Consider the following 115,343-nt stretch of genomic DNA (forward strand, 5'->3'; position numbering starts at 1 on the left):
TATCGTCGAGACCATTTTTGAGCCGTTTTTTACGACAAAAAAATTAGGAACGGGCATCGGCCTTTACATTTGCAAAAAAGTGATTGAAGACCATGGCGGGGAAATCAGCTGTTCGTCCGACGTCAACATGACGACCTTCTCGATCCGGCTTCCTGTATAGCGAATGGCGGAAATGGGCATATTGGATGAAAAAAGGTGATGATGATGAAGCCATCTTGGAAAAATTGGTTGAAACAAACAACCACCGCCATTCGTGAATGGATGCAGCGGGAAAAACATTCGTTCGCCGAGCTGTCCGAATTCATCCGCCATCATCCGGATACCGTCCGGTCTGAACGTACATGGCTCGGCTTGACGTACCGGTTTTACTCGTTGACGCTCGATGATGTGGCACTCAAAATGGAAACAAAGGTCAGCCGCACCGGAAGCGAGCACATTTTATTGTTGTCGCTCCACACTCCCCGGTCAGAAGCAGCCATATACCGTTCTTACGACGAAACATGCAGCCTAGAGGACACCGTCGTCACTCCGTCACTCTCGGAAAAAACCGCACCGATTTGATCATGGTGCGGTTTTGTTTGGCATCTTCACCGAAAAGAGCCTCGCTTTCAAGCAAAGCGAAAGCGGGGAAAGACATTACCCTTTCATGCCTTGCAACCATTCTTCGTAGCATTCCGGACAAAGCGCTTCCTCGCGTTCCTCGCCGTTCGTGTGGAACGAGACGTAATGCACTTTGTCGTCACAGTCACATTGACAGTAGAAGCACGTTTCGTTCATCGATTGTCCCTCCTTGTCCGTTAGTGTGGACAAGCAGAGGAACGTCATTGCAAGGAAAACATCCCCAGACGCGATCAGCGCGATGTAAGCGATAATAAATAGTCCAACACAGCCTCTTGCTCTTCCTTCGTAAACCCGGCTTGGCGGTCAATCCAATACCGATGCCCCTCTCCTGTCACATGCACCGCCTTTAAAGCCGGATCGGCAGCATTCGCGGCGATGACGCGCTCGCGCCACGTCCGGTCAATCAGCGCCCGCAAGCTGTTGCGCGCATCAGGGGCGATGCCTTTTTGAACGGTGCTTGAAAGTCCGGGTTCCCCGTTTGGCCCAACCGCCACGCCGCCATCATGCAAATACGGGGCGCTCCAAGCAAGCCCAATCAGGCTCGGCACCTTATACCCGCCCGGCGAATTGCCGTGGGCGAACGACAGGCGAATTTGTTCCGGGTCAAGATGATCGGTCGGTACGTTTACCACTTTTGCCCCTTTCGGGATCGGCACTGGCGTATCCGGGGCATACAACACCGCCTCCCCAAATATGTTTTCAGTTTTTTTTAATGCTTTTGCCCGCGACGGCTCGGTGCCAACCACATTGGCAGCTATGACGCGGTTATTCGTCAAATACGCCCCCGCATGGCAACGGATGCAGCCGGCGCGAACGAACACATCCCGCCCTTTCGCCGCCCGCTCTTTGTCCACCCGTTTGTTCGGCGGTGGAGGATTGAGCGTATTTTGCCAAGCGGCGACAGCATTGTTTTGTTCGTTAAACCGATACCCGGGCTCGCTGGCGATCAGCCCGTCCGGAGCGACAAGCGATACGTTCGGAAACTGCGGCGGGGCAACGAGCTGATTGACGCCAACCGCTTTCGGCGTCGGATCGGCTTTAGCGAAAAAGACAGACGGCTTTTCCTTCATCGTCGGCCGATAGCGAAAGCGCGGGTTGGCTGCGTTTTGCAAAATCGTGCCAAGATACACTTCCTTGTCAATGCCAAACAACTCATCACTAACTTCTACCTGTGCCAGCGAATCGGCGTTTTGGGCGTGCACGTTGTTGCTGAAGGCGGCCAAACCGTGAAACGAGCCGGCAGCAGCAAAGCCGCTCCACCCGTACGGATGGTCGCCGCGCGTGAACGAATCGGGAATTTGCGCCGGGTTCGCTTTCAGATCAATCGTCGAGTCGAAATTGCCGCGCGGCCAGCTGGCAAAAATGCGGTCGACTTCCCGCTCAAGTCGCTCCGGATCCGGCAGCACAGCTTTTCGCCCGCGCGAATCAACGATGGCGCGGTCGGTCGAACGAATGTAGTCGGCAAGCGATTTGATTTCGGCATGAGTAAAATAAGCGGTCGAATTTGTCGCCAACGCCATTAACAGTCCAGCGTTCAAATCATTGTTTGGCGCTCCTTCGACGACTCGTTTCGTCTCCGGATCGACAGTTGCGTGACAAGCCGCACAGCTAATGCCGACGCGCACGCGGCCGCCGCCGGTGACAATCGGCATCCCAAGCGGCAAATATGCCCCTTTCGGCACATCAATGCCGGTGTCGATCAGCTCCCCTTTTTTATACGTCCGTCCGCCGATCGTCACATCCTCGGCGAGCGGCACACGCAAATTTGTCGTCCCTTCTCCTTTTAATGCGGCGATCGCTTGCGCCATATTGGCCAGCGTCAGCGGCCCGTCGACAATGCCCATAATGTCAGTCAAAAACACTTCATTGCCGAACGTTTCCTTATAAAACACCTCTTTGCCAAGGAGGAGCAGCCGGTCATCGACAACGACCGCCCCGTCCTTTTCTGGCGGGTGTCCGTTTTCTGCCGATAGCGTTTGGAAGCGGCCGCCATCTGCATCGATCCACCTCCCCCACCAATCAATGCCGGTTCGCTCGCTCGCCTGATACGGCTTGATCGTCTCCCCGTCCGGCACAAGCGCGTACTCTCCCCGGCGCAAAAGAAGAGCGGCCCCGACGGCGAAAAGAAGAAGCACAGCAACACCTAGCACAATGGCTGCCTTTTTCATCCGTTCCTTCACCCCCTGCATGAAAATGGATTGCGGACATAGTATGCCCCGCTCTAGGCAAAACTTGAGCATGCAAGCAGCGCCTCTTGTCGGGCTGTCCGGCTGCCAAAAACACCATCGACTGTTTTTCCATCATTATCCATATATACACATAACGGCGGGGTATATACTATGTCACGGAAGGTGGTGAAAAAGATGAAAGCGACAGGAACACATGAAACGCTTGAGCTGCACGAACTGCTGATGTTTAAAAACACGTGCCTCGCCAAAAGCACAGCCATGCAGCAAATGGCAAGCGATCCACAACTGAAATCGCTCATTCAGCAAGACATGCAAAAAACTACGCAGCACATCCGCGACTTGCAAAACTTATTATCGTAACGGGCAAAGGAGGGACAACGATGCAAACAACCATGACGCCAACCGGCGTATTAAACGATCAAATGATCGCTGCTGATTGCCTTATTAGCGCCAAAAACGCCATTAAAGGATGCGCGATGGCCATCGCCGAAGCGGCGACTCCGGAAGTGCGCAATACTTTGAAACAACAGTTAAACGATGCGATCGCGTTCCATGAGCAAATCAGCCAATATATGGTCAACAAAGGGTATTACCATCCGACCAACGTCCAAGAGCAGCTGCGCATCGATATGCAAGCGGCACAGCAAGTGCTGCAGTCGGCTGGACGCTGAATACCACAAAAGGGGATTCACCCGCTGCGGGAAGAATCCCCTTTTTCATGATTTGCCCGCCATTCGCCCATCCTAACAACAGAGGAGGTGAACCACATGAATCGCCGATACACGATATGGGCTGCCCTCGGCGCCGCCGTCGTCCTCGTCGTTGCCGCCGCCATCGGCTCCACCCGGCCGGCACCGCAAGAGCGCGCCCCTGCCCCGCCGCGGCTTGAGCCGTTTGACACAAAAGACGCACGCACTCATCCGACGGTTGTCACCTTAGACAGCCTCAGTGCAGGAGAGCGGCTGAAACAACAGCTGAACGCGCACCCGGGCATTCGGGAAATTCGTCATAACCACCGCGGCGACCAAAGCCACTATTTTACCAATGAAATTGCTGTCCGCTTTCGGACGCCGCCGGACAGCCGCCGTCTCAAACAGATGGAAACAGCCATCCGCGGCCGGCTTGTCAAGCGGCTTGATCATGTGTTTGTTTTCCGTTCGCGCGAGCAGACGTACGAGGAAATGCGCCGCTATTTCCGCCCGCTTCCATCAGTCGAGTATTGTGAGCCGAACTACATTTACATGCAAAACGGCTTCCCGTGGCCAGCGGAAGAGCCGAATGATTCGTTTTACGCCCGCTATCAGTGGAATTTACCGGCCATTTATACGGAAGCCGGCTGGACGCTGTCGCGCGGCAAGCAAACCGTGCCCGTCGCCATCATCGACAGCGGGGTCGACTTGACTCATCCCGATTTAGTACGCCGCCTTGGCCCCGGATACAACGTGTTGGCCGACGACCGCCCTCCCGATGATGAAAACGGTCATGGCACCCATGTTGCCGGCATTGTCGCCTCACAGCCAAATAATGGCGAAGGGGTTGCCGGCATCACATGGTTCAATCCGATCATGGCGGTCAAAGTGTTAAACGCCGACGGCTATGGAACGAGTATTGACGTAGCCAAAGGCATCCGCTGGGCGGTCGACCGCGGGGCGAAAGTGATTAATTTAAGCCTTGGCAACTACCAGCCATCTTCGGTTCTCGAGGAAGCGATCCGCTATGCCGATGCCCATGATGTCGTGCTCGTCGCCGCTTCCGGCAATGACAGCACGTCCCAGCCGAGCTTCCCGGCCGCGTATCCGGAGGTGATCAGCGTCGGAGCGGTTGACCCGGACCTTTCCTACGCCTTGTACTCCAATTATGGCGATTATGTCGACGTCGTGGCGCCCGGGACGAACATTGCCAGCACGTTTGCCGGCCATCAATACGCCGCTCTTTCCGGCACGTCCATGGCAGCACCCCATGTTACGGCGCTCGCTGCTTTGATCCGTTCCGTCAATCCGCGGCTTTCGAATGATGAGGTGCGCGATATCATTCTACGAAGCGCTGATGATTTAGGCGAGAGAGGAAAAGATCCGTACTATGGCTCCGGACTCATCAACGTCTATCGCGCGCTCGAGCTGGCAAAACCGTGAACAGACGCCCGCCTTCCATCTAAAATGGCTTGCATATGCCAGTGGCAACAGAGCACCTATATCCCACTGAAGCGTTAAAGCAGGAAATCACTCACGTTCAACAACATCTGCATTTTCCGCCTTGATCGCATGCCCAACGGAAACATATCCGACTCCTAACGGGCGGGCATGTGGGGGATGACCATGAAAAAACGGTGGGGATCCGGATTACACCCCCATCGTTTTTTCGCTCGTTAGCATTGTCGTCACCGCTCCGACGACTGCGACGACAACAAACGAATAAATAAATGGCACCGAGTCAATCATGAGGCTTCCGATCGAAATGATACAGGCGTCAATGACGAATATAATGACACCGACGTTCCAATCTGTCAGTTTGGCGATAAACTGAGCCAGCAAATCCGTTCCGCCCGTGCTTGTCTCCTCGCGCAACATGAGGCCGATGCCCGCACCGACAAGCATTCCCCCGATGATGGCGCTCAAGAGCGGATCCAACGTAACAATGCCGCGCAAAACCGATAATACGTCAATCATCCATGAGGAAAATAAAAGACCGTGCAAGCTGTTGTAAAAAAATGGGCGATAGTAAAACCAAGCCGCCACGTAAAGGGGAACGCTTAAGATGATCATCGTCAGACCGGCTTGCACGTGCCAGACGTATTTGGCGATCAGCCCAAGGCCGATCATTCCCCCGTCAAGCAAATGGTGAGGGACTAAAAACACGTTGATGCCGATGCCGAGCAGCAAGCTTCCCTCGACGATTGCCACCATTTTTTTTATCACCATGGTTGATCCCTCCGCCCCGTCGGCCATTTCGCCAACCAAAAACGAACAACACGTTTCCATATGTATGTATATGGCCTTCGCCGGTCAAGCTTGTCTGTTTTTTTGCTGCGTTGGCAAAGGAGACCGACAGATCGCCCGGCGGCCCACGGACGGAAAACAAAAAAATAAGAGGCTAGACCTTTATGCCTAGCCCCTTATTTTTGCGCTTTTGTCGCCTCGTCGTCGTCAATAATGCCTTTTGTTGCGTTTTTAAATTCACGCAATGTTTTCCCGGCCGCCTGTCCTAATTCCGGCAGCTTTTTCGGCCCGAAAATGAGCAACGCGAAAAAGACGATGAGCGCAATTTCCCCAAACCCGATGTTCATATTGGTCACTCCAATGTCCAAGCGTCATTTCTTTCGTTATTATATCATATTCGAACACAGAGTGTCATCGGCTTTCCCTTGACAAAACAGCGACAACTTGCCCGACGCCTACTGCTCTTCAAGCAGGCGCACCGGTACATCTTGCTCGCGTTCCGGCTCATTGGCAAAATAAATGCGCGCTACTTCCCGCCCTTCATCGACGTGTTGAATGATCACCCGTTTTCCTTCATACGTCACCGGGACAATTTCTCCGGCCTCGGCAATTCGTTTCGCCCGCAATAGTTCCATCCTTATTCGCCTCCTTTTGCACTGTCTTCCGCCTGCGCCCGCAAACTTTTCCAAAACAACTCATCACTGCAGACGATCTCCTGCAGTTCACCTTCATCTCCTTTGGCGTTGATGATTTGCAATAACTGCGTCATATCGTCCGTTTCGCGGCGATCGTTTTTCACCAAATCATCTCCTTTCTTTGGCAAACTATTAGCACGGGCAAGCCGGCCCTCCCCCTACGGCTTCCATGTTTCAACGGTTGACTCCCTCAAAAAGAAGGAGTATGATTCGAATTGGTGTGTATAGAGAGGAGGAAACACTGTGAAGGAGCGGGACTACTATTTTGACAACGCGAAGTGTGCGTTAATGCTCCTTGTCGTGTTTGGCCACTTTCTGCGCCCGTATATTGACAGCGTCTTATGGGTGCACAGCTTGTATACGTGGATTTTCTTTTTCCATATGCCGGCGTTCATTTTCATTTCCGGTTATTTTTCTAAGAAATTCCATGAGAACGGCTACTTGCAAAAAATCACAAAAAAATTGCTGTTTCCGTATATCTTGTTCCAGCTTCTGTATTCCGTCTATTATTTCTTTTTGTATGACAAACGGTCGCTCGAACTCGATTTATTGACTCCGCATTGGAGCCTATGGTTTTTGCTTAGCCTGTTCAGCTGGAACGTGTTGCTGCTATGGTTCGGCCGGCTGCCGAAGCAGATCGCGCTGCCGCTTGCGCTTCTTCTCGGTTTGGCCGGCGGGATGATGGAAGCGGAAAAATGGCTGAGCTTGTCAAGAACACTCACGTTTTTCCCGTTCTTTTTGCTCGGGTTTTTCACGAACAAATCGGCGATCGAGCGTTTGTTTACTACATCTGTGCGCATCGCCTCGCTGATCGTGCTGGCCGGCATGTTCGTGCTCATTCATTTCGGATTTCCGGACTTGCCGCAAGACTGGTTGTACGGCTCGAAATCGTACGATACGCTCGGCGTATCAGAGCCGGCCGGCGTGGCGGGCCGTCTTGCCATTTACGCGGCCAGCTTGCTGATGACGTTCAGCTTCCTGTCGTTCATCCCGGGCCGGCGCTTCTCGTTTTCCGTGCTGGGAGCGCGCACGTTTTACATCTATATCTTGCACGGGTTTATTTTAAAATATTTGCACGAAACACCGTTCCCGGATTTTATTATGGACGTACATGGCTATCCGCTTCTGCTTGCGCTGTCGGTCGCCGTTATGCTCATCCTCGGAAGCAAGCCGGTCGTCCGGCTCGTGCGGCCGCTGCTCGAATGGCGGTGGCCGAGGTGGCGGCAGACAGCGTCCTAAGACAAAAGGGTGTCCTGCAAAACAGGACACCCTTTTGTCTTGTCTGTTTGATTGTCACCGGCTGACACGGGCAGCCCGCACCGCCGCTGCCAACGCCGCCGCTGCTGCTTTGGGCACCGGGGCGGAAGCGATGGCGCTGATGACCGACACGCCATCCGCCCCGGCTTCCATAACCTCTCTTGCATTGTCAACCGCAATGCCGCCGATGGCGACAATCGGAATCGTAATCCCCGCTTCGCGGAGGCGGCGGAGAATATCGGGCCCTTGTGCTTCATTCGCATCGTCTTTTGAGCGGGTCGGATAAATCGGACCGACACCGATGTAATCGGCGCCCGCTTCGATGGCTGCTCTTGCCTCTTTCACATTATGCGCCGAAACACCGAGAATTTTGTCGCCAATTTTTTCTCGCACGCGCCGCGCGTCTTCATCATCTTGGCCGACGTGGACGCCGTCGGCATCAATGGCGATGGCCAGCTCGACGTCATCGTTGACGATAAACGGCACGCCATAAGTGCGGCAAAGACGCTGCAGCTTCCGGGCGAGCGCCGCTTTGTCTTCCCCTTTGAAAGCGCCCGGCCCTTTTTCGCGAAACTGAAACAGCGTCACGCCGCCATCAAGCGCTTCCTCGAGCACCTGCTCCGCCGGCTGTTCACTGTTTTGGCTCCCCATAATAAAGTACACCGCCAACCGCTCTTTCATTTCTTCGCTTGTGATGCGCGCCACCCGTCTCACTCCCCGTATTGCCGGTATGCCCAATGGTTCGTCGGCCCATGGCCTTGTCCAATGCCAAGCGGATAGGAAATGGCGGCCTGCACGAACGATTTCGCGGTCGCCACGGCATCGACCGGATGCCGCCCTTTTGCCAGCTCGGCAGCAATCGCCGCCGCGAACGTGCAACCGGTCCCGTGCGTGTGGCGCGTGCTGATTCGCTTGCTTTTAAAATACGAAAATTCGTCACCGTTATATAGCAAATCGACCGTTTCCTCACCATCATCATCATGGCCGCCTTTAACTACGACATAGCGGGCGCCCATCCGGTGCAGACGACGCGCAGCTTCGCGGCGGTCATCCATCGTGCGGATGGCCGTACCGGTCAACGCCTCCGCTTCCGGAATGTTCGGCGTAATGACAAACGCCAACGGCAGCAGTTCTTCTTTCAACGCAGCCACCGCCTCTTCCTGCAACAGCGGAGCGCCACCTTTGGCGATCATTACCGGATCGACGACAAGCCGCTCCCAACCGTGTTTTTTCACTTGTCCGGCCACGGTGCGGATGATGTCGGCGCTAAAGAGCATGCCGGTTTTTACCGCATCCGCGCCTAAATCGGCGGCCACCGATTCGATCTGGGCGGCGACTGCTTCCGCCGACAGCGGATAGACGCCTTGCACGCCGAGCGTATTTTGCGCCGTCACCGCTGTAATCGCTGACATGCCAAACACACCGAGCTCTTGAAACGTTTTAAGATCCGCTTGAATGCCGGCGCCGCCGCCGCTGTCCGAACCGGCAATCGTCAACGCTTTGAATACCATGTTGTTCCCCTCTCCTTTTACCGTTGTTCGACCCGTCCGTCGCGCTTCACGTCATCGGCGCTTGTATGCGCCAACGCGTCTAAAAACGCCGCCTGGAAACGGCCTGGACCGCGCTCCCCAACTTCCGCCGCCGCCCGCTCCGCCGCGACGCCGTAATATGCGAGCGCCGCCACAGCCGCCTTCACAATGTCGGGCTCAACGGCCGTAAACGCCCCGATCACCGACGTCAGCAAACAGCCCGCGCCGGTCACTTTCGTCAGCAACGGATGGCCGTTGTGAACCAAATACGTCGTGTTTCCGTCCGTGACGACATCGTCCTTTCCGGTGATGATCACAACGGTGCCGAGCTTAGCCGCCGCCCGTTTGGCCAAGGCCGCAACATCACCGCCTCCTTCGCCGGCGTCGACGCCTTTAATCGCCCACGTTTCGCCAATCATGTTGGCGATTTCCGCCGCATTGCCGCGAACCGCGGCAAGCTTCACCTGTTCGGCGATGCGGCGCGCTGTGTCCGTCCGGTAGCGCGTCGCTCCGGCCCCAACCGGGTCGAAAATGACCGGCACGCCGGCTTCGTTCGCCGCCCGGCCAGCGATCAACATCGCTTCCACTTCTTCGGCGTTCAGCGTCCCGATGTTCAATACGAGCGCGCCGGCAAGCTTCGCCATCTCGCCCACTTCCTCTTTCGCATACGCCATCACCGGCGAAGCGCCAAGCGCCAGCAGTCCATTTGCCGTAAAATTCGTCACAACAACATTTGTCATATTATGGACGAGCGGATTGGTCTCTCTCACCCGCTCACGCACATCTGCCCATTCATGCCAATCGGCCATCGCTTACCTCCCCTTTCTCGACAAACACCCTTTGCCAGCCGGCGAAAAGCCCCCTTCTCTGACTGTTGGCGTTCCATCCCCCGTCAATCAGCCATATCGTTCCCATCCATCAGTCTACTCTTTCTTTTTTTCAATTGCAAGACAAAGAAAAGCGGCGCGCCCATGCACGCCGGCTTGTTTCCTATGGCCGCATCGGCTCCACCGCCTCCGCCTCCTCGGATGAAGCTGATGGCGACAGCCGCTGCGGCAGCGGCCAGTTCCATAAATCCAAATCAACGATATAACGCGGCCGCCGCTTTGTTTCTTTGTAAATTTTCCCAACATACTCCCCGATCAGCCCAAGGGCGATGAGTTGCAAGCCCCCCAGCAGCCAAATCGAGGTAATGAGCGACGTCCATCCCGTCTCAGTGTGCCCGGCCCACTTTAAAAAGAGAAAATAAGCGCCAAAAATGAGACTGACGACAAATGAGAGAAAGCCGATGAACGAAATAAAGCGAATCGGGGTGACGCTAAACGATGTGACCCCGTCAAGCGCAAAAGCAATCATTTTTTTTAGCGGATATTTCGTCTTTCCAGCCAACCGCTCTTTCCGGTCATAATAGACAGCCGTCGAGCGAAAGCCAAGGAGCGGAACAATGCCGCGCAAAAACAAATTTACTTCCCCAAACTGCTCAAGCGTCTCGACCGCGCGCCGGCTCATCAGACGGTAGTCGGCATGGTTGTATACGAGATCAACGCCAAACACCTTCATTAACCGGTAAAATCCTTGGGCCGTATGCCGTTTAAACCATGTGTCCGTGTCGCGCCGCCGGCGCACGCCGTAAACGATGTCATACCCTTCGCGAAACTTTTTCACAAATTCGCGAATGGCCGATAAATCATCTTGCAAATCGGCATCAATCGAAATCAAGCAGTCGGCATGGGCTTTCGCCGTAAACAGACCGGCCAACAACGCGTTTTGATGTCCGGCGTTGCGCGCCAGTTTCAACCCTTTCACTTCCGGATGGCGCAAACTCGCTTTGTAAATGAGTTTCCACGTATGATCGCGACTGCCGTCATCGACAAATAGGAGCGCGCTTTTTGGTGAAATAAGCCGCTCTTTGACCAGTTCTTCGCGCAACGCCCGCAAACGGCCGATTGTCTCAGGCAACACTTCCTCCTCATTGTAGCACGGCACGACAATGGCCAATACCGGCTCAGACATATCATTGTCCTCCTTCCCACACCACTTTGTACAAATAAATTGTCCATGCCGATTCATCGGAGCGGAACACCCGTTCAAGGCGAAGGGCATTTTCTGCCGCGTTTTCAATCGGCAACGCCGAGAAAATATAGCGGCCGCCCATGTCGTAAAATGCTTTTGTATTCAATTCAAGATGGCGGATCGTCCGTTTCGATGTTTTCTTAAACATATAACGCTTGCCAAGCTCATCGACAAACAAATAGCAGCGCCCGCCCCATTCATCAAAATACTCACGCAGCTTTTTGTTTTTTTCCAGCTCCTTGGCGATGATGCGGCGAAACCGGTGTTTGTATTCAAGCGGATAGAAATTGTTGTACGTATCAAGTGTGTAAAAACCGTTGTACTGGGCAATGGCCGGGTGGATGCCGATGCTGGCGACACGGTATGTATGCACAGGGCGTCCGATATATTCACGGATGGCGGCAAATTGCTTCTCAGCGTAAAACTCGCGGAACGACGGTTTGTTTCGGTAGACAATTTCTTCATTGTAAGAAACAAGCACCAACAGCTGCAATGCGATCGCCGCCGCGCCGACCGCCCGCCACCATCGTCCTTCTTGCCAAACAATTTTCAGCGCCATCGCAAACAAAACGTAAATAACCATCGGCCGCAAAAAATGATAGCGGGCAAAATTGAACTTATCGAGCAAATCAAACCGTTCAGTGAGCGGCAGCCATCCTTTGTAAAACCAAAACGCATACCAAGTTGATAAGGCAAAGTTCAGCACATGCAGCACAAGAAACGGCGTTTCCTGCCGCCAGCGCTTCCGCTTCCATACGAAGTACAAGGCGATGAGCGTCACCGGCAAAATGACGAGCCCATGCACCGTCATCACATGAGTATGGCCGAGCACATAGTTTTTGAACGTCAGACGGATCACCCGCCAAAGCGGCAGACGGGCATGGAAATATTCATCGCGGCTTGTCGGCTCATCGGAAAACAACAACGAATGGACAAGCCGGTAATCGACCGCCAAATAGAGCACCGTCATATAGGCGATGGCAGCGAAAAACCGCCAATTCCAGCCTTTGCCGCGGATGACATCGACCAGCCACCAAATCCCAAGCGCGCTCAGGAAAAAGAAAAAGCCAAGCACAAAACTTGAGTAAAGCGGCAAGAGCGTCAACACCGCCCAATTCACCCACGAGCGCTCGCCGTTGCGGATGTTTAAAAACGCCCAAAGCGCAAGCGGCATGCCAAGCGTGCTCAACATCCCCGACGGCCAAAACGGCGTCAGCGCGAACGTTAAAGAAGCGCCGATGCGGATCCATAGCCAGCGTCCGTCCGGCAGTACATGCTTTTTCAACAGAAGATACATGCCGACAAACGCGAACACGCGGGTGATGGCCTGGCTGAGCCCGTAGGCGTAAATGGATGGAAACAAGGCGTGAAGCCAGACGATGCCGCTGAACTCCGTGCCGAACGCGTTGCGCGGCAGCCCGTTGATGATTTGCGGGATGATGCCGTCAACCGGTCCAAACAGTTCGCCGCTTCGGGTGAGCACTTTATACCAGGCAATGTTGGAATCCAAATTGTCATGGACGCGCATATGTGCATCTTCACCGAGCACAAAGTACGGCGACACATATAAGGCGATGGCCAGCAGCGAGAAGAACAGGAGTCGTTTTTCTGTCACCAGCGCCTCTCTCCCTCCTTTCGCCCGGCTGATGTCTTTCCTTATTGTTCAACAAGTGAGGAAAATTATTCATGATGATGGCAAAAAACGGACGGCAAACGAAAAACCGCTGTCGGCCGGGCAAAGCCGGCTGGCAGCGGTTTTGAATTCGGCGTTTCACGGCCCTGTCAGGCGGAAAATAAGGCGGCTGGATTGCGCACAAACAGCTGCGCAAACACCTCGTCGCCGATCCCTTCATTTCTCAGCGCCGGAATCACATTGGCAAACAAATGCTCAACATGCCAATTTTTCATCATTTCGGCAAACGGCTCGGGCAGTTCAAACGGGCGGCCGAGCCAAAGGTTGACCGTATCATGCGAAAGCATAATCCGGTCTGCGTATCCGTCGCGAAGCAGGGCAAGAAGCGTGCGAATCCGTTCCTCATCCGTTGGAGCGCCGACCATCCCTTGAATGCCGAAGCGGTCAAAGGCGATATAAACACCGTACTCGAGCGTCCGGCGGTGGTAGTCCGGGTCGGTGTTGCCGCACATATGGCCGATGACGATTTTGTCCGGGTCGGCGCCGTGCTCAAGCAAATAGGCGGCTTGTTCCGGCCCCATCGTCCCTTCCTGCGTATGGGTGATGATGACCGCGCCCGTCTCTTTTTGCGCACGGGCGGCGGCGCGGAAAAACAGCTTCTCGTACTCGGTGATGCGGCCTTTGCTTGAGGCGAGCTTGATGACGCCGGCTTTGATTCCGGTATCGGCAATGCCTTCCGTCAGCTCGGTCATAAACATGTCGTAAATATCGTCTTCCGCCGTCCCGAGCAGCTGGCGGAATTTGAAGTACGGCGGCGCTCCTTCCCCTTCATAATAATAGCCGGTCGCACAAATGATGTTCAGCCCCGTTTCTTCGGCAACGCGCCGCAAAAACGCCGGATTGCGCCCGCAGTCGTTCGGCGTCGGATCGACGACCGTTTGAACGCCATGCCGCTTCATCTTTTCCGCCGCCTCCACGGCAACGCGAAGCGCCGCGTCTTCACGAAACGGGCCATGCGTCACATCGCCTTGAAATCCCGGGTAGCCGAAGATGAAATGTTCGTGGATGAGCGTTTTGCCAAGTTGTTCCACCGGCACCGGGCCTAAAACCGTTTCGACTGTTTTCGTCATCAGGCGTTCGCCCCTTTCCCCGCTTTTTCATATTCCTCTTCCTGCAATTTCCGCCAAAGCAGCTTGCCGCTTGACGTCATCGGCAGCGACGAACGGAATTCAACGAGGCGCGGATATTTGTACGCCGCCATTTGCGTCTTCGACCATTCAATGATTTCTTCTTCTGTCACGCCCCCGACATACTCGTCATGAAGAACGATAAACGCTTTCACCGTTTCGCCGCGGCGCGGATCCGGCACGCCGACGACGCACGCCTGCTTGACGGCCGGATGTTTGTAAAGAAGCGACTCGACTTCAGTCGGCCACACTTTATAGCCGGAAGCGTTGATCATCCGTTTGACGCGGTCGACAATGAAAAAGTAGCCTTCCTCATCCATTCGCCCGATGTCGCCGGTGCGGAAAAACCGCTTGCCATCGAGCTCGATGAACGCTCCTTCCGTTTCTTTCTCGCGCCGGTAGTAGCCGCGGAACACTTGCGGGCCATGAACGACGATTTCCCCGACTTCGCCTGGGCCGAGCTCCTGCCCAGTCGCCGGGTCGATGATGCGGGCGTCGACGTCAAAGGCCGGCACGCCAAGGCATTGCAGCTTCGGCCGGTCCGGCGGGTTGAAGTGCGTTTGCGAAATCGTCTCGGACAACCCGTAGCCTTCAAAGTAGCGGACGCCGGTGAGCTGGAACAATTTTTCCCCGACCGCCTCCGGCAGCGCCGCCCCGCCGCCGGAAATGCTCGCAAGCGACGAAATATCGTATCGACCGAGCGCCGGGTTGGCCAAAAAGTCGATCAGCATTGTGCTGATGTTCACCCAATGGGTGCAACGGTACCGCTCGACAAGCCGGGCCGCCGCATCGCGGTCCCAGCGCGTCATCAGCACGATCGCTGAACCGGCGAAGATGGGGGTGTGCATGCTGTGCACCATCCCAGTGACATGAAAAAACGGCAATGTCGCCAAGGCGACCGAATCGCTTGTTACGTTGCCCCAATAATAAGCGCCGACAATGTTCGCATTGACCGTCCGATGCGGATGGATGCATCCTTTTGGCACTCCGGTCGTTCCCGATGTATACGGCAAGACGGCGATGTCATCAACATGGCCGTTGTACGGAAGCGGCGCCAGACCGGCAGCGAGGCAATCCGCCCATAGAAGAAGGCGTTCGCCCCCCACTGTCCGCCGCGGCGCCGCCACTTCAGCCGGCAGCGGCACCGGAGAATCGTCAGATACATAATCGGAATACGCGGCGACGATGAGATGTTTAAGCGTGGTCCGGCCGAGAAGCGGAACGACTTTATCCAGCAGCTCTTGGCCAACGAGGCCGACTTTCGTCTCGCAATCGTTCACATAAAAAGAAAGCTCATCTGAGGTGTTCATCGGGTTGATCGGCACGACGATAGCTTCGGCGCGCAAAATGGCATAGTAGGAGATGATGAACTGCGGAGAGTTTTGCATGTACAACAACACGCGGTCGCCCGGTTGGACGGACAGCTTTCGCTGGAGACAGCCGGCGAGCGCGTTCACTTCATCAAGCAGCTGCTTGTATGAATAAGACGCCCCGTAATAATAAACAGCCGTTTTATTCGGATAACGTCTCGCCGTCGTTTCCAAATGATCGACGAGCGTCGTCTCCGGCACGGCGAGCGTTTTCGAGAGCCGCTTTGGCCAGTACGGATAATGTCGTTTATTCATCCAATCCCCCTCTTTTTGTCTGCTTTGCAAATCGACAGCCTCCCAAAAGAAAGCGGTTCCAATTCATCGGTATGCCCAAACCTTTCAATTCATGCTCCTTACTAACTGGTTAGTATGCAAATCACTACCTTTATTGTACATACTTCTTGAGATAAGATCAACAATATTCAGAAGAGTGTAGACAAATAAATGTATACGCCGCCTACAGCAGGCGGCGCAGCACCGGCACACATGCCGATGTCGATGCGACGATGACATCGGCCTCTCCTGTCTTTGCCAACCCATATGCATCGATCAACATCGTCCGGCAGCCGAGCTGGCGCGCCGGCGCGATGTCATTGCCGACATTATCGCCGACGCAAAGCATTTGCCCGTAATCGACGCCAAAGCGGGTACGGATCGCTTCCAAATGGGCAGCCGTTTTGATCGGCTTGGCTGCTTGGAAAATTTTATGGTGGAACAAATCGTCCAGCCCTAGTTTCCGCAAAATCGCTTCGCTGTCCGGCTCTGGGCTGTTTGTCATCAGCACGAGCGCCGTTGTTTCGCGGAGCTTTGCCAACGTCTCTGCCAACCTTGGCGCGCCATGCATCTCAAACTCTGGTCCCATCATCCACTCTCTCGTTTCCAAAAAAGCGGCATATGTATCCTCATTCGTCAATCCATAATGGCGGCCGACCGAGCTCGGCACCCACCAAAGGTCGCCGATGCTGAAAAAGCGATCCAAATCGATCGCCACCGGCCCCGGATAGATCCTTTCGATATCAGCTGCGGCCACCGGTTCGCCGCTCCAGCGGCGCGCCTCGCGAACATCTCCTTCTTCAAGCTGTAAAATCAAGTCTTCCTTTGTATCGTACACGCTGCCGATGCGAAGCGGATGGCGCCCGGCGAGCACCGCCCGGTAATCGTCCCAAAATCGCAGCCGGTCTGCTTCATTAAGCCGTTTGGCCACCTGCTCGGCGTAATAATCAAAATGCCCCGTCTCCTCGTATAACGTTCCGTCTAAATCAAAGACGATCGCTTTGATGTCTGCTCCGTTCATGTTCGCTCTCCTTTCCTGCCCATCACCGCGTCGGCGCGGACATCACACCGCCCGGCGCCCTGTTTTATGCCTTCTTTATCTTACAAAACGAGGCGAGAAAAATGCAAATGATGGAAACCGCCCCAATGGCTTCAGAGTGCAAGCGCCGGGGATGGTTCGCTCGCTTGGAAAATGGCTGTCCACTGTGGCGGGAAACGCAGCAAACCGCCTCAAATGAAAACAGCGCCCTAAACCGCTTTTGCTGCTTAGGGCGCTTTATGTCAGCGGAACAGTTGCGGAAGCTGCTGCATGGCGGTATACACGCCCATATACGCCATTAAGACGACGACAAGAGCGCCAAATATGGTGAGCCAAAGCGGATGGCGATAGTCGCCGACAATGTCCCGCCTGTAAGCAGCAACAAGCATGACACCGAGCGACAGCGGCAGCACAAGGCCATTGAGCGTCCCGGCTAAAATCAACGTCTTCACCGGGCGGCCGCGCGTTGGCAATGTCTTGCGCCCTCCGCTCGGACACCGCAATAATGCGCCAAATGTTCGCCTGAGCGCCGATGTCGAGCAAAATGGAAAGCAAAATAACGAACCCAAAGCTCGCCGCCAGTTGGGCCGTAAACACCGTCGTCTGCGTCAAAAATCCGGGGCCGATGGCCGATGTTGCCATCAAAAAGACGGCCCCGATCAACACGCTTAATCAGCTTTCGTTCTTGTGCATGATCTCTCCTCCTACCGCAGCGCCTGAATGGTGATGCCTTCCTGTTGCAATGCTTCGTACAGCCGTTTGGCAAACCGGACCGCGTGCTCGTTGTCGCCATGCAGGCAGACAGTGTCGGCCTCAATCGCCACGTCCGTCCCTTGCACGGAGCGGACACGCTGCTCGTCAACCATGCGGAGCACTTGGCGGACCGCCTCGTTTTCATCCGCGATGATGGCACGCGCATCGCTTCTTGGAGTGAGCGAACCATCCGCCTGGTACGTCCGGTCGGCGAACACTTCGCTCGCAGTTCGCAAGCCATAAGCGCGGCCCGCGCGGATGAGCTCGCTCCCCGACAAACCATACAATACAAGCGACGGGTCAACATCGCGCACCGCTTTGGCAATCGCCTCGGCCAGCGCCGCGTCTTTCGCCGCCATATTGTACAAGGCGCCGTGCGGCTTCACATGGGTCATCGTCCCGCCTTCCGCCTTGACAAAGGCTGCAAGCGCGCCGATTTGGTAAACAACGTACGCATACACTTCTTCGGGCGAAACCGCCATCGCCCGCCGCCCAAACCCGAGCAGGTCAGGAAAACCCGGATGGGCGCCGATGGCAACGCCATGCCGGATGGCGAGCTGCACCGTCCGCCGCATGACGAGCGGATCACCGGCGTGAAACCCGCAGGCGATGTTAACAGACGTAACGTATGACAATATTTCTTTCTGCCCAAGCTCGTATACACCAAAACTTTCGCCAAAATCGCAATTGAGATCAATGACCGTCATGATTCTTCCCCCCATTGGCGGCGAATGGCGGCAACCCACCGATCCAGCCGCCGCTGTTGTTCGATATAAAGCCGCGCCGCTTCCTCAGGCGCGATCGGTTGAAACTCGATATGGTCACCGGGACGCGCCTGCGCCAACAAAGGCAAATCGACCGCCGCCACTTGGGCGATGCGCGGGTAGCCGCCCGTCGTCTGGCTGTCGGCCATCAACACGATCGGTTGGCCGGATGATGGCACTTGCACGGTGCCGAAGACGACGGTATCCGACACCATCTCCTTCTCGCGGGCGCGGACTAGCGCCGGGCCCGCCAGCCGGCAGCCGATCCGATCGGATTGGGGCGTCACCTCATAACGGGCGGCGAAAAACTCGCGGCGACTTGCCGGCGTAAACTCGTCATATTCCGGACCGGGGACAGCGCGCACCGTTTTCGTTTTTCCGCCGATATACCGGCTGGCCAACCGGGAGAGCCCCCAATGAAGCGGCCTTGAAGGGGAAACGAGGTTGCTTGCCCCGATTTTCAGCACATCCCCACGCCGCAGCGGACGGCCCGATACACCGCCAAGCTGCGCCGGGACGTACGTCGAACGGCTGCCCATCACAGGCGGAACATCAATGCCGCCTGCTACGGCCATATACGCTCTCCATCCCGCCCGGCATGCCCCGATTTCCAATACATCGCCCGGCTTGACGGCCGCCGGCTTCCAAAGCGCCAACGGCTGCCCGTTCAGCGCGCATGAGAACTCACCGCCGCATATGGCGATCACCGTTTCGGCGTGAAACCGAATCGTCGGCCCGGCCATCGTCGCCTCGAGCACCGCCTCATCGCCGCAGTTGCCGACAAGCGCATTGGCGAGGCGGTACGCCCACGCGTCCATCGCCCCGCCCACCGGCACCCCGGCATGCCGGTAGCCGAAACGTCCGCTATCTTGAACGGTCGTAAAAAATCCGCCCTCCATGACTTCAATCATGTTCATCTCTCCAACGTGCAAATTCATCGGCGCCAATCGGCCGAAACTCAACAATGTCACCGGCGGAAAGCAAGCTTGGCTCCTTCCGGTGCGGGTCAAATACGCGGAGCGGCGTCCGGCCGATCAGCTGCCAGCCGCCCGGCGTCGCCAGCGGATAGACGCCCGTCTGCCCGCCGGCAATGCCGACCGAACCGGCTGGCACTGTTGTCCGCGGCACCGCCCGCCTCGGTGTGGCCAAACGCGGCGGCAAGCCCCCCAAATACGCAAACCCGGGCGAAAACCCGATCATATAGACGCGGTAGCGGCCGGCCGAATGAAGCTTGACCACCTCATCTTCCGATATCCCGTGAAAGCGGGCGACCTCTGGCAAGTCCGGCCCAAATTCGCCGCCATAGCAGACAGGAATGACAACCGTTCGCGCCAAAGGGCGATCCGTCTGTCCGGGCGACTCGACCTTTTCGCGCAGCCATCGGCATACGTCCGCATAGCCGACTACGAGCGGATCGTAATAAGCGGTAAGCGACGAAAACGCCGGCACAATTTCGTTGACCCCTTCTTTTCGTTCTCCCTTTAGGCGAACCGCTGTCTCATGAACGATATCATTCACGGTTTCATCGATATAGTCGGCAAACCGGACGGTCACCGCATATTCGCATAACGGAAACAGCGTATAGTTCATTTCCATCCCTTTCCTTGAAAGCCAAGTTCACGTGAAATCTCCATCGCCGCCTGCCGAAGCAACGGCACGATGCGCGCCACATCATCCGGCAAAAAGCGCTGTTCCGGACCGGCGACGCTCAGCCCGGCTACGGCCGCGCCTTCATGGTTCAAAATCGGCACGGCCACAGCCGCTGAATAGTTTTCCAACTCGGAATAGCTGACCGTATAGCCCCGTTCCCGGTCTTCTTCCAACTGCCGACGCAACGCCTGCTTGTCCGTTACTGTATTTTTGGCGATTTTGACAAGTTTTTCCCGTTCCAAATAGCGAGCTTGCTCTTTTTCGTCCATAAAGGCCAGCAAAGCGCGTGGGCACGCGCCGGCGTACAGCGGCGCGCGCCGTCCGACTTTCGTATAGACGCGCACCGGCTCGGACGTCTCGACTTTTTCAATATAGAGCGCCTCATCACCGTCACGGATGACGAGATTCACCGCTTCGTTCGTCGCTTCTTTCAGCCGCTCCATCACCGGCAGCGCCACCCGGCGAATATCGAGCCGCTCGGCAACGAGCGACCCAAACGTCAACAATGCCAAACCGAGTTCATAGTGATCGCCCCGCTTTTGCAAAAAGCCAAGCGCGACAAGCGACTGCGCCATCCGGTATACCGATGTTTTCGGCATCCGAAGCCGCTCGACCATCTCCGGCAGCGTCAACCGCTCGCAGTCGAGAAACAAATCAAGCAGCTCTTTTGTTTTTAACACCGTTTTGTTCATCGTCGCTCCTCTGTTCCGAATATCGGAATAATCATTTCAATATATGAACTATATTTGTATTATACAGAAAAATCGAATGATTTTCTACCCTAAATCAAAAGCGCCCGCATCGCGGACGTTTCTTAGCGGATCTTATAGCCGTTTCAAAAACACATAACTCACTTTTTCATACTCCATTTTTTTCTCATAGAATCGATGGGCGTCAATCCGCTGCAGGCCGGATGACAGCGAGACAATCCCATAGCCGTGCTCTTTCGCCCAATCATGCACATGCGACAGCAACATGTTTCCATACCCTTTCGAACGTTCGGCTGATGTCGTGACCAAATCGCAAACCCAAATAAAACGGCCGTTATAGAGCGTGATCATCGGCATAAATCCGACAGCAGCAACCATTTTGTCCCCTTCGTAAAGCGCCGCGAGCTTATACCCTTCTTTTTCTTGCGCTTCCCGCACAAGCGCCACGTATGTTTCCTCATCCAAGTGGGTGCGCAGCTCGCGCATAATCGGAAAGGCGCTTCTCACTTCTTCCTCCGTTTCGAGCCAAACGAATGACGGCATGGCCTCCATCCCCCTTCTTTGATTGATACACCCATTATATCCATGGTTGTCCAAAAATGGAACTCCCGCCTTTCCGTGCGTTGCCGCCATATCGCCCGCCCGCATAAACGACGCTTCGTTTTTCGAAAATAAGTGGGAAACGAAAGGGGGAGCACAAATGGGGCCACGCGAACAAGGGATGGTGACATGGCGGCAGCTGGCGCTGTTTGGCGCCGGCTGTACGGTCGGAACGGGGTTTTTTCTCGGCTCCGGGCTTGCCATTGAGCAGGGCGGGCCGGCCAGCGCCGCCGCCTTTCTCATCGCGGCGGCCAGCGCCTATATCGTTTTTGAACTTCTCGCCGGCATGACCGCCGCCGACCCGGAAGCCGGATCGTTCCGGTCGTACGCGAAAAAAGCATACGGCCCGTGGGCCGGCTTTAGCAGCGGCTGGGCGTATTGGTGCTCCGAGCTGCTTATTATGGGCAGCCAGCTGATGGCGCTCTCCATTTTTTCCCGTTTTTGGTTTCCAAATGTGCCGCTTTGGTTGTTTGCGGCCGGCTATGCTGTCCTCGGTCTGATGGTCTTGCTTCTTGGCACTGCCCTGCTCAGCCGGCTCGAGCATGTGCTTGGCGCGGTGAAACTTATGGCGATTGCCGGCTTTATCGCGCTCGCGGCGGCGATCGCCGCCGGGTGGGCCGGAAACGGCGCCGTTCCGTTCCCGAATCGGGCTCGGGAATGGCTCCCGAACGGGATCGGCGGCTTTTGGAGCGCGCTTGTGTACGCGTTTTACGCATTCGGCGGCCTTGAAGTGCTCGCGCTTATGGCGGTGCGCCTTCGCGACCCGGGTGACGCGCCGAAAGCCGGAAAAACGATGCTCGCGGTGCTGGCAGTTTTGTATGTATCCGCCCTTGGCTTGGCGATGGCGATCGTGCCGCACGCCGCCTTCAGCAGCAAAGAAAGCCCGTTTGTCACCGCCGTCCATTGGCACGGATTGCCCGTATTCCCGCATTTGTTTAACGCTGTATTCATGATCGCCGGATTTTCCACGATGGCCGCTTCGCTGTTTACCGTGATGACGATGGTGACGGTGCTCGCCAAAGACGGCGATGCCCCGAGACGGTTTGTTGCCAACGATCGGCGCGGCCTTTCCTCGCCGACGTTTCTCCTGACCGCCGCCGGGCTTTTTTTGTCTGTCATCCTGGCGCTTCTCGTGCCGGCGCGCCTGTATGAGTACATCACGACCGCCGCCGGGCTGTTGCTGCTGTACAACTGGCTGTTTATTTTATCGTTCGCTCCGCGCCTGTTGCCGCTTGGCCGCCTCGCGCGCTGGAAACGTTGGGCAGCGTTTTTGTTCATCGTGTTTGCGGTGGGCGGAACCGTCGTGGATCGCAGCATCCGGCCCGGCTTTTTCATCAGCCTCGCGCTGGTCGCCGCCATCGCTTTCGCCGCGTTCATCCGCACCCGAAAAACGGTGCAAAATCCGCGCATCCGGCCGCAGACGTAGAAAGCGGCAAGCCGCCCAGGCGCTGACGGCAGGCGGTGGCCTCTTACATCCAAAACGTGCGCAGCCCTTGCCAGCCAAAATAGCAGCCAAACCCGACCAGCACCATGCCGGACAATAGCGATACCGCAGCCAAGATGTTGGCGGTGACGTACCGGCGAAAACTGCCGGCAGCCGCGGCCAGCGCCGCATCCCACAACAAAACGCCGGCCAAAATCGCCGCCGTGCGCCATAACACGTGCCCTTCACTGCCGCCGACAGCCATCTGGGCCAGCACCGATCCGTATACGCCAAGCCAAAACAAAATCGAAAGCGGGTTGAGCAGCGAAAGAAGAAACCCGGCCATCCAAGACTGAAGCGCCGACTCCGCTTTCCGCCCTTGGCGGACGGTGACCGCCCGGGCATTCCACACGCTTTCCGCGCCGGTATAAAGAAGGACAAAGGCGCCGAACATCCAAAGAAACGTTTGCACGATCTGCTGCTCCACCCAGTCACTGACGCCGAAATAGACAAGCGCAATGTAGACGAGGTCGGCCGTCACCGCGCCGAGGCCGAACAGCCACGCCGGGACAAATCCGCCGCGCATGCCGCGGTCAAGCTGCGCGGCATTGACCGGGCCGATCGGCGCGGCAAGCGATAACCCTAATAAAAGATCGCGGATGATCGTTTCCATTTTCCCCCTCCTTTGTTGTCCACTACATTGTATTCGCCGGTTTAGGACCATACAACTCGTTTTCCGCGGCAACGAGAATATCCGGCCTTTCGAACACACACGTTATACATACACAACGGTGGAAAGGGGGACAAAGGTGAAACCCGATTTCATCCACGACGCCATACGTGCGGTCGAAGAAGCACGCATCGCCGTCGAAGAAGCGCAGGCCGGCAATGGCGCACCGGATTTGCAGCGGGCGAACCAGCGGCTGCAGCTGGCGAGCCAGCGGCTCTCCGCCGCCCGCCAACAAGCGGAACAAACGGGCCGGGCGATGCCGTCCGAACTCGAGCGGGCCGAAGCGATGCTCCGCCGCCTGTATGAAACGGAGCAGTCGCTTCGCTTGTAGCGCCATGACTTTTGCTGTTGCGCGAACCGACCGAAAACAATGCAGCATCCCCGAGGCAACGAAGCTGTTCGCTTTTGCCTATGATGCAAAAAGGAAGCGCCTCCTCTCGCGCTTCCTTTTCGATCGGTTCTCCAGCCAACGGTTCGTACACCTAACTTCCCCGCTCCATTATGCCCCAACGGCGTTAAAGCCGGCCAACACCGCCGGCAACGCATCAATGACATCAGAAGCGAGGACGTCCCACACCGAATGGCCGTTTTGCACGAGCCAATCGGCCGCCTGGCCGTGGACGAACACAGCGTTGCTCACCGCCGGCTGCACCGCTTCATGCTGCAGCAAAAATGCCGCAATCATGCCGGACAACACGTCGCCGCTCCCGCCTTTCGCCAAGGCCGGATTGCCGGTCGCGTTCACATATTGCGCCCCGTCCGGCGCCGTCACGATCGTGTACGGCCCTTTCAAGACGACATATACGCCGTATTCCATCGCCAACCGCTTCGACACGCCAAACCGGTCGCGTTCCACCTCGCTGACCGGGCGGCGAAGGAGGCGCGCCATTTCCCCCGGATGCGGTGTGATCACAGTCGGCGCGCTCCGCCCGCGCACGAACTCGGCATAATCGCCCCAGAAAAACAAGGCATCGGCGTCGATGACAAGCGGCACCGGCTGGCGCACAAGCTCATTGACCAAGCGGCGAACCCCTTCCGTCCGGCCCATCCCTGGGCCGACAGCGATCGCATCGATCTCAAGGCCGTCCCAATCGGCCGCGCCGGCAAACGCGCCGCCCTCGGCCGGCCATGGCCTACACATCGCTTCCGGCACGCGGTTGGCGACCGCCTCATACACCGTTTCCGGAACAGCCATCGTCACCAGCCCCGCCCCGCTGCGAAGCGCTGCCTTCGCAGCGAGCGTCACCGCGCCGGTCATCGCCTTGGATCCGCCGACGACAAGCAGCTTGCCGTACGTTCCTTTATGCGACGCCCGCTGGCGCTTCGGCATCGTCCCTATGACATCGCGCATTTCCCATACAAACCGGGCGGCCGCCTTCGCCTGCACCGCCGCCGGCGGAATGCCGATCTCCACGACGGTGAGCTCTCCGTAATAATCGGCCGCCGGGAACGTGTACGCCCCGAGCTTCGGACAGTGCACCGTCAGCGTCACATCGGCGCGGACCGCCGTGCCGGCTTCCCCTCCGTCTGCCGGCACCCCACTCGGCACGTCGATCGCATAGACAACCGCCGACGAACGGTTCACTTGCTCGATGATTTCTTTATATGGCGGACGCACGTCCCCCTTGACGCCAATGCCAAGCAGGGCGTCGATGATGACATCATAATGCGGCAAAAGCGCCGCCAACTCCCGCTCTTTTCCTTCGTAGGCGACCCACGAATAACCGGATCGCTCGTACACCTGAAGTGCCGTGCGCGCCGCCCCTTTCACCTTTTCCATTGGCGGAACGAGCCATAAATCTGCTTCATAACCGTAACTTTTCAACATGCGGGCGATGACAATCCCATCCCCGCCGTTGTTGCCCGTGCCGGCGAGCACCGCGACCTTGGCGGCGCGCGGAATCCGCTCCTTCAGCACCCGAAACAGCGCCTGCCCGGCGTTTTCCATCAGCGAGTCGGCGCTAATGCCGATCCGTTCCTCCACTTCCCGGTCAATGGCGTACATTTCCTCGGCCGTTACGATCGGAATCATATGCGTTGCCCCTTTCCTATTGTTTCTTCCTACAGGCATTGTACAATTTTTCCAAACGAAAGACGAGCAAAACGATTTCTCTAGAAACACAACAGTGGAAACGCTTCCTCAAACATTGCTCCAAAAAATATATGTTGACAACAAACGGCCGCCGCATTATGATGAATCTTGTAAAAATTGCATACAGCAAACCGCTTATCGAGAGTGACCGAGGGAACAGGCCCGATGACGTCCGGCAACCTCCCCTTGAGGGAACGGTGCCAATTCCTGCAGAATGGCTTTCATTCTGAAAGATAAGTCGGCAGTTTACATACCGATGCCTCTTTCTGAATGAAAGGGGCATTTTTGTTTGTCAAAAAGCCGCAACCGGCAGGCGGGGGGGAAGAACAAACATGATCGAGATCAAAAACGTGACGAAAATTTACTCGATGAAAAGAAAACAAGTTGTCGCAGTCGATAACGTGTCGCTTACGATTCGCGATGGCGAAATTTTTGGCATTATCGGCTACAGCGGCGCCGGAAAAAGCACGCTGTTGCGCTGCCTAAATGCGTTGGAACGGCCGACATCCGGACGGGTTCTCATCGACGGCACCGATATCACGGCGCTCGACAGTCGGGAATTGCGGCAGGCGCGCCAGAAAATCGGCATGATTTTCCAACACTTTTCATTAGTCAGCTCGAAAACAGTGTTTGAAAACGTCGCTTTTGCCTTAAAGGCGGCAAAAAAACCGAAGGCAGAAATTGAAAAGCGGGTGAATGAATTGCTCGATATGGTCGGTCTGGCGGATAAGCGGGACGCTTACCCGGCACAGCTGAGCGGCGGGCAAAAACAGCGCGTCGGCATCGCCCGGGCGCTTGCCAACAATCCGACCGTCCTCTTGTGCGATGAGGCGACATCAGCACTTGATCCGAGCACCACGAAGTCCATCTTGGAACTGTTGAAAAAAATTAACCGCGAGCTCGGCATTACGATCGTCTTGATCACCCACGAAATGGAAGTGGTCAAACATATATGCGACCGCGTTGCCGTCATGCAAAACGGCAACGTAATTGAACTCGGTACCGTTTACGACCTGTTTACCAATCCGAAAGAGGAATTGACAAAATCGTTTATCCATAGCGTCTTGCATGTTGACTTGCCTGAGCATTTATGGAAAAAGCATACGGGAACGATTGTGAAAATCCAGTTTCAAGGGGAGAGCGCAACGGAAACGATCGTTTCCGATATGTTGCAACAGTGTAAAGTAAAAGGAAATATTTTGCATGCCAAAATTGAGTACATTCAAGACAAACCGCTTGGCATTTTTGTGATGGAACTGATCGGGGAAGCGGACGAAATCAAACGGGCGATGGATTATATCGCCAAACGGACGAACGGATTGGAGGTGATTGCTTATGCTGCTTGATACATTGGCAGGCTTGCTTCCGGAGCTGAATAAGGCGTTTTTTGAAACCATTTATATGGTCGCCATTTCCTTGTTCGTCGCGATCATTGTCGGGCTGCCGCTCGGCGTTTTGCTCTTTGTCACCGACCGCGGCTTATTTTTGGAACATGCCGTTTTGAAATCCGTTCTCGGCTTTCTCGTCAACATGGTTCGGTCGATTCCATTTATCATTTTGCTTGTCGGCCTCTTGCCGCTCACAAAGCTGATCACCGGAACAACGATCGGGCCGACAGCCGCCTCCGTGTCGTTGTCAGTAGCCGCCATTCCGTTTTTTGCCCGGATCGTGGAAACTTCGCTGCGCGAAATTGAAAAAGGAGTCATTGAGGCAGCGGTGGCGGTTGGCGCCACACCGTGGATGATCATTAAAGATGTGCTGCTCCCTGAAGCCCGGCCGGGCATTGTGCAAGGAATTACGATTACAACGATCAGTTTGGTCGGCTATTCGGCGATGGCCGGGATTGTCGGCGGCGGTGGCGTCGGTGATTTAGCCATTCGCTTTGGCTACTACCGCTATGACAATACCGTCATGATCACCACCATTGTCATTTTAATCTGTCTTGTTCAAATCATTCAGTTTGCCGGCGACCGCATCGCCCGTCTTGTTGACAAGCGATAGGCCGCTTGCCATAAAACTCACTCGCATAAGGGGGCTTCATAATGAAAAAATGGTTGACAGTACTCGCATTGCTTCTTGTATTCGGCGCTCTTGCCGCCTGCGGCAACAGCAACTCCGCCTCAAGCGGCGCCGACTCGAAAGAGAAAAAAGAATTGACGATCGGGGCGACGTCCGGTCCGTACAGCGACATGGTCAACAAAGCCATCAAACCACTTTTGGAAAAAAAAGGATACAAAGTCAAAGTCGTTGAGTTCAGCGATTACATTCAACCGAACTTGGCTTTAGCCAACGGCGATTTGGATGCGAATTTATTCCAACATAAAATTTATATGGAAAACTTCGCAAAAGAACACAACTTAGATCTTTCAGAGGTCATCGTTGTGCCGACCGCCCCGATGGGCATTTACTCGAACAAATTCAAATCGCTTGATGACGTGGCAGACGGGAGCGAAATCGCCATCCCGAACGACCCGACCAACTTGGCGCGGGCGTTGCTAATTTTGCAAGACCATGGCTTAATTCAGCTTGATCCGTCAGCAAACCCGCTCACTGTGTCAGAAAAAGATGTCAAGGAAAATGTGAAACATCTCCAATTCAAGCCAATTGAAGCCGGCCAGCTGCCGCGCACAGTCGAAGGCGTGGATTTGGCCGCCGTCCCTGGCAACTTCGCCTTAGCGGCGAAAATGGATTTAACTAGTGCCTTAGCGTTGGAAAACATGCCGGATGACTACCGGAATCGCATTGTTGTCAACACAAAAGATTTGAACGAACCGTTCGTTAAAGACATTAAAGAAGCGGTCGAATCAAAAGAATTTGAGGCCGTTATCGACAAAGAGTTTCAAGGCTTCGGCAAGCCAAAATGGATGCTCGAACGACAAAACTAACCAACATCTGCCGCCTTGCGGGCGGCGGATGTTTCTTTTTGTAGACGATCAATCGGAAAAAGCAGTATAGTAGAAAGCAGAAATGTTCAGTCCCCGTTCATTCGAAAAAAAGAGGCGACCGACCTTGACATACATCGAAAAAGGAAGCAGCATATATCTGAAAGCAAGCATATCGCTCTTTTTCGGCGGGTTTGTGATGCTGTACAATTACATCGGCTTTTTGCTGAGCGAGCCGCCGTATTCATTCCGCCAGTCCGTGCTCGGCTTTTTGTTTATCGTTTGTAAGGACAGTCAACGCCTCGTATACATTATCAAGCAGCTGATCATCAATATAGGCGCATTTTCCTTCCCACCGGAGCGCGATGAGTTTCGCCGCCACCCCCATCCCTTCGTAAAATCGGCACCGAGTCTCATCCGCACTTTGCTCAGCCATAGCCATCAATTCATCGGCAAAATGCTCAAGCGCCCGAGGTGTGCAATCATCAAGCCACCGTGTTGTTCCGTTTGCCCTCCCCATTTCCCCTCCCTCGTTTCGTTCCCTTTTCAATACGACAAACGGGCGTATTTTCCTTCTTCACCATGGCCATTCATCAAGAAAGCGAGATCGCAGCTCAGGAGGCGGCAGCCGGCAATGACTACGCTTTCGGATCAGGCGATGGCGGCGTTTCGCAATCTGGTGATACACGCCGTCGCGCAGCGGCCGGGGAATGAGAAATCCGGCCGCTGCCAACCAGCTCCACGGCCGCGAAAGGCGGCGGCCGATGCGCAAGATGGCATCCGATTTCACATAGGAGCGGCCGTTCGCAACAAGGATGACGCTATCCCCTCCCGCCGCGCCTTGTGCCGCCAATATCGCCTGGCCAACGGCGCTCTGTTGTGCGGCAAAGCGAAACACCGCCTTTCGATCGCGGGCGGCGATCCAATAGACACTCGCATGGCAAAACAAACAGTCGCCGTCAAACAAGATGACCGGGTGCATCCTACCCCCCCATTCATCGGCTGTGAACCGGCTCGATGCAAGCGCTCACATCATGTTTCGGCGAGTTGACGAGCGCCGAAACTTCGTACACCTGCATTTGCTCTTCCGGATACGGCCGAAGCAATGATTTCAAATACTCGCTGTCGTCCAAACGCGGATCCAGCCAGTCTTCATGCCGTTCAGGCGGCAACATGACCGGCATCCGGTCATGAATCGGGGCAACGATCCCGTTTGCCCTCGTCGTGATGATCGTGCACGTCTCAAGCGGCCCGCTCGCTCCCTCCCAGCGCTCCCACAATCCCGCGAACGCAAACGGTTCGCCTGTTTTGAGCGTAAACCGGTACGGCACTTTTTTCGCCCCGTCCTTCTTCCATTCATAAAACCCGTCAGCTAAAATGAGGCAACGCCGCCGTTTGAACGCATGGCGGAAACTCGCCTTTTCATCGACCGTTTCCGCCCGGGCGTTAATCATTTTCGCCCCGATGCGGTCATCTTTCGCCCAAAACGGCACAAGCCCCCAACGCATCATTTTGCCGATTCTCTCTTCCCCTTCGGCGACAACGGTCAGCACCTCCTGACTCGGAGCGATGTTGAACCGGGGCGCCAGCGAACCTTGATAGCGGAAATGAAAGCGCGCCTGCAACATTTCCAAATCAACGGTTAACGTAAAGCGGCCGCACATGTTCTTTCCTCCTCTGCTGATTGATGTAAACAAATTAGCATTTTTAAGGTTCTTCCAGTATAATACAAAAAACGGCCACGAGCGAATCGGCCGCTTATGAAGAACCTTTTGCCAATGCATCCAAAAACGCCAACATCCGCTTGGCGTATTCTTCGCCATACAGCGAAAAGCTTTTCACGTGATCCGCCCTTTCCGTCAGCCATAATTGAAAGACGTCCGGGTGGGTTTCGTACAACTTCACGCTTTCGCTGTATGGAATGGAGTGGTCATCTTTGCTGTGGATGAACAAAATCGGCCTCGGCGCGACACGATCGACGGCATGAATGGGCGAAGACACGCCCAAATCCAAATCGGCCAGCGCCGGAATGATCGCCAAAATGAGGTACGTAAACGGCACGTTCGGCAAATGCGTCCACACCGGCATGTTGGCGCGCAAATACGATTCAAGGTCGCTAAACGGGCTGTCGGCGATCACTCCGCGCACATCATGGTCCTCCGCCGCCGCCAAGATCGCTGTCGCCGCTCCCATGGAAACGCCGTATAAAGCAATCGGTTCGCGGTAATGCTCTTTCACGTAATCGATGACGCCAAGCAGATCGTCTTTCTCTTTGACGCCGATCGTAATCATATCGCCTTCCGACTCGCCGCTAGCGCGAAAATCAAACAAGACGACGCGGTACCCTTCGTCAACGAGCCGCTTGGCGAGCGGCAAAAACGGCACATTTTCTTGAACACGGTTGTTGCCGTATCCGTGGGCAAAAATGACCGTCATCTTCGCCGCTCCTTTAGGCGGAATGATCCAGCCTTTAAGCGCCGTTTTTCCATCTTTGCTTGCAAACGTCGCACGTTCATACGCCATGCCGTAGTCTTGCGGCGTTGCCGTAATCGGCGCGCGCGGTTTATGGGTCAGTTGCCAACCGACGTAAACAGACAGCCCGATGCAAGCCAATGCGCCGAGTAAGACAATCGCAATGGACAACGGAATCCATATGCGGCCGACGGCCAAACGCCGCTTGCGATCTAATTCCATCGCCCCTCCCCTTTCATTCTTTAAGACATCGCGATCCCGGTTGATCGTCTGTTTTTTACTTATTCAAGCCAATGACGCAATTGTTCAACATATTCCCCCGTCCCGGTTACAATCAGACGGTCGCCGATTTGCAACGTCGTATCTCCGTGCGGCACAATTGATTCGTTGTCGCGGAAAATGCGGACGATAATACAATCACCCATAAACGGGAACTGACGGAGCATCATCCCGTCATAATCCGGATTGTTCATCGCAATTTCGTGCAGCGCCGTGTCTGTATTCATCATCATCCGCGCCACCCGCGGCGATTCGATCGATGCCCGCAGCATCGAAATGGACGAACGCAACACGGACAGCACTTCAATGTCGGCCCCATTTAACCGCTCAACTTGTTGTGGACTTTCCGCCAGCGCCAAAATCCGCTTCACTCCTTGTTCTTTCGCCGCCAAGGCGACATCCGCATTCACACGTTCGTCTCCAGTCCAAGCCACAGCAATATCGACCGCAAAGGCGCCGCGCTCTTCCAGCGTCTCTTTTGTGTAATCGGGAATATCGACAATCGGAAACACAGCATCCGCCCCAGATCGCTCGATATTGTCCCGCTGGATATGAAACAGTTTCACATCGTAGCGATCCCTATCAAGCTCCCGCGCCGCCCCCAATGTAAATTGATTGGCACCGATGAGCGCCACCGCCATCTTCCGCTCATCGTGCGGCCGGACAAACAGCTTTTTAAACAAAACCGGGGCGATAACGCTTGAAAGCACCGCCACTAAAATGAGCGCCCCTTCCATCGTCTCATCAATAATCCCGATTCGTCTGGCAATGGCCGCTGCGGCGATGACAAGCGACAGCGTCGACACAAGCAAAAATGAAGCAGCCAATGTCGTTTTCGTATCATACCAAATGCGGAGCAGGAAAACAGGAATGACTTTCGATACAATCAACGCCAAAAAGAGAAGCGGAATCATCGCCAAAACCGTCGGCTCGGTCACAAGCGAACGCAAGTTTAAATCAACGCCAACCATAACGAAGAAAATCGGAATAAGAAATCCGTAACCAAACGAGTCAAGTTGACGGCGCAGTTCTTTATTAGGGGATAGCAACGAAACGAGCACCCCTGCCAAAAAGGCCCCTAAAATGTTTTCAGCCCCGAACGTTTCCGATAAGGCGACAAGCACGATCATCAAGGTAAACACAGCCCGAGTGCCGATTTGCACTGTCCCTTTCGCCATCGTCTCGACGAACGAACGTTTTTTGAAATGTTTTCCGATAAAGTAAAACACCACACCACAAGCGAACAAACCGAGCAGCAACCATATGCTTCCGTGCCCCGGCTCATAAATTGAAACGAACACAGCCAATAAAATCATCGTCACCAAATCAGCAATAACCGCCACAAGCAAAATCGTCTGTCCGATCGTTGTATCCATTAAATGGCCATCTTTTAACGTTGGCACGACAACGCCAAGGGAAATGGTTGAAATGATGAGCGTCATGAGAAACGCGTTGTCCGTGTAGCCAAAAACAACAAACAAATAGGAAAGACCGTAAGACAAAGCAAAAATGGCGATAAAAATCAGCGGAGCCACGACAAACGGATTTGGCTCCTTTTTTCGTTTGTGTTCCACCTTCGGGCGATTGGCAAACATCGAAAAATCGATTTCAAGACCGCTTAAAAACATTAAAAATAAAAATCCTAGCGTCGACAGCGTCTCAATCCACATATCCGCTTGCACAAGATCAAATCCTGTCTTGCCGATCACAATACCGGCGATAATTTCCGCCACCACAACCGGGATGAATTGCAGCCGGAGCCGGTTTAACAAAATCGGCGTTAAAAACGCGACTACAACGATAATCAATAACGAAGTGATGGATGACTGTTCGGCCATACCCTTCCCCTTTCCGCAAAACCGTTTCTGAAAGACCGGTAAACATCACTGTTTTCTCCAATCAATAGTTTTCTGCAGAAACGAAGTCGTGATTTGCAATATTCACCATATTTGGACATTATCTGTTCCGTTCATTCACCGGTCTTCTAGAGTCTCCATCTTAACGGATTTTGCCCTAGAGTGCAACCGAGCCGCTCTGAAGCCCGGCTTGGCGCATCTTCAACCGTCATCCATGTTTCGTTGTTCGCTTATTGGCGTTCGAGCGAAGACAACGTCCGACCGATGATCATCTCAAAATAACGCACCGCTGCCATCCGTTCATCAACGAGCCCGCGCTCCCATACATGACGCAAAAACAGCTCGGCGATCCACTTGTTCCGCTCGTTTTCTTGCCCGCGCTCCAGGGCGGTGACGCTCAAATACAGATCACACATTCGGTTGGCGACGGTTTTCGCATGGAACGTCTGCACGTCTTCCGGTTGGCCGCCAAGACGGGCGAGCGCCGACGCCAACTCCTTCAGCCCTTCTTCAACCGGGCGGGCAAGCGACTTAACCTCAGCCGTTAGACGCTCAAGCCGCTCCTTCATCGCAGCGATGAACCGTTCGTGAATGCGGTATTTGCGCATGAGCCGCAATACCTCAAGGGCTAAAATGTTGGCCGTCCCTTCCCAGACGGTCAGCACTTGCGCGTCGCGGAGCAGGCGCGGGGTGACGAAATCTTCGATATACCCGTTGCCGCCGTGCAGTTCAATCGCCTCATGGCTGAAGGCGATCGCTTCGTCGGCGGTGCGCATTTTCAGCAAGGCGATCAAAAGCCTAAGCCACGCTTTCTCCGCCTCGCCCGTTTCATATGGCGCGGCCATGACGCGGTCAAACAAAGCAACCATGTCAAAGCAGGCGCTCGTTTCCACTTCCTGCCTCGCTGTCAAATTGGCGAGCGTCCCGCGCACCATCGGATATTCCGTCAAGACATGGCCAAAGGCGGTGCGCCGCTCGGCGTATTGTTTCGCTTCCTCAAGCGCCCGCTTCATGATGCCGACCGAAGCGACCGCATTGCAGACGCGCGACAAATTGAGCGCTTCCATCATATAATAGAAGCCTTTGGCCGGATCGCCGACGACATACGCCTCGGCCCCGTCAAACACGACTTCAGCCGACGGCACGGCGCGCACGCCCAGCTTATCTTTTAAGCGGCGGATCGCGATGCCGTTTAACGTCCCGTCCTCACGGCGCCATGGGACGAGAAACAGGCTCAGCCCCTTCGTTCCCGGCCCGCTTCCGTCGATGCGCGCCAACACGAGCGCCACGCCGCAGCGGCCGGCGTTGCTGGCAAAATATTTTTCCCCGTATAACTTATAATGATCGCCGCACGGCACAGCGCGCACTACATTGGCGCCGACGTCCGACCCGCCTTGGCGCTCGGTTAAAAACGTCGCCCCTTCGTACAATTCGACCTCTCCGGTGGAAATGACATGGGGCAAGTACCGCGCTTTTAACGCTTCATCGGCAAAATGCTCAAGCACATACGCCGTCGCCATCGTCAGCGTCACCGGGCAGTAAAACCCCGGCTCGGCTTGGGACAAAATGTATCCTTGGGCGTACGAGTAAACGTAGTTCCCTTTTCTCCCAAGCTCGGGAATCGGCTTGTGCACATAGCCGACGATTCCCGTTTCGTACGTCTGGTTCGCCGTCTGTTCGTACCCTTCGTTCACCCACACTTCGGAAATGTCGTTTCCAAACCGGTCGTACTTGATGAGGCGCGGCTGCCCTTCGCGGTCGGTGTGCACGGCGCGGCGGTCGACATCCGTCAAACAAAATTCATAAAACGATTCGAGCTTTTCTTCGGCATAGCGGTACAATTCATCATCCAAATACCGTTTCAAATTCGCCAGCAAATTCGGATCAGCTTCACGAAGCGGTCTCATCATCTCTCCCCTTTCCTTCCTTGCTCATCATGCCTGCGCCTTTTGTGCTGCCACCTCCCGCGCCCGCAGCACTTGTTTCAGCACTTTTCCCGTCGCATTGCGCGGCAGTTCAGCGATCGCCTCATACAAGCGGGGGATTTTGTAACCGGCAAGCTTGTCGGATAGGAAGCGCTTGCATTCTTCCGCAAGCGGTTCAAGCGGTTGGCTCAAAACAACAAACGCTTTTGCCGTTTCGCCCCACTCCGTCAAAAAGCAGCGCTTCCATCTCCGCCTTCAGCTGCAGCAAATCGTCAATCCGCTCGCTCACCTCCTTTAGTTTCCGCCGCCCGTATTCGATCGTTTTTTCCAACTGCTTCCTCCCGGTGCGGTCCTCATCAAACAGCGCAATCATGTCATGAATTTCCTCAAGCGAAAAGCCGAACCGTTTGCCGCGCAAAATAAGCTTCAGTTTCGCCCGCTCCTTTTTTGGATACAGCCGCTGCCCCGACTCGGTCCGAATCGGGGAAAGCAAGCCGCGCTCTTCATAGTAGCGGATCGTCCGGGTGCTCACATCAAACTCCTGCGCCAGTTCGGAAATGGTGAAATAACGCATGGCCATCCCTTTTCTAGAATTAATATTCTGAATATTATTTTAATTTACGTTAACGTAAAAGTCAACAAATACGGGAGACAGGAAAGCAGAAATCCTGTCTTCCGCGCTATGTCTCCTCGTTCAAGAAGTTTAGGGAAAGTTCGCCGCCAAAAAACATCCGAGACCATAACAAGAAACGAAACCGCACTGTCAACGCCTCCCCGCCATCTGTGCAGGCCGGCAGCGAAACCGTGCGACGCTCGTCCATTCGCTGGCCGAGCGTTGCCGATAGGCGGACGAAACAGCCGTGGTCAAAGAAAAAAGCCCTCTTCGAAGAAGGCTTTTCCTCATCCGCCCGCCCCCGTGTAAAAGCGCAAGGCAAAGCGCCAAAAGCGGCGGGCGAGCCATACAAACAAAACGGCGACCGCCAACGCGATGAGGGCTGTCGGAATGCTCCATTTTCCAAGCAGCGCGAGCGCGGGCGTATTCGTGATCAACACCGCCGGCAGGATGTATGTAATCACCCATCGCACTGCACCGCGATACATGCTGCCGGGGAAGCGGGCCGTGTCAAAAAACGAGTCGAAAATAAACGACAAATCATCAATGCGCACAACCCAAAACGACGTCGTCATAAGCATCACCCATAACGAATAAATAAGCAAAAGCGAAGCAACCATCACGATCAAAAACATCAGCACGTCCGCCGCCGACGGAACGTAGCGCTCGGCATACAAGCCATAACCGATGATGCCGAGGCCGAGCGCGACATCGATGAGCCGCCAAAAAACAAGATGGCGGAAGCTGACGTAAAACATGCTGTCGACCGGCTTCGTCAACACGTAATCGAGCGTGCCGCGCCGGACGTGCTCAAGCAGCCGCGGCATGTTCGGGCGGAGCGCAAAATCGATGAGCCCGCGCAACGTATTGAAGACGCCGAGCAACACCAGCACTTCCCCATACGTCCAGCCGCCTAGGCGATCCGTCTGATAAAAAAAGATATGGACCGTAAGCAGGGCGATGCCAACGCCAAAAAAGCTGGCGATCACATTGCCGAAAAATTCGCTTCGATACTCGAGTTCCTCGACCAAACAGGCGCGGAAAAACTCGCGGAACACTCGTCCATACCGCCGCATGTTCACCCACCTACCGCTTGGTTTTTTCGCATTCCCGCTTTCCAAAGCTGCTGCAACCCTGCGACAAACACGACCATCCACCCGGCCGCAATCGCAAAACCGCGCATCATTTCTCCGCCGCCTGCCGCCCCGGTGGCGATTTCAATCGGGAAACTGATCATATAGCGAAACGGCAGCCACTCGCTCCATTCGCGAAGCGTCGGCGGCAAAAACTCAAGCGGCGCGATTCGCCCTGACAAAAACAGCGACATCACATCGATCACCCCGTACACCGCCGCCACCTTCGTCACCCAAAACGCGAGCAGCCCGCATGAGTAGCTCAGCAAAAACCGGAGCGCCGCTCCCAATACGACCGCTGCCAAAAACAACGCCGCCTGACCTCCCGTCATGTGCGGGCGAAGCGCGGGCCAAAACACCGCCCCCACCAGCCAAACCGGCACTAAAACGACGGCAAACAGCCATTTGTACACGATGTTTTCCGCAATCGCCCAATGGATCGGATGAAGCGGCCGCAGCAACAAGTTCGAAAACGTCCCTTCGCGAATTTCACGGTCCAATTCCCACACGTCCCACGCGCTCGTCATCCGCTCGACGAATATGACCGCCATAAAATAGAATAGAAACGACTCGCTCTCTTCCGGATGAATGTTCATCCAGACAAACATCGTAATGAGCGGCTGCGTGACCGCCCCCGTCATCCAAACGAACGTCGCCAGCCGATACGCCAGCATTTCGATATATTTCATCCGCAATAGGGCGATATATTTGCGAATCATACGTGCTCCTCCCAAAACGCGCGCGCAATCACTTCTTCAAGCGGCGGATCTTCGATGTTGATATCGCGGACGTCAAACCGCTCCAACAACCGCGCCGCCGTCTCCGCCGCCGTCCCGCGCGCCACCCGGAGCACAACCGTCCCTTCTTCGATTTCCGCCACTTCGCCATACTCATTCCAATCAATATCCGGCAGCCGCGAAAACCGAACCTCAAGCCGTTTGTACGGCGCCAGCTTCTCCGTCAGCACCGCGAGCTCCCCATCGTAAATCAACCGCCCGTAGTTAATGATCATCACCCGGTCGCAAAGCGCGGCGACATCGCCCATATAGTGCGACGTCAACAAAATCGTCGTCTCATGCTCGCGATTGTAGTCCACGATAAAGCGGCGCACGTTTTCTTGTGTATGAACGTCCAGCCCGATCGTCGGTTCGTCCAAAAACAACACGTGCGGCCGATGCAACAGCGCCGCCGCCAGCTCGCAGCGCATCCGCTGGCCAAGCGACAGACTGCGCGTCGGCTTGTCAAGAAGCGGGGCCAAGTCGAGCAGTTCCGTCAATTCCTCAAGCGTCTGGCGAAATGACCGATCATCGATGTCATAAATGGCTTTATTGACCAAAAACGTCTCCATCGGCGGGATGTCCCAAATGAGCTGGCTTTTTTGCCCCATCACCAAGCTCATCATCTTTTTAAACTCCGGCTTTTGTTCAAACGGCACAAATCCGCCGACTGTAATCTCCCCTGATGTCGGGTGCAAAAGGCCGGCCAACATTTTCATTGTTGTCGTCTTCCCCGCCCCGTTCGGGCCTAAAAAGCCGACGATCTCCCCTTTTTCAATCGTAAATGAAACATCTTTCACCGCCTCAACCATCCGGTAGTCGCGGCGCCATAAATGCCGCACCGCCTCGAGCCATCCAGCCTCGCGGCGATGAACGCGGAACGATTTATGCAAATGGCTGACACGGATCACAGTGCCCATCCTCCAATAGTGTACTGTTGACACTTTTTTGTATATCACATCGAGGGGGCGGGCCGCAAAGAAAAACGTTTCGTCATCTTTCTTCTATCATCTCTTTCTTTCGCCATGTATAATAGAAGGAGAATCGAACCAGAAAGGGGATTGTCGAATGGGAGCGATCTCAAATGAAATGATTTGGCAAGCGATTAAAGAACTTGCCGACCAGCTGCAGCAAACAAATGGACAAGTACGGCAACTGGGCCAACAGGTGCAGCAAATGAACGAGCAAGTACAACAGCTCAGCCAACACGTGCAGCAAACAAGCGAGAAAGTCCAACACCTTAACAGCCAAGTGCAGCAGCTAAACCACCAAGTACAACAAACTAACAAGCGAGTCGACCAGCTCGCCAAACAAGCACAGCAAACGAATGAACAACTCAACCAATTAAGCCAGCAAGTATCCGACATGGACAAACGGCTCACCGATGTCGCCAACGGCCAAAACATTTTGGTCGAAGAACTGTTTGAAAACAAAAAGGAAATCAAGCGGGTCAAGACGGCGCTCAATATGTATTAGCCCCCCGCCGTTCCGTCCGTTTTTTCATGTTCAACACCTTCATCGTCCCTCAGGTCGGTTTCATACCTCCGTCTCGTCTGTCGAGAGAGGTTTTTCTTTTTTGAAACGCTCCATCCATCACCTGTCATGTCACCCTTCATTGACACTCCGACACAAATTCCGCCCTTGCCGTCAACTCCTGTCCCATTCCGCCTCGTTCTCAAACCATACAATAAAAAACAAAAGGGCAATGCGTCCTTTTCATTTTCACCGAAGGGAAGATCACCAATGGATTGGGAATCGAGAAAAGACTTATGCCGGGAGTTTGCGAGCATTCTTGGTGGGACAGGAAGCTTGATGAACGGAGTCTGTTTTGTGCAAAAGTTTCGGGATATTCCGTTCACCATTATGGGGAGGCGAACCAATTCCCCGCTCGTGAACCCACAACTGTTTTCCTTTGAAAGTTTAGACAGCCAAGGAAATGCCTTGAATTTAGGGGAAACGGTATTGCTTCAAGAAGAAGTCAACCCGCTGCTGCGGGAGTTGAAAAAACGGGGCATCACCGTCACCGCTGTCCACAACCACTGGTTATTTGAACGGCCGCGGGCAATGTATATGCACTTTCAGTCGATTGAGCCCCCGCTTGAATTTGCCCGCAAAGTGCGGGAAGCGTTGCGGGTGTTGCAAGACTAGCGGGATGGGGCGGTCGAAGTAGCACCCAAAGGAACGAAGACATTGCTTTCATCACGGAATAAAGAAACTCCCACTTCGGACAACACGAAGTGGGAGCCGTTCCGTTTGACATAAGCCGCCGCAAGAGATTTGTTTATCCGCTTTCTAGCGATTGGTGAAGCTACGAACTCAGCAGTAAATATTTGTTTTTGACGTCGGCATTCAACTCATCAGGCGCTCCGCCAAACACAATGGACCCTTTATTCAAAATGTAGACAAAATCAGCCAGCTCCAACGCCATGGCTAAGTTTTGCTCGACCAAAAAGATAGTCAGTCCTTGTTGTTTCAATTGACGAATAATTCCCGTCACTTCTTGCACCATCAACGGAGACAACCCTTCTGACGGCTCATCAAGAAGCAGCACTTTCGGATTGGTCAATAGCGCCCTGCCGATCGAAAGCATTTGCTGCTCTCCACCGCTTAAATCGCCGCCCATCGATGACTCCCTTTCTTGTAAGCGGGGGAACATGGCGTATATTTTATCCAACGTCCATCCATTCTCCACCGGGCGGTATGTTGTCAACAAATTTTCTTTCACCGTTAAATTCGGGAAAATTCTTCTTCCTTGCGGAACAAGACCAATCCCAAGCCGCGCTATTTGGAAGCTGGCTTTATTTTGGATTTCGGTCTGTTCCAATACGACCTTCCCCGTTTTCGCCGGAACCATTCCCATAATGGAATGGATCGTTGTCGTCTTTCCCATTCCGTTCCTCCCTAACAGAACGGTCACGTTTCCCTTTTCAACCGTTAACGAAACATTGTGAAGGATATGGCTGTCTCCGTAAAACGCATTTAAGTGATAAACGTTAAGCACCGACCGTTTTCCCCTTCCCGATATAAATTTCATTGACCCGCTCATCGCTCCGCACTTCATCGGGAGATCCATCGATTAAAATATAGCCGTTATACAACACAATCATGCGCTCGGCCATTCCAAACACGACATCGAGGTCATGTTCGATCACCATCACGGTAATGTCTTTTGGCAACTGGTGAAGCAACTGGACAATGTAAGTGGTTTCGGCTTGGGACATGCCCGCTGTCGGCTCATCAAGCAACAGCACATCGGGCTCCATCGCAATGCCAAGCAAAATTTCCACCTGCCGTTGCTCGCCATATGACAACGTTTTTACCTGTTCGTTTGCAATCTTTCCGAGCCCCCACGTCCGGAGTAAATGTTCTGCCTCCTCAAACAATGCCGGCGAGCGACGGGCGTTTCTCGGTTTGAACCATACATTTGCCATTCCGCGTTTCCGCTGCAATACTAATAACAAATTATCGAGCACAGTCAATTCATTCAGCAAGTTATTTTTCTGAAATGTGCGCACAATCCCCTCTTGCGCTCTTTTAAAATTCGGCATGTTGGTAATTTCTCTTCCTTTATAATGGATCTTGCCTCCGGTAGGAAGGAGATCTCCTGTCAATAGGTTAAAAAACGTCGTTTTTCCTGCCCCGTTCGGACCGATTATTCCAATTCGTTCACCTTTTCTCACGCTGAGGGATACGTCTTTAATAATTTGCAAACCGCCGAAATGTTTGCTGATACTTTCGACACGTAATATCACATCTTTTTCCATTTTCCTCCTCCTTATTGATTGGCTTCATTGTTCACCAATGTTTTCGCTCCTTTTTGTGAAACCGGGAGCCTATGAGCTGTTAGTGTTTGAACCATATGGGCAAAGCCGACAAGCCCTTTCGGCATAAACACAACAAAGAGGATGAAAATGATCCCGATGATCATCGTCCATACCGTTGTATAAGAGCTGACGATCGTTTCCAACACAACGATAAACGCCGCCCCCAACACCGGACCGATCATCGTCCCGGCCCCACCGATCAACACCATAATGAGCACCGATCCTGACATCGTCCAGTACACATCGTTTGGCGAAACAAAACCGTTAAAGTTGGCGTATAAAGCGCCCGAAACCCCTCCGATAGCCCCGGCTATCATAAACGCAATGTATTTATACAAGGCGGTGTTATACCCCATCGCCTTCATCCGCATTTCATTTTCGCGAATTCCAATCAATACATGACCAAATGGAGATTGGACAATCAAACTTAAAACGATGTAGACGATGACAAAGACAAGCAAAATCGCATAATAAAGGAAAACGGGATTGGACAGATCCACTGATCCCAACAACGGGCTCGGCAACCCGGACAGCCCGTTCGACCCGCCTGTTATGGTAGTCGATTGATGGACAAACGAATAAATCATTTGTGAAAAGGCTAATGTCAACATAAGAAAATAAAACCCGCTCGTTTTGACGCAAAAAAGGCCGATGACCGCCGCTGCCGCTGCCGCAATCAAAACCGAAGCCAAAATGATCAACAGAAACTGCGGTGACCACTCTTTCGCCAGAAGGGCCGACGCATACGCCCCAATCCCGAAAAAGGCGGCATGCCCTAATGAAACGAGGCCCGTATAGCCGACAAGCACGTTCAAACTAAGGGCAAAAATCGCTAAAATCAAAATTTCGGCAAGCAGATTAAGATAAAACAATGAAAAGACAAAGGGGACGGCAATAAACAAGATGACAGCGGCCATACCGATAAAAATTTGTTTCTTCAATGCTTGATCACCTGCTTTCCAAGTAATCCATTCGGCTTGAAAATCAAAATGACAGCCATAAGCCCAAATACAAGGAACAAACTAAGCTCCGGCACAAGAAAGCGGCCAAACGTCTCCACAATCCCAACAACGAGACTAGCGACAAACGTCCCGGCAATCGATCCAAGACCACCGACAACAAGAACGACTAAAGCTAAAATTAATGTTTGAAACTCCATGCTTGGGTATAAGCCAAGAATCGGTGAAGCGATCACCCCGCCGAGCCCTGCTAGATAACCGCCGACAAGAAAGACAGCGGTAAAGACGAGCTTGATATTGACTCCTAACGCACTAATCATTTCTTTGTCACTCAGCCCGGCGCGAATAATAGCCCCCCAGCGCGTTTTTTCTTGGACAAACCATAAACAGGACGCCAACACGACCCCCGCAGCAATCACAAACACCCGATAGGCCGGAAACTCTTGGTCAAAGAAATGCAATGTCTCCGACAAAAAAGAAGGGAGGGGGATCGATAACACATCCGATCCCCATATGATGGACGTAACATCGTGAATGACATAGGCTAATCCGAATGTTAACAGCACTTGGGACAAATGCCCTAAATGGTAGGTTGGCCTCAGCAAGATGAGTTCGATGATGAGGGACAAAACGGCTACAACGAGTGGTGCGATCATTAGGGCGAGCCAAAAGTTTTCAAATAGTTGCGTCGTCATCGTATAGGCAACATACGCTCCGATCATATATAACGAACCGTGGGCGAGGTTCAATACCCCCAGTATTCCAAATACTAACGATAAGCCGCAAGTGATCACAAACAACAACATGCCGTACGACACGCCGTTGACGAGTTGAGCGGCAATAATGTCCATCTTTCTTCTCCCTCCGTTTTATTGTCCAGGATCTTTCACTTTCTCAACGACTTCAATCACTTTATTTTCCGCTTTCCCATTTACTAGAATCGTTTCAGTGATATACATATTTTGGATAATATGATGAGTTTCTTTATCAAACTGAATGGGCCCCCGCGGGCTCACAAACTGAACGTTGGAAATCGCCTCAACGACTTTATCGGGGTCGGAAGCATCGCCGCCAGTCTTCTCCAACGCTTCAGCGATAATTCTCGCTGCATCATAGCCTTCTAGCGCTTCAATCGTCGGACGGGCATTGTATGTTTTCTCAAAGGCGCTGACAAACTCTTTATTCTCTTTCGTATCTAAATGATACTCCCAGAAAATCGATGACACCGTCCCGACTCCCGCGTTTCCTTGCTGGCCTCGGACATCTTCAGACACAAGCCAACCGGAGCCAATTAATTTTTTGTCCTTTTTCAGCCCGAATTGTTCGTATTGCTGCACAAACTTAACCGCATCGCTGCCGGCAAAGAAGGCGTATACCGCATCTGCTTTAGCGTTTTTGATCGTTGTCAAATACGAAGAGTAATCATTGTTTCCTAAAGGCGGATATACCTCTCCGACCACTTTTCCGCCCGCTGCTGTATACGCTTCTTTAAATGCAGCGGAAACCTCACGGCCAAACGCATAATCGGCCGCGGCAATATACACCGTCTTTCCGATATGATCGTATGCCCACTGACCAAGTGAATGGCCGATCTGCCACGAAGAAAACGACGATCTCCAAATGTAATCGCTTCGTTTGCTTCTTGTCAAATCATTGCCCCCTGCATGGGAGACGAGAAATGGCATCTTTTTCTTATCCACTTCATCCCGAATGGCGTAAGCCACCGCCGTACTGACGGTGCCTGTCAACAAATGCACTTGGTCTTGATCGATCAACTTTCTTGCTTTTCTAAGACCCACTTGTGGGTCGGCCTCCGTATCTTCCACGATAAGCTGAATATCCTTTCCAGCGACTTTCCAACCGATGCTTTCAAAATAGAGCTCCATTCCCATCTCCAAATTTTTCCCTAGAGACGCATATACACCTGATTTCGGCAAAAGAGCACCAATTTTAATCGTTCCATCGTCCTTAGGCGCTTCCTCTTCTTTCTGCGCTGTCGACTGGATGGCACTGTTGCCGCAAGCCGACAACACCGTTAACAAAATGGCTAGCACGATGAAAGAAACTTTCCTTCTCATTCCAAGCCCCCCTTTGTCAATGTCATGGTCATTTAAAACGCTTTCATTTTCTTGCTTTTCATTTCTTTGCCTTTCCTCTTCTCCCCCCTTAGTTTTCACTGTTTCGAACATTTCAATTTTTATAATATATAATACTTTTAGAAAATTCAACACATTATTTAAAATTTAGATAAAAAAACGTATAGGAAAAACGATCTAAATATCGCTTAGTTTTTTGTATAAATACGCCTTTTCTCAAAAAAGAACATTTCGTTTTTTACACTTTCGTAATCTATCCGTAATACGTACTTTGCAAATATCGTCTAAAACCGATGGGCCAACGTTGATCCGGCTGGACGGCAACCGCTCACGGGGGAGGGTGTGACCTTTGCTTTTTTGAAGTCGAAAGCAAAACGTTCTGCTTTGAGGCTCTCTTGCAACAGGCACAACTCATCCCGCCAAAGCGCCCGGCATCTAAGCGCACAACACGAGGCCATAAGGTTTGTCGCAAATCCCGCCCCCTGCTGAAAGAAGCGTTGAAACCGCACGCCCGGACGGCTGAAGCGAAATATGGAAAATCATTTTGTTTGTTCATCCGAAATCATCTGCAAAAAATTTAGCACATTCCTTCAGAAACGAGAGGGTTCTGAAAGAATGTGCAAAAAGAAAACTGTTTTGTTTCAAAATAAGAGGATAACTTATAGATAACTAGGGAACTTCTCGATGCGAGATGATAAAAAGATATTGACCTCCGCCTACCTCTTAGCAACAAAAGGGCCAAGGGGCGATCACTTTCCTAGTTGCTCTCAAACTTAGGTTCTACGTGGAGGTTAACCGACTGTCTGCTTTTCAAAACCAAAGCTGTATACGCACCGATAACAGCCAAGCCCGCTAACAAAAGCATCCCGGTTTTCACCGTAACGAATCCGAATATCATCGGTCCAAGGAATCCCCCTAATGAAGCTAAAGAATTCACGAGCGCAATTCCTACTGGAGCGGTCGACTCTGTGAAAAAGAACGTCATGTACGCCATATATACACCGGCAAAACCATATAAACCGATCGCCGCAAAGGACAGGCAAATAATCATCACCGTAGAGCTTGTGGCAAAAGCACTCGCAAGAAAGCCTATGAAAGCAATGAAAAGACTCACGGTGACATGCGCCCGATGGGAATTCGTCCTGCTTGCGTTCCAGCCCATCAACAGCAAGGAAATCGCACCGACTAACGCAGGAATCATGCTGATCCAACCAATTTGTAAATTGGATGAAACATTTTCCGTAAACGATTTTACGATGGATGGGAGCCAAAAACCTAGTCCGTACATGGCAGTGTAATCCGCAAAGTAAACTAGTGTCAACATCCAAACTCTACTATCCTTCAACATTTCCTTCTTCGATGTTTTATTGACAAGCCTGCTTTCTTCTCGCTCTTTTTCGAGTTCCCCTTCAAGCCACTCCCTTTCTTCCTTCTTCAACCATTTGGCCTGTTTCGGTCTCTCCGTCAAATAAAATAATGTGATGATGCCCAACACAACAGCCGGAATTCCTTCTAAAATGAACATCCATCTCCAACCGGACAACCCGCCCCATTGAACAACATCCATAATCCATGTCGATAATGGAGCGCCGATAACGGATCCGATCGGCAATGCCAGTATTAAAACAGAAGTGGCAATCGCCCGTTCCCGCTTTCGAAACCAATAAGTGAAATACAAAAGAATCCCGGGGAAAAATCCTGCTTCCGCAACCCCTAATAAGAAACGCAAGATATATAGATGAGCGGCTGATTGTACAAACCCGGTTAAGATAACAATTACTCCCCATGTAATCATAATGCGGGCAATCCATACTCTGGCGCCCACCTTATGCAAAATCATGTTGCTTGGCACTTCAAACAGAAAATATCCGATAAAAAATATCCCTGATAACAGACCAAACACTTCCGCCGAAAGAGCTAGCTCTGCATTCATATCAAGCGCGGCATATCCTAGATTGACACGGTCTAAGTAGGCAACAATATATAAAATCAAAACAAACGGTAAAATCCTCGAAATCGTCTTTTGGATAGTTCTTTGTTCTATCGACTCGACATTCATCTTTTGCATAAAATGCCCTCCTTTTGTTCGTTGTGTGGGTGGCAACCTGCTTGACTCGCCGGCACAGCGCCCCTTTTGCCCAACACATCCTTTTGTTTGACGGCCGCCTAGTGGTAGGACTGACCGGCGATAATCAGGTATTCAAAAAATTCCACTCACCATCTTTTAAGTTACAATCTCTCCCAAATCGCCGCAATGCCTTGGCCGCCGCCGATGCATAGCGAGGAAGCGCCATATTTCTTTCCTCTTCTGGCCAACTCATAAACGAGCGTCAACGTAATCCGTGTCCCCGAAGCGGCCAACGGATGGCCAAGCGCGACCGCCCCGCCGTTGACGTTGCCTTTGTCATCGCTAAAGCCCAATTCTTTTTGGCAAGCTAAATATTGGGCCGAAAATGCTTCGTTGATTTCGATTAAGTCGAGGTCATCGATTGATAAATTCGCTTTATCGAGCGCTTGTCGAATCGCTGGAACTGGGCCGATTCCCATGTATTGCGGCTCAACGCCGACGACCCCCCACGAAACGAGGCGGGCGAGCGGTTTTAAGCCGCGTTTGGCCGCGTATTCTGCCGAAGCAACGATCACTGCTGCCGCTCCATCGTTCATTCCGCTCGCATTGCCTGGCGTCACGACGCCGTTTTCCAAAAAGCGCGGTTGCAGGGCTTGCAGCTGCTCTAAGCTCGTTTTGCGCGGGTGTTCGTCTGTATCAACCGTCGTTTCTCCTTTCTTCCCTTTTACCGGTACAGGAACGATTTCTTGGCGGAAGTACCCTTGTTCGATGGCTGCCAGCGCCCGCTCATGGCTGCGGAGGGCGTGTTGGTCTACTTCTTCGCGGGTAATATGATATTTTTTCGCTAAATTTTCCGCAGTGATGGCCATGCTGCAGCCGCCAACCGTGTCGTACAGCCCATCCCAAAGCCAATCCTCGACCGTCGGGCTCCCTAATGCCGTCCCCCAGCGCATGCCGCGAATGACATGCGGCACTTGGCTCATGTTTTCAGTGCCTCCCGCCAGCACAACGTTCGCTTCCCCGGTTACAATTAGGCGCGCCGCCATAATAATCGCCTCGAGCCCCGTTCCGCACAGTCGGTTCACCGTCACGGCCGGCACGTCGATCGGCACCTCTGCCTTCAAACCGACGTGGCGCGCCAGCAAATGGGCGTCACGGCTTGACTGTTGCACGTTGCCAAATACGACATGGTCGATTTCTTCCGGCTCGATTCTTGCTTTTTTTATCGCTTCCCGCGCCGCAATGGCCCCGAGATCGGTTGCAGAAATATCGCGAAACGAACCACAAAATTTGGCAAATGGTGTGCGCGCTCCTTCAAGCAATACAATCTCCGTATACATCCTCTTTCCCCTCTCCGTCTTTTTCCTTTTCGTTCCATAGAACACTTTCGAACCAAAACGATCGCCATTCATGAACGTGCCGTTGGCTACTTCACATACGTTTCGTGTTGAATCACTTTTTCAGCAATGCGGCGCTTTAGCGTAATCACATCTGCCAGCGGTTCCTGCATAACTGCCTCTATACCTTGTGAAACCCGTTTTGCGAGTCGTTCGTCTTGCAAATACAGGGCAACGTTCAACGAACGGCCAAGCAGTTGCTGAACTGTCTCTTGAATGTATACTTGCACATAGTTTTTCTTTTGTTCTTCCATGTTGACACCGTTTTTCGCTATCGCTTTTTCTGCCCTTAACAAAGCGCTTTCCATCGCGTAAATTTGTATGGCCATATCCGCTAAATAGGCTAGAAGCTCCTGTGCCACTTCGTGCCCGGCATACCGTTTTTGGATCGCATCAGCCATCGCCCAAAACAACGACTTCATATCATGAAGCTGCTTGGCTTTGTCGGTCAACTCGACAACTTGTTCCCCTTGAATGCATTCCTCTTTAGGTGGAGAGAAGCGATTTCGCAACAATGTTGAAGCGATGACAATTCGGTTGATTTCATTCGTTCCCTCAAAAATGCGATAAATTCGCGCATCACGATAAAGCGTTTCAACCTCATACTCGGCCATATAGCCGTATCCGCCATGGATTTGCACCGCTTCATCAACAACAAAATCAAGCACTTCGGTCGAGAATACTTTGTTAATCGAACATTCCACCGCGTAATCAGCAATCGTTTGAGCGATGCAGTCGTTTCCTGTCCTCCACCCTTGTTCAAGGGCGCCCGCCGTGCGGTAAATCATGCTTTCGTTCACATATGTCTTGATCGCCATATCGGCGATTTTCGTTTGAATGAGACCGAATTCGGCCAACGAACGGCCGAACTGCTTTCGTTCCTTGGCGTATTTCACCGATAATTCGAGCGCCCGCTTGGCCATTCCTAAAGCGGCGGCCGCAAGCTTATGGCGGCCGATGTTTAAAATATTAAACGCAATGACATGTCCTTTTCCGATTTCCCCTAACACATTGGACACCGGGACTTTTACGTCGTCAAGAATCAAAGAACGAGTTGAGGAACCTTTTAACCCCATCTTTTTCTCTTCCGGTCCAACGGATACCCCTTCATAGTCTTTATCAACGATAAACGCCGTGAACTGCTGTCCGTCTACTTTGGCAAAAACGATAAAGAAATCCGCAAACGCCGAGTTCGTAATCCACTGTTTTTCACCGTTCAAAATGTAATACCGCCCACACTCAGATAGGCGCGCCGATGTTTTCGCGGCCAGCGCATCTGTGCCGGAAGTTGGTTCCGTTAACGCATAGGCGCCGATTTTGTCACCGGTCACAACATGCGGCAAATAAGCTTCCTTTTGCTCCTCTGTGCCAAAAAAGACAATGGGCAACGATCCGATTCCTACTTGCCCGCTGAACGTCACGGCAAATGACCGGCCTAAGGCCACCTTTTCACTGATGATGCATGAACTGATCTTATCCAAATGCTGTCCGCCATACCGCTCGGGGATATCGGCCCCCAATAACCCGAGCTCACCCGCTTTCTTCAATAAACGGACGGCTTCGTCAAACTGTTGTGCCTCAATGTTTTCTAAGGCGGGCATGACTTCCTTCATGATAAACTTTTCCGTCATATCCGCCAGCATACGATGTTCAGGAGTAAAGTCCTCCGGAGTAAACACGTCCTTAGCGGCGACATGTTCATGGATGAAACGCCCACCTTTATATTCTTTTATCCTTGCCACAGTCAACCGCCCCCTTGTTTCGTCCTTCCGTCTATACTTACCGATCATTGAAAAACTTGATCTAACGAAGCGTTGATTTTAACCGTTCCTCCATCATTTCGCGAAGGGCTACTTTTTTAATTTTTCCGCTCGGTGTGACAGGCAACTCTTCGACAAACATGATGCGATCGGGCACTTTGTAATCAGCGACTTTGCCTGTAATATACGCCTTCATCGACTCTTCGTCTTCCATGCAATGCGGCCTCAGCTTAATGACAGCGCAAGATATTTCTCCTAAAACAGTATCCGGCAGCCCAATGATCGCCACTTCCATCACGCTTGGGTGTTTGTAGAAAATTTCCTCGATTCCCCGTGGATAAATGTTGTAGCCGCCACGAATAATCATTTCTTTCTTCCGCCCGACAATCCGCACATATCCGTTTTCATCGATTGTCGCTAAATCACCGGTATAAAACCATCCTTCCTCGTCGATCACTTCTTGTGTTTTTTCCGGCATTCCGTAATATCCTTTCATCACTCCCGGACTTTTGCAAGCCAACTCCCCTACTTCCCCGATGTTCACTTCTTTCCGATGATCATCAACGACTTTCACTTGTGCACCTGGCGCCGCCTTTCCGACTGTTTCCGAGCGAACAGAGTCGCTGTCATCAAAACTTGTAATCGTAACAACGGAGGATGTCTCGGTCAATCCGTATGAAATGACAACATCGCAGCCCATTTGCGTACGAATTTTCCTTACGACTTCCTCAGGGCAAGGGGCGGCGGCGATAATGCCCGTGCGCAGCGAGGACAACTGGTACCGGCTAAAGTTCGGATGGTTCAGCTCCAAAATAAACATCGTCGGGACGCCATGGTGAATTGTGACCTTTTCTTGTTCGATCAGCTGCAGCGCTTCCTCCGCCTTATACCGTTCCATCAAGACAAGGCGCGCCCCGACCCATACGGCGGACAATATTGACGGAACCATTCCGAACACATGAAAAACTGGTACGGCAACAAGAAACACGTCGTTCACTGTGCAGTTCATCGTTTCCACTGCCTGTTTTGCTGCATAAATAACATTTTGATGCGTTAACATGACCCCTTTTGGCTTCCCGGTTGTACCCGACGTATACAAAATGGAAAACACATCTTCCCCGGCATCCACGGCGACTGGCGGAGCAGCAGGCAAACGTTTTCCTAATTCGATTAAGTCCTCAAACGAGTAGCACCCTTTTTGTTGGAATCGCACGGTAAAAATATGATTTAGTGAACTGCCTGCACCAGTATGTGACGCAAACAGATCGATATGTCCGAACTCTCCCATAAGAAAAGCGGCTGTCGCTTTGGAGTTTTCCAGTATATACATCAGTTCCTCTTCACCATAGCGTGGATTGCACGGAACAAGAATGGCGCCAAGGCGGGCGAGGCTGAAGTAAATGACCAAAAATTCATTCCAATTCGGCAAACAAACGATCACTCGGTCTCCTTTTTGGATCCCTAACGACGCCAGAGTAGCGGCCATAGATTCGACATGGTCGACCAATTCCTTGTACGTCATGCGCCGATAACCATCAAAAGCGACTTCTTTGCTCTCAGGAACTTGTTGAAAAGAACGAATCAACACCTCATGTACAGCGGGGATTTTTTCCGTCATCTGCAACACCCTTTCTTAGTTTTCGAATTACTTTTCTTCACTTAGACACTCGGGCGGTTGATGACTGAATAGATCGTACAGTGATGTTGGCTGCGCCTCGTGAACTGAAACATTACTTGCCGACAAACACTGGCTTCCGCTTTTCGGCAAACGCCCGCATTCCTTCTTTCCGGTCTTCGGTCGCAAACGCGTTCCCGAAGCAAGCCGTTTCCACGATCAGCCCTGACTGCAAGTCCACATTGGCCCCCGTGTTGACCGCTTCTTTGAGCATGCGCATGGCAATGGCCGGTTTTTGCGCCAATTTTTCAGCCCATTCTTTCGCCGTTGGCAAAAGTTCGTCAGCTGGAACGACTTTATTTACTAAATGAATGGCAAGCGCCCGCTTGGCATCGATCATTTCACCGAAATAAAGCAATTCTTTTGCCACTCCTTGACCGACGATGCGCGGCAGCCGCTGTGTCCCGCCGCCGCCTGGGATAATGCCGAGATTGACTTCCGGAAACGCAAACTTCGCATTCTCGGAACAAATGCGCAAATCGCACGCAAGCGCCAATTCGCATCCCCCGCCGAGCGCCAATCCGTTTACAGCCGCGATCACCGGTTTGGAGGCGCTTTCAATCTTGGAGAACGTCGCCCGCGAAATTTTGTTCATTTCCATCATGCCGGCCAAGTCGAGATTCATCATTTCATGGATATCCGCTCCGGCGACAAACGCTTTTTCCCCTGTTCCGGTAATGATGATCGCCCCGACTTGTGAATTGGCGTCCAGTTCGTCGATGAGCGCCGCCAGCTCACGAAACACTTTCGTATTCAACGGATTGAGCGGCGGACGGTCGATATACACAACGGCTGTCCGATGGTCGATTTCATATTGCAAAAATTCGTAGTTCACGGTTCATTCCTCCCCTATATGGCAAGATGATTCTCGTCATAGTGAAAGCGACGCGCCCACACATTCATCTGAAACAGCGGCAAGCGCCGCCGCTTCACTTACCGTTCGTCGTCATAATCATAGAACCCCGCTCCCGTTTTTCGGCCGAGCCTTCCCGCCCGGACAAGCTGTCTCAACAACAAAGGAGCGGCAAACCGGTCATCCTTAAACTCTTGGTAAAAATAGTCCATCACGTGCAAACCGATATCAACTCCGGCGAAATCTTGCAGTGTGAACGGCCCCATCGGGTAGTTCAACCCAAGCGTCACCGCTTTGTCGATATCTTCCATGGAAGCGACTCCTTCTTCGACAAGACGGATCGCCTCGATGAATTGCGGAATCATAATGCGGTTGACAATGAACCCCGGGGAATCTTTTTTCACTTCCACCGGCTCTTTATTCAGTTTCCGGGCGAGTTCTTTCGTCCGCTCAACCGTTTCATCGCTCGTCTTGTATCCGCGTACGACTTCAACAAGTTTCATGAGTTGTGGGGGATTGAAAAAATGCATGCCGACGACTTGGCTTGGACGGTTGGTGGCAGAAGCGATTTCTGTGATGGACATTGATGACGTATTCGTGGCTAAAATGGCGTGTTCCGGTGCAATGTTGTCCAACTGAGAAAAGACCTCTTTTTTCACCTTCATGTTTTCGATGACGGCTTCAATGACGATATCGGCCTGCTTCATGTCATGCAAGTTGGTCGATGTTCTCACTCTTTCTAGCGCTTCATGTTTTTGCTCGGCCGTCATTTTTCCTTTGGCGACGCTTTTGTCCATAAACGCTTCCATTCGCGAGCGCGCTTTTGGCAGCGCCTGCTCGTCGAGATCGACTAACATGACAGAAAATCCTGATAAGGCAGCTAAATTGGCGATGCCGCTTCCCATTGTGCCGGCTCCTACGACTCCGATCGTTGTGACCATTTGGCAAGTCCTCCTTATATTTTTTTAATTTTCGGTATTGTTGTACTTTTGTTACTAATTATAAAGAAGATGAAAATAAAAAAATACCTGCATTATGCAGGAAAACACACTCATTTTTTCGGCATTTTGAAGGAAGACAAGCCATACAGGTCATATAATTTCCATGCCATCATCAAGTTGAACCGTTGCTCTGCATCTTGCAAAGAAAAACCGAGCATGTCTTCAATTTTTTCAAGCCGGTATTGAAGGGTGCTGCGATGAATGTACAGTCTTTCCGCCGTTTCTGTTACATGACCGTTGCATTCAAGGAAGACACGCACTGTTTGCAGCCAGTCCGCATTCCGCCCTGAACAATGCCGGAGCAGCGGGCCAAGGTATTTGTCGACAAACAGTCCCGCGGCTTCGGTTTCTTTTAAATGGTGCAATACCGTATACGCTCCGAGCTCGTCAAAAAACGCTACACTCTTTCCGGGAAAATTGCGGATCATCACTTGCAGCGCCTGCACCGCCTGCCGGTAGGAAACATAATAATTGCCAATCGATGCGGTCTTTCCCCCGATCCCGAAAAAGGCTCGATACGACGCTTTTTCTTCCTTGATCCAACGGCTGATCCGCTGCTGCCATTCGCTCCAATATTTTTCCGGATTCTTTTTTTCTCTTGCCGCTGGGGCGATCAAAATATATTGATTCTCGACAGTTCCGCACAACACCCCGGAGTCCTCGGCGGCGATCCGGCCTTTCAGTTGGTTCCAAAGCGCCGTCTTCTCCGCATTTTGTTTAACAAAATCATCCCTCTCATTCAGTTCATCCGACTGCAAGTGCAACACAGCAAGCCGATGTTCTTCAAAAATGTTCCATTGAAAGACGTTGGCGTACTGGATGATGCTCCCTTCATCTTCGATTTCCGCAGCCAACAACTTATGCAAAAAACTGTCTTTCAGCTGTTCTTTCGTCTCAAACACAAGCTTTTGTTTCATAAATTGAATTGCAAAAATATTGCGGGCCAACTCCACCCCGAGGAGAAAAAAATCATCCATTTCGTTTGGCAATGCTTCAATCGCCAAATAACCGACCGCATCTCCGCCATGATGGATCAGCCAAACTACAATCGACAAATCTGATAATCCGTCGAGCTGGATATGCCCACCCATACGGCTTTGCCCTGGCACTTGATTGAATGCCTGCTTCGCAATCTGTTGTAGCTGTTGCCCGTTCAGCCCTTTTCGTTCATGCGCGATCGGCCGCATGAAGCGGTCAAATACAACGACAGCCTTAGTAAACATTTGGCTTAACGTTTTCACAATGCCGTGAAAACCTTCATGCCGGATCGTCTCTTTCATCAACTTTTGTTGATATTGAAGCAAAAGGCGGAGGCGGTGGGTATGATCCCGCTCCTGCTGGTACAGCCGAACATTTTCCAGCATCACGGCCACGTAGTTCGCCAGCATGTCCAAGATCTCGGCATCTTCCTTTGTAAATGTCCCTTCGTTTTTCTGTTCGACGTGCAAGACGCCGATCGTTTTGAAGTTGACAACAAGCGGCACCGTTAACTCATCCCCGCCTGGTCTCTCCAAGAAGGGGAAATAATCGCTGACCCGATAGTTATTTTTCATCATCACTTGTTTTGGGCTAGCTACTTTGCCGTATAAAGGCGGATGAACAACGAAGCTGTTGTCCTCTTCCCGGTATAAATACATGTAGGCACCGCCCGCATTCGTCCCCTTGCCCGCCCGTTCAACGATTTTTTCGACAAACTGCTCAAGCGGCGTATCGAGCGAAAAGTGTTGAGCAAGCCACTCGAGACCGACCATTTTTCGCCGCTGCGTTTCCTTTTTCCGAGCGACCGTAATGGCCAGTGCGACATCTTCGCCAAAATCGTCAAACAGTTGCCTCGCCTCGGCCAGCAGCGAAACGTGGCGCCGAAAACCGATCATACAAATGCCGTATTCGTTTTCTTCATCTTTAATCGGAACACTGAACCATGTTTTTATGCCATTTCTTCTCAATAAGTCAATCAATAGGCATGAGCACTCTTCATCCACCTCTTGAAACGTCGTACTCCCTTCAAACAACCTCGGCAAGCAGCTGGCTATCGCGATCGGCGGATGGGAAATCCCACGGCGGAAATCGCCTTGATACAATGTCGGAACGACGTCATTCCCTTCCTTTAACACGATGGCGATCAAATCACATTCCAGCTCCGTCCGGAATGAATTCACTAAGTATTGCAGCGCTTCCCCCTCCGTATTAAACTTCACAAGTTTCCGCGCTGTCGCCCGCAAATGATTTTCAATTTTTTTCATCAGCTTTTGCCGCTTGCTTTCGTCCATAGTGCTCCCCCCACTATAATTGATGCATCATGTTTTTATTCCCTCAAAAAGGTGTTCGAGCCACGCCAACTGCTCTTCTCTCTAAATCATAGGCTAGGTTGTGTTTTAGACATAGAAAGGTTGTTATTAAGCAACACGCTTAACAACAACCCCTTCATTCGGACAAGAAAACAATATTAATTCATCTGCGTCTTTGCCGCCAACGCCTTCGCCAGCTCGAGGAAAAAGTCAAGCGCCTCCGGATTCGCCATCGAGCCGGGGTTGACGGCTTTTTCGAGCGGGAAGCCTAAGAGCAGCTTGCGAATCGGGATTTCCATTTTCTTTCCGTTTAACGTTTTCGGAATTTCCTTCACTTCGTAAATTTCATCTGGAATAAACCGCGGCGAAACGTGCTGCCGAATCGATTGGCGAATGTGGTCTTTCAGTTCGTCATCGAGCACCGCGCCCGGCTTGAGAACGACAAAGAGCGGCATGAACGATTGCTTGCCCATCATTTCCAAGTCGACAACAAGGCTCTCCAACACCCCGTCAACCGCTTCGACGGCGCGGTAAATTTCGCTCGTGCCCATGCGGACGCCGGCGCGGTTGATCGTCGAGTCGGAACGGCCGTAAATGACGCAGCCGCCTTGCTCATCAATTTTGATCCAGTCGCCGTGCTTCCAAATGCCGGGATACGTATCAAAATAACTGTTCCGGTATCGCTCGCCGTCCGGGTCGTTCCAGAAAAAGAGCGGCATCGACGGCATCGGCTTCGTAATGACAAGCTCGCCGACTTCATTCACAAGCGGCCGGCCGTTTTCATCAAACGCCTGCACATCAGCCCCTAACGCGCGGCACGAGAGAACGCCGGCACGGACGGGCAAAATCGGCGAACCGACGACAAACGCCGTACACACATCCGTCCCGCCGCTGCACGATGCGAGGCAAATATCTTCCTTCACGTTTTCATACACCCAGGCAAATCCTTCAACCGTCAGCGGCGAGCCGGTCGAGAGCAAAGCTTGGAGCTTCGATAGATCATGTTGCTCTTTCGGTTTGAGGCCGAGCTTCATGCAGACGTTAATAAACGCCGCGCTCGTGCCGAAATGAGTGATGCCCGCTTTTTCCGCCAGATCCCATAAGACGCTGCCATCCGGGTAGGTCGGGCTGCCGTCATAAAGCACGATGGTCGACCCGGCCAGCAGGCCGCCGACGAGAAAGTTCCACATCATCCAGCCTGTTGTCGTGAACCAGAAAAACGTGCTGTCTTTCGACAAATTTTCCGAGATGGCCAGCGCTTTCAAATGCTCAAGCAAAATGCCGCCATGCCCTTGGACGATTGGCTTTGGCAAACCGGTCGTTCCCGAAGAATACAAAATCCAAAGCGGGTGGTGAAATGGAACGTCCTCATACACGAGCTCCGTCTTGTCCGCCACGACATCGTCCCACAGCACGACATCGTCATCCGGCGCTTCCATCTGTCCGCGCCAATACGGGAATAGCACCGTCTTTTTTAACGACGGCAATTTAGCACGCAATTCAGAGACAACCGGCATTTTGTCAAATTCTTTGCCATTGTATTGGCAGCCGTCAACCGCAAACAAGACCGTCGGCTCGATCTGCACAAAACGGTCAATGACGCTGCCGGCGCCAAAGTCCGGTGAGCAGCTTGACCAAATGGCGCCGATAGACGCGCACGCCAAAAAGGCCATCACCGTCTCCGGAATGTTCGGCATGTAAGCGACAACGCGGTCGCCGCGCTTTACTCCCATTTCCCGCAGCGCCCGGGCGATCGCCGCCGTTTTTTCGGCGAGCTCCTGCCATGACACTTCCCGGTACGGCACGCGCTCCGAGCGAAAGATGATGGCCGGGCGGTCGGTGCGTGCATGCCGGAAAATGTGGCTTACATAGTTGAGCGTCGCCCCCGGGAACCACTCCGCCCCCGGCATTTTCCGCTCCCGCAGCACACATTCGTACGGCGTCGCCGCCTGCACGCCGCTATATTCCCACACCGTTTCCCAAAACTGCTCAAGCTGTTCGACCGACCATGTCCACAACTGACGGTACGAGGCGAACGACAACCCTTTTTTTTCTTTCAGCCAATCCATGTAGCGTTGAATATTTGCGTGTTTCACTTGTTCATCCGTCGGTTGCCAAAGGATCGTTCCTTCCGTAATCGCTTTCATTTTACCGTGCGTCACGAGACGCCGTCACCGCCTTTCTGCCGCTATTTTATTCAGACTATTTATATCATAACATTATTTCAAATAATTTTGAATATACGTTTCACCGACAGATGGATCGAAAAAGATCCATGGGCAACGTTTTGTCCTTCCCCTGGCATAAACATGACCGCTGAGCGTGCGCGCATTTTCGAAACAAATTTGTTGACAAAACCGGGAAACGGGAATATGATAAACACAAAAGTTGGTCTAGGTAAAAAAAATGTCCTTTATCAAAAATATTAATAGGAGGGCAAATCTTATGGTTCAAGGAAATGATTGCCGTCTCTCAGACATGAGGCCGGGAGACCGGTTTCGCATCGTAAAACTCGCTGTTCCCGATCCTATACTGAAAAGGCGCTTGCTCGATTTAGGATTTGTACCAGGAGGAGAAGTCGAAATCGGGCAGAAAAGCCCGCTTGGCGATCCGACCGCCTATCACGTTTGTGGAACGACGGTCGCATTACGAAAAGAAGAAAGTGACAATATTTACGGGGAGAAGATCCACCATGGCTGAGATGACGTATACGATGGCCTTAATGGGAAACCCGAACACCGGCAAAAGCACGTTGTTCAACGTCTTGACAGGCTTGCGCCAACATACCGGCAACTGGCCGGGAAAAACGGTCACCCGTGCTGAGGGGGAGTTCACTTACCGCGGCGCCACATACCGCCTCGTCGACTTGCCGGGGACGTACTCGCTTTATTCCAACTCTGCCGACGAAGAAGTGGCGCGCGACTTTCTTCTGTTTGAACGGCCCGACATCACGGTTGTAGTCGTCGACGCAACAGCATTAGAACGCAACTTGAATCTGGCGCTTCAAGTATTGGAAATGACGAACCGCGTTGTGATTGCGGTCAATTTGATCGACGAAGCGAAAAAGAACGGTATTCATATCCACACTGAAAAATTAGCCGCCAAACTCGGCGTGCCGGTCGTGCCAGTATCGGCCCGCAACCGGGAAGGCATCGATGCGCTGCTCGATGCGGTGGAGGCGATGGCCCAGGGCCGCATCAGCACCACCCCGCTTTCCATCCGGTACAGCCCGGAAATCGAACAAGGCATCGCCCGACTTCTTCCATTCGTGACAGACATGGTGGGGGACACGTATCCGGCCCGTTGGATCGCTCTTCGTCTCCTTGACGGTGATGCCTCGTTGCTTCAAGCGCTGAAACAGCCGCCGCGACCATTGGCCAAGGAGGGAAACGCATATGCTTGTTGCGGATCCGTCAAATCGGTTTGACCAATTGATGGAAGAGGCGAAATCATTCGCACCGGCCGATACGCGCGAACAAATCGTTACTTCGATCTTCCAAACATCAGCCGCGCTTTGCCGGGAATGTGTCACCGATGCGAAGAGCGGAAAACGGAATCGAACGGAACAAATTGACCGGATCGTCACGTCAAGGCGGTGGGGATTTCCGATTATGCTGGCGCTGCTCGCCGCTGTTCTGTACGTGACCATCGCCGGCGCCAACGTATTTTCCGATTCGCTCGCCCGCTTGTTCGGAACGATTGAAACGTATCTCACCATGGCCTTTCAAGCGGTTCACGCCCCCGATTGGCTGCACGGTCTTCTCATACTTGGCCTGTATCGCGGCACCGCCTGGGTCGTCAGCGTGATGTTGCCGCCGATGGCGATTTTCTTTCCGGTGTTTGCGCTTCTTGAGAATTATGGCTACTTGCCGCGCGTCGCCTTTAATATGGATCGGCTGTTTAAAAAGGCGGGCGCACACGGCAAACAGTCGTTGACGATGGCGATGGGCTTCGGCTGCAACGCGGCGGCCATTATATCAACACGCATTATCGAATCGCCGCGCGAGCGGATGCTCGCCATTTTGACGAACAACTTCGTTCCGTGCAACGGGCGCTGGCCGACATTGATCTTGCTTTCATCCTTATTTATGGCGGCCGGCTATACAGGCGGATGGAACACGTTCGTCACCGCCGGGGTTGTCGTCGCCATCGTGCTGTTTGGCATCGTCGTCACGTTGGCCGTTTCATGGATATTATCGAAGACAGCCTTGCGCGGAATCCCGACCCATTACACGCTGGAGCTGCCGCCATACCGGCGCCCAAAAATCGTCGAAACGATCATCCGGGCCACCCTCGACAAATCGCTTTATGTGCTGAAACGAGCGGTCACGGTCGCGGCGCCAGCCGGCGTGATCACGTGGATTCTCGGCAATATCCATCTCGGCGATACGACCGCACTAGCCGCTTTCGCCGGCTGGCTCGATCCATTCGCAAAAGCGCTGGGCTTGGATGGCTATATTTTGACGGCGTTCATCTTAGGACTGCCGGCCAATGAAATTGTCGTGCCGGTTTTGTTGATGGGATATTTATCAGCAGGGGCGCTGACGGAAGTCGATGATCTTCATTCGCTTACGCAAATCTTCCTTGACCACGGCTGGACGTGGCTCACCGCCCTCAATATGATGCTGTTTTCCTTGCTTCACTATCCGTGCGGCACGACGCTCGTCAACATTTATAAAGAAACAAAAAGCGCGAAATGGACGTTTGTCGCCTTTGCCTTGCCGACAGCGATCGCCATTGCGGTCACCTTTACGACCGCGCAGCTGGCGAGATGGTTGGGGCTTATTTGACTCCTCTCCCGGGATTCATGCAACAACAGACTGCCCTTCCTAATCCTCTCGCCTATGCGTTGTTTTAAGATGGGCGCTGTTCAGCAAATGAAGCACCTTCAAAGATAAAAAAGGATGTCCCTCTCGTTTTGGGACATCCTCCATTTATAAAGATTGTGTGCAGCAAAACGAAAAACCATCCTAGCAAATTAGGAAATAAACGCCTGCCGGCACAATAGCCGCCTATTTGGCGGCTTTTCTGACATTTTGGCTGTAAAATTGATAGCTGTTGCGTACACTCTTTGCCTCATAAAGGGCGTAGTCAGCATGGCGGATCAATTCTTTCGAAGAGTTTCCGTCCGACGGGTAAACAGCGATTCCTATGCTAATGGTCGCAACGATTTTATGTCCGTTGACAAGGAAAGGGGGTTGCATGCTTTGCTGCAGTTTATGGGCTGTTTTCTCGATCTCCGCATCATTCGCTACATCTTTTACTAATACTAGGAATTCGTCTCCTCCAATTCTGCATGGGATGGCATTCGCCCCAATATTGTCCTTCACCCTTTGGGCGAATAACTTCAGCAGCTGATCCCCTACATCATGGCCGAACGTATCATTCACTTCCTTGAAGCGGTCCATATCTATATACATGACAGCCAGCCGTCTATTCTTCCGTTTCGCCTCCTCGATTGACTGTCGCACGAGATCGAGAAACAATCTCCGATTTGGAAAGCCGGTTAATGAATCATGGAATGCTAAATACTTTAGCTTGTTTTCGTAATGAATCCGTTCTGTCACATCAAGCATAATCCCTTGAATGGCCGGATTTCCGTCGTATTCGATATACGAAAGCGACAACCTTACATAAATCGTCCTGCCATCAAATGTGTCCACTTTCTCAATAAAAGAGAGTTGGCCATTCAAAGCTCTTTTCCATACTGTTTTGTTTAAGCCTTGGCAGATCGCCCATATTGGAATGCCTACAATATCGCTTTTTCGTTTCACCCCGAGCAGCTGCACAGCGCCGATGTTTGCGTAAATAACCATTCCCTCTTGGTTAAATACTAGCACTCCCCCCGGCAAATGTTCAAGAAACGTTTTGTAACGCTCCTTGCTCGCTTCCAGCTGCTCCTTCATCTTTTGAAGTTCCCGCTCCTTCACCTTTCGTTCTGTAACGTCACGAACAACAGCGACAAACCATCGATGCCGATCGCCCTCCCCATTAAGCGGAGTAAGAACGGTTTCATAATGTTTCCATCCATTGGACGTTTCCATTTCATCTTCATAAGTAATCGTTGTTTTCATTTGGGCAGCCTGTTTGTAGTTATCCTTTATTTTGGCTGCCCGTTCCGGAGACAAAACATCTTCAAACCGTTTACCGGCGACATTGTCCATTCCGATGGCGCGACAAGCTGCCTTATTGGCCCATATATAGCGAAAGCTGCAACCGTCGGATTTCGCAACAAAAATCATATCGTCTATAGCGTCGAAAATCTCCCGTAGCATGCTGAAATGCTGCTCGATCAACGACCTCTCGTCCTGTTCCATGTGAACCCCCGATAGTAAATAAAAATTTCCTTTCCATTCACTGCTGTTTTAAGCGGTCTTCTACAAGCCCTTGTTTCTCACCAAAAAAGACCGCCTACCTATTCATATCAAAGATTTTCCTCTGCACTTCATGAAATTTCAGCTTCGAAATATACGCCACTTTTTCGCTATTAAGAAAGTGGGCTAAATACGTTTCGCCAACTTGTGTAATTTTCACTACCTTTTTTAAGTTAATGATATAGGAACGATGAGTTTTAAAAAAATCATCATCCAGCTCCTTTTCGATTTCGTTCAGCGTCTCCGTTGTCTCATATTGCTCATTTACCGTATGAATCACGGTTTTTCTGCTTTCCTTTTCCACGAATAAAATATCCTCCATCGGCAACAAAACAATAGCGTTTTTCGACCGGATTCCAAGCCTTTTGTTTGGCTGCTTCGCTGGCGCAGCACATTGCTTGGCCATATCAATCAGTTTGCGGGCTTTTTCGAGCGCATAAAAGAGACGCGTCCGCTCAATCGGTTTCACGATATAGTCCGTAGCAGACACTTCAAAAGCCTCTACGGCAAATTCATCATATCCGGTAATAAAAATCACTTGAACAGAGGGCAAAAGCTGTTTGCATATTTTTACTGCCTCCATGCCATCGAGCCCGGGCATACTGATATCGACCAACACAATATCCGGCTGTTCTTGAAGCACGAGCCGCAAAAGTTCCTCCCCGCTCGCCGTCTCAGCCACAACATGGTAATGGGGAAACTGGCAAATAAAATGCCGCAAAATCGTTCTGGAAGACGCATCATCATCAGCAATCACAATTTTTAAATCTTCCATTGTTTCCTTACCTTCTTTCTAATCCCCTATTTTGAATGAACCCCCTCCCTTGGTTGGCAGAACATTGGCTTCTAACATTTCTTCCAGTTGAGCAATGCGAAATACTTCATTCTCTTCCGATCTAGTTCTGAAAACCATCGCCTGTTTTTCTTTCTCTTTTGCAGGCATCGATGAAAAGAACAGACAATCCAATTTTGTTGAATCAACAAAAGGGACAGTGAATAAATTGAAAAGCCTATATGAAAACACTCGATTTCCTGATACACCGCTTTAGGCGCTTCTATTGTCTTATATTTAAGTTCGCTTTTAAACGCTCTTCTACATCTGCCCATTTTTCGTCGACTCATATAAACACATTATATCCCCCGGTTTTTTAAGTCAACATAATTTGTCCATTTTCATCTAGCGACACTTCAATTTGACGGTGCCCCTCTTGGAACGTGTAAGATGTTTTACCGATTTGAACTACTGTCCCCTCTTTAACCACACCAAACCTCACCGTTTGGCCTTGGGGCACGGCAATGTGTGTAACGACCCCGGAAGCCGAACCAGCCTCTTGAATAAACGCCCCTTTTCGGGCCAAGGCGCGGCCGCCGCGCATAACTCCTTTTACGTTTAGAAAACCGCCGGAATGAATGGTACAGTTATAACACCCTTGGCCAAAAACGGTTATATCGCCGCTGCAGTAGATCGTACTATTCAACGCGTAGGCCATCTCGACATAACTGTGCTCACCATTTCCATTCATATGTTGTTTCGTCGTTGCCTTAATGTCTTCAAGCAGCTTGGTGAACCGTTCAAGGGAATGGAGTTCGTTCGGAATACTTGAGAAAAAACAAAGTTGAAGCCGCTCAGCTAAATCGAGCCAAACTGGCTCGAGCTGCGAATGGCCGCCCTTTTTCACCGCTTCGATATACTTTTGTCCTATTGATGACAAAGGACGGAATTTATAGTCCATTAACAGCTTTATTAGCGGGAGTAACCCGTTTTGTTTCCAATTTGTCCTTTTAAATGCCGGAGAATTGATTAGTTGTTTTATGGAAGAAATCATTCTTTCAATGTATTCTTCAACCGAGCTTAATAAATGTGCAAGCTCAGAAACGAGCATACGGCCTTCCCCTGCCGAAATGACGCTTCCAATGACATTTTGCCTAATAAAGACGGCTTGTTTTGACGTAACCGTCGCCCGGTTGACATTTTGAAACACCGTCACATTGCCCTCTGCCTCAACGTTCATTCCGTCTTCCACGCTGCCGGTAATATCGACGTCACCATGAAACCGGATATTGCCGGAACTTAAATCGACATTGCCTTGATGAGTAAGCTTGTCCACTATCCATATATACACATCCATCCCTTGTTGTTGGAACACCGGCCGCCCATTAGCTAACGCCATGATTTTCGTCCCGTTTTCAATTGCTGTGACCCCTTTTCCTAAATGGACCGTCACCGGATGGACAGGTTTAGGCAGAATCGGCTCGTTCGTTATGGTCATGCCAGGAACACCTGGAATCGGAGGGTGAACGACCGCGATGACTTGTCCGAGGTGAACAGAAGGAATACGGTTTACTTCGCGGAAATCGACGGTACCGTCTTCACGCAGTCTCGGTCTTGCCTGCTGATGGCCTATATTGACCGTTGGCTCCACCCAGCCGTTTTTTCCTTCCCGCGGCTTCATCCCTCTCGCAATGACGAAATCTCCCGGTTTTGTTGCTTTAGCTGCCTCGGCCATCGCAATAAAATCAAACCCTTGGACAACATTTAACGATTTTAGCTTTTGCAAAATCTGATTATATCCGAGGCTGTTGCGCACTTCAATATGCTGCTGGGCTTTTAACTCAATATGATAATCAGGATCGATATCTTTAAGTTCAAAACGTTTTGTTATCCCTGGCTCTATGCGCAAGATAGCGTGCATCTTGTCTTCATCGACAATAATATCCCATTTCGTTTCAACCGTCTCCTCAAGTGTTTGTATTTCCAGTCGATCCCCTTCCGTTATGACTGTCGTCCCAGTCACAGGCTGACCATTTTTTAAAAGGAGAACGCCATGCCCTACAGTAATCGTCGGATAGCATAGCGGCGACAAACGATAAAAAATCCGCCCTTCCTTCACCCATACTTTTCCATTTGTACAGTTCTCTGTTGCTTTTGACTCTGTTTTTTTGTCGTTATCTGCTGGGGAGTTTTTTTCTTCCCCGACTATGTCAGGCGCCTCTGCTTTCTTTTCTACCTTCATTATCTTTACAACGGCCGGTCTCGAACCGATGCGCCAAATCCCTTTTGTCTCTTGTTGAATAATTTCAATCTGCACTTCTTCACGATTGCTTTGCAACATCGCTAGGCCGGCATGAATTGCCTCATTGATGTTTTTTCCTTTTGAAATGACCGTCTGTTCCATCAACATTCCCCCTTTGCCTAGAATGTTTACAACCTAAATACACTCCTTTTATTCAATCTTCCGGTTTGCCGGCAATTCTCGCTTTCACTGAAAACATTCCCACACTTGTCGAACCATTGTGGATTCATTTGCCCGATCGTTCGGCTGCCCGACATTACGTTGATGCCAAAGCAACGTTGACCCGGTTTTCAGGCGTTAGGGCTTTGTCATGTTAGCTTACCCGGTTTGCCTAAAAGATACCCTTGCGCAGCCGGGACTCTCAGCAGTTTTGCTTGGGCAAGATCCACTTCTTTCTCGATCCCCTCTAAAACGAGCACCATTTTTCGGCCGCAGTAGTCCGCCAATAAGCTGACTATTTTTTGTTTTTCTTCATTAGAGGCCAACCCTTGAGCAAAATACCGATCCAATTTTACATAATCCGGCTGTAACTCAATAATTTTTTGCAAGGTCGATGCCCCTTTGCCTACATCATCAATAGCAATGTAAAACCCGTACTCTCTCATCGTCTGTATCGCTGCTTTTAGCCCGTCGTCCCCCCATATGTCCTCCTCTGCTTTTGTTTCATTCAGTTCGAATACGATTCGGTTTTTGGCGTACGGGAAGCGTTCAATTATCCTTTTTAAAAACGGCTCGAACTTATGGTGCAAAACCGTGGACGGATACACATTTACGAAAAGTAGTCTTCCTTTCTTTTCCAAAAAAGGAAACTGAGAAATGGAACTTTCTAACAACACTAGATCGAATTCGTATAAACATCCTTCCTCTCTAGCTGCTTGAAAAAGACGTTCAACATAATTGACACCGTTAACCCGTACCAATGACTCATAGCCGAAAATGCTCCAGTTAAACAGATCCCAAAGCGGCTGGTAAACGTGTTCAAACTGTTGCCTGTCGATCAGTTTTCTAACAGAGACTGAGATCACGCTTTCACGGTCCTTTCATAGGTCGTTAATCGTGTATTGTACCGAGGGATGAGTACGACCATTAACCTAATATAGCTTTTGTTTAGATTTCAATATAATCTTTTTCCATGCGTCTGTCTAACTCCATTCGCGCACGTGAGACATCAATCCAACCCTCAACAACAACCAAAAGGACATATCAGGCTATCTTTTTGACTTTTTACGACATATTTATTGTTTTTTTGTCGAAAAATGCAGAAGCTTCCTTTATCTATGGGAGCGCTTTTCTTCACATATGGTTGCTAATTTTTCGAGAAACAGGTTGACGTCCAACGGTTTTGTCATGTAGTCCGAAAATCCCATTTTTAAAGCCTTTTCAATCTCCTTCGGCACGGCGTTGGCGCTAAGTGCGATCATGGGAATATGCTTTGTCCGCCCGTCCCTTTGCAGCATTTCCAATACTGTATATCCGCTTATATCCGGAAGATTGAGATCGATAAGAATAAGATCAAATTGACCATTGGCAGCTTTTTGCAAGCCTTCACTGCCATCGCAGGCAAACGTCAACAAAAAATTGGGAAATGGCCGCAACAAATGCTCTAACAATTTTAGATTGGCTATATTATCTTCAATATATAAAATGTTTTTGTTCCCGAGCTTCAATAATCGATCCCGGTTGACTTGTCCGCCTCCTAGAGAATGCGGTCGGCCATGGAAATGATTGATCGCCGGCAGGCTGAACGAAAAATCGCTCCCTTCCCCCAACTTGCTTTCCACCCTAATCGTGCCGCCCAAGAGGTGAAGAACTTGTTTGACAAAAGCCAAACCGATGCCATGGCCGTCAACACGAGTGCCTTTGACTCGATAAAATGGCTCAAAAATGTTTTCTTTTTCTTCGTCCGGGATGCCTATCCCGTTATCTTTTACGTGTATCATCACGCTGCCATGATTATATTTCCCCTCAACAACGACCGTGCTGCCTTTAGGGCTGTATTTAATAGCATTGTCGAGCAAATTCAACAGCACTTGCCTCATTCTTGTCGCATCCGTATATACATACACTTCCTCATCAGGATCCGATTGGTCTTTAATGTCAATGTTTTTCTTATTAGCTAACGGTTCGATTAATTTAATGCTTTCTTTAATAATGCTGTTCGGGTGAACGACATCATAAGTTAAATGCAGCCTTCCTGTTTCGATTTTTGCCAGATCTAACATTTCATTGATTAAATTTAATAAATGGCGGGCACCGCTTACTATTTCTTGCACAAACTCCCGCTGCTGACCGTTTAAAGAATCGTCCATTTCCAGCAATTGGGCGAATCCAAGCACGCCGTTCAATGGCGTCCGAATTTCATGGCTCATGCGCGAAATTAAATTGGATTTCGCCTTGTTGGCCTTTTCTGCCTCTTCCTTTGCCCGCAGCATCTCTTGTTCCATTATTTTCCTTTCCGTAATATCGATCGCCGAACCGACAACTTCAATCACCTGGCCGTTCTCTTTTATAGGGCGCAAACTCGTCAAATAGTCGATTCCATTTACGTTCCCCTCATAGTACAACGCTTCCCCTGTTTCCCACACATGCCGGTAATACCGCTCTTTTTGGTCGGCGATGCACTTCGGCAAAAAATCATGCAATGTCTTGCCAAGCACCTGTTTCGGATCAAGCCCTAAACTATGAAGCAGTTCGCCGCCGCATAACGTATGAACGAACTGCTCCCCCCTTTTCGTAAACTTAAAAATCATTCCTTGCTGTTGGCAAATGGTGTTCCATAAATCTTGTTGTGTTTTCTTTATACGCTCTTGATATTTTACAAGTGGTGTAACGTCTCTTCCGACCATAAACAACCCGATGACATCTTTTCCCCCTGTTATTGGAATAAACGTAAACTCCATGATTACCGTTTTTTTCTGAGCTGTTCTTACTAGGGCTGATAAAAAGCAAGGCTCACCCTTTTTCACCTTTCTCAAACATTCCTCAACTTTTTCATAATCTTGTTCGTAAAGCAGCTCATACAAGCTGGCCGGCGGCGCGTCACGGTGAACCTGCAATATTTCTGCCGCCTTTGGATTAATGGTGACAATTCCTCCCTCAAGATTAGCAGACAATACAAGGTGCGGATTGTAGTCCACTAGACATTGATAATGAGCTTCTGTAAGTTTTTGTTGCCGCAGCGCTTCCCGCCGTTCGATGGAAGCGATCACATTGACCATGACCAATATCGCAATCGTAATCAAAGCGAGAATGTAAGCTAAGCCATCAGACGGAATCGATGAAGCGAATTCCGCCCACGTTATTTCCCCGTTATAAGGTAGTTGAAACGATGTCCCTTTCATTGCGATATAATGCATCGCCGCGATTCCGCCTCCCATGACAACGGAACTGATGATCTTTTTTAAAGGCCAATTATTTTCTGCACGGCAGGCAACAAAAAGGATCAACAAAGCCAAGAACGAGGTGAAAAAGGAAATCACAACTGATAGACAAACAAAAAACGGGTGATGGTGCATAGACATTCCCGTGTTCATCCCTGCAATCCCCACATAATGGAGCGAACTAATGGCAGTCCCCATCAAGACGCCGCCTAAAACAAAGCGCCAAGCCTTTCCCCTGCTGCAACAAACTAAATACAGAGCAAGGAACGACCATAACACGGCCAACAAAAACGATAAAACCGTCGGGATCACTTTATAGGCTATAGGGGAATATAGGCGGTACCCAAGCGTGGCTGTAAAATGCATAGACCAAATTCCTAAACCGGTGATTATGGCTCCCATAAACACCCAAATAATTTTTTCTTTGTCATGGCTAACGGCTTTTTCAGAAATATTCAAGGATAGGTAAGAGGAAACGACAGCAATAATGACAGAAATGGCAACTAACCATGGATCATGATACCCCGTAATCTCCATAATGCCTCCCCATTCGTTAAAGTCAAAGACAACATCATCATATAAAAATGCACCACTACAAACAATGGAGACATCCATCCAGCATTGCTGTGATTTATCGCCTAGTTTATAATTTGGAAAACAATGTTTCAAAACTAAAAAGGATGGGCAACAGTCAATCGCCCATCCTTCTTTAGCTAATGATCATTCTTATACTTCTCTTACTTCCTTCGTATGTGACACATCCCCTTCCACGACAACATGAAACCTCTCCCCATCCGCCTCCACAATCGTCACGCTCGTGCCGTACATATACGGCGGCGCCCAAAGCTGGTCAAGCGGCGCGCCTTTGAAGGCCGCCACGAGCGCTTTCAGCACGACGCCGTGAGTGACGATTAACACCGTTTCTCCTTCGTGCCGCCTAACGATGCGCCGCACCGCTTCCAGCGCCCGCTGCTGCACATCGAAAAACCGCTCGCCGCGCTCGGGGGCGTACCGATGGGGCGCGTTCCAAAAATAGTCGAACGCAAGCGGATCCATCTCTCGGATTTCGTCATGCGTCTTGCCTTCCCAATCACCAAGATGAATCTCGCGCAACCGTTCGTCCTGATAAATCGGAATGGGCCGCCGGCCGCGGACGAGCTCGGCCGTTTCGCACGCCCGGCCGCTGGTGCTCGCATAAATCGCGGCCAACTCGACCGCTTCAAGCCGCTTTCCAAGCCGCATGGCGTCTTGCCGTCCTTTTTCCGTGAGCGGCGAGTCTTGCCATCCTTGCATCCGCTTTTCCACATTCCACTCTGTTTCCCCATGTCTTGTCAAATACAATGTTGTTGTCATGTCCTCCCGTATGTCTCCCCTCTATCAACCTATCCATTATTCAACAGCCGGTTCAAGCAAACGAAACGCGGCATGTTCGTTCCTGTCATCCTTGATCTCCCGCTTGAATGCCGTTGGGCAACACAGCCATCGGATTTGGAGCTTCTCACCAAATCACCGGCTCTGTTCATATTTTCCAGTTCTTTTTCACAAGTTTCGTTAGTTCAATTCCTTCCGACGTTTCGATGTGCTCAATCGCATGAAATCCATGGCGTTCATAAAAACGAATGGCGGGCGCGTTGCCGCTGCCGGTCGTTACAACCATTCCGCTTGCCGAAGGCTCTTGCTGAAGGACAAAGGCAAGCAACGCACTGGCGATCCCTTGGCGAAAACAGTCCGGGTCGACCATCAGCCGGCAAAGGCGAAGCGTCGGGCCGTTCCGCTTATAAGCGATCGCCCCCACGAGCCGTTTGCCCTGACAATAGCCGAAAAAGCGCTCGCCGCATTGTTGCAGCGCATCGACCGTGTCGCGCAGCGGCGGAAGCGCCGTGCTCCCGATGAGCTGCGCCTCGATGGCATACGCGCGCCGTTGCAAATGAAGCACCTTGGCGGCTGTTTTTTTGTCTGCTAGTTGAAGTTCCCGGATCATGCCTCTCTCCCTCTCCGTCAGCCAAAAAGCGGCCTCCCGGGCCGCTTGTCGTTAATGAATGACTTCCTCCATCGCTTCTTGCAGCGAGCGATAGCCTGTTTTCTCATCGCCGTCTTTTCGCACCGTCCATTCTTGCTTTTCAAGCGCCACCTCGCCCCGCTCATTGCGGACAAACGGCATATGAACGACGATCATTTCATCATCTTTGTTAATCGTATAGCCGATGTAATAGCGGTTGCCTTCACCATGCTCTTCAAAAATGCCGACTTGGTCAAGGTCATACGCTTCCATCATCGGCTCAAGCGTATCAATAAACTCCTCGATCACGACACTTCTTGGCGCAAATTCCATCTTCTTTTCCTCCTCTTTGCCTATCTCAACGTTAGTGTGCGGCAAAACGGGGAAAAGAATGAACGGAAATGATCGGCTACGCCGGCGATTCCCCGCAGGCGGTGCGGCTATGTTCTTCAAGCCATTGCTGCAGCTTTTCCGCTTCAAGCGAACGGCTGAAATAAAACCCTTGCGCATAATCGCAAGCCATTTGTGAAAGAAGGACGACTTGCGACTCGGTCTCAACCCCCTCAGCCAGTACTTCAATATCCAGGCTTTTTGCCAAATGGATGATCGTATCGACGATCGTCGCATCTTTTGAGTTTTCAACAATACCTTGGATAAAACTGCGGTCGATTTTCAACAGCGACACCGGCAAATTGCGAATATACGCAAGCGAAGAGAAACCGGTGCCAAAGTCGTCGATCGCCGCCTGCACGCCGAGCTGCTGCAATTCGATTAAAATGTGCCGTCCCGTCTCAATATTTTCCATCAACCCGCTTTCCGTCACTTCCAAAATGAGCCGGTCAGGCGCGAGCCCGGTCTCGCGCAAAATGCGCTTCACATGCTCGACAAGTTCGGGACGATTCAGCAGAAACGGCGACAAATTGACGGCCAGCTTCAAGCCGGGAAATTTTCTTTCCCATTCTTTCACTTGGCGGCACGCCCGTTCGAGCACCCATAGCGTAATTTCAAAAATAAACCCGCTCTCCTCGGCCAACGGAATAAAATCGAATGGTGGAATGTCGCCAAGCACCGGGTGGCGCCAGCGCAGCAACGCTTCGACCCCCATCGTCCGCCCTTTGGCGAGCCGCACTTTCGGCTGGTAGCATAAATACAACTGCCCGCGCATAATGGCAAACGGCAAGTCTTGCTCGATGATGGCCTGCCGGTGCTCGGTCGGACGATAAAAGGCATAGCCGTTTCGCCCCCGCTCTTTCACTTCATACAACGCTTGATCGGCGTATTTCATCACTTGCTCAATCCGGTCGCTGTCTTGCGGGAAAAAGGCGATGCCGACTGATAACGTCGATTGAATGAGTTGTTTTTCGTAATAAAACGGCTCGTGAAAGGAGCTGACAAGCCGCTCGGCCAATGTGGTCATCTCCGTTTTCGTCACATTCGGCAACAGCAGGACAAACTCATCGCCGCCGACGCGGGCGAAAAAGTCGTCGGGACGGAGCGCTTGCTGGACGCGCTTGACCGCCTCGCGCAAAAAGTAATCGCCGGCCTGATGGGAAAAATGGTCATTGATCCATTTAAACTTGTCAAAATCTAAATAACAAAGGGCAAACGGTGTGCGGCCTGTGATCAGCCCATCAATATGCCGTTCAAAATAGCTGCGGTTGGCGATGCCGGTGAGTGAATCAAAGTAAGCGAGCTGACGCAGCTTTTCCTCATACCGTTTTCGCTCGCTGATGTTTTTCACGGTCACAATAACGCAATCCAACGCTCCCGCCTCGTCAAGAATGGCCTTCCCTTGCGCTTCGACCCAAATCCATTCGCCTTGCTCGCCCCGCTTGCGGAATTCTACGGTTTGCACCTCGTATGTACTGTATAGCTCAGCCAGTTTTTGCGCCACGACCGGCGCGTCATCCGGATGGACAAACGCCAGCACATCTTCGCGCGATATCGGGTGGCGCTCATTCGTTTTTCGTTTCCATGACGGCGGAATGTACACCAACTCGCCGTGGCGTGAAAAAATCAATACATAATCGCTCGAGTGTTCGACAATCAGCTGCAGGCGCCGCTCCGCTTCTGCAAGCCGCGCTTGCAGCCCATCCGCCGCTGTTTGGCGGCGAAGGACGCATAACATGGCCGCCGCCTGGCCGCGTTCATCGATGATCGGTGACATTCCGGCTACGAAGGAACCGCCGGGCAATTCAATCTGAAAGGTGGCCAACCGCTCTTTCATCCGTTTGGCTTGCGCCCGCCCTTCGGCCGCCAACGCCTCCTTTTCTTCCCGGCCTAACGCCAAACGGTCAAAGGCTGGATTTTGATAAATCATGACACCTTGCCAGTTAAAGATGACGACTGCTTCTGTGAAGTGATGGAAAAAGGCCGTATACTTGTCCATGCGATGGTACCTCGTCATTGATCAAAATATGCCGTGATCCTCACTTCCATTTTTACGAAAATACCGGCAAAAATCAACAAATTTCACAAACATTTTGTCAAAAACATGAAACCGCCCGCCAGTGGCTTTCCGGTCACCCGGTTTGCCGCTGACGGGCTTTGAGCGGACACGTTTGGCAACACGTTCCCCCTTTTGTTTGCACATACAGGCAGCACGTTGTCCGCTGCATGCCGCTCGCGCCTTTCCAAAAGCGGCGGAGCGGATTGTCTTTTTGACCGAACAGGCGGCCGTCGGCTTCATGAATGAGAAAGCGGAAATCATCCCGCAGCCGGTCAGTGATCGGGGCAAGCGCCTCATCCTCGAACCAACGTTCATACACCCAATATACATAAATAGCAATATTTTCCCATAAAATAAGCGGCGAGATGCGCGTCAGGCGCCGCAACCGGACGATAAGCGGGGCAAACAAACCGGCGAATACGTCGCGAACGGCTTGCTCGCGCCAACGGCTGCGCTCGATGCCGCATACTTCCGCTTCCGGCGGCTCCAAGCGAAAGCGCGGCATCCACATCTCCCCTTGGTTGTCCGTATCCAGCCAAATACGTTCAGGGTCAAGGATCAATCGTTTGTTCCATACCGACATGGCGTATAAAGCCATCGGCGCCAAAAAGCTTAACCGTTTGATAAGCATGGAAGCGGCAACCGCGTCGTTCGCCGCCCCCATCTCGGTACGGACGTGTGCGACATACTTCACGAGCTGTTCGTTATCGTTCAGCAGCCGATCCAACAACATCGATGACAAGACATTGGTGGTCTCGCTTGAGAAACGGTACGTTTCCAACGCTTTCATTTCCTCTTCGCTTAACCTCATCACGATACGCCTTCTTTCTGTAGGATGCGCCGCCCTTTTCCATACGGGATGCAAAGCGGGGTGCCAAAGAGCGGGTCGTACGTAATTTGGCAGTCCATCTGAAACACATCTTTCACGAGCTGGCAGGAAATGACATCCTCCGGTTTCCCTTCGGCGTACACCGTTTTGTCACGAATGGCGACGAGATGATGCGCATAGCGGCATGCCAAATTGATGTCATGCAACACCATAACGATCGTTCGCCGTTCTGTTTCGTTCAACTCAAACAACAAATCCAAAATATCGATTTGATGCGCGAGATCCAAGTAGGTTGTCGGCTCATCAAGCAAGATGATGTTTGTTTCTTGCGCCAGCGTCATGGCAATCCACGCGCGCTGGCGCTGACCGCCGGACAGCGAGTCAACGGGCCGCTCGGCGAGTTCGGTAAGCCCGGTGGCCGCCAAGGCGCGTGCAACGGCGCGCTCATCTTCGTCGCTCCATTGCCTGAGCCACGTTTGGTACGGGTAACGCCCTTGCTTGACGAGCTGAAGAACCGTCAATCCTTCCGGAGCCACAGGCGACTGCGGCAAAATGGCCAGCCGGCGGGCAATGTCTTTTGTCGATTGTTTGGCGATTTCTTTCCCATCAAGCAATACAGCTCCGCCTGTCGGCTTTAACAACCGGGCCAAGGCGCGCAAGAGCGTCGACTTGCCGCAGCCGTTCGCGCCGATGAACACCGTGATTTTCCCTTTTGGAATCGTCAAGTTCAACCGATCGATAATGAGCGCATCCCCGTACGACAATGTCAATTCTTTCGCCTGCAGCGCGTGCATGCTTGCCCCCTCCTTCATTTATGGTTTCCGAGTTTGGTACAATAAATAAATAAAATATGGCGCACCGAGTGCGGCCGTAAACACGCCGGCCGGGATTTCCGTCGGCGCCAAAAGCATTCGCCCGGCCAAATCCGCTCCCATGACTAACACGCCGCCTAACAGCGCCGCCGTCGGAAGCAGCGCGCCAAACGCCGAACCGACAAGCCGACGCGCCATATGCGGTGCCATCAGCCCGACAAACCCGATGCCGCCGGCAAACGCCACCGCCCCACCGGTGAGCGCTGTACTGAGCAACACAAGCCCGAGCCGTTGCCGTTCGACCGCGCTGCCAAGTCCAACCGCCAGTTCGTCGCCCAACTCTTGCACATTGACGTGCCGGGACACAAGCACGGCCATAAGAAGCAGTCCAATGACCGATGGCGCCATGAACGAAACGTGCTGCCAAGATGCCCCATATACGCTGCCGGTGATCCAAACGTTTGCCTGGCTCGCCCGGTAAATCGGCCCGACGATCATAAGCAGCGTCGTCACCGCCTGCATGAGCGCGGAAATGCCGATGCCGACCAGCACAAGCCGAAGCGGGGCGAGACCGTTTTTCCACGCGAGCCAATACACGAGCCACGCAGCGGCATTGGCGCCAAGAAAGGCTGCGAGCGGCAGCCAGTGGATGCTGACGGTGAGGGAGTTGTTTTCGTCGCTAAACAGTGCCAAAAAGGCGACGACCGCGGCAGCTGCCCCACCGGTGATGCCGAGCACATCCGGCGAAGCGAGCGGATTGCGCACCATCCCTTGCAAAATCGCACCGGCGGCCGCAAGCGCCATTCCAGCCAACCAAGCGACAAGCACACGCGGCAGGCGGAACGTCAAAATGACCGTTTGGTGGATCTCTTCCCCATATCCGAGCAGCGCTGCGGCCGCTTCGAACGGCGAAATGCGCATCTCCCCGCTGCCGACGCTGACAAGAAAAAGCAAAACCGCCACCGCCCCGAGCGCGGCCATCACGGCGGCAGCTTTTTTGTCATAGAAAAACGAGACATGTTTTCCCATTCGGACCGTGACGTATTTTTTCATTTTGCTGCCATCCCCCTGCGGGCAATGTAGATGAAAAACGGAACACCGATCAACGCGGTGACGATGCCGACCGGCACTTCACGCGGCATGAGTATGTAGCGCGCCCCAATATCAGCCGCCAAAAGCAAAATCCCGCCAAGCAAGGCGCAGTATGGAAGGAGCCAACGATGGTCAATGCCGGCCAGCGCCCGCGCCACATGTGGCACCATCATGCCGATAAACCCGATCGGGCCGGCGACGGCGACCGATCCGCCAGCCAACAGCACGACTAACAGAGCGGCGGCAGCCTTGATCAAGTTCGTCCGCTGCCCGAGCCCTTTCGCTACATCGTCCCCCATCATTAAAATATTGACATGCCGCGCCAACAACAAGGCCCCGAGCCAGGCGGCGGCCAAATACGGAAAGACGACTGCCAACAGCTCCAGATTCCGGCCGGCGACCGATCCGGCCAGCCAAAAGAGCACTTCTTCGAGCGCTTTTTCATTGATCGCCAGCATCCCTTGCGTCAGCGAAGCGAACAAGGCAGCGACCGCCGTACCGGCAAGCGTCATCTTCAGCGGCGTTAACCCGTCTTGCCCCGCGGCGCTGATCACAAACACGATCGCCGCCGCTACTGCTGCGCCAATAAATGCGACCCATGACAACATCTGCAAGGAAGAAACAGAAAAAAACGTCACGACAATGACAATGAAAAAGCCGGCCCCGGCGTTGATACCGAAAATACCCGGTGAAGCGAGCGGGTTTCGCGTCAGCGCTTGCATGAGCGCCCCCGCCATCGCCAAGCTCGCCCCGACCGCCGCAGCAATAAGCGCCCGCGGCAGACGGACTGTCGCTACAACCAAATGGGTGTTCGAGCCGTTATTGTCAATAAGCGCTGCCACTGCCTGCCGCCAGTTCGTATCGGTATATCCGTACACAATGCTCATCCACATGGCCGCAAGAAGCAAGATAAACAGCCCGATGAGGCCAAACGTTTTTTGACGGTTTGTTGCGAACATTCCCGCGATCTCCCTTGCTTCATTAATTATATATCTATCGTTAAGTCTATTTGATAATGACTCTCATCGTCAACATTTTTTATGATTTTTTCATGACGTTCCCATCATTTTTTTCATTTTCTATTGACAGTGATTATCACTGTTATTTATTATATTAGCGTAAATGAAACTCATTATCAATATCAAAGGGGGATTTGACTGTGAAATTGAAGCATCTTACTCTGCTTTCCGCCTTCATTCTTTCTCTCCTGCTTCTCGCGGGCTGCGGCGGAAAACAGGAAGAGACGGCCGAGCCGGCGGAAGACAAGGAACCGAAAGCGGAAGAAAGCTATACGGTTGAGCACGCCATGGGCACGACCGAAATCAAAGGAACGCCTAAACGGGTCGTCATTTTAACGAACGAAGGAACAGAAGCGCTGCTTGCATTAGGCGTGAAACCGGTCGGCGCTGTCAAGTCGTGGACGGGCGATCCGTGGTACGACCACATTAAAGATCAAATGGACGGCGTCAAAGAGCTCGGTCTCGAATCGGAGCCAAACGTGGAAGCGATCGCCGCCTTGAAACCGGATTTGATCATCGGCAACAAATTGCGCCATGAAAAAATTTACGAGCAACTGAAACAAATTGCTCCGACTGTGTTTGCCGAAACGCTTCGCGGCAATTGGAAAGACAACTTTATGCTTTATGCAAAAGCGGTCAACCAAGAAGAGAAAGGAAAGCAAGTCATCGCTGAATACGACAAGCGCATTGAAGACTTAAAAGCGAAACTCGGCGACAAGTTAAACATGAAAGTCTCGATCGTCCGCTTTATGGCCGGCGACGTCCGCATTTATCATAAAGACTCGTTCTCCGGCGTCATTTTAGACCAACTCGGCTTCGCCCGCCCGGAATCGCAAAACGTGAACGACTTTGCGGAAACCGGCGTGACGAAAGAACGCATCCCGGCCATGGACGGCGACATCTTGTTCTACTTTACATATGAAACCGGGGACGGCAAAGCAAGCGAACTTGAGAAAGAATGGATCAACGACCCGCTCTTCCAAAACTTAAACGTCGCGAAACAAGGCAAAGTGTACAAAGTGAGCGACACGATTTGGAACACGGCTGGCGGTGTGCTCGCAGCCCACTTGATGTTGGATGATATTGAAAAATATTTTCTGCAAGAACAATAATGCCAAAAATGAAGCTGTACAAAACGGAGCGTTACACACGCTCCGCTGTACAGCTTTTTTGTTGACTTTTGCGCCATCCTCCCCATTATTTTAAAGCATTGGGGATCCATAGCACCATTTGCGGCCAATATGTGATCACAAAGACTAGGCATTTTCCCTTAACCGTTCTTTATTGCCAACAACTTCACTACTGCTATAGTACGCCCGTTTGGCCGGCACGATTGCCAGCGCAGTGGCCGCAACAATTCCCGGGATGGCGAAAGCAAGAAAATTCATCGGGGTAGGAAGCGCCATCGACAGCAGCCATCCGCCAACCATCGGCCCAAACATTCCGCCAAACCGCCCCATTCCCGATGCCGTGCCAAGCGCCGTTGAACGGACAGAAGGCGGGTAGTATTGGGAAACGTATGCTTGGATCAAATGCTGCGCCCCGACAGAGCTTGCCCCGGCTACCGCTACGAGCGCATAAATGTATAGCATATCCCCTCCAAATCCTAACAGTGTCATCGCTACGGCGCCGATGGCATATAAAAAGGAAAGCATTTTTTTCAAATCGTATTTGCTGCTTAAGCGCGCGACAACGATCGCCCCAACAATCGATCCGCCTTGCAAAATCATCAAAAAGGCCAAGCTGGAATTCAAGCCGTACCCGGCTTTCATCATTAAATTCGGCAGCCATGTGTTCAACCCGTATACCATCAACAAGCTCATGAAATACGTTGTCCAAAATAAGACCGTGCTTAATGCCCGCTTTTCCTTAAACAGCTCCACAACCGGCACTTTCGCCCGTTCCTGGCGGTCTGTCGTAAATTCGTCTTTCTCCGACAACGGCACTTCCGGATTTACTTTGGCCATTATGCGAACAATTTCTTGTTTGTTTCCCGTTTGCAGAAGGCGCACTACCGTTTCTGGAGCATACTTGTAGACGAACGGGATAAATAAAAGTCCAAAACCAGCAACCCAAAACACTGCTTCCCAGCCGAATATTGGCATGAGCGTCATGCCAAACACCGGCGCCAACATGCCGCCGACCGAGTAGCCGCATAATACGATCGTCACCAGTAAACTTCTTAACCGTTTCGGTGCGTAGTCGGTCAACAACGCGGTAATGTTCGGCATAATGCCGCCAAGCCCCAAACCGGCAAGGAAACGATAAATCGAAAAAGTCGTTGGATTATCTGCAAACCCGCAAAGCATCGTAAAAAAGCTGAATAAGAATAAGGAAAGAATAATAGCGGGCTTCCTCCCGTACCGGTCAGCCATCATCCCTAACAAAATTGCCCCGAACACCATCCCGAATAATCCGTAACTGCCGATCGTCCCCGCTTCGACAGAGCTTAATCCCCACTCTTCAATCAACACGGGGACTACTGTCCCGTAAACGACTAAGTCATAGCCGTCAAACAAAATAATGAGAAAACATAATGCCACTAACCCAAAATGAAAACGGTTAAATTTGCTTGCATGAATGATTTGTTCAAGATTGATCGTTTGCAATGCACTCACCCCTTTATAATCAGTTGATCGCTCGTCGCTTTCATCAAGATCGAAGCGCTGCCTTTCCTGTACGAGAAAAGGGAAACGTTTACATTTTGATATAGAACCGTGCTCCCAATCCCCTCTCCTTTACTGTTTTATATAAATAGTGAACTAATTTCACTATACAATAAACCATTTCCCTAGTCAAAACTTTTTTAATATTTTATATAGTGAAATTACGAACAAATCTCTTTCACGATCTCGCTCTTAACATCGAAAAAACCCATCCACCCGAAATGAACGTCGGATGGATAGGTTTAGGTTGTTGTTATCGAAAAAAACCGACTCCCACTCCGGTTAGTCGGCCAAAAAACCAAAAGACTTCGAAATTTCCGCCACACAATCCATAATATACTTCCCTGCCTGCTCGTCGGCCGTCTTCGGGATCCGCTCGGTGAATCCGACTACCGTTACCGCAGCAACGAGATCGCGCTGGAAGTCCAAGACCGGGACGCTAAACGACGAGACATGCTTGACTAACGGCTCTAACGCATACGAGAAGAACCGTTGTCGAATGCCTTCGATCTCCTCTTCCAATTGTTTGCGCCGCTCATCAGTCAATTTCCTCAACTCGCTTTGCTTCCATTCCTTTACTTGCGGATCGCGCTCATCCTTGAACGCCGCAAACACTTTTCCTGTCGCTGATAAAAGCGGAAGCCGCGTCCCGACTTGCGCTCCAATGTTTAAGCCGTAATTGGCGCTGTATATATCAACGATCACAGGCCCGCCATGAGTCCAGACAGCCAGCAAGGCGGTTTGGGACGTCGAGGCACTGATTTCGCGCAAATATGGCGTAATTTTTCCGATCACATTCCGATCCCCTAACGCTGCCGCGCAATATTCGATGAATTTTCCACCAAGTGAATACGTCCCATCTTTTTTGTCGCGATACAACACATCAAGCATCGTCAACGTATTTAAATATTTATATAAATTGCTTTTCGTAATGCCGGTTAGTTCTTGAATTTCCGTGAATTTTAACGGCCGGTTTTTTGTAGCGACAATGTCAATAATGTTCAAGCCGACTTGCAGCGACTGGATCACGTTCGTACTTTTTTCATTTTTGATCATGATAAGTTCCCCTTTTGCCTTTTCTTCTTTAACGAATGTATCAGCCACTCCCTAAAAAATCAATCTTTTAACAATATATTTTCGATTTTTTATCGTCCTTTATCTGCGCGTGAACGCAGATGGGGAATTTTTTAAAAATGAATATTGACAATAGTACAAACTTTGAAATATTCTATAAATAGATAACTAAGTTATCAAATAGTGAACAAAGGAGGGGCACACTTGAACAAATACCTTGTTCTCATCCGGAGAACGAACGAATTCACCGGGCGCACTCTCCCAGCCCACCGCGACTTTCTCGCCGAATTAAAGGAATCCGGAACGCTCCTTCTCGCTGGGGGATTTGCGGATCAAACGGGTGGCGCCTATATTTTGCAATGTTCGTCGCAAAGCGAAGCGGAAGCGATCATTCGTCGCGACCCGATGAATGACCCAAATGAAGCCGTTTACGAACTGAAACAATGGAACGCAAACTAGATGACCAACGAAAGGAAGTCGAAATATGAAACTTATCACGTTCACGAAAGATGGCCTTACCCGTATTGGACTGGTGGAAAGCGATTACATCGTTGACCTTCACCGCGCATTCTATGAAAAGCTGCGGGCTGAAGGCAAATTGCGCGCCCAACAAATCGCCGACGCCTATATTCCCAACGATATGGTCGGCTTTTTGCAAGGTGGAGATGAGAGTCTAGACTATGCAAAACAAGCCGTGGAGTTCGCCCTTTCCCATGACAGCGACGTGCCGCTTGTGTTCAAGCGGGAGGAAGTGAAACTGGAAGCGCCGGTTCCGAATCCGGGGAAAATGATTTGCGTCGGCCATAACTATCGCGAGCACATTTTGGAAATGGGCCGGGAAATCCCGCCATATCCTGTCGTGTTTGCGAAATTTGCCAATACCGTCATCGGCCCGGAAGATGATATCCCGTTCCACCCCATTTCCGAGCAGCTTGATTATGAAGCAGAGTTTGCCTTTGTGATTGGCAAGCGGGCCCGCAACGTTTCGCAGGCTGAAGCGCTTTCGTACGTCGCAGGCTATACCATTGTCAACGATGTCACATACCGCGACTTACAGCGCCGCACCCTGCAATGGCTGCAAGGAAAAACGGTCGATGGCAGCGCGCCGATGGGGCCATGGCTTGTAACAACCGATGAGTTGGCCGATCCGTCAGGTCTTGGCATCGCCCTCTTTGTCAATGGAGAAGAACGGCAACGGTCCAACACGGCCAATTTAGTGTTCACCGTTCCGTATCTCGTTGAATTTTTATCCGGTCTCATGACGCTTGAACCGGGCGATGTCATCCTCACCGGCACGCCGGGCGGCGTCGGGGTGGCCCGGAATCCGCAAGTGTTTTTAAAAGACGGGGATGTCGTCCGCATTGAGGTGGAGAAGATTGGGGTGCTCGAAAATCGGGTGAAAAAAGTGGAGGTGTCGTCATGACCAACGCGGTTTTATCTTCGGCATCGGCAACGGTCAACGAAACCGTTGACCGCATTGTCGAGTTGGTGCAATCGCTTTCTGAAGAATTGATCCGTTGGAAGCCGTCGGAAGAGGAATGGTCGATCGCGCAAATTCTCTCCCATTTAAACGAAGCAATTCCGTATTGGGTGGGGGAAATCAACCGGATCAAACAAGACGCCTCGACTGCATGGGGCCGCGGACTGGCGGATGAGGTTCGGCTGGCGGCTGTCGAGGAAGCCCATGTCAATGCCCTGCCCACCGCGGAACTGTTGGCGCAGCTGAAAACGGTTCCGGCAACGGTTGATGATCTGTTCCGGCGTCTGGAGGAAAGCGATTTGTCCATTGTTGCGCCGAGCCGCAATCCGAAATTCAACGGTCAACCGCTGCAATTCATTATTGATCATTTGATTGTGGAGCACGTCCAAAAGCACCTGGGGCAAATCAAGCGCAACGTCAACAAATGGAACGAAACTAAATAAAGGAGTGATCACCATGGCGGAGAAAGGGAATTTCCTGCAAGACCAAGATGTCCTTGATTTCAACCGCGATATCGAGCAATACCATTTGGGCCCGCTTTGGAACGCGATTCCCGATTTAATGAAACATCAACCCGAGCCGCACGCCAAAGCGTACTTATGGAAATACAGCCTTCTGAAGAAAAAGTTGATGGAAGCAACGCAAATTTTCACTCCGGACCGCGGCGGCGAGCGGCGCGCCATCTACTTGCAAAACCCGGGGCTGAACTATCGGAAACCTTGGGGCTGGGCATCTACAACCCAAACGTTGTATGCGGCCGTCCAACTGATTTTGCCGGGTGAAACGGCCCCGTCCCACCGCCACGTGCAAAATGCGCTTCGTTTTGTGATGGAAGGCGAAGGCGCGTACACGATCGTACAAGGAGAGCGCATCTTCATGGAGCGCGGCGACTTCTTGACGACGCCAAACGGACTTTGGCACGGCCATGGCCATCCGGGCTCGGAACCGATGATTTGGATGGACTGCCTAGACATTCCGACAGTCTATTTCTTAGGCGGCACGTTTTTTGAGCCGTACCCCGAGAGGCTCCAAGATCCGGAAGTGCCGGATAACTACTCGGCGCAGCGCTATGAAGGAGGAATGGTGCGCCCGGTTTCTGACCGTTATCCGAAAAAAGCGCCGCTTGCGGCATACAAATGGAAGCGCACACACGAAGCGCTCGAAGGACTGAGCCGCTTTGAGCCGGATCCGTATGACGGGTATGCGGTTGAATACATTAATCCGTCCAACGGTGAAACGGCGTGCCCGACGATCGCTTCCTGGATGCAAAAGCTGCCGAAAGGCTTCCATACGAAAGCTCATCGCCATACGCACGCATCCATCTATCACGTCTTTGAAGGATCAGGGTATACGATTATCAACGGCGTCCGCTTCGACTGGGAAAAAGGCGACTTCTTCGTCGTGCCGAACTGGGCATGGCATGAACATGTCGCTGAAGAAGACAGCTATTTATTCTCAACAAACGATTTGCCGATTCTCGAGAAATTTGGCCTGGAGCAGGAGCAAGCATTGGAGACAAACAATGGCTATCAAACTATAACGGGAGAATTCAAACCCGTTCTCGGGTAACCACTCCCCATAATCAATAGGAGGGATTCATCATGACCAAAACAGATTTGATCATCGTCGGCGGCGGCATCGGCGGCTTAGCTGCCGCTCTGGCTGCCGCTGAAAACGGGAAAACATCGACGGTGTTAGAACGGGCGCCGGAATTTGGCGAAGTCGGCGCCGGCATCCAGCTAGCGCCAAACGCGACATCCGTCTTGAAGCGGTTTGGCGTAATGGATGACATTCAAAAGGTGGCTGTCTTTCCGAAACGGCTCGTGCTGAAAGATGTCTATACGGGTGAAGAACTAAGCACGATGGATCTCGGAGAAGCGTTTCTTAAACGCTACGGGCATCCGTACATCGTCCTTCACCGCGCCGATTTGCATCGCATTTTGTTTGAAGCGTGCGTCCGTACAGGCAAAGTGACGTTTGTCAACAACCAAACGATCGTCTCCGTCGACCAACATCACAACGGTGTTACGGTCACGAGCGAAAGCGGCGATACGTTCACAGGCGATGCGGTCATTGGCGCCGATGGCATCCGCTCAAACATTCGCAAATATTTCTCGGACGATGAGCCTGTCTGTTCAGAATATGTCGCTTATCGCGGTACAATTCCGATCGAGGAAATTGAAACGGACAACATTGAGCTCGATGATGTCATTATGTGGATCGGACCGTACTTGCACCTTGTCCAATATCCAGTCAGAAGCAAACAACTGTACAACCAAGTTGTTGTGTTCAAATCATATCGGTATAAAGAAGGCAGCGACGACTGGGGAACGCCGGACGAGATGGAGCAGCGCTTCCAAGGCAGCCATCCGAAAGTATGGCGCGCCCTATCGTTCATCAACCGTCAGTTCCGTTGGCCGATGTACGATCGGTTGCCGATTGACAACTGGACGAAAGGAAACGTCACCTTGCTTGGCGACGCAGCCCATGCAATGCTTCAATATTTGGCCCAAGGAGGTTGCCAGGCGCTCGAAGACGCCTCGTATTTGGCGGATATGTTGAAGCAATATCCGGACGACTATGAACAGGCGTTTTTAGCCTACCAAAAAGAGAGAATTCCGCGCACGGCTAGAGTGCAACGAAGTGCGCGGACGTGGGGAGAAATTCTCCATGCCGCTGACCCGGTAACCATTTTGCTGCGCAACACCATTTTCAAACAGCGCACCCCGCAAGATTATGAAGTGGCCGACTTTTTATACCATTACGAGCATACAAGTAGAAAAATCAAACCGGAAGTATTATCATAAAGATAAGATGACACTCCCATCCAATGCAGGTGGAAACAGCGGAAAGCTGCTTTCCCCTGCTGTTTTTCTTTTCATTATTTCAACGAAAGAAAGGATCGTGATTCATGAGTCAGTCGGAAACATTATGGTCAAAAAACTTTATCAGTCTTTTTCTTTGCAATTTTTTTCTATTTACAAACTATTACTTTCTATTGGTTACGATGCCGATTTACGCCATTCATGACTTGCGCGTCGATGAGTCATTATCAGGACTTGTATCGGCTGTTTTTTTGGCGGCGGCTATTGTGGTCCGCTTCGCCGCCGGGCCGTTTGTCGGACGCTATGGGAAGCTCGCGATGCTCAAGTGGTCGATTGTCATTTTTATCGTCTCTTCAGTATTATATTTGTTTTCTCATACCCTCATAAGTTTGTTAGCCGTTCGCTTTTTGCACGGCTTAGGATTCGGCATCGCGACGATGGTGGCCGGCGCGATCACCGCCGATATCATCCCGCCGTCGCGTCAAGGGGAGGGAATGGGCTACTTTGTCTTATCTTCCAACCTATCGATGGTCGCTGGACCGTTTTTAGGGCTCTTTTCCTTAGAACATTTAGGGGCGTTTTTAATGTTGGCGGCCGCACTGGCATGTGCTGCCATTGCTTTTTTTTCTTCTTTGTCAATTCGGTTACCAGCGCAGCTGAAGCAGCCGCCTTCTAACCAACAAGTCCGGCTCTCGCCAAAACATATGGTCGAAGTGTCCGTTTTGCCGTTGGCGCTCATTGGCGCGCTGTTCGCGTTAGCGTACGCTCCTGTGTTGTCGTTCGTATCCGTTTATGCCCAGGAACTTGAACTTGGCGAAAGCGGCAATCTCTTTTTCGTCATTTACGCCGCCATCTTGCTTCTTTCCCGCCCGTTTACCGGGAGGTGGTTCGATGCGCACGGTCCGAAAGCGCTCATGGCTTTTTGCACCGCATCGTTTGCCATCGGGCTTGTTTTGCTAAGCATAGCCAAAACAGCAGGAATCTTTTTGCTAAGTGCCGCTCTCATTGGAATGGGCTGGGGAAATTTATTTCCTGTTTTGCAGACGATGGCGATTCAATCGGCCCCTCTTGCGCGAAGCTCTTCTTCGCTCGGCACCTTTCTATCCATTTTTGATATCGGAATTAGCGCCGGATCCTTTCTCACCGGCGTGCTGATGGCCTCTTTCGGCTTTCGGGCGCTGTATATGGTCGATGCATGGTTTTTGTTCGTTGTTTTTATCGTCTATTTTGCCATAATAGGGAAAAAACGCCAAAAAGAGCCCTACTCGGCCCAACGGCAGCGCGCCTAGCTTACAAGATGGTTGCCGTCTAAGGCAAAGTATGATACATTCAAACTGTCAATAACCACGCTAGAAACCGACCAATAAAAGAAAGGAAGAAGAAATTTGAGACGTCCGGCATGGATGGCAGCATGTATGTTGTCAGTTGGCGTTCTTCTGTCAGGCTGCGCAGATGGCAGCAGCCAAGAACAAAGCCATTCGAATATGACGAAAACAGCGACAGGTGATATTCGCGAAACAACAAAATCAACGGAGCATTTGCCGAGCTTTTTAGGGGCGTTTGAAGAAGAGATGGCGATCTTGTACCAGCAGGCCGCTGAACACCGCGAGCTGCTCGAACAAATCCCTTGCTATTGCGGTTGCGGGCAATCGGCCGGCCATAAAAACAACTATGATTGCTTTATCTATGAAAATAAAAAAGACGGAGCGGTCGTCTGGGATGACCATGCGACTAAATGCGGCGTCTGTCTGGAAATCGCTGCCGAATCGATCGCCGCTTACGACCAAGGAAAATCGGTCAAAGACATCCGGCAGATGATCGATGAGAAATACAAAGAAGGCTACGCAGAGCCGACGCCGACCAAACCGCTCTAATCCTAGTGAAAAAGCGCCAAACTTGGCGCTTTTTCTAGTTATCATCGCGCAAAAAAGAGACAACTTCAGGCTACGTCTAACCGAAATTCATCTCCCACTTTCACTTCGTTTAGAAGTGGGAGGCTTCTTTCAGAGAATGTTAACAGGCAGCGATTGACCGAAAAGAAACTCAAAACGATCCTCTCTCGAATTGGGAAGTTTTTGTAAAACCAACTTTTCTTTCCGGCGAACTCGATCGCTTTACGAACAATGCCAATCCTTCACCAGCCTCCCAGCTCTCTATCCTGCCTAGGAGCGTCAGTGGCGGCTGAGCACCGCATACAAATCGTGCAACGTATCGATGCCGCGCCCGCGAAGCTCCTTAAGCAAAATCCCCCATAGCTCCGCCATCGCTTCGACATCGCCGTCGGCGGTATGGCGGCGCACGCATTCAATGCCATAGCACGCCAGCGCCTCATCGAGCGTCGGACATGGATGGCGGACAAGCCGAACAATCGGCTGCATATCGACAAAACGCCCCGCCCACTTTTGCCGGTAATGGCGCCAAAGGGCATGACGCAAAAACGCCAAGTCATGGCCGATATGATAGCCCGTTAAGACACCGGCGGCGATAAAAGGGACAAATGTGCGCAGCGCCTCCGCAAGCGGCGGAGCGGGGGCAACATCGTCTTCCGTAATGCCTGTTAAAGCGGAAATGGATGTCGGAATCGGCTGTTCCGGCCTGACGAGGGTCGCATACGTATCGATCACCCGGCCATTGACGGTTTTCGCCGCCGCTATGGCCAAAATCTCGTCGCCTTGCTGAGGCGAAAAACCGGTCGTTTCCATATCGACGATGACAAATGGAATGTCAGCCAACCGACCGTCCCAGTCGATGACATTTTGTTTTTCCTTTTGCAGCGAGCGTAGCCAATGTTCTTGCTGCCACGAAGGTTCATTGCCTAAAAAGGCGGATGACGCCTCGCGCGGGATGCCGAGCGACAAGAGGCGGAGCGCCCGCTGCCAAAAACGGTGCCGCTCATTCATGAATGCTGGCCACCCGCCGGGCGACAAAGCGCTGCAGCCGCTTCGCGGTGCGCATCGCCTGCTTCAACTGCTTTTGCTCCTCCCGCTCAAGCGCCCGCCATAAAATATATTCCCGCCCATCTTCCGCCTCCGTGCCGTACTTTAAGCGAACATAGTAGTAAACATCGAGTGCTTTCGCTATATCGGCGGCGAGCGCCGCCGGCAACCGTCCGGCTTCAGCGAGTGCGCGCCGCCGCTCGGCCGTCGTGGCCGCCGGCACGCGCATCAGGCAGGCGAGCCACTTTAAAGCGTTCGTGATTTGCACATAACCACTTTGCTTCATATGAATTGCTCCGCTATGCGGCCCCCAACGCTCTGTTTGCACGTTCCCGAACCAACCGAGCGGAACCGGAGGAAATGAAACGTGCTCGCCCATGCGCGCCAATAAGGGCGGCCGGTCGGCTATTGCTGCAAACAGCGCCCTTCTTGCCGCCTCAGCCAGTTTCGCGTCGCCGTAAAACGATCTCATATCCATTGCGATGAACAAAAAACGCACATCGCTCGGCCATCCGCCGTCTACATAGGACGACAGCTGCCGTTCCCAATCGGTCAACGACTGCGCCCACCGCTTGTTGGTTGGCATCACATAGCCGGAACAGTACGGATACCCGGCCTCATACAGCATCTTCGTCCCAATCGCCGCCATGTGACGGACGAACTCATAACAAGCCGCTTCCTCTCCCTTGGCACAGTCAAACAAAATGCCATGATCTTGATCGGTCCAAACCGTCGGCTCACGCCGGCCGATGCTTCCCATCACGTACCAACACCAGGCGGACGGACGGCGGCCGACCGACATGTTGACCGCCTCCCGTTCGGCGAGGAAAAAGACGCGGTGGAGCATCACCTCATGCACACAAGCCATTTCTTCGGCCAGCTGCCCGATGCGTTCCAACGCCAAGTGGCGCCGCCATTCATGCGCCAGTTCATCATGACCGAAGCGAAGGTCGATGACCGATTCGGCCTTTTTTAAGTGATCCATTACCTTTGCGAATAATAATTCCATAATCCCGCATCCTCTTCTAATTGATGAAACCGAGTTATCTCCCGTCCACTCAAAACAAACGGAAAATGACGGTGAACAGGGCGGCATATTCGATGCGCTCCCTCGATATAAGCCGCCCCCTATCGCCGCCCTCTTACTGCCGCACCGCTGCATTCGGCTGGTACGCCGGGTCAAGCTGTTCCGGATAACCGTAAGAGCCGTGCTCACTAATATCGAGCCCGGAAATTTCTTGCTCCGCAGTGACGCGCAATCCGATCGTTTTCTTCATGGCATATAAGATGACGAACGAAACTACAGCCACATACACCGCAGCACCAAGCACACCGACTGTCTGAACAATCAGCTGGTCAAAGCCGCCGCCATAAAACAACCCGGCTTTGCCGATGCCTGTGATCTCAACCAACCGCGGCGAAGCGAAAAACCCGGTTGAAATGGTGCCGATCACACCCGCAATGCCATGGACGGAAAAGGCGTAAATTGGATCATCAATTCCTTTTCGTTCAAAATAGATGGATGTCCAGAACGTCAACGACCCGGCTGCCGCTCCGATGATAACCGCCGCCCACGGTTCGACGAACGCGCACGCGGCCGTAATGGCGACAAGCGCGGCCAGCACGCCGTTGACCATCGCCGGAATGTCCGCTTTACCGACTAACATTTTTGCTGTAACAATCGCTGCAACCGCCCCTGCCGCAGCAGCCAAATTCGTCGTCAAGGCGACATAGCCAAAAAACCCATCGCCAACTGCCATCGTGCTTCCAGCATTAAATCCGAACCAGCCAATCCATAAAATCAACCCGCCGATGACCGTGTACACTTGGTTATGTCCCGGAATAACGTTTGGCGTTTTGTCTTTATTAAACTTGCCAATGCGCGGACCGAGTAACATCGTGGCCATGAGCGCCGCAATCGCCCCTTGCAAATGGACAACCGTCGAGCCGGCAAAATCTTGCATTCCAAGTTGCCCGAGCCACCCGCCGCCCCATACCCAATGGCCGATCACCGGGTAAATAGCAATGGTGAAAATCGCCCCGAAAAGGAAATAAACCGATAGTTTCGCCCGCTCAGCGAAGCCGCCCCAGGCAATGGCGAGCGACACACCGGCAAACCCGAGTTGAAACAAAAATTTCAGCTCAAGTGGCACATTGGCCCACGACAACGAATCAAACGTTCCTTCTCCCTCTCGTAAAAACCAACCATCTGTCCCGATCAAACCGTTCCCAGCACCAAACGTAATGGCAAAACCGAACGCCCAAAACGCCAACGAGGCGATGGCAAAACTCAATATTTGTTTGCCAGCTACATGCCCAGAGTTTTTCATACGCGTCGATCCCGCCTCAAGCAAGGCGAACCCTACCTGCATGCCGATGACGAGTACCGCCGAGAGCATGACCCATAGAGCATCAAGCCCAAGCATCAACGTTTTTTCACCCATACCTCATCTCCCCCTATCCGTCATTCATCATCACTTTATGTGTTATAATATATAACATAATAAACCTAAAATCAACGCCTGTTTTTTATAGAAACCGGTTTCACTCACAAAAACTTTGTTAAAATTCCTTACACAAATAAAAACACCCTTCATTACGAAGGGTGTTCCGCACAGCTTTAAGCAACGCGAATCGGCTTGCCAAACGGCACGCGCGGCATGTAATCGTCCGGCACAAGCCAGAACACTTCATAGTCGACTTGTAGCTCTTCGTAAAAATAGCCCGTCACATCGGTGATGTAAAACAATGTATCGATTTTTTGCGCAGCGGCCCATTCGAGCACTTCGGTGTACGACGATTTCCCATGTTTGAAATACTTGATCGTAGCTACGCCGACCGGCGAGACATCGCGAATTTTGAAATCCGCCTGCACAAGCAGCGTGTCCGGACGCAATTTCTCAAACAGCTTGACGATGTTTTGAATGAGCACAGGCCGCGCCGGGCGGTTCGACGTGTCAATCGCCAATGCGATTGAGTGATCTTTCCGCTCTTTGAGCAACGCCAATAAAGCCCGCTGCCATCTCACGATGATCATCCCCCTTATGTGAATCGCCGTGCGCATTACTAGTATAGACGGCGAAATCCGAAAGTACGAACTGTTTTTCTTTCCTTTTCCCCTTTCATTTCTCACCGATGGACAGCCTTGGCCATCAGTCAAAACGCCAAGGAGCGAATCCTTGGCGCTTTGTTGTTTACTCCGGCCGGGACAGCGGGAGATCCGGCGCGTTTTCTTGATCGACCGCCGCCTCAATTGTCCCTTCCGCATACACATCGCTTACTTGTTCATGCGTCTCGGCCAACCCCGCACCGAGAGCCGTGGCTGACTTGTAATCAGACGGATCATACTGGCGCCCGGCCACCTCAAGCGATTGTTTGTTCTCTGTCATTCGCTTTCCTCCCTGTTAACATCGTTCATTTATAATGTGAAACAGGGATGAAAAATAAAAAGAGGAAGTTTATGGATAAATGCATGCATACATCAGGACAAATACGGCAAACTAACGATACACACTAACTAGAGAGGATGATGGCCAGTGAGACAGCCAAAACAAAACGACAGTTTGGAACAGAAACAAAAAAAACAACAACCGGCAAAAAATATGGAAAAGCAACCGGGATACGGAGATAAAAAACTAGAGGGCCCGAACTATCCCGCGGAATAAGGATGGCGGCGCAAAAATGAGACATTTGCTCGCATTGGCGCTGAAATATTTGCTGACGACTACCGTGATGTTTGCCATTTTGCCACTGTTTTTGCGCATTTCATCCGCGGAACTATTATGGTTCAGCCTTTGGGTGACACTTATCGCCTACGCGCTCGGCGATTTGTACGTCTTGCCGCGTCTCGGCAACGTCTCGGCGACGATCGCTGACTTCGGCTTCGTGTTTGTCGCCACTTGGATCGGCATTGGCGCGTTTTACGACGTTGCCGGAGGCGCCATCGTCAGCGCGGCCTTTTTCTCCGCTTTGCTTGCTGCGTTAGGGGAGCTGTTGTTCCACGGCTACGTGCTGCGTTTTGTCGTCGGCCAACATGGGGAGGAAGGGGCGCCGCTGATCGGCCGCCAGTGGCAGACCGAAGCGGCGGAAGAGTTTGACGTCCGCACCGCCCGCCCCGATAGCCGCGAAGATGAACGGGCGGGCGAAGACCGGCAAAACCAAGAACCACCCAATCCCCCAGTTTTATAAGCCAGAAAGCGGCCTGTCCAAAACCCCAACCGGATGCTGCAGCAGGACGAAAGCGGTAAGGCAAAATGTAGAAAAGGGTGTCCTTGCGATGGCAAGGCACCCTTTTCGCTTGTCCCTTCCCTCGTTGACAAAAGGAACGGCATCTATCCCCGCTCCTACCGCTCCGGCCGCTTCAAGGACAGAAGCGTCTGTTTCAGTTCCGCTTCCATGGCTGCTAGTTCCCGTTCGGCCTGTTGCCGTTTCAAGCGGCCTTCCGCCTGGATTTTTAGCGTTTCCTCGAGCGTAGCGATCAAGTTTTCTTGTGTCCGCTTCAATGTCTCGAGATCGACCAAGCCACGCTCATTCTCTTTGGCGATGTCAATGCTGTTCGTTTTTAACAACTCGGAGTTGCGCAACAATAGTTCGTTCGTCGTTTCAGCGACCTGCTTTTGCGCCTCCGCCGCCTTTTGCTGGCGAAACAGCGTCAACGCGATGACGACTTGGTTTTTCCAAAGCGGAATTGCGTTTAAAATCGATGACTGGATGCGCTCGACGAGCGTCTCATTCATATGCTGAATCATGCGGATTTGCGGCGCGGTCTGGATCGTCACTTGCCGGCTGAGCTTTAAGTCGTGCACCCGCTTTTCCAGCCGGTCGGCAAACTGGCGCAAATCTTGCACCTCTTGCCAGACCATTTGGTCGCCGGAGCGCTCAGCGGCCGCTTGTTTTTCCGGGATCGTTTTCGTCCGCAGCTCCTCGAGCTTGTATTCTGCAGCCGCAATATAAATATTGAGCGCCTCAAAATACTCTTTATTTTTCTCATAAAGCGTCTCCAGCATCGTGATGTCGCGAAACAGCAAGTGCCGGTGTTTTTCCAGCTGGTCGGCGATTTTGTCGATTTCGACGCCGATTTTTTGATATTTCGCCAACATTCCTTGCAGCGGCTTGGCCACCGTGCCGAACAAGCGGGACAAAAGCCCTTTTTTCGCCGGCATTAAATCATCGGGATTGACTTCCTTAATTTTCGCCATCAGCTCGCTGATCACTTCACCGACCGGGCCGGCGTCTTTCGTCTGCACATGATGCAAAATCGTATGGGAAAACTTGGACAGCTCGGCTTGCGCCGCCACCCCGTATTGCAAAATGGCCTGGTGATTGGCTGGATCGATTTGTCGGGCCAGCGCCAACGCTTTTTCCCGATGTTCAGGTTTTAGCGCATCAAGCGCGTTGGCTCGTTTCTCTTCTTCAAACGGCGGCGCGGTTGGCGGGGAAAACGGCTGGGCAAGCAGATCATCAAGCGTGCTTGTCCGCTCCCGTTCATGAAGCCGTTCGAGTGATTCCATCTCGTGATTCCGTTCGTCCACCATCATTCTCCTTTCTTTGACAGCGGCAAATGAAGACGATCCGGCTGTTGGAGCGATTGCTCAAGCACTTTCGCTTCCGTCTGAAGCGACCAAACGTCACTGGATAACACTTCGAGCAGCTGCCGCTCCGCCGTTTCGGTCAGCTCGCCGAGCAGCCGTTCCGTCTTCCGCAGCGCCTCGGCCATGTCGGCGCTTTGCACCGGCTGTTGCGACAAGTATACATATTTTTCAACCATCTCCACTGCCGTCGGCCACTCGTTTAAGAAAAACGGCTGGGCGAGGCGGAGCTGATGCGGCTTTTGCTCAACCGCACGAATGATCCGGTCGACGACCGCACTCAACCGGGAAACGGTTTGCCACATGGCCACCGAACGAAGCCGGTAGCGGGCGCGGCGCAGCCGTTTCCATAACGCGCGTGCCTCGCAAAGCTGGCTGCGGACGTATGCCTGCTCCTCGGCCGGCACGTCAGCTGCCAAGCGGCGATGCCGCCTTTTCATCACAGCGGACACTCCCCACATCGCTCCCATTCCTGATAAGAGCGAGGGCAAAACGCGAAAATCGGCGGCAATAAATACCGTAACTGCAACGATGATCCCAGCGTTCCATGAAACAAACCAGCGCCATATCGTGCGAAGCAGTTGCTTCATTGTCCATCCCTTTCTTCATCTTTTCTTCCATTATAACACGTCCATTCCATGATACGTACAAGCTCCTTGGGAAGTTTCATTGCCGCCCGGATCCGCACGTATAGGACAATAGCTGTTTCGAATAGGCTATACTAAACGCGGCAAACAAAAGGAGGAGGACTATGAAGGGGATCGATTGGCAGCTTTTGTCGTTTGTCACCGTCTCATTGTTAAAAGAATACTGGTGCTATATCGGCCTGCCACGCGTCTATTACTGGCGGGCAGCCGATGACGATCAAAAAGCCGCCTAGCGGCCAAATGCAAAAGAAAAAGCGCTGGCCATCGCCCGCGCTCTTAGCTTGCCGCTTCACGACATACCGGTTAGGCTGAAGGAACGGACAACAAGCCCGCCGGCGCCATACGGGCCGGCCGTTCTTGGCGCTTCCTCATCAGCGCCGCCTTGGGCAGACGCACGTTGTCGTCATTACCGCTACCGTCGAAGCGGTATTTGCCTATTCACTCATTTCGTGATATCAATTTCACGAACGCGGGCGCCGCCGAACAACTCGACGCGGACCGTCTTCTTTTTGCCCTGCGGATCAACAGCGGTCACTGTGTACACACCGGGCAAATACGGGCCGATTTTTTTGATGAATGGATCTTTTGTCGCCCCTCCCTTCACTTCCCTTCCATTGACGACAAGCGTTGCCTCGGGATCGTCAAGGCGGACGTGGACGAAATATAGAGCCGGCTCAAACACATATCGGTTTTCAAACACATGAATGGTGAACACCGGCGGATGGGACGTCAACCCTTTAATATACACATGCCCGCCCTCGCGCTGGCGGGCGAACTCCTTATCAAGCGTTTCATACGCCTCCGGATGCTGGTCGAAATAGGCAAACAAAGGCGTCAGCGTTTGGCCATTGATCGGCGCCGTTTCATCCGCCACCCGCAGCAACGCCTGCAAAGCGGCGGCATCGCGATCTTCGATGGCCTCTTTTAACCGCATAATGGCGATCTCACGGCCCGCCGTCGTTTTTAACGCCCCGTATCCGCTCCAAATCAGCGCACCTGCTCCCCAGAAGACAGCGATAGCGAAAAGCAGCCAGCCGATGAAGCGGTATTGTTTTTTTCTCTTTTCCCGGGACAAAACGCGTGCTTGCTGGCGCCTGCCGTAGCGCGCCAACGCCGCAGCGCCGTCTTGTCCGCCACCCCCCTCGATTGCATCCCGTTCAGGCGTGTGCGGTTTCATGATCGCTTCCCCTCTCCTTCTCTCTATCTAGTTCCACTTTATGTCAGAGACAGGGAATATATGTTACACGAACAACGACGTGCTTTCTATTATAATAATAAACAAAAAAAAACGGGTAGCGGTTTGCACCGCCCCCGTCACCTAGAAAGGGAAACATCCGATCGCTGCGCCCGCTGCCCGGCTTGCCGGAACATCCACGCATACAGCCCCGCGCTGGCCAATGCGAGCATGCTGAGAGCCACAAATGTCCATGTATAGCCGATCCAAGTCACCGCCGCAAGCGACAACGGCGCCAGCATCCGGCCGATCGTAAAGCGAAGGCTCGCCGCGGCAAAATATTGGCCGCGCATGTCCTCAGGCGCCAGCTTCGACACAAACGACTGCTGCAAGCCGGCCGTCATCAGCTCGGCCAACGTAAACAGCGCCATCACCGCCATCAGCTCGACAATCGATGTTGCATGGCTAAACAGCCACATCGTGACGCCGTATAACATCGACGAACCGATAAACGCCCACCGCTCATCGTAGCGCGCCATATAGCGCGCCACCATCACCGTGCCGAGTACGACAAGCAGCCCGTTTTCCGCAATGAGCAAACCAAACGCATTAGCCCCGTCAACTGTAAAGCCGCCCCATAATGTTTCCTCTTCGATCGTTTCTTTTGTATACACAGGAATTAACAAATCAAGCTGCATGAACGTTTGTGCCACCAACACCCCGGCAGCGATAAACAAGAAAAAGGTGCGATCGCGCACAATGACAGTGTATTGCCTTAGTTGTTCGCGCCAAAACTGCGGCCACGACTCCACTTTCTGTTCGCCCGCCGCCAATGGGGCCGTTTCACGCAGCTGCCTCGCCAACAGTGTCGCCATCGCGAAACATGAGCAGGCCGCGGCAAAAAGCAACGCAAACTGGTGATCCGCATAAAATACCCCGCCGATCGTCGGACCGATGACAACGGAGACGTTGACAGATGTGTAAAATACGGCAAACACATGACTCCGGTCTTTTTCCGGCACGACATCCGCCACCATCGCCTGGCTTGCCGGCCAGTAAAACGCCCCGCAAATGCCGGCAAACGTAAAACAAAGAAAGCCGACAAACGGTGACTGCCACCATGGGGAGCTGGCCAAAGCAAAAATGAAAAACGCCATCCCCTGTCCATAGGCGGACAGCACCATCATCCGCTTGCGCCCGAACAGATCGGCACAATAACCGCCTAGCAAATTAGCAACGACAGAAAATACTTGTGAAACGATCAATAACATGCTTGCATTTTCTTTGCCAAACGAGTCGGCAAAATAAATGGCCATAAACGGAAAAAACATCCAAAAGGTAGTATTCATCAGCGCTTCGCCAAACAAGCGCACTTTCAAATTGCGGTCCCAGTCACGTATTCGCATCCGCGCATCCTCCATAGTCGACAGACTCATTTCAGCCTGCTGAACATTATAGCATAGTTTTCTATTTTTTGTTAGAGAACTATTTCAGCAAAAAAAATCCTGTCCATCAGACCGGTGGACAGGATGGGGAGGACGCCGCTCTTACTTGCGGATAAATTGCTGCGTCCAAATATAGCCGTTTTCTTCAAAACCAACGCCAATGTGTGTAAAGTTTTTGTTCAAAATGTTCGCCCGATGGCCTTCACTGTTCATCCACGCATTGACGACTTCTTGCGGTGTGCGTTGGCCTTTAGCAATATTTTCCCCAGCGGCGGTGTATGAGATGCCGAATTTTTTCATCATCTCAAACGGGGAGCCGTACGTCGGGCTGTTGTGCGAGAAGTAGTTGTTGACCGCCATATCGCGCGATTTTTCGCGGGCGACTTTGCTGAGGGCTAAGTCGACTTGAAGCGGCGGCAGACCGTATTTTGCCCGCTCTTTGTTCGTCAGCTCAACGACTTGCTGCTCATAGGCGTTTAAGCCGGTTGTTTTTTGTGTTGCAGCCTTTGGCGCCGTTGCTGGCGTTTTTGCCGGCGCTTGCGTATTAGCTTGCGGTTTTGCCGCCGGCTGTTTGACCGTTGCCGGCGCCTGCGGTTTCGCCGTTGCCGGCTGCTTTACAGCCGGTTGCTGTGCTGCCGGTTTAGCCGGTTGGAACGACACAAACGGGAAGTATTGTTTCAACCATTTCTCTAAATCTTGAACGTTTGTGCTTGCATATTTTACTTGATACACGTTCGCCGTCGGGCATGTCGTCCCTGCCGCTTCCGTTTTTGTTGTTGCCGCAAACGAAGCGCCGATGAGCGCAACCGAAGCGGCGATCGTCGCTACCATTTTTTTCTTCATCGGAATTCCTCCTTGTTTTCTATTTTCAAAATTAGTTTCTATTTTCAAAGTTTCAAAGGCCGTTGCGTCCGTCAGTGATGCCTGCATTGTTCGGCGAGGACCGTTTGGACGTCCTCTCGCCTGCATCCCCATTATAACATGGGGTTTTTGTAATATTTTTGGTCCAAAATGAAAAATGGGGTGTATTGGCAGCCCCCGGTAAAAAAGACGCTTGTTTTCATTGCCAAATCAACACCGATTATTGACGGCTGCAATGATTGGAAGACGCATCCTTTCACTAACGATGATTCCTTTTTTTCCTCTACTCCTCTAACTATCTATATTTTTCTTGCAAAAAGGGAGTTGACAGCCTCCGATTTCGGCCATTTCGTTTAACAATTGTTACAGCTGTGTTACAAAACAGAGAGAAACTCAACGTTTTGTTATAAAAAAGAAGCTGCGGCATTTAGCCCCAGCTTTTACGTCTATTCGTCCTCTTGCTCTTGATCGACAACAAGTACCGTTTTCACTTCGTTCGGCTTCACTTGTACAGTAAATTGCTGCTTTGCATCCATCACTAGCGGCGCAAGTGGGGTTTCGTTTAAGTTTGTGCGCCATGCCGCCGATGACGGCCCGTGCCATTGGAATGACGCCTCCGTCTTCTGCGGCGTCGGGTTAAAGAAGCGGACAATGACGCCGCGGTGGTCTTCGCTCCGCTTCACCGCGCTTAGCACGACCTCGCCTTCCTGTTGGGAAAACAGGCTATATTCATACGGCACCGAGAACGCCACCGGATTCATTTTCATGGCATCGTGCGGCAGTTTGTTGTACGTATACAGCGGCGTTAAAAACTGTTTCGCCCGTTTGGCAACATTGGCTTCTTCCGTCGTTCCGCGATGCGTCGTCAACGCGAAGTGCAGCTCGCTCACACCGAGCATTTGCGAATCCGGCGTTGCCATTTTAATGCCGGACGGACGGCCCGGGCGACGCACGAGCTCCTCTTTTCCCAGATAGCCGACGCTGCGTAAAAGCGTCACCGCGATCGTATCGCGCTGTTCCCCGACAATCTCGTACTCTCTCGTGCTGTTCGTCAGCACAGCGATGCCGCCCGTTTCATCCGACAGTCCGACATACGTGAGCATCGGGTAGATCGCATCCGGACGTTCATCCCATCCTTCTTGTTCCCACACGTCGATCGCCGGGTCGACGACCGGCCGCCGAATGACACCGAACTGGTTGTCAGCAACCGAATGGGTAGAGGTGATGCCGGTTGGTACGTATAGGCGGACGCGGTGGTCTTTCGCTTCGTTATTGATGCGCACCCGGACATCGATGAGCGGTTGGTCCATCGGAACGGTCAACCGAATGGCGACATCAAGAAAACGATCATTCCGTTTCGCTTTCCGGCTGTCAAGATCGGCCGGCACCGGCAGCCGGTAAGTGATATCGGCATAAGCGAAATAGCTGTTTTGCCGGAGCGAATACGTCGCCTTCACGCCCTTATTATCAATCGGCTCATCGCCCGGCAGCGGGGAAAAGTCATATTCGTCTCCATCATCACCGACATCTTCAAGCAAGAGCACATCGCGGAACGTTCGCTGCAGCTGTTTGTCATATATGTTAATTGTCCCATTCTCATTGACGGTGATCGTATAAAACGGCGTATCCACTTGCTCAACAGCCGTTGGCGCTTGTTTGTTCATCTGTTCCGCCTCTTGCACTAAATACGCTTTATACCCCATCGCCGGAATGCGGTCGCGGAAATGGATCGTATAGCGGACGAACGGATCGTAGTTGCCGTAATGGACGATTTGCCGGTCAATCAGGCCCGGGTCGACGATCGTTTCATCCACCACTTCAAACTCCACCGGTTCCCCGCGTTCATCGACGAGACGGAATGCTTTCCACTTCGTCGTAATTTCCGCTTCGATCGGCTCGTTCCGTTCGTACGGAAGCGTATTGTACACAACCAGCTTGTCGACCGACCGATCCGACGGCATCGCATCGGCCATTTTGCGCATATAAAATGTGATGAGCCGGTCGGCCCGCTCTTCCGCTAGCGCAAAGCGCCCCAAAATGTCGCGGTGAACAAGATCTGAACAGCAGCAGCCGATGCTGTCGTGCGCATGGTTTTTCATCATCTCTTTCCAAATGAGCTCCATCAGTCGGTGCTCATACGGAAACCCAAGCGTCGAGGCGATGGCGGCCAGCGGCTCAAGCACGTTCGTCACTTTGTTTTCGATGCGGGCGTTCGCCGCTTTAATGTCCATGCGCGTCGAGTAAATGCTGCGGTGAACGCGCATATATTTGCCGTCCAAAAACTCGCCGCGGATGACCGGAAGCTGTTCCTCTTTTTCCAGCTGTTCAAACACATGTTCATAGCGGCTTAAGAAAAAGGTCCGTTCCGGATAGAGCGTTTGCAGCTTGTCGATCACCTCAAAAATATTTTTTTGAATCGGCATTTGGTCATGACCGTTCGGAATGAGAATGTGATCGGTCGTCGCCCCGCGGTCCAAAACAGCAAAGTATTTGTCCATCCGCTCTTTCAGCTTTGCTTCATCAGTCGGAAGATATTTGCCGATCGCATAGCCGAGCGGGAACAGCTGCACAAGCACTTTCGAGCCGTCATCGCTCACCCAGTAAAACTCGGTTTTGTCTGTGCCATGCCGTTCCGACACGCCGCGCCAAAAAATGGCCCGCCTGATGCCAAAGCCGTTTAAAATTTGCGGCATCTGCGCCGATTGCCCGAACGAGTCAGGGAGATAGCCGATTTGCATCGGCTCCCCGAACTCTTGGCAATCTTTCAGCCCATAGAGCAAGTTGCGGACAATCGACTCCCCGCCGACGACCATTTCGTCCGTTTGCGTATACCACGGGCCGATGATCAGCTTTCCTTCTTGGACAAGGCGGCGGATGCGCTCTTTTTGCTCCGGCTTGACGGCCAAATAATCTTCCAACACGACCGTCTGCCCGTCAAGAACAAAGTATGGGTAATCACGATTCGTTTCCAACATCTCCAATATTTCTTCCATATCGTTCACTAACAAAATGCGCGATTCTTCCGCGGAAAAATACCATTCGCGGTCCCAATGCACATGAGGAACGATGTGAACGTATCGCTTCAATATTTTCACCTCATTTGTCTTATCGTTGTTGCGCCTTTAGCTTTTGCACGCGTGTAGCGACTAACAGCACCGTCGAAATCAACGCCCCGATCAGCGCGGCGCCAAGCCAGATGACTCCCGCTTTCCATAACGGTGCGCCTTGCAGGACAAACAGCGAGAAAATGCCGGCTCCCGGAACGTTCAGCCCGATTTGCGACGCTGTGACGATCGCCCCGGTGACCGCCGACCCGATGCAAAGCGACGGAATGACGCGCAGTGGGTCGTTAATCATAAACGGAATCGCTCCCTCGGTAATGCCGGCTAAGCCAAGAATCCATGTCGACTTGCCGACTTCGCGCTCGTATTCTTCAAAATACCGTTTGAACAACAGCGTCGCGGCGGTGACGGAAAACGCCGACACCATTTTCACCGAGGCGAATGCCGCATACGGAATGAAGTTGCCGCTTGCCATCGCCCCAATGCAGAACGTATATGCCGCTTTATTGACCGGCCCTCCTAAATCAAACGACACCATGACGCCTAAAATCGCACCGAGCACAATGGCGTTGCGGCCCGACAAGTTGTTCAGCCACTCAAGCAGCGCATTGTTCAGCCCGGCGACCGGCTTGCCGAACACAAACAGCATCAGCGCTCCGACGACGAGCGAACCGATGACCGGGTACAGCCAAAAGCTGATAAATCCGGAGAACGCGCCTTTTGGCGGAAGCTGCTTTTTCAACCACTTCATAAAGTAGCCGGCCAAAAAGCCGCCGAGCATGCCGCCTAAAAAGCCGCCGTTGATCATCGTCGCGGCAATCCCCGCGGCAAACCCCGGACCGAGCGCTGGCTTGTCGGCGATCGCATACGCCATGTACGCCGACAGCACCGGAATCATGAGCGTGCCAAGCATATTGCCGCCCAGTTTGCGCAGCATCCAAAGCCACGAGTTTTCCGTATCGTATACTTGTTGAAGCCCAAACGCCTGGGCGATAAGCACCGCACACGCCAAAATCATCCCGCCGGCGACGATAATCGGAATAATATGAGAAATGCCGGTCAAAATGGCGTTTTTCACTTCCGTTTGCCATGAAACGCGCTCAGGCATTGTCTCCTTTGTCGGCTCATATTCCCGCTTTCCTTCCTTTTCGGCCTTCTCAAGCGCTTTCAAAAGAACGCCTTTCGCATCTTTCAGCGGCGCCGCAACTGTCGTTCGGTACACCGGCAAATGGGCAAACCGTTCTTCGTTTTTCACCGCCACGTCTGCAGCAAAAATCGCCGCTTCCGCTTTTCGCAGCCGCTCCTCGGTATGGCGGTCTTCGATGCCGTTTGCCCCTTGCTTTTCGACGAATACGGCAACCCCGATCTCCCGTCCGGCTTGCTCTAACGCTTCAGCCGCCATATACGTATGGGCGATGCCAGCCGGGCAGGCCGTGACGGCGACAATCGTTTTTCCTGCTGGCGCTGCAACGGCCTCCGCCTTTTCCCCGTCAAGGGCGCGATACAGCTCTTCCGCCGTGCGGCATTGCTGCAACCGCTTACGATAGTCAGCGCGCGCCAGCCGTTTAGCAAGTTCGGCAAGCAAATCCAAGTGCGTCGATCCGGCTTCCTGTTCCGGAATCGCTAATAAAAAAATAAGCTCCACTTCATTGGACGGATCGATGCTCTCCCAATCGCGAATCGGCCGAGCCAGCTTCGCCACCGCAAAGGCCGCCGATTTTACCGCTTTCGACTTCCCGTGCGGAATGGCTAGCCCCGCTTCAAGCCCCGTCGGAGAGAGCGCTTCCCGCTCCATCACCGCTTGATAAAACGATTCAGCCGAATACAAATTCCCCTCCCCGTCCAACTTGCGGACAAGATGGCGGATAACTTCCTCTTTCGTGGACAACGACAATCCTACATCGATCAGCCGAACGTTCGTCAGCTGTTTCAGCTCCATTTCTCCCATCCTCTCTTTCCATGCCGTTTGTCGACTTCATTATAAAAGAAAAAAAGCAAGAAGACCGAAATCTTCTTACTTTTTCACCATCCTCGCGCCATGATTCGTTTCGTGTGTGTATTTATACACATCCGCCGTACTTTTGCCAATACCGTTCACTCAACGCCCGCAGCACGAGATAAAGGGATGTGCGGTCGGTGACATCATACTTGTTTAAAAACTGCTTGGGCGCCCAGCAATACAAGCGGAAATCGGCAAGATCGGCGAGCGAATTGGGAGAAAAATGCGTCAAGCTGATGACAAACGCCCCGTTTTGCTTCGCGGCCGCAACCGCCTCAAGCACTTGCTTCGTTTCCCCAGATACGCTAATGACAAAGACGACATCCTTTTCCCCGCAGCGGTCCGCATTATACAACATATCGTGGCGCTGGACAAAAAAGTCGGCCGGCTTGCCGACGCAACGCAAATGTTTCGCCATCATCTCGCAAAAATAGGCGGAATCGCCGATGCCGTAAAAAAAGACGTGTTTCGCCTCATGCAGCTTGCGAACAGCATCTTCGATGAGCTGCTCGTCGATCAGCTCTTTCGTTTTTTCGATGGCCGTTTTTCCGTCCGCCTTTATCGCCGCCTCGGCCCGCCGCTCGAGCGCCAACGCCGCCTTCAGTTCCGCAAACCCCTTATACCCTAATTTTTTGGCAAAGCGGACGATGGTGTTCGGCACTGTATAAAGCGCTTCCGCCATTTTTTGAATCGGAATGTCGGCGATCTCGTCGCGGTGTTCCATAATGTAATCGACAATTTGGTCATCTGTATCGTTCAGCTTATCGGCATACAGCCGCACCCGTTCATCAAAACGCATCGGTCTCCATCCCCCACCGTCTTCTCGTTTGCTACTATTTTAGCAAGAACCGATGGCGGTTGGCTACAGCGCCTGTTTCCGATCTATGGCTGATGCCCCTCGACCAACAACGGAATGCGTGCTTTATATTTCTCAATCCATCGGCGGTTATGTTCGTCCGCCCCCTCGATGTTGCCGCTTAAAAAGACTGGCGGTTCTACTCCATTTTCTGCCACAAGAGCAATCGCCTCGGCGAAAACGGCGTTTAAAATCGCGCTGCCGATCACTGTGGAAGTAGGCGCAAATGGAACAGAAACGTTTGGGTGGGCTAAAATCGCATCACCTTTCACAGAGTGGTTGTCAATCACAAGATCGACGACCTCATACAGCAACCGGCCGCTCTTATGCCGCGAGGGCTGGCTTTTGGAATATTCCAAGGACGTTACCGCAATGATATAAGCGCCTTTCGCTTTCGCCGCCAGCGCCACATCAATCGGGACCGGATTGCGCCCTGATGTGGACAAAACGAAAAACACATCCTCGGGACGGATATCCTCATGATCTATAAAATTTTTTGCGAAATCATTCATTCTCTCCAACATGGACGAACGGACCGCCCCCTCATGAAGCATAAGGGGCTCAAAAAATATTGGTTTAATTGGCACAAGCCCTCCAGCACGGTAGAACACTTCTTCCGTTAAAATGTGGGAGTGGCCACATCCGAACAGTTGAATAATTCCACCTTTTTGAATGGCTTCACTTACTACATAAGCGGCTTTTTTTAGATTGCCCTTTTCATGTTTTAAAACGAGTTCTAAACGTTCGTTCACTTTTTGGAAATATTGATCGAGCACCGGCCGCCCCCCTTAAGCACTCGGCTTCTTATTTCTCGCAACAGATGCTCCTGCAGCCAAAAAAAGGCTTCCCCTGCAAAGGAAGCCGTCCATTCGTTCGTGGTATTTTGGTTCTTTTACTGTCCCGTATACCCGCCAACTGGAATGTTGTCTTTCCGGGCAACGCCGGTGCGGTATGCCGCTTCGACGACCGCCTGACGGACGCGTTCCACGACTTTGCTGTTGAAGACGCTCGGGATGATGTATGTTTCGTTCAATTCATCCTCCGTCACGACAGAGGCAATCGCCTTCGCGGCAGCGAGCTTCATTTCCTCGTTAATTTCTCGCGCCCGGCAGTCGAGCGCCCCGCGGAAAATGCCCGGGAAGCAAAGGACGTTGTTGATTTGGTTCGGATAGTCGGAACGCCCGGTCGCCATGACGCGCACGTACGGTTCGGCCAGCTCCGGATCAATTTCCGGAATCGGGTTGGCCATCGCAAACACGATCGGATCGCGCGCCATTTTTTTCACATCTTCCACTTTTAAAATGCCCGGGGCAGACACCCCGATAAACACGTCGGCGCCGGCGATGACATCCGACAAGCTTCCTTTGAGATTATCCGGGTTGGTGATTTGTGCATATTCTTGCCAATACGGATTTTCATACGTTTCATCGCGATGGATGGCGCCAAGGCGGTCGACCCCGATAATGTTGCGCACGCCGGCGGCAAGCAAAATTTTCGTGCAGGCGATGCCGGCCGCGCCGATGCCGGTTAAGACAACCTTGATGTCCTCGAGCTTTTTGTCGACAATTTTCAACGCATTGAGCAGCCCGGCAAGCAAGACGACCGCCGTGCCGTGCTGGTCATCGTGAAACACCGGGATGTCGAGCTCTTCTTTCAGCCGCTGCTCAATTTCAAAGCAGCGCGGCGCGGAAATGTCTTCGAGGTTAATGCCGCCAAACGCCGGGGCGATCGCTTTCACAATTTGAATGATTTCTTCCGTGTCTTTCGTATCCAAACAAATCGGGAACGCGTCCACTCCGGCAAATTCCTTAAACAGCATCGCTTTCCCTTCCATGACCGGCATCGCCGCATACGGGCCGATGTCGCCAAGCCCGAGCACCGCCGTGCCATCCGAGACAACGGCGACCGTATTCCGTTTAATCGTCAGCGAATACGCCTTGCGCGCATCCTCAGCAATCGCCGTGCAGACGCGCGCCACGCCCGGCGTATATACCCGCGACAAGTCATCACGCGTTTTTACGGGAATTTTCGAGTTCGTTTCAATTTTTCCCCCGATGTGCATTAAAAACGTGCGGTCGGAAACATTGATGATTTTGACGCCGCGGATTTTTTTCAGCGCCTCAATGATCAAGTCGCACTGCTTCGTATCAACCGCGCTGACGGTAATGTCGCGCACCGTATGGACTTTGCTTGAGGAAATGACGTCAATCCCGACAATGTCCCCGCCCGCTTTGCCAATGGCCGCGGCGATATCGCTAAATGCCACGATATCTTTTTCAAACTGGAGACGAATTGTAATGTTCATCGCTGCCCCGCCTGGTAATGCCATAACGACCGTCCTTCCTTTTCTCTTTTTCTTATTTCGTGATAAACAATCCTACGGTACAAATGTTATCTTATGGACGGGAAAAAGACAACCCTTTCCTCCCGTTAAACGGCATCCGTGAATAAACACGGCACCCATTTATTTTCCCGTGTTTATTCGCAGCCTTCGGGCCTGCATGACATTCCTTCACCTGCATCGTGAAGCGGTTGCTTTTCCATTTCTTGTTGGATGACTTTTTCAAGCATTTCTTTTGAGCGCACCCCGGTAAGAACTGCATCCCCGATCACAAACGTCGGAACAGCGGTGATGTTCGCTTCTTCATACGCATGGCGAAGCGCTTGCTCGTGCGCTTCTTTATATTTCCGCGTGACAAGCGCTTGGCGAAATTCGTCCTCATTTAAACCGATTTCCCCGGCTAGCTTCGTCAGCACGTCAATATCCCCGATGTCTTGTTCCTCTTGAAAAAAGGCTGTGAACATACGGTGATTGTATTCACTGGCCTTTCCTTTCTCTTTGGCATACTGGTATCCTTCAAAAGCGAGATGGGTGTACGGCTGCGGCGAAACTCTCGGCAACACGATCGGAATGCCCATCCGTTCCGCCATCGGGTACACGTGCTCCTTCCACGTTTTTTGCAAGTACTCCCCTTCCGGGCGGAGCGTTTCATTTGGGTATGGCCGCAATTCAAACGGCATCCATTCAATGTTTACATCTTTTCCCGCCGCTGCTTCTTGCAGCGGTTTTTCCGCTAAAAAGCAAAACGGGCAGACATAATCGAAATATACTTTGATCGTCAACGTCAACATCATCACTTCCCTTAAATCATTGCTCCTCGTTTTTCATGTGTGCCGAAAAAGCGGCAATGATGCGCTTCTTACCTTATTTTACTTAGCTAGGTCGGAACAATCCAGCGGGACAAATCGGCGCGCAGCCGGCAAAAGGACAACGCAAAAGAAGGAAATTGGGAACATGATGACGTAAAAATAAAAGACAGGAAAAACAAGACAGGAGCGAAACAAGATGAGAGAAAAACTTTTTTTAGTGCTGGCGAACTTATTTTGGGCCGGCAATTACGTTGTAGGAAAATCGGTCATTGCTGAAACCGGCCCGTTCTGGCTGACGCTGATCCGCTGGTGCGCCGCTTTCATTGTGTTAGTTCCCATATCATACTGGCTTGAGCGGCCGCGCTATTGGGACGTCATCAAACAATATTGGCTGCCGCTTGCTGCGGCCGGCATTCTTGGCATCATCGGCTACAACTTGCTGTTATACGGCGCGCTCGCCTATACGTCGCCGATGAACGCAGCGATCGTCAACTCGCTCAATCCGGCCATCATCGTCGTATTGTCGTACGTGCTGCTGCGCGAACGGCTGTCAAAGCTGAATATTCTCGGCTTTCTTTTGTCGCTCATCGGCGTGCTGTTCATTTTAACAAACGGCCATTTGGCTCATGTGTTCCGGACAGACTACAACCGCGGTGATTTGATGATGCTCGCCGCCGGTGTCGTCTGGGCGCTTTATTCGATCATCGGCAAAAAGCTTCCCGTTCCGCCGATTACTGCGACAACTTGTTCCGTCTTTTTCAGCTTGCTTCTTTTGTGGCCGCTGGCTGCGTTTTATCCGTTTCCGGCCGACGATCTGAGCGCGGCTGGGCTCGCCGGGATCGCCTATATTTGCCTGTTTCCGTCCGTCCTTTCCTTTTTGTTTTGGAACGTGTCGGTGCAAAAAGTCGGCCCGAGCCATGCCGGTGTGTATTTAAACTTGATCGCCGTATTCACCGCCGTCATTACGTTTTTGCTTGGCGGTGCTCTATCCGTCCTGCAGCTGGCCGGCGGCGCTGTCGTCTTGTTCGGCGTCTATTTGGCGACAAAAGCGCCAAAAGCGAGACCGGAACAAGTGGACATCGCCGGGTGACGATCCGTTTGCTGCTTCCCTGCAGGCCGCCCGCCCGGCTTCTTTCTGCCGCATCGGCCGGCACCATTCTTCACCGTCAAAACAACTAGTGTCAGCCGCAAACGGTGCGGCAGCCGCTTTTTTTTGCATAAGGAAAAGCGGCCTTCCCGTTTGTCAGAAGACCGCTGCCTTTCCGCTATTGAAGCAGGCGGAGAAATTCGCGCATAAACGCCGGCAAATCCGGCCATGCATGGGCGGAAACGAGATTGCCGTCAACGTGGACCGTGTCATCGGACACATACGTCGCCCCGAGCGCTTCGACCCCCGGTTTGCAGGCGATATACGCCGTCAGACTCCGGCCTTTTAGAACATCTGGCATCGTTTCAAAAATGAGCGAAGCATGGCAAATGGCAGCAATCGGCTTATTCGCTTCAAAGAAATGGCGAACAATGCGCGGCACGTTTTCATCAAGGCGAATGTATTCCGGAGCGCGCCCGCCCGGGATGACAAGGGCGTCGTATTGCGCCGGATCGATCTCGGCAAACGATGCATGGGCGTCAATCAAGTAGCCTTGTTTTTCAATATACGTATCCCAATCGGCAAAATCATGGACAACGGTGTGCAGTTTCTTTTTCTTCGGGGCGGCAATCGTGACGTTATGCCCCTCTTCAAGCAGACGGTAATACGGATAATACACTTCAAGCGCCTCAACGGCGTCGCCGGTGATGATCAACACTTTTTTGCTCACACTTCTTTCCTCCTTGTCCATTTTTTCCTGCCACTTCTATCATAATAAAAATATACGGACAGGGAAAGGAAAATGATTGTCGAACATATATGAATGACCCGTTGAACTGTCAGAGGGGAGAAAAAAAGATAAAAGGAGGAAGAAGAACAATGACCATTGCCTCCTGGCTCACCAGCTCGCGCCACACCGTCGTCCTGACCGGTGCCGGCATGTCAACCGAAAGCGGGCTGCCTGATTTCCGTTCACCGCGCGCCGGGCTTTGGGCGCGCTTTAACCCGAGCGAACTCGCGACCATCGAGGCGCTGTACCATCGCCGTGAATCGTTCATTGAATTTTACCAATACCGCATCCGCACGTTGCAACAGTGCCAGCCGCACGACGGACACCGGCGATTGGCCGACTGGGAACGGCGCGGGATCGTGCAGACGATTGTGACGCAAAATGTCGATGGCTTTCATCAAGAAGCGGGAAGCCGCCGCGTCATTGAACTCCACGGCTCATTGCGCACGGTTCATTGCCAGCAATGCGGACGACAAAAGCCAAGCTTCGCCTATTTGCATGGTGTGTTGACGTGTGAATGCGGCGGAGTTTTGCGTCCATCGGTCGTGTTGTTTGGCGAGCCGCTGCCGGAGAAAGCCATCGACCAGGCGTGGGATGCGGCGCGCCAGGCGGACTTGTTCCTTGTTCTTGGCTCATCCTTGCAAGTGTCCCCTGCCAACCAGCTGCCGCTTGTCGCCAAACGAAGCGGGGCGAAGCTTGTCATCATCAATTGGGAGCCGACTGAACTCGACCGTTGGGCTGACGCCGTCATTCACGGCCGGAAAATCGGCGAGGTGCTAAACGAGCTCGAGCGACAGTTGACGGAGGTGGAGAAATGAGCAAAGAAACGATGTTGCAAATGGCGCTCGAATCGATCGGCGACCACTCCCGCCTCCGCCATTGGCGCCGCGTCTCAGGCGGCGACATCAATGACGCCTACCGCGTCCAAAGCGATCGGTGTACGTACTTTATGAAAATGCAACGCTTCCCGTCGGCCGATTTTTTCGCCGCTGAACAGATGGGATTGGAGCTGATTCGGAAAACGGGCGCCATCCGTGTTCCGTACGTCTTTGGCTCCGGGGAAGCGGACGGGTGGGGATGGCTCGTTTTGGAATGGGTCGAAGGAACGGAAACGGCGCAGACAGCTGAACAGCTCGGCCATGACCTTGCCCGCCTCCACCAATGCCGCGGCCCGGCGTTCGGACTTGCCCGCGATACATATATCGGGACGCTGCCGCAGCGCAACGGCTGGTACGGCCGTTGGCCCGACTATTACCGCGACGCCCGCCTTCGGCCGCAAATCGAACGGGCGGCCGCGAACGGCCTTCTCCCCCACGAGCGGCGCCAACGGCTTGAGCGGCTGCTTGAACGGCTTGACCAATGGCTTCCGGATGACTGTTTCCCGTCGCTGTTGCACGGCGATTTATGGAGCGGCAACTGGATTCCCGGGCCGGAAGGCGTTCCTTATTTGATCGATCCGTCTGTGTTCTATGGCCACCATGAGTTCGAGATCGCTTTCACCGAGCTGTTTGGCGGCTTTCCGCCCCGGTTTTATGAGAGCTATTGCGAGCTTATACCGCTTCCTCCGGACTATCACGAGCGGAAGCCGCTCTATCAGCTGTTCTACTTATTAGTGCACCTGAACTTGTTCGGCGAAACATACGGCAAGGCGGTCGACCGCGTGTTGGAACGGTATGCGGGGGAGTAGCGTCCCCCGCCTTGCTTCGCCACCACTTGTTTCGTCCGCAACCGCAATGTGCTGCCCTTGACTTTTCCTAAACTTGTCACATGGTACGTCCCGTTGACCCAGTCGTCGATTTGCTCATGATACCACGGGCTGCCGTTATGCCCGATCATGATGCCGGGGACGCCGGCAAAGATGACGCCACTCACATTGACGGTCGGCGCTTTTCAATGCATTTGGTACCAAATGGATGGCGTGGACAGCGACAAATGCGGACCGTTCGCCAGCATCGGCTGTCCGCTTTTCGTTTTCCGGCCGCTTAACACCCAGTTGTTGCTTCCGTTCCACTCGGACGGCAACACCGCCGCCGCAAACACCATTCAAAAACGAACAGCCCTTTTTTACCAAAAAATCTGCTTGATAAAACAGCGGGGCCTACACCGGCACCCGCTCCCCCACCCTTATTCAGCGCTGATCGCCTCGAGCAGCGCATCGCCGTTTTCGCTCACGCGTACATAAGCGAAACGGGCGTTTTCCTGCCATCGCGCCCCCGTTTTTTCTGGCACAAAATATGATTCGATCCCGTATACGACTTGCGTGCCATGAAAAGTGCCGCTGATCAAAATGTCCCCTTGCTGCTCTGTATATCCGGGCTGTTTTTCGCCATTAACGGCATATATCCCGGCAAAGCGGTGCACCCCGTCCGGCCCTTTTCGCAGCACAACTTGCACGCGCCCGCTTCCGTCGAGCGACCGGACCGTGGAAATGTCGTAACGCAGCCGGATATAGTCCCCTTGCAGCACCGAACGCGGATCCACCGGTTCCAATTCGAGTTTGACGACATGTCCATGTTGCAACAGACGTTCTTTCTGCCAAAAGGTATAGCCGGCAAACGAAAATTGGGCAACAATGACGGCAAACACAAGAAAAGAAGCACCGAAGCGCCAACGCGCTCCTTCATCCCGCATCCATCCGTTCCGTTTTTCAAGCCACGCCGCCCAAACAAACAACAATAGCCCGGCCGCCAGCAAACTGACCGATTTATGAAGCAAATTCCACGCCAATTCATAATATTTCAGCACGAGATACAGCACTGTGTACACCCAAGCGGCCTTCCGCTCCAGCCGCCGCCCTTGAAACAGGAAAAACACGAGTGCGGCGAGCATGGCAATATTGGCGGCGATGTACGTCCCGTCGGCGGCAAACACATCCATGCTTGTCGCAATCCCGAGCGCTCCGAGCGCCAAGACAAGCGCGGTAAGATGCGGCTTGCCGCTCCACCGCCCGTATGCATACAGCCCGCCGTTGCACAGAGCAAGCGCCAGCAGCACAAACCGTCCTTCATCCATGATCGAACCGAGCGCTGCCGCCAAATAAAACGTGAGCGCCATGGTCGTCAGCCGGTGCACCCCGCTGTCTGACGAGCGCACAAGGCCAAGGGCTAACCCGGCCGCATACACGAGCACCACCGCAGTCGACACTTCCCACGCCACCGTCAATCCAAGCCCATAACCGACGGCAAGCAGCGTATAGCGGACGACCATGTTCCAACGCCGTCCGAACGAGGCGGGAAGGACAAACGCCGCAATCGAAAAGAAAAAGAGCACATACGGCGACCACGATTCCGCCCAAAGCAAGTATAAGCCGAGCAGACTCGCCGTCGCCAACGCCGAAGCCGCCAGCGTGACAACGGCCTGAAACGCCGCCAAAAACCGCTTCCCGGCTCTTGTTTGGGCCGAAAACAGTCCGGCCCGCCGAAGCAGCACGATCCCGCCGTACAGAACCGCCGCGGCCGCCGCCAACCCGAGCAAAAGGAGCCACGTCTCAAAATGCTCGACAAGCAACCGGATATATCGAATCAGCAAAAACAAGCCGGCAAACAAACTCGTCACCAAGACGTACGAGCGTTGTTTGGCGACAGAAAGGAAGTAATAAAGCAACCCGGCGAGCAGCGCGGCATGCACATATGGCCACCAAGCATCACGCCCGTACGAAAACCCGGTAACCTCCATAGCAAGCAGCCACCCATGCATGGCCGCATAGGCAACATGGGCCGGCCACGGCGAGCGGCTTACCGCAAACAGCACACCGTTCACAGCAACAAAGAAAAGCAGCCAGCCAAATGACGCCCATTCCCCCCATTCGATGTGATAGGCGGAAGGAAAATAATAAAACCAGCAGGCCAACTGAAGCAACAGAAGCGCAAGGACGAAAAGCGCCTGATCGTTGGTCAGCCGAGCCAACAACGCCGTCGGCACAAGCCAGATCAGAAACAACCAATAGCTGTCGGCATGTGAATTGTAAATTTGCCCGAGCAAGGCGAGCGCCACACCAAACGATACCGCCCCGCCAAAGAACAACCAACGCCCTAAAAACCGATGGCGACCCGAAAGCGCCGCGCTTGCGATGTAAAACCCCGCCATCATGCCGATGCTGATCCCGACTTTCGCCTCTCGCCCCATCTCCGGCCAGTTGGCGGCAAAAAAATAAACGATGCCGGCAATGATGCACAAAAGCGCCAACGCATACCCCGTTTTCACGATTCGGGCCGCCATATCGCATCCCCCTTGTCACTGGTTTTTTCTATAAAAAAAATTATATGCGGAAACACTGTCTAGAAGACCTGTGAAAACAAGCATTATTTCATCGCACTTTTCTAGTTGCCGCCGATCTGCTAGACTTTTTTGTTGCGATGAAGAACATTATAGTTGGAGATGATGTTTTAAGTGGAAAATTTCCATATCATGCTCGGCCACTTTTTTTATCAAATAATCGATGGATGCTTGCTTGGTAGAGAACCCGCGCGAAGCCAAATCAAGAGCGGCCTGATGCTTATGAAGCATGTTCTCGATGTGGCGAAAATGGCTCCGCATTTCTGTTGTGAGGTTGTCAACTTTTTCTTCGACCCGTTCAACTTTCGCTTCAAGCCGTTGCTGTCCTTCTTTCAGGGTTTGCACATCGCCCTTGACCATGTCCATGTCCGCTTTCAACGTTTGCACGTCGCCTTTGACCATGTCCATGTCCGCTTTTAATGTGCGCACATCCTCTTCAACCCGGTGAAGCCGCTGCTCCAAGCGGGCTTGTCCCTCTTGCAACAACCGCACTTCACCTTCCAAGCGCGCCTGTCCTTCTTTCAGCGCTTGGATCTCGCCTTCCAAGCGCGCTTGCCCTTCTTGAAGTGTCCGGACATCCCCTTCGATCCGATCGAGCCGCATGTGGATCGGATTCAACTTTTGGTCAAGCAATTCAGCCATTATTTGCACGAGTTCGGCTTGGCTCATCGTTTCTCACCTCCTTTCCCCCATTGTACCATTGTCCCATACAACGTCATAGTATAGAAAAAGAGATTTTCTTCTCCCTTTCGACAAGATCAGACGCTAGATCAAGCCGATGAATCGGCTTGATCATCAAATAAACACGGAGCAAAAACCATTTTTTGATTACACCCTAAACTGATCAAGCTACAAACGACCGCCTCGATGAATCCACATCCGATAAAGAGCCAGGCAGGCCGCCAAGTAAGCACCTCCAAGCCCAACCCCCCCCAGCACATCCGACGGATAATGCACTTGCAAGCTTAACCGACTTAAGCCGGTTAAGAGTGCCAGCGCCGCAAACACACCGTAAATGGCCGCCCGTTCTCCACGCTTGGCGCGCGTTTGCGCCAAAAAATACGCCAAAAGCAGCAAGTAAATCGTCCCGACCATCGCGTGGCCGCTCGGAAAACTGAATCCTCCAATCCCAGCGTGCGGCGGACGCTCCCTCCCGACAAGATGCTTGATCCATTCATTGAGGCCGTATCCCCCGCCAACGGCTGCAAGAACAAGAATGACCCCACGCATGTTGCGGCGGAAAAACCATAGGATAACTACAAGCATGATGCTAACCGCACCAATGACCCGACCATCTCCTAAAAATGTGAATGGATCGAGCCAGCGCCATTGGGTAAATACATGCAGCAGCCGCTCATCAGCAGCTTGCGTCATCCCTGCGGCCACGGCAGCCCAAACGAGCAAAAAAAGCACGAGTCCAACGGCCGATAATATCCATAACCGTCGAGTCATGGCCAATATCACCCCCTATCTTTTTTTCCTTCTATTACTTTTCCTGTCAGACAAAAAAATTCCTCCTCAAAAAGCACCGCTTTTTAAGGAGGAAACAACCGTTACGACGGCAATTTCGTCTCGCCCATCAGGAACCGGTCCACTTCACGCGCCGCTCCCCGTCCCTCGTGAATGGCCCAGACGATCAAGCTTTGGCCGCGGCGGGCGTCGCCGGCCGCAAATACGCCTTCGATATTGGTCGTATATTTGCCGTACGGAGCTTTCACTTTATTGTTCACTGTTTCCACGCCAAACTGTCTTAACACCGGCTGCTCCGGCCCTTCGAAACCGATGGCGATAAAGACGAGGTCGCACGGCCATACTTGCTCGGTTCCCGGAATCTCTTTAAAGGTCGCTTGGCCGTTTTCGCCAATGATTTTTTCCATTTGAATCGTATGCAGTTCTTTCACCCGGCCGCATTCATCGCCGACGATTTTTTTCGTTTGGATGCAATATTGGCGCGGGTCGGCGCCGAATTTCGCCTTTGCTTCTTCGTATGCGTAGTCGAGCGTAAAGACGAGTGGATATTGCGGCCACGGGTTGTGGTCTGGGCGCTTGTCCGGCAATGCTGGGTGTTTGCCGAACTGGACGACGCTTTTGCAGCCTTGGCGCAGCGCGGTCGCCACGCAATCGGCGCCCGTATCGCCGCCGCCGATCACGATGACATGTTTGTCTTTGGCATCAATAAACTGCCCATCGGCAAAGTCGGAATCCAATAAACTTTTCGTCACGCCCGTTAAATAGTCCATCGCAAAATGGACGCCCTCAAGCTCACGGCCTTCAATGGCCAAATCACGCTGTTTTTGCGCCCCGACACACAGCACGACCGCGTCGTACTCGGCGCGCAGCTCCTCGGCGGTGATGTCCTTGCCAACCTCGGTGTTCGTGATAAACACAATGCCTTCCTCTTCAAGCAGGCGCACCCGCCGTTCAACCACTTCTTTTTCCAGTTTCATATTCGGAATGCCGTACATCAACAAGCCGCCGATGCGGTCAGCCCGCTCGTACACCGTCACCGAATGGCCAGCTTGGTTGAGCTGGTCGGCGCAGGCAAGCCCCGCCGGGCCGGAGCCGACGATAGCCACTTTTTTTCCCGTTCGCGTTTTCGGGATGCGCGGCTTCACCCATCCTTCCGCAAACCCTTTATCGATAATGGCCCGCTCAATCCCTTTGATGGCAACCGCCGGATCGGAAATCGCCACCGTACACGATCCCTCGCACGGCGCCGGACAGACGCGGCCGGTGAATTCCGGGAAGTTGTTCGTTTTCAACAAACGGTCAAGCGCTTCTTTCCAACGGCCACGGTACACTAAATCGTTCCATTCCGGAATTAAGTTATGCACCGGGCATCCGGACGTGAGGCCGTTCAGCTCCAACCCCATATGACAAAACGGCGTGCCGCAATCCATGCAGCGGGCGCCTTGGCGCGCGAGCACTTCTTCGGAAAACGGCTGTGTATATTCTTTCCAATCATCAAGACGGGAAAGCGGATCGCGCTTTTTCTCTTCCTCGCGAGCATACTCCATAA

The 115,343-nt window shown here is 52.3% G+C and carries 109 protein-coding genes, 5 pseudogenes and 1 riboswitch (2 of these 115 running past the window's edge); of the genes and pseudogenes, 30 read left to right on the forward strand and 84 right to left on the reverse strand.

All coding sequences use genetic code 11. The features are described from left to right. Both ACTVDO_RS08475 and ACTVDO_RS08480 read left to right on the forward strand, forming a co-directional pair. Positions 1-160: the 3' portion of a histidine kinase N-terminal domain-containing protein gene (locus tag ACTVDO_RS08475; protein WP_020959669.1), read on the forward strand. It extends 944 nt beyond the left edge of the window; 160 of the gene's 1,104 nt are visible here — the last part of the coding sequence; its start codon lies off the left edge, out of view; it ends in the stop codon at positions 158-160. A 44-nt stretch (positions 161-204) separates the two neighbouring features. Further along, positions 205-561: a hypothetical protein gene (locus ACTVDO_RS08480; protein ID WP_020959668.1), complete on the forward strand. Its 357-nt coding sequence runs from the start codon at positions 205-207 to the stop codon at positions 559-561. Between the two features lie 75 nt (positions 562-636). On the opposite strand, the gene ACTVDO_RS08485 is transcribed toward ACTVDO_RS08480, so the two are convergent. Together ACTVDO_RS08485 and ACTVDO_RS08490 are read right to left on the reverse strand one after the other, a co-directional pair. Next, on the reverse strand, positions 637-777 hold the full coding sequence (locus ACTVDO_RS08485; RefSeq protein ID WP_020959667.1) for a hypothetical protein: 141 nt from the start codon (positions 775-777) through the stop codon (positions 637-639). 74 nt (positions 778-851) lie between these two features. Continuing rightward, positions 852-2,789 (reverse strand): hypothetical protein, encoded by a 1,938-nt coding sequence (locus ACTVDO_RS08490; protein ID WP_020959666.1) that lies wholly within the window; start codon positions 2,787-2,789, stop codon positions 852-854. 195 nt (positions 2,790-2,984) lie between these two features. On the opposite strand from ACTVDO_RS08490, the gene ACTVDO_RS08495 reads away from it, so the two are divergent. From ACTVDO_RS08495 to ACTVDO_RS08505, 3 genes are all read left to right on the forward strand, one after another. Further along, positions 2,985-3,170 (forward strand): hypothetical protein, encoded by a 186-nt coding sequence (locus ACTVDO_RS08495; RefSeq protein ID WP_020959665.1) that lies wholly within the window; start codon positions 2,985-2,987, stop codon positions 3,168-3,170. Between the two features lie 20 nt (positions 3,171-3,190). Continuing rightward, positions 3,191-3,481: a spore coat protein gene (locus tag ACTVDO_RS08500; RefSeq protein ID WP_020959664.1), complete on the forward strand. Its 291-nt coding sequence runs from the start codon at positions 3,191-3,193 to the stop codon at positions 3,479-3,481. A 96-nt stretch (positions 3,482-3,577) separates the two neighbouring features. After that, positions 3,578-4,942 carry a S8 family peptidase gene (locus ACTVDO_RS08505; RefSeq protein WP_020959663.1) on the forward strand — a complete coding sequence of 455 codons (1,365 nt, stop codon included), beginning with the start codon at positions 3,578-3,580 and terminating at the stop codon, positions 4,940-4,942. Positions 4,943-5,149: 207 nt separating this feature from the next. On the opposite strand, the gene ACTVDO_RS08510 is transcribed toward ACTVDO_RS08505, so the two are convergent. The 4 genes from ACTVDO_RS08510 to ACTVDO_RS08525 all read right to left on the reverse strand — a co-directional run bounded on the left by ACTVDO_RS08510 (position 5,150) and on the right by ACTVDO_RS08525 (position 6,545). Next, positions 5,150-5,725 (reverse strand): YitT family protein, encoded by a 576-nt coding sequence (locus ACTVDO_RS08510; RefSeq protein WP_041267895.1) that lies wholly within the window; start codon positions 5,723-5,725, stop codon positions 5,150-5,152. A 197-nt stretch (positions 5,726-5,922) separates the two neighbouring features. Then, the gene (locus ACTVDO_RS08515; protein WP_020959661.1) at positions 5,923-6,093 is read right to left on the reverse strand and encodes a twin-arginine translocase TatA/TatE family subunit; all 171 of its coding nucleotides are present in this window, start codon (positions 6,091-6,093) and stop codon (positions 5,923-5,925) included. A gap of 108 nt (positions 6,094-6,201) precedes the next feature. Beyond that, entirely contained in the window at positions 6,202-6,381 is a 180-nt protein-coding gene (locus ACTVDO_RS08520) for an H-type small acid-soluble spore protein (RefSeq protein WP_020959660.1), read from the reverse strand. A gap of 2 nt (positions 6,382-6,383) precedes the next feature. Continuing rightward, on the reverse strand, positions 6,384-6,545 hold the full coding sequence (locus ACTVDO_RS08525; protein ID WP_442901334.1) for a hypothetical protein: 162 nt from the start codon (positions 6,543-6,545) through the stop codon (positions 6,384-6,386). Between the two features lie 139 nt (positions 6,546-6,684). Here ACTVDO_RS08525 and ACTVDO_RS08530 point away from each other — a divergent pair, with 139 nt between their 5' ends. Then, positions 6,685-7,680, forward strand: coding sequence for an acyltransferase family protein (locus tag ACTVDO_RS08530; protein ID WP_020959658.1), 996 nt, complete (start codon positions 6,685-6,687; stop codon positions 7,678-7,680). A gap of 54 nt (positions 7,681-7,734) precedes the next feature. Here ACTVDO_RS08530 and thiE read toward each other — a convergent pair whose 3' ends face one another. From thiE to ACTVDO_RS08605, 15 genes and pseudogenes are all read right to left on the reverse strand, one after another. Further along, on the reverse strand, positions 7,735-8,403 hold the full coding sequence (gene thiE, locus ACTVDO_RS08535) for a thiamine phosphate synthase (RefSeq protein WP_020959657.1): 669 nt from the start codon (positions 8,401-8,403) through the stop codon (positions 7,735-7,737). Between the two features lie 5 nt (positions 8,404-8,408). Next, positions 8,409-9,209, reverse strand: a complete 801-nt coding sequence (thiD, locus tag ACTVDO_RS08540; RefSeq protein ID WP_020959656.1) for a bifunctional hydroxymethylpyrimidine kinase/phosphomethylpyrimidine kinase — start codon at positions 9,207-9,209, stop codon at positions 8,409-8,411. A gap of 17 nt (positions 9,210-9,226) precedes the next feature. Next, on the reverse strand, positions 9,227-10,036 hold the full coding sequence (gene thiM / locus ACTVDO_RS08545) for a hydroxyethylthiazole kinase (RefSeq protein WP_020959655.1): 810 nt from the start codon (positions 10,034-10,036) through the stop codon (positions 9,227-9,229). Between the two features lie 181 nt (positions 10,037-10,217). Further along, positions 10,218-11,240 (reverse strand): glycosyltransferase family 2 protein, encoded by a 1,023-nt coding sequence (locus ACTVDO_RS08550; RefSeq protein ID WP_020959654.1) that lies wholly within the window; start codon positions 11,238-11,240, stop codon positions 10,218-10,220. Between the two features lies 1 nt (position 11,241). Beyond that, a complete protein-coding gene (locus tag ACTVDO_RS08555) occupies positions 11,242-12,915 on the reverse strand; it encodes a DUF6044 family protein (RefSeq protein WP_020959653.1) in 1,674 nt (557 codons plus the stop codon). A 167-nt stretch (positions 12,916-13,082) separates the two neighbouring features. Continuing rightward, complete coding sequence (locus tag ACTVDO_RS08560; protein ID WP_020959652.1) at positions 13,083-14,063, reverse strand: phosphotriesterase family protein; 981 nt, start codon at positions 14,061-14,063, stop codon at positions 13,083-13,085. Next, on the reverse strand, positions 14,063-15,745 hold the full coding sequence (locus tag ACTVDO_RS08565) for a long-chain fatty acid--CoA ligase (protein WP_442901335.1): 1,683 nt from the start codon (positions 15,743-15,745) through the stop codon (positions 14,063-14,065). The genes ACTVDO_RS08560 and ACTVDO_RS08565 overlap by 1 nt, the downstream gene beginning before the upstream one ends. 202 nt (positions 15,746-15,947) lie before the next feature. Then, the gene (locus tag ACTVDO_RS08570) at positions 15,948-16,784 is read right to left on the reverse strand and encodes an HAD family hydrolase (RefSeq protein ID WP_020959650.1); all 837 of its coding nucleotides are present in this window, start codon (positions 16,782-16,784) and stop codon (positions 15,948-15,950) included. Positions 16,785-17,044: 260 nt separating this feature from the next. Then, a complete protein-coding gene (locus ACTVDO_RS08575) occupies positions 17,045-17,275 on the reverse strand; it encodes a hypothetical protein (protein ID WP_442901389.1) in 231 nt (76 codons plus the stop codon). Continuing rightward, a pseudogene (locus ACTVDO_RS08580) lies at positions 17,253-17,444 on the reverse strand (hypothetical protein); the annotation flags it as partial. The pseudogene ACTVDO_RS08580 and the gene ACTVDO_RS08575, both read right to left, overlap by 23 nt. A 62-nt stretch (positions 17,445-17,506) precedes the next feature. Further along, positions 17,507-18,262, reverse strand: coding sequence for a 5-oxoprolinase subunit PxpA (locus ACTVDO_RS08585; RefSeq protein WP_020959648.1), 756 nt, complete (start codon positions 18,260-18,262; stop codon positions 17,507-17,509). Beyond that, a complete protein-coding gene (locus ACTVDO_RS08590; protein ID WP_442901336.1) occupies positions 18,259-19,230 on the reverse strand; it encodes a biotin-dependent carboxyltransferase family protein in 972 nt (323 codons plus the stop codon). The genes ACTVDO_RS08585 and ACTVDO_RS08590 overlap by 4 nt, the downstream gene beginning before the upstream one ends. Continuing rightward, positions 19,223-19,915: a 5-oxoprolinase subunit PxpB gene (gene pxpB, locus ACTVDO_RS08595; protein WP_442901337.1), complete on the reverse strand. Its 693-nt coding sequence runs from the start codon at positions 19,913-19,915 to the stop codon at positions 19,223-19,225. Before pxpB ends, ACTVDO_RS08590 begins: the two co-directional genes overlap by 8 nt. Beyond that, positions 19,906-20,661 carry an IclR family transcriptional regulator gene (locus ACTVDO_RS08600; protein ID WP_442901338.1) on the reverse strand — a complete coding sequence of 252 codons (756 nt, stop codon included), beginning with the start codon at positions 20,659-20,661 and terminating at the stop codon, positions 19,906-19,908. Before ACTVDO_RS08600 ends, pxpB begins: the two co-directional genes overlap by 10 nt. A 132-nt stretch (positions 20,662-20,793) precedes the next feature. Continuing rightward, a complete protein-coding gene (locus tag ACTVDO_RS08605) occupies positions 20,794-21,222 on the reverse strand; it encodes a GNAT family N-acetyltransferase (RefSeq protein WP_442901339.1) in 429 nt (142 codons plus the stop codon). A gap of 157 nt (positions 21,223-21,379) precedes the next feature. On the opposite strand from ACTVDO_RS08605, the gene ACTVDO_RS08610 reads away from it, so the two are divergent. Next, a complete protein-coding gene (locus ACTVDO_RS08610) occupies positions 21,380-22,705 on the forward strand; it encodes an amino acid permease (protein ID WP_442901340.1) in 1,326 nt (441 codons plus the stop codon). 43 nt (positions 22,706-22,748) lie between these two features. Here ACTVDO_RS08610 and ACTVDO_RS08615 read toward each other — a convergent pair whose 3' ends face one another. After that, positions 22,749-23,375, reverse strand: coding sequence for a LysE family translocator (locus tag ACTVDO_RS08615; protein ID WP_442901341.1), 627 nt, complete (start codon positions 23,373-23,375; stop codon positions 22,749-22,751). Positions 23,376-23,511: 136 nt separating this feature from the next. Here ACTVDO_RS08615 and ACTVDO_RS08620 point away from each other — a divergent pair, with 136 nt between their 5' ends. Continuing rightward, positions 23,512-23,763: a hypothetical protein gene (locus ACTVDO_RS08620; protein WP_020959640.1), complete on the forward strand. Its 252-nt coding sequence runs from the start codon at positions 23,512-23,514 to the stop codon at positions 23,761-23,763. A gap of 168 nt (positions 23,764-23,931) precedes the next feature. Here ACTVDO_RS08620 and ACTVDO_RS08625 read toward each other — a convergent pair whose 3' ends face one another. Next, positions 23,932-25,464, reverse strand: coding sequence for a bifunctional ADP-dependent NAD(P)H-hydrate dehydratase/NAD(P)H-hydrate epimerase (locus tag ACTVDO_RS08625; protein WP_020959639.1), 1,533 nt, complete (start codon positions 25,462-25,464; stop codon positions 23,932-23,934). Positions 25,465-25,656: 192 nt separating this feature from the next. Next, positions 25,657-25,764, forward strand: a riboswitch (SAM riboswitch). Positions 25,765-25,856: 92 nt separating this feature from the next. On the opposite strand from ACTVDO_RS08625, the gene ACTVDO_RS08630 reads away from it, so the two are divergent. The 3 genes from ACTVDO_RS08630 to ACTVDO_RS08640 are packed head-to-tail and all read left to right on the forward strand — an operon-like array spanning position 25,857 to position 28,409. Further along, positions 25,857-26,870 (forward strand): methionine ABC transporter ATP-binding protein, encoded by a 1,014-nt coding sequence (locus ACTVDO_RS08630; protein ID WP_020959638.1) that lies wholly within the window; start codon positions 25,857-25,859, stop codon positions 26,868-26,870. Next, positions 26,860-27,525, forward strand: a complete 666-nt coding sequence (locus ACTVDO_RS08635) for a methionine ABC transporter permease (protein WP_020959637.1) — start codon at positions 26,860-26,862, stop codon at positions 27,523-27,525. Before ACTVDO_RS08630 ends, ACTVDO_RS08635 begins: the two co-directional genes overlap by 11 nt. Positions 27,526-27,566: 41 nt before the next feature. Next, the gene (locus ACTVDO_RS08640) at positions 27,567-28,409 is read left to right on the forward strand and encodes a MetQ/NlpA family ABC transporter substrate-binding protein (RefSeq protein WP_442901342.1); all 843 of its coding nucleotides are present in this window, start codon (positions 27,567-27,569) and stop codon (positions 28,407-28,409) included. 271 nt (positions 28,410-28,680) lie between these two features. Here ACTVDO_RS08640 and ACTVDO_RS08645 read toward each other — a convergent pair. The 11 genes and pseudogenes from ACTVDO_RS08645 to ACTVDO_RS08695 form a co-directional block, all read right to left on the reverse strand. Beyond that, positions 28,681-28,926, reverse strand: a pseudogene (locus ACTVDO_RS08645) (hypothetical protein); the annotation flags it as partial. Positions 28,927-28,983: 57 nt separating this feature from the next. Beyond that, positions 28,984-29,388, reverse strand: coding sequence for a thiol-disulfide oxidoreductase DCC family protein (locus ACTVDO_RS08650; protein WP_020959634.1), 405 nt, complete (start codon positions 29,386-29,388; stop codon positions 28,984-28,986). 13 nt (positions 29,389-29,401) lie between these two features. Continuing rightward, on the reverse strand, positions 29,402-30,070 hold the full coding sequence (locus tag ACTVDO_RS08655; protein ID WP_020959633.1) for an SOS response-associated peptidase: 669 nt from the start codon (positions 30,068-30,070) through the stop codon (positions 29,402-29,404). Positions 30,071-30,164: 94 nt separating this feature from the next. Continuing rightward, positions 30,165-31,100: an alpha/beta hydrolase gene (locus ACTVDO_RS08660; RefSeq protein WP_020959632.1), complete on the reverse strand. Its 936-nt coding sequence runs from the start codon at positions 31,098-31,100 to the stop codon at positions 30,165-30,167. Positions 31,101-31,159: 59 nt separating this feature from the next. After that, positions 31,160-32,995 (reverse strand): monovalent cation:proton antiporter family protein, encoded by a 1,836-nt coding sequence (locus ACTVDO_RS08665; RefSeq protein ID WP_020959631.1) that lies wholly within the window; start codon positions 32,993-32,995, stop codon positions 31,160-31,162. Between the two features lie 248 nt (positions 32,996-33,243). After that, the gene (locus tag ACTVDO_RS08670; RefSeq protein WP_442901385.1) at positions 33,244-34,920 is read right to left on the reverse strand and encodes an acyl-CoA dehydrogenase family protein; all 1,677 of its coding nucleotides are present in this window, start codon (positions 34,918-34,920) and stop codon (positions 33,244-33,246) included. A 27-nt stretch (positions 34,921-34,947) separates the two neighbouring features. After that, positions 34,948-35,163: pseudogene (locus ACTVDO_RS08675) on the reverse strand (AMP-binding enzyme); the annotation flags it as partial. Then, a complete protein-coding gene (locus ACTVDO_RS08680) occupies positions 35,114-35,512 on the reverse strand; it encodes a MerR family transcriptional regulator (RefSeq protein ID WP_020959625.1) in 399 nt (132 codons plus the stop codon). The gene ACTVDO_RS08680 and the pseudogene ACTVDO_RS08675, both read right to left, overlap by 50 nt. Positions 35,513-35,838: 326 nt before the next feature. Beyond that, positions 35,839-36,627: an ABC transporter permease gene (locus tag ACTVDO_RS08685; RefSeq protein ID WP_020959624.1), complete on the reverse strand. Its 789-nt coding sequence runs from the start codon at positions 36,625-36,627 to the stop codon at positions 35,839-35,841. Positions 36,628-36,629: 2 nt separating this feature from the next. Then, the gene (locus ACTVDO_RS08690; RefSeq protein ID WP_020959623.1) at positions 36,630-37,403 is read right to left on the reverse strand and encodes an ABC transporter permease; all 774 of its coding nucleotides are present in this window, start codon (positions 37,401-37,403) and stop codon (positions 36,630-36,632) included. Then, a complete protein-coding gene (locus tag ACTVDO_RS08695; RefSeq protein WP_020959622.1) occupies positions 37,400-38,371 on the reverse strand; it encodes an ABC transporter ATP-binding protein in 972 nt (323 codons plus the stop codon). The genes ACTVDO_RS08690 and ACTVDO_RS08695 overlap by 4 nt, the downstream gene beginning before the upstream one ends. A 157-nt stretch (positions 38,372-38,528) precedes the next feature. On the opposite strand from ACTVDO_RS08695, the gene ACTVDO_RS08700 reads away from it, so the two are divergent. Together ACTVDO_RS08700 and ACTVDO_RS08705 are read left to right on the forward strand one after the other, a co-directional pair. After that, complete coding sequence (locus ACTVDO_RS08700; protein WP_020959621.1) at positions 38,529-38,936, forward strand: hypothetical protein; 408 nt, start codon at positions 38,529-38,531, stop codon at positions 38,934-38,936. Between the two features lie 267 nt (positions 38,937-39,203). Then, positions 39,204-39,608, forward strand: coding sequence for a DUF1259 domain-containing protein (locus tag ACTVDO_RS08705; RefSeq protein ID WP_020959620.1), 405 nt, complete (start codon positions 39,204-39,206; stop codon positions 39,606-39,608). Between the two features lie 160 nt (positions 39,609-39,768). On the opposite strand, the gene ACTVDO_RS08710 is transcribed toward ACTVDO_RS08705, so the two are convergent. The 13 genes from ACTVDO_RS08710 to ACTVDO_RS08770 form a co-directional block, all read right to left on the reverse strand. Further along, on the reverse strand, positions 39,769-40,461 hold the full coding sequence (locus ACTVDO_RS08710) for an ABC transporter ATP-binding protein (protein ID WP_020959619.1): 693 nt from the start codon (positions 40,459-40,461) through the stop codon (positions 39,769-39,771). After that, a complete protein-coding gene (locus tag ACTVDO_RS08715; RefSeq protein ID WP_020959618.1) occupies positions 40,454-41,224 on the reverse strand; it encodes an ABC transporter ATP-binding protein in 771 nt (256 codons plus the stop codon). Before ACTVDO_RS08715 ends, ACTVDO_RS08710 begins: the two co-directional genes overlap by 8 nt. Positions 41,225-41,235: 11 nt before the next feature. Continuing rightward, positions 41,236-42,225, reverse strand: coding sequence for a branched-chain amino acid ABC transporter permease (locus ACTVDO_RS08720; RefSeq protein WP_020959617.1), 990 nt, complete (start codon positions 42,223-42,225; stop codon positions 41,236-41,238). After that, on the reverse strand, positions 42,222-43,094 hold the full coding sequence (locus tag ACTVDO_RS08725; protein ID WP_020959616.1) for a branched-chain amino acid ABC transporter permease: 873 nt from the start codon (positions 43,092-43,094) through the stop codon (positions 42,222-42,224). The genes ACTVDO_RS08720 and ACTVDO_RS08725 overlap by 4 nt, the downstream gene beginning before the upstream one ends. Positions 43,095-43,112: 18 nt before the next feature. Beyond that, on the reverse strand, positions 43,113-44,321 hold the full coding sequence (locus ACTVDO_RS08730) for an ABC transporter substrate-binding protein (protein WP_442901343.1): 1,209 nt from the start codon (positions 44,319-44,321) through the stop codon (positions 43,113-43,115). 775 nt (positions 44,322-45,096) lie between these two features. Continuing rightward, positions 45,097-46,407, reverse strand: coding sequence for an MFS transporter (locus ACTVDO_RS08735; protein WP_020959614.1), 1,311 nt, complete (start codon positions 46,405-46,407; stop codon positions 45,097-45,099). A 161-nt stretch (positions 46,408-46,568) separates the two neighbouring features. After that, a complete protein-coding gene (locus ACTVDO_RS08740; RefSeq protein ID WP_020959613.1) occupies positions 46,569-47,747 on the reverse strand; it encodes an acetyl-CoA C-acetyltransferase in 1,179 nt (392 codons plus the stop codon). 86 nt (positions 47,748-47,833) lie between these two features. Next, positions 47,834-49,546, reverse strand: a complete 1,713-nt coding sequence (locus ACTVDO_RS08745) for an acyl-CoA dehydrogenase family protein (protein WP_020959612.1) — start codon at positions 49,544-49,546, stop codon at positions 47,834-47,836. Positions 49,547-49,607: 61 nt separating this feature from the next. Beyond that, the gene (locus tag ACTVDO_RS08750; protein WP_442901344.1) at positions 49,608-51,182 is read right to left on the reverse strand and encodes a class I adenylate-forming enzyme family protein; all 1,575 of its coding nucleotides are present in this window, start codon (positions 51,180-51,182) and stop codon (positions 49,608-49,610) included. A 112-nt stretch (positions 51,183-51,294) separates the two neighbouring features. Beyond that, positions 51,295-52,074 (reverse strand): enoyl-CoA hydratase/isomerase family protein, encoded by a 780-nt coding sequence (locus ACTVDO_RS08755; protein WP_020959610.1) that lies wholly within the window; start codon positions 52,072-52,074, stop codon positions 51,295-51,297. Positions 52,075-52,172: 98 nt separating this feature from the next. Then, positions 52,173-53,033 carry a 3-hydroxyacyl-CoA dehydrogenase family protein gene (locus ACTVDO_RS08760; RefSeq protein WP_020959609.1) on the reverse strand — a complete coding sequence of 287 codons (861 nt, stop codon included), beginning with the start codon at positions 53,031-53,033 and terminating at the stop codon, positions 52,173-52,175. 110 nt (positions 53,034-53,143) lie between these two features. Continuing rightward, entirely contained in the window at positions 53,144-55,363 is a 2,220-nt protein-coding gene (locus ACTVDO_RS08765; RefSeq protein ID WP_442901345.1) for a helix-turn-helix domain-containing protein, read from the reverse strand. Between the two features lie 176 nt (positions 55,364-55,539). Next, on the reverse strand, positions 55,540-57,528 hold the full coding sequence (locus ACTVDO_RS08770; protein ID WP_020959607.1) for an acetoacetate--CoA ligase: 1,989 nt from the start codon (positions 57,526-57,528) through the stop codon (positions 55,540-55,542). 298 nt (positions 57,529-57,826) lie between these two features. On the opposite strand from ACTVDO_RS08770, the gene ACTVDO_RS08775 reads away from it, so the two are divergent. From ACTVDO_RS08775 to ACTVDO_RS08785, 3 genes are read left to right on the forward strand one after another with little or no spacing between them, the layout of a single operon-like run. After that, positions 57,827-58,081 (forward strand): FeoA family protein, encoded by a 255-nt coding sequence (locus ACTVDO_RS08775; RefSeq protein WP_020959606.1) that lies wholly within the window; start codon positions 57,827-57,829, stop codon positions 58,079-58,081. Then, positions 58,074-58,808 carry a FeoB small GTPase domain-containing protein gene (locus ACTVDO_RS08780; RefSeq protein WP_020959605.1) on the forward strand — a complete coding sequence of 245 codons (735 nt, stop codon included), beginning with the start codon at positions 58,074-58,076 and terminating at the stop codon, positions 58,806-58,808. The genes ACTVDO_RS08775 and ACTVDO_RS08780 overlap by 8 nt, the downstream gene beginning before the upstream one ends. Next, a complete protein-coding gene (locus ACTVDO_RS08785; RefSeq protein WP_020959604.1) occupies positions 58,777-60,171 on the forward strand; it encodes a nucleoside recognition domain-containing protein in 1,395 nt (464 codons plus the stop codon). The genes ACTVDO_RS08780 and ACTVDO_RS08785 overlap by 32 nt, the downstream gene beginning before the upstream one ends. Before the next feature lie 222 nt (positions 60,172-60,393). On the opposite strand, the gene ACTVDO_RS08790 is transcribed toward ACTVDO_RS08785, so the two are convergent. The 13 genes from ACTVDO_RS08790 to ACTVDO_RS08850 all read right to left on the reverse strand — a co-directional run bounded on the left by ACTVDO_RS08790 (position 60,394) and on the right by ACTVDO_RS08850 (position 76,349). Further along, positions 60,394-61,698, reverse strand: coding sequence for a diguanylate cyclase domain-containing protein (locus tag ACTVDO_RS08790; protein WP_442901346.1), 1,305 nt, complete (start codon positions 61,696-61,698; stop codon positions 60,394-60,396). A 94-nt stretch (positions 61,699-61,792) separates the two neighbouring features. Next, entirely contained in the window at positions 61,793-62,530 is a 738-nt protein-coding gene (locus ACTVDO_RS08795) for a LytR/AlgR family response regulator transcription factor (protein WP_442901347.1), read from the reverse strand. A gap of 373 nt (positions 62,531-62,903) precedes the next feature. Next, a complete protein-coding gene (locus tag ACTVDO_RS08800) occupies positions 62,904-64,931 on the reverse strand; it encodes a flagellar assembly protein A (RefSeq protein ID WP_442901348.1) in 2,028 nt (675 codons plus the stop codon). Between the two features lie 206 nt (positions 64,932-65,137). Next, positions 65,138-65,854, reverse strand: coding sequence for an EAL domain-containing protein (locus ACTVDO_RS08805; RefSeq protein WP_442901349.1), 717 nt, complete (start codon positions 65,852-65,854; stop codon positions 65,138-65,140). A gap of 246 nt (positions 65,855-66,100) precedes the next feature. Continuing rightward, positions 66,101-68,824, reverse strand: a complete 2,724-nt coding sequence (locus ACTVDO_RS08810) for an MHYT domain-containing protein (protein WP_442901350.1) — start codon at positions 68,822-68,824, stop codon at positions 66,101-66,103. A 111-nt stretch (positions 68,825-68,935) separates the two neighbouring features. Next, entirely contained in the window at positions 68,936-69,562 is a 627-nt protein-coding gene (locus ACTVDO_RS08815) for a histidine phosphatase family protein (RefSeq protein ID WP_020959596.1), read from the reverse strand. 166 nt (positions 69,563-69,728) lie between these two features. Beyond that, positions 69,729-70,190, reverse strand: coding sequence for a GNAT family N-acetyltransferase (locus tag ACTVDO_RS08820; RefSeq protein ID WP_020959595.1), 462 nt, complete (start codon positions 70,188-70,190; stop codon positions 69,729-69,731). 51 nt (positions 70,191-70,241) lie between these two features. Continuing rightward, positions 70,242-70,541, reverse strand: a complete 300-nt coding sequence (locus ACTVDO_RS08825) for a DUF5634 family protein (RefSeq protein WP_020959594.1) — start codon at positions 70,539-70,541, stop codon at positions 70,242-70,244. Positions 70,542-70,617: 76 nt separating this feature from the next. Beyond that, positions 70,618-72,597: a putative bifunctional diguanylate cyclase/phosphodiesterase gene (locus tag ACTVDO_RS08830; RefSeq protein WP_020959593.1), complete on the reverse strand. Its 1,980-nt coding sequence runs from the start codon at positions 72,595-72,597 to the stop codon at positions 70,618-70,620. 133 nt (positions 72,598-72,730) lie between these two features. Beyond that, on the reverse strand, positions 72,731-73,468 hold the full coding sequence (locus ACTVDO_RS08835) for an IucA/IucC family C-terminal-domain containing protein (RefSeq protein ID WP_020959592.1): 738 nt from the start codon (positions 73,466-73,468) through the stop codon (positions 72,731-72,733). Then, positions 73,468-74,280, reverse strand: coding sequence for an ABC transporter ATP-binding protein (locus ACTVDO_RS08840; RefSeq protein WP_020959591.1), 813 nt, complete (start codon positions 74,278-74,280; stop codon positions 73,468-73,470). The genes ACTVDO_RS08835 and ACTVDO_RS08840 overlap by 1 nt, the downstream gene beginning before the upstream one ends. Before the next feature lie 18 nt (positions 74,281-74,298). Further along, positions 74,299-75,351 (reverse strand): FecCD family ABC transporter permease, encoded by a 1,053-nt coding sequence (locus ACTVDO_RS08845; protein WP_020959590.1) that lies wholly within the window; start codon positions 75,349-75,351, stop codon positions 74,299-74,301. Beyond that, positions 75,348-76,349, reverse strand: a complete 1,002-nt coding sequence (locus ACTVDO_RS08850) for a FecCD family ABC transporter permease (protein WP_020959589.1) — start codon at positions 76,347-76,349, stop codon at positions 75,348-75,350. The genes ACTVDO_RS08845 and ACTVDO_RS08850 overlap by 4 nt, the downstream gene beginning before the upstream one ends. A 200-nt stretch (positions 76,350-76,549) precedes the next feature. Here ACTVDO_RS08850 and ACTVDO_RS08855 point away from each other — a divergent pair, with 200 nt between their 5' ends. After that, entirely contained in the window at positions 76,550-77,521 is a 972-nt protein-coding gene (locus tag ACTVDO_RS08855) for an ABC transporter substrate-binding protein (protein ID WP_020959588.1), read from the forward strand. A 144-nt stretch (positions 77,522-77,665) separates the two neighbouring features. Here ACTVDO_RS08855 and ACTVDO_RS08860 read toward each other — a convergent pair whose 3' ends face one another. Together ACTVDO_RS08860 and ACTVDO_RS08865 are read right to left on the reverse strand one after the other, a co-directional pair. Then, the gene (locus ACTVDO_RS08860; protein WP_442901351.1) at positions 77,666-79,027 is read right to left on the reverse strand and encodes an MFS transporter; all 1,362 of its coding nucleotides are present in this window, start codon (positions 79,025-79,027) and stop codon (positions 77,666-77,668) included. A gap of 330 nt (positions 79,028-79,357) precedes the next feature. Next, positions 79,358-80,131: an IclR family transcriptional regulator gene (locus ACTVDO_RS08865; protein ID WP_020959586.1), complete on the reverse strand. Its 774-nt coding sequence runs from the start codon at positions 80,129-80,131 to the stop codon at positions 79,358-79,360. A gap of 222 nt (positions 80,132-80,353) precedes the next feature. Between ACTVDO_RS08865 and ACTVDO_RS08870 the strand changes: the two genes are divergently transcribed. The 7 genes from ACTVDO_RS08870 to ACTVDO_RS08900 all read left to right on the forward strand — a co-directional run bounded on the left by ACTVDO_RS08870 (position 80,354) and on the right by ACTVDO_RS08900 (position 86,328). Next, complete coding sequence (locus ACTVDO_RS08870) at positions 80,354-80,608, forward strand: YciI family protein (RefSeq protein ID WP_020959585.1); 255 nt, start codon at positions 80,354-80,356, stop codon at positions 80,606-80,608. A 25-nt stretch (positions 80,609-80,633) separates the two neighbouring features. Continuing rightward, the gene (locus ACTVDO_RS08875) at positions 80,634-81,572 is read left to right on the forward strand and encodes a fumarylacetoacetate hydrolase family protein (RefSeq protein WP_429893368.1); all 939 of its coding nucleotides are present in this window, start codon (positions 80,634-80,636) and stop codon (positions 81,570-81,572) included. Further along, a complete protein-coding gene (locus ACTVDO_RS08880; RefSeq protein WP_442901352.1) occupies positions 81,569-82,072 on the forward strand; it encodes a DinB family protein in 504 nt (167 codons plus the stop codon). Before ACTVDO_RS08875 ends, ACTVDO_RS08880 begins: the two co-directional genes overlap by 4 nt. Positions 82,073-82,085: 13 nt before the next feature. Further along, entirely contained in the window at positions 82,086-83,198 is a 1,113-nt protein-coding gene (locus ACTVDO_RS08885) for a cupin domain-containing protein (RefSeq protein ID WP_020959582.1), read from the forward strand. 32 nt (positions 83,199-83,230) lie between these two features. After that, a complete protein-coding gene (locus ACTVDO_RS08890; protein WP_020959581.1) occupies positions 83,231-84,436 on the forward strand; it encodes an FAD-dependent monooxygenase in 1,206 nt (401 codons plus the stop codon). 104 nt (positions 84,437-84,540) lie between these two features. Continuing rightward, complete coding sequence (locus ACTVDO_RS08895; protein ID WP_020959580.1) at positions 84,541-85,743, forward strand: MFS transporter; 1,203 nt, start codon at positions 84,541-84,543, stop codon at positions 85,741-85,743. Between the two features lie 114 nt (positions 85,744-85,857). Then, on the forward strand, positions 85,858-86,328 hold the full coding sequence (locus tag ACTVDO_RS08900; RefSeq protein WP_420480335.1) for a PCYCGC motif-containing (lipo)protein: 471 nt from the start codon (positions 85,858-85,860) through the stop codon (positions 86,326-86,328). Positions 86,329-86,625: 297 nt separating this feature from the next. Here ACTVDO_RS08900 and ACTVDO_RS08905 read toward each other — a convergent pair whose 3' ends face one another. From ACTVDO_RS08905 to ACTVDO_RS08925, 5 genes are all read right to left on the reverse strand, one after another. Further along, positions 86,626-87,354, reverse strand: coding sequence for a 3'-5' exonuclease (locus tag ACTVDO_RS08905; protein WP_020959578.1), 729 nt, complete (start codon positions 87,352-87,354; stop codon positions 86,626-86,628). Next, complete coding sequence (locus ACTVDO_RS08910; protein ID WP_020959577.1) at positions 87,347-88,399, reverse strand: putative nucleotidyltransferase substrate binding domain-containing protein; 1,053 nt, start codon at positions 88,397-88,399, stop codon at positions 87,347-87,349. Before ACTVDO_RS08910 ends, ACTVDO_RS08905 begins: the two co-directional genes overlap by 8 nt. A 133-nt stretch (positions 88,400-88,532) precedes the next feature. After that, a complete protein-coding gene (locus tag ACTVDO_RS08915; protein ID WP_020959576.1) occupies positions 88,533-89,834 on the reverse strand; it encodes an ammonium transporter in 1,302 nt (433 codons plus the stop codon). A gap of 176 nt (positions 89,835-90,010) precedes the next feature. Continuing rightward, positions 90,011-90,418: a VWA-like domain-containing protein gene (locus ACTVDO_RS08920; protein WP_023817587.1), complete on the reverse strand. Its 408-nt coding sequence runs from the start codon at positions 90,416-90,418 to the stop codon at positions 90,011-90,013. A 166-nt stretch (positions 90,419-90,584) separates the two neighbouring features. After that, positions 90,585-90,779: a YozQ family protein gene (locus tag ACTVDO_RS08925; RefSeq protein ID WP_020959574.1), complete on the reverse strand. Its 195-nt coding sequence runs from the start codon at positions 90,777-90,779 to the stop codon at positions 90,585-90,587. A 292-nt stretch (positions 90,780-91,071) separates the two neighbouring features. On the opposite strand from ACTVDO_RS08925, the gene ACTVDO_RS08930 reads away from it, so the two are divergent. Further along, positions 91,072-91,578, forward strand: coding sequence for a YndM family protein (locus ACTVDO_RS08930; RefSeq protein WP_442901353.1), 507 nt, complete (start codon positions 91,072-91,074; stop codon positions 91,576-91,578). A gap of 155 nt (positions 91,579-91,733) precedes the next feature. Here the strand turns inward: ACTVDO_RS08930 and ACTVDO_RS08935 are convergent, their stop codons facing one another. After that, the gene (locus tag ACTVDO_RS08935; RefSeq protein ID WP_020959571.1) at positions 91,734-92,924 is read right to left on the reverse strand and encodes a toxic anion resistance protein; all 1,191 of its coding nucleotides are present in this window, start codon (positions 92,922-92,924) and stop codon (positions 91,734-91,736) included. Continuing rightward, positions 92,924-93,568 (reverse strand): 5-bromo-4-chloroindolyl phosphate hydrolysis family protein, encoded by a 645-nt coding sequence (locus tag ACTVDO_RS08940; RefSeq protein WP_442901354.1) that lies wholly within the window; start codon positions 93,566-93,568, stop codon positions 92,924-92,926. Before ACTVDO_RS08940 ends, ACTVDO_RS08935 begins: the two co-directional genes overlap by 1 nt. A gap of 161 nt (positions 93,569-93,729) precedes the next feature. Between ACTVDO_RS08940 and ACTVDO_RS08945 the strand changes: the two genes are divergently transcribed. Then, on the forward strand, positions 93,730-93,858 hold the full coding sequence (locus tag ACTVDO_RS08945) for a hypothetical protein (RefSeq protein WP_255396855.1): 129 nt from the start codon (positions 93,730-93,732) through the stop codon (positions 93,856-93,858). Between the two features lie 6 nt (positions 93,859-93,864). After that, positions 93,865-94,078 (forward strand): annotated as a pseudogene (locus ACTVDO_RS08950) (SIMPL domain-containing protein); the annotation flags it as partial. Here ACTVDO_RS08950 and ACTVDO_RS08955 read toward each other — a convergent pair. The 9 genes from ACTVDO_RS08955 to ACTVDO_RS08995 all read right to left on the reverse strand — a co-directional run bounded on the left by ACTVDO_RS08955 (position 94,068) and on the right by ACTVDO_RS08995 (position 106,151). Continuing rightward, entirely contained in the window at positions 94,068-94,802 is a 735-nt protein-coding gene (locus ACTVDO_RS08955; protein WP_168368447.1) for a hypothetical protein, read from the reverse strand. The pseudogene ACTVDO_RS08950 and the gene ACTVDO_RS08955 sit on opposite strands and share 11 nt — an antisense overlap. A 137-nt stretch (positions 94,803-94,939) precedes the next feature. Beyond that, positions 94,940-96,205: an MDR family MFS transporter gene (locus ACTVDO_RS08960; RefSeq protein WP_063166136.1), complete on the reverse strand. Its 1,266-nt coding sequence runs from the start codon at positions 96,203-96,205 to the stop codon at positions 94,940-94,942. Positions 96,206-96,346: 141 nt separating this feature from the next. Continuing rightward, a complete protein-coding gene (locus ACTVDO_RS08965; protein WP_168368446.1) occupies positions 96,347-97,087 on the reverse strand; it encodes a CAP domain-containing protein in 741 nt (246 codons plus the stop codon). Between the two features lie 464 nt (positions 97,088-97,551). Continuing rightward, positions 97,552-100,191 carry a mannosylglycerate hydrolase gene (gene mngB, locus ACTVDO_RS08970; protein WP_442901355.1) on the reverse strand — a complete coding sequence of 880 codons (2,640 nt, stop codon included), beginning with the start codon at positions 100,189-100,191 and terminating at the stop codon, positions 97,552-97,554. Between the two features lie 19 nt (positions 100,192-100,210). Continuing rightward, positions 100,211-102,106, reverse strand: coding sequence for a PTS 2-O-a-mannosyl-D-glycerate transporter subunit IIABC (mngA, locus tag ACTVDO_RS08975; protein ID WP_442901356.1), 1,896 nt, complete (start codon positions 102,104-102,106; stop codon positions 100,211-100,213). 121 nt (positions 102,107-102,227) lie between these two features. Further along, on the reverse strand, positions 102,228-102,965 hold the full coding sequence (locus tag ACTVDO_RS08980; protein ID WP_033011117.1) for a MurR/RpiR family transcriptional regulator: 738 nt from the start codon (positions 102,963-102,965) through the stop codon (positions 102,228-102,230). Between the two features lie 83 nt (positions 102,966-103,048). After that, on the reverse strand, positions 103,049-103,798 hold the full coding sequence (locus ACTVDO_RS08985; protein WP_063166139.1) for an SIS domain-containing protein: 750 nt from the start codon (positions 103,796-103,798) through the stop codon (positions 103,049-103,051). A 116-nt stretch (positions 103,799-103,914) separates the two neighbouring features. Further along, positions 103,915-105,351, reverse strand: a complete 1,437-nt coding sequence (locus tag ACTVDO_RS08990; RefSeq protein ID WP_442901357.1) for an NAD-dependent malic enzyme — start codon at positions 105,349-105,351, stop codon at positions 103,915-103,917. Between the two features lie 149 nt (positions 105,352-105,500). After that, positions 105,501-106,151 (reverse strand): DsbA family oxidoreductase, encoded by a 651-nt coding sequence (locus tag ACTVDO_RS08995; protein WP_442901386.1) that lies wholly within the window; start codon positions 106,149-106,151, stop codon positions 105,501-105,503. A 217-nt stretch (positions 106,152-106,368) separates the two neighbouring features. On the opposite strand from ACTVDO_RS08995, the gene ACTVDO_RS09000 reads away from it, so the two are divergent. Next, positions 106,369-107,262, forward strand: coding sequence for a DMT family transporter (locus ACTVDO_RS09000; protein ID WP_442901358.1), 894 nt, complete (start codon positions 106,369-106,371; stop codon positions 107,260-107,262). A gap of 175 nt (positions 107,263-107,437) precedes the next feature. Here the strand turns inward: ACTVDO_RS09000 and ACTVDO_RS09005 are convergent, their stop codons facing one another. Beyond that, positions 107,438-107,989, reverse strand: coding sequence for a DJ-1/PfpI family protein (locus tag ACTVDO_RS09005; RefSeq protein WP_442901359.1), 552 nt, complete (start codon positions 107,987-107,989; stop codon positions 107,438-107,440). Positions 107,990-108,138: 149 nt separating this feature from the next. On the opposite strand from ACTVDO_RS09005, the gene ACTVDO_RS09010 reads away from it, so the two are divergent. Continuing rightward, the gene (locus ACTVDO_RS09010) at positions 108,139-108,867 is read left to right on the forward strand and encodes an NAD-dependent deacylase (protein WP_020959560.1); all 729 of its coding nucleotides are present in this window, start codon (positions 108,139-108,141) and stop codon (positions 108,865-108,867) included. Beyond that, a complete protein-coding gene (locus ACTVDO_RS09015) occupies positions 108,864-109,736 on the forward strand; it encodes a fructosamine kinase family protein (RefSeq protein ID WP_020959559.1) in 873 nt (290 codons plus the stop codon). The genes ACTVDO_RS09010 and ACTVDO_RS09015 overlap by 4 nt, the downstream gene beginning before the upstream one ends. A 134-nt stretch (positions 109,737-109,870) precedes the next feature. Here ACTVDO_RS09015 and ACTVDO_RS09020 read toward each other — a convergent pair. The 5 genes and pseudogenes from ACTVDO_RS09020 to ACTVDO_RS09040 all read right to left on the reverse strand — a co-directional run. Then, a pseudogene (locus ACTVDO_RS09020) lies at positions 109,871-110,086 on the reverse strand (penicillin acylase family protein); the annotation flags it as partial. 87 nt (positions 110,087-110,173) lie between these two features. After that, positions 110,174-112,267, reverse strand: a complete 2,094-nt coding sequence (locus tag ACTVDO_RS09025; RefSeq protein WP_442901360.1) for a GDYXXLXY domain-containing protein — start codon at positions 112,265-112,267, stop codon at positions 110,174-110,176. 147 nt (positions 112,268-112,414) lie between these two features. Then, positions 112,415-112,993 (reverse strand): hypothetical protein, encoded by a 579-nt coding sequence (locus ACTVDO_RS09030; protein WP_442901361.1) that lies wholly within the window; start codon positions 112,991-112,993, stop codon positions 112,415-112,417. A gap of 180 nt (positions 112,994-113,173) precedes the next feature. Beyond that, positions 113,174-113,776 carry a phosphatase PAP2 family protein gene (locus ACTVDO_RS09035; RefSeq protein WP_442901362.1) on the reverse strand — a complete coding sequence of 201 codons (603 nt, stop codon included), beginning with the start codon at positions 113,774-113,776 and terminating at the stop codon, positions 113,174-113,176. 101 nt (positions 113,777-113,877) lie between these two features. Further along, positions 113,878-115,343: the 3' portion of a glutamate synthase subunit beta gene (locus tag ACTVDO_RS09040; RefSeq protein WP_442901363.1), read on the reverse strand. The gene runs 19 nt beyond the window's last position; the window shows 1,466 of its 1,485 coding nt (coding positions 20-1,485); the start codon falls outside the window, past its right edge; the stop codon is at positions 113,878-113,880.

It is taken from the genome of Geobacillus sp. BK01 (genome assembly GCF_052220245.1).
GTDB lineage: Bacteria > Bacillota > Bacilli > Bacillales > Anoxybacillaceae > Geobacillus.

Coding starts and splice junctions, on each gene's coding strand:
- ACTVDO_RS08480 (WP_020959668.1), top strand. CDS start 205: ATGAAGCCATCTTGGAAAAATTGGTTGAAACAAACAACCACCGCCATT.
- ACTVDO_RS08485 (WP_020959667.1), bottom strand. CDS start 777: ATGAACGAAACGTGCTTCTACTGTCAATGTGACTGTGACGACAAAGTG.
- ACTVDO_RS08490 (WP_020959666.1), bottom strand. CDS start 2,789: ATGAAAAAGGCAGCCATTGTGCTAGGTGTTGCTGTGCTTCTTCTTTTC.
- ACTVDO_RS08495 (WP_020959665.1), top strand. CDS start 2,985: ATGAAAGCGACAGGAACACATGAAACGCTTGAGCTGCACGAACTGCTG.
- ACTVDO_RS08500 (WP_020959664.1), top strand. CDS start 3,191: ATGCAAACAACCATGACGCCAACCGGCGTATTAAACGATCAAATGATC.
- ACTVDO_RS08505 (WP_020959663.1), top strand. CDS start 3,578: ATGAATCGCCGATACACGATATGGGCTGCCCTCGGCGCCGCCGTCGTC.
- ACTVDO_RS08515 (WP_020959661.1), bottom strand. CDS start 6,093: ATGAACATCGGGTTTGGGGAAATTGCGCTCATCGTCTTTTTCGCGTTG.
- ACTVDO_RS08520 (WP_020959660.1), bottom strand. CDS start 6,381: ATGGAACTATTGCGGGCGAAACGAATTGCCGAGGCCGGAGAAATTGTC.
- thiD (WP_020959656.1), bottom strand. CDS start 9,209: ATGGTATTCAAAGCGTTGACGATTGCCGGTTCGGACAGCGGCGGCGGC.
- thiM (WP_020959655.1), bottom strand. CDS start 10,036: ATGGCCGATTGGCATGAATGGGCAGATGTGCGTGAGCGGGTGAGAGAG.
- ACTVDO_RS08550 (WP_020959654.1), bottom strand. CDS start 11,240: ATGTCTGAGCCGGTATTGGCCATTGTCGTGCCGTGCTACAATGAGGAG.
- ACTVDO_RS08560 (WP_020959652.1), bottom strand. CDS start 14,063: ATGACGAAAACAGTCGAAACGGTTTTAGGCCCGGTGCCGGTGGAACAA.
- ACTVDO_RS08565 (WP_442901335.1), bottom strand. CDS start 15,745: ATGAATAAACGACATTATCCGTACTGGCCAAAGCGGCTCTCGAAAACG.
- ACTVDO_RS08570 (WP_020959650.1), bottom strand. CDS start 16,784: ATGAACGGAGCAGACATCAAAGCGATCGTCTTTGATTTAGACGGAACG.
- ACTVDO_RS08585 (WP_020959648.1), bottom strand. CDS start 18,262: ATGACGGTCATTGATCTCAATTGCGATTTTGGCGAAAGTTTTGGTGTA.
- ACTVDO_RS08590 (WP_442901336.1), bottom strand. CDS start 19,230: ATGATTGAAGTCATGGAGGGCGGATTTTTTACGACCGTTCAAGATAGC.
- pxpB (WP_442901337.1), bottom strand. CDS start 19,915: ATGGAAATGAACTATACGCTGTTTCCGTTATGCGAATATGCGGTGACC.
- ACTVDO_RS08600 (WP_442901338.1), bottom strand. CDS start 20,661: ATGAACAAAACGGTGTTAAAAACAAAAGAGCTGCTTGATTTGTTTCTC.
- ACTVDO_RS08605 (WP_442901339.1), bottom strand. CDS start 21,222: ATGCCGTCATTCGTTTGGCTCGAAACGGAGGAAGAAGTGAGAAGCGCC.
- ACTVDO_RS08610 (WP_442901340.1), top strand. CDS start 21,380: ATGGGGCCACGCGAACAAGGGATGGTGACATGGCGGCAGCTGGCGCTG.
- ACTVDO_RS08615 (WP_442901341.1), bottom strand. CDS start 23,375: ATGGAAACGATCATCCGCGATCTTTTATTAGGGTTATCGCTTGCCGCG.
- ACTVDO_RS08625 (WP_020959639.1), bottom strand. CDS start 25,464: ATGATTCCGATCGTAACGGCCGAGGAAATGTACGCCATTGACCGGGAA.
- ACTVDO_RS08630 (WP_020959638.1), top strand. CDS start 25,857: ATGATCGAGATCAAAAACGTGACGAAAATTTACTCGATGAAAAGAAAA.
- ACTVDO_RS08635 (WP_020959637.1), top strand. CDS start 26,860: ATGCTGCTTGATACATTGGCAGGCTTGCTTCCGGAGCTGAATAAGGCG.
- ACTVDO_RS08640 (WP_442901342.1), top strand. CDS start 27,567: ATGAAAAAATGGTTGACAGTACTCGCATTGCTTCTTGTATTCGGCGCT.
- ACTVDO_RS08650 (WP_020959634.1), bottom strand. CDS start 29,388: ATGCACCCGGTCATCTTGTTTGACGGCGACTGTTTGTTTTGCCATGCG.
- ACTVDO_RS08655 (WP_020959633.1), bottom strand. CDS start 30,070: ATGTGCGGCCGCTTTACGTTAACCGTTGATTTGGAAATGTTGCAGGCG.
- ACTVDO_RS08660 (WP_020959632.1), bottom strand. CDS start 31,100: ATGGAATTAGATCGCAAGCGGCGTTTGGCCGTCGGCCGCATATGGATT.
- ACTVDO_RS08665 (WP_020959631.1), bottom strand. CDS start 32,995: ATGGCCGAACAGTCATCCATCACTTCGTTATTGATTATCGTTGTAGTC.
- ACTVDO_RS08670 (WP_442901385.1), bottom strand. CDS start 34,920: ATGAGACCGCTTCGTGAAGCTGATCCGAATTTGCTGGCGAATTTGAAA.
- ACTVDO_RS08680 (WP_020959625.1), bottom strand. CDS start 35,512: ATGCGTTATTTCACCATTTCCGAACTGGCGCAGGAGTTTGATGTGAGC.
- ACTVDO_RS08685 (WP_020959624.1), bottom strand. CDS start 36,627: ATGCGGCGGTATGGACGAGTGTTCCGCGAGTTTTTCCGCGCCTGTTTG.
- ACTVDO_RS08690 (WP_020959623.1), bottom strand. CDS start 37,403: ATGATTCGCAAATATATCGCCCTATTGCGGATGAAATATATCGAAATG.
- ACTVDO_RS08700 (WP_020959621.1), top strand. CDS start 38,529: ATGGGAGCGATCTCAAATGAAATGATTTGGCAAGCGATTAAAGAACTT.
- ACTVDO_RS08705 (WP_020959620.1), top strand. CDS start 39,204: ATGGATTGGGAATCGAGAAAAGACTTATGCCGGGAGTTTGCGAGCATT.
- ACTVDO_RS08715 (WP_020959618.1), bottom strand. CDS start 41,224: ATGGAAAAAGATGTGATATTACGTGTCGAAAGTATCAGCAAACATTTC.
- ACTVDO_RS08725 (WP_020959616.1), bottom strand. CDS start 43,094: ATGGACATTATTGCCGCTCAACTCGTCAACGGCGTGTCGTACGGCATG.
- ACTVDO_RS08730 (WP_442901343.1), bottom strand. CDS start 44,321: ATGAGAAGGAAAGTTTCTTTCATCGTGCTAGCCATTTTGTTAACGGTG.
- ACTVDO_RS08735 (WP_020959614.1), bottom strand. CDS start 46,407: ATGCAAAAGATGAATGTCGAGTCGATAGAACAAAGAACTATCCAAAAG.
- ACTVDO_RS08740 (WP_020959613.1), bottom strand. CDS start 47,747: ATGTATACGGAGATTGTATTGCTTGAAGGAGCGCGCACACCATTTGCC.
- ACTVDO_RS08750 (WP_442901344.1), bottom strand. CDS start 51,182: ATGACGGAAAAAATCCCCGCTGTACATGAGGTGTTGATTCGTTCTTTT.
- ACTVDO_RS08760 (WP_020959609.1), bottom strand. CDS start 53,033: ATGGTCACAACGATCGGAGTCGTAGGAGCCGGCACAATGGGAAGCGGC.
- ACTVDO_RS08765 (WP_442901345.1), bottom strand. CDS start 55,363: ATGGACGAAAGCAAGCGGCAAAAGCTGATGAAAAAAATTGAAAATCAT.
- ACTVDO_RS08770 (WP_020959607.1), bottom strand. CDS start 57,528: ATGAAAGCGATTACGGAAGGAACGATCCTTTGGCAACCGACGGATGAA.
- ACTVDO_RS08775 (WP_020959606.1), top strand. CDS start 57,827: ATGGTTCAAGGAAATGATTGCCGTCTCTCAGACATGAGGCCGGGAGAC.
- ACTVDO_RS08780 (WP_020959605.1), top strand. CDS start 58,074: ATGGCTGAGATGACGTATACGATGGCCTTAATGGGAAACCCGAACACC.
- ACTVDO_RS08785 (WP_020959604.1), top strand. CDS start 58,777: ATGCTTGTTGCGGATCCGTCAAATCGGTTTGACCAATTGATGGAAGAG.
- ACTVDO_RS08790 (WP_442901346.1), bottom strand. CDS start 61,698: ATGGAACAGGACGAGAGGTCGTTGATCGAGCAGCATTTCAGCATGCTA.
- ACTVDO_RS08795 (WP_442901347.1), bottom strand. CDS start 62,530: ATGGAAGATTTAAAAATTGTGATTGCTGATGATGATGCGTCTTCCAGA.
- ACTVDO_RS08800 (WP_442901348.1), bottom strand. CDS start 64,931: ATGGAACAGACGGTCATTTCAAAAGGAAAAAACATCAATGAGGCAATT.
- ACTVDO_RS08810 (WP_442901350.1), bottom strand. CDS start 68,824: ATGGATGTCTCCATTGTTTGTAGTGGTGCATTTTTATATGATGATGTT.
- ACTVDO_RS08815 (WP_020959596.1), bottom strand. CDS start 69,562: ATGACAACAACATTGTATTTGACAAGACATGGGGAAACAGAGTGGAAT.
- ACTVDO_RS08820 (WP_020959595.1), bottom strand. CDS start 70,190: ATGATCCGGGAACTTCAACTAGCAGACAAAAAAACAGCCGCCAAGGTG.
- ACTVDO_RS08825 (WP_020959594.1), bottom strand. CDS start 70,541: ATGGAATTTGCGCCAAGAAGTGTCGTGATCGAGGAGTTTATTGATACG.
- ACTVDO_RS08830 (WP_020959593.1), bottom strand. CDS start 72,597: ATGGACAAGTATACGGCCTTTTTCCATCACTTCACAGAAGCAGTCGTC.
- ACTVDO_RS08835 (WP_020959592.1), bottom strand. CDS start 73,468: ATGAGGTTAAGCGAAGAGGAAATGAAAGCGTTGGAAACGTACCGTTTC.
- ACTVDO_RS08840 (WP_020959591.1), bottom strand. CDS start 74,280: ATGCACGCGCTGCAGGCGAAAGAATTGACATTGTCGTACGGGGATGCG.
- ACTVDO_RS08845 (WP_020959590.1), bottom strand. CDS start 75,351: ATGAAAAAATACGTCACGGTCCGAATGGGAAAACATGTCTCGTTTTTC.
- ACTVDO_RS08850 (WP_020959589.1), bottom strand. CDS start 76,349: ATGTTCGCAACAAACCGTCAAAAAACGTTTGGCCTCATCGGGCTGTTT.
- ACTVDO_RS08865 (WP_020959586.1), bottom strand. CDS start 80,131: ATGATCAAAAATGAAAAAAGTACGAACGTGATCCAGTCGCTGCAAGTC.
- ACTVDO_RS08875 (WP_429893368.1), top strand. CDS start 80,634: ATGAAACTTATCACGTTCACGAAAGATGGCCTTACCCGTATTGGACTG.
- ACTVDO_RS08880 (WP_442901352.1), top strand. CDS start 81,569: ATGACCAACGCGGTTTTATCTTCGGCATCGGCAACGGTCAACGAAACC.
- ACTVDO_RS08885 (WP_020959582.1), top strand. CDS start 82,086: ATGGCGGAGAAAGGGAATTTCCTGCAAGACCAAGATGTCCTTGATTTC.
- ACTVDO_RS08890 (WP_020959581.1), top strand. CDS start 83,231: ATGACCAAAACAGATTTGATCATCGTCGGCGGCGGCATCGGCGGCTTA.
- ACTVDO_RS08895 (WP_020959580.1), top strand. CDS start 84,541: ATGAGTCAGTCGGAAACATTATGGTCAAAAAACTTTATCAGTCTTTTT.
- ACTVDO_RS08900 (WP_420480335.1), top strand. CDS start 85,858: ATGGCAGCATGTATGTTGTCAGTTGGCGTTCTTCTGTCAGGCTGCGCA.
- ACTVDO_RS08905 (WP_020959578.1), bottom strand. CDS start 87,354: ATGAATGAGCGGCACCGTTTTTGGCAGCGGGCGCTCCGCCTCTTGTCG.
- ACTVDO_RS08910 (WP_020959577.1), bottom strand. CDS start 88,399: ATGGAATTATTATTCGCAAAGGTAATGGATCACTTAAAAAAGGCCGAA.
- ACTVDO_RS08915 (WP_020959576.1), bottom strand. CDS start 89,834: ATGGGTGAAAAAACGTTGATGCTTGGGCTTGATGCTCTATGGGTCATG.
- ACTVDO_RS08925 (WP_020959574.1), bottom strand. CDS start 90,779: ATGACAGAGAACAAACAATCGCTTGAGGTGGCCGGGCGCCAGTATGAT.
- ACTVDO_RS08930 (WP_442901353.1), top strand. CDS start 91,072: ATGAGACATTTGCTCGCATTGGCGCTGAAATATTTGCTGACGACTACC.
- ACTVDO_RS08935 (WP_020959571.1), bottom strand. CDS start 92,924: ATGGTGGACGAACGGAATCACGAGATGGAATCACTCGAACGGCTTCAT.
- ACTVDO_RS08940 (WP_442901354.1), bottom strand. CDS start 93,568: ATGAAGCAACTGCTTCGCACGATATGGCGCTGGTTTGTTTCATGGAAC.
- ACTVDO_RS08945 (WP_255396855.1), top strand. CDS start 93,730: ATGAAGGGGATCGATTGGCAGCTTTTGTCGTTTGTCACCGTCTCATTG.
- ACTVDO_RS08955 (WP_168368447.1), bottom strand. CDS start 94,802: ATGAAACCGCACACGCCTGAACGGGATGCAATCGAGGGGGGTGGCGGA.
- ACTVDO_RS08960 (WP_063166136.1), bottom strand. CDS start 96,205: ATGCGAATACGTGACTGGGACCGCAATTTGAAAGTGCGCTTGTTTGGC.
- ACTVDO_RS08965 (WP_168368446.1), bottom strand. CDS start 97,087: ATGAAGAAAAAAATGGTAGCGACGATCGCCGCTTCGGTTGCGCTCATC.
- mngA (WP_442901356.1), bottom strand. CDS start 102,106: ATGGAGCTGAAACAGCTGACGAACGTTCGGCTGATCGATGTAGGATTG.
- ACTVDO_RS08980 (WP_033011117.1), bottom strand. CDS start 102,965: ATGCGTTTTGATGAACGGGTGCGGCTGTATGCCGATAAGCTGAACGAT.
- ACTVDO_RS08990 (WP_442901357.1), bottom strand. CDS start 105,351: ATGGCATTACCAGGCGGGGCAGCGATGAACATTACAATTCGTCTCCAG.
- ACTVDO_RS09000 (WP_442901358.1), top strand. CDS start 106,369: ATGAGAGAAAAACTTTTTTTAGTGCTGGCGAACTTATTTTGGGCCGGC.
- ACTVDO_RS09010 (WP_020959560.1), top strand. CDS start 108,139: ATGACCATTGCCTCCTGGCTCACCAGCTCGCGCCACACCGTCGTCCTG.
- ACTVDO_RS09015 (WP_020959559.1), top strand. CDS start 108,864: ATGAGCAAAGAAACGATGTTGCAAATGGCGCTCGAATCGATCGGCGAC.
- ACTVDO_RS09025 (WP_442901360.1), bottom strand. CDS start 112,267: ATGGCGGCCCGAATCGTGAAAACGGGGTATGCGTTGGCGCTTTTGTGC.
- ACTVDO_RS09030 (WP_442901361.1), bottom strand. CDS start 112,993: ATGAGCCAAGCCGAACTCGTGCAAATAATGGCTGAATTGCTTGACCAA.
- ACTVDO_RS09035 (WP_442901362.1), bottom strand. CDS start 113,776: ATGACTCGACGGTTATGGATATTATCGGCCGTTGGACTCGTGCTTTTT.